This is a genomic window from Mycolicibacterium flavescens (assembly GCF_001722335.1).
GTDB lineage: Bacteria > Actinomycetota > Actinomycetes > Mycobacteriales > Mycobacteriaceae > Mycobacterium > Mycobacterium flavescens.
Map to the genome: position 1 here is coordinate 337,905 of NZ_MIHA01000001.1, position 114,184 is coordinate 452,088.

Annotated in this window: 110 protein-coding genes, 1 tRNA gene and 4 pseudogenes (1 of these 115 running past the window's edge); 56 read left to right on the forward strand and 59 right to left on the reverse strand. The window is 68.3% G+C overall.

Translation table 11 applies throughout. The annotated features are described in order from the left end of the window. Positions 1-161, reverse strand: a pseudogene (locus tag BHQ18_RS01645) (cytochrome P450); it reaches 867 nt to the left of the window's first position. Between the two features lie 12 nt (positions 162-173). Then, positions 174-1,214 carry an LLM class F420-dependent oxidoreductase gene (locus BHQ18_RS01650; protein WP_069411811.1) on the reverse strand — a complete coding sequence of 347 codons (1,041 nt, stop codon included), beginning with the start codon at positions 1,212-1,214 and terminating at the stop codon, positions 174-176. An 86-nt stretch (positions 1,215-1,300) separates the two neighbouring features. Here BHQ18_RS01650 and BHQ18_RS01655 point away from each other — a divergent pair, with 86 nt between their 5' ends. Continuing rightward, positions 1,301-2,797 (forward strand): acyl-CoA carboxylase subunit beta, encoded by a 1,497-nt coding sequence (locus BHQ18_RS01655; RefSeq protein WP_069411812.1) that lies wholly within the window; start codon positions 1,301-1,303, stop codon positions 2,795-2,797. A gap of 54 nt (positions 2,798-2,851) precedes the next feature. Here the strand turns inward: BHQ18_RS01655 and BHQ18_RS01660 are convergent, their stop codons facing one another. From BHQ18_RS01660 to BHQ18_RS01675, 4 genes are read right to left on the reverse strand one after another with little or no spacing between them, the layout of a single operon-like run. Continuing rightward, positions 2,852-3,967 (reverse strand): TIGR03857 family LLM class F420-dependent oxidoreductase, encoded by a 1,116-nt coding sequence (locus BHQ18_RS01660; RefSeq protein ID WP_205866015.1) that lies wholly within the window; start codon positions 3,965-3,967, stop codon positions 2,852-2,854. Next, a complete protein-coding gene (locus BHQ18_RS01665; protein ID WP_069411814.1) occupies positions 3,931-4,308 on the reverse strand; it encodes a nuclear transport factor 2 family protein in 378 nt (125 codons plus the stop codon). Before BHQ18_RS01665 ends, BHQ18_RS01660 begins: the two co-directional genes overlap by 37 nt. Then, entirely contained in the window at positions 4,305-5,405 is a 1,101-nt protein-coding gene (locus tag BHQ18_RS01670) for an alpha/beta hydrolase (RefSeq protein WP_069411815.1), read from the reverse strand. The genes BHQ18_RS01665 and BHQ18_RS01670 overlap by 4 nt, the downstream gene beginning before the upstream one ends. Further along, the gene (locus BHQ18_RS01675) at positions 5,402-7,027 is read right to left on the reverse strand and encodes a flavin-containing monooxygenase (protein ID WP_069411816.1); all 1,626 of its coding nucleotides are present in this window, start codon (positions 7,025-7,027) and stop codon (positions 5,402-5,404) included. The genes BHQ18_RS01670 and BHQ18_RS01675 overlap by 4 nt, the downstream gene beginning before the upstream one ends. Positions 7,028-7,181: 154 nt before the next feature. On the opposite strand from BHQ18_RS01675, the gene BHQ18_RS01680 reads away from it, so the two are divergent. The 8 genes from BHQ18_RS01680 to BHQ18_RS01715 all read left to right on the forward strand — a co-directional run bounded on the left by BHQ18_RS01680 (position 7,182) and on the right by BHQ18_RS01715 (position 14,822). Next, complete coding sequence (locus BHQ18_RS01680; RefSeq protein WP_069411817.1) at positions 7,182-8,180, forward strand: aromatic ring-hydroxylating oxygenase subunit alpha; 999 nt, start codon at positions 7,182-7,184, stop codon at positions 8,178-8,180. Continuing rightward, entirely contained in the window at positions 8,177-8,788 is a 612-nt protein-coding gene (locus BHQ18_RS01685) for a cysteine hydrolase family protein (RefSeq protein WP_069411818.1), read from the forward strand. Before BHQ18_RS01680 ends, BHQ18_RS01685 begins: the two co-directional genes overlap by 4 nt. A 7-nt stretch (positions 8,789-8,795) precedes the next feature. Then, entirely contained in the window at positions 8,796-9,410 is a 615-nt protein-coding gene (locus BHQ18_RS01690) for a PaaI family thioesterase (protein ID WP_069411819.1), read from the forward strand. A gap of 14 nt (positions 9,411-9,424) precedes the next feature. Beyond that, a complete protein-coding gene (locus tag BHQ18_RS01695) occupies positions 9,425-11,071 on the forward strand; it encodes a medium-chain acyl-CoA ligase Mig (protein ID WP_069411820.1) in 1,647 nt (548 codons plus the stop codon). A gap of 48 nt (positions 11,072-11,119) precedes the next feature. Further along, positions 11,120-11,989 carry an LLM class F420-dependent oxidoreductase gene (locus BHQ18_RS01700; protein ID WP_069411821.1) on the forward strand — a complete coding sequence of 290 codons (870 nt, stop codon included), beginning with the start codon at positions 11,120-11,122 and terminating at the stop codon, positions 11,987-11,989. Positions 11,990-12,136: 147 nt separating this feature from the next. Continuing rightward, complete coding sequence (locus BHQ18_RS01705; protein WP_069411822.1) at positions 12,137-12,922, forward strand: coniferyl-alcohol dehydrogenase; 786 nt, start codon at positions 12,137-12,139, stop codon at positions 12,920-12,922. Between the two features lie 58 nt (positions 12,923-12,980). Further along, positions 12,981-14,189 (forward strand): cytochrome P450, encoded by a 1,209-nt coding sequence (locus tag BHQ18_RS01710; protein ID WP_069411823.1) that lies wholly within the window; start codon positions 12,981-12,983, stop codon positions 14,187-14,189. A gap of 3 nt (positions 14,190-14,192) precedes the next feature. After that, positions 14,193-14,822, forward strand: coding sequence for a TetR/AcrR family transcriptional regulator (locus BHQ18_RS01715; protein WP_069411824.1), 630 nt, complete (start codon positions 14,193-14,195; stop codon positions 14,820-14,822). Here the strand turns inward: BHQ18_RS01715 and BHQ18_RS01720 are convergent. Beyond that, entirely contained in the window at positions 14,806-16,368 is a 1,563-nt protein-coding gene (locus BHQ18_RS01720) for an aldehyde dehydrogenase family protein (protein ID WP_069411825.1), read from the reverse strand. The two genes, BHQ18_RS01715 and BHQ18_RS01720, sit on opposite strands and share 17 nt — an antisense overlap. Before the next feature lie 110 nt (positions 16,369-16,478). Here BHQ18_RS01720 and BHQ18_RS01725 point away from each other — a divergent pair, with 110 nt between their 5' ends. Beyond that, positions 16,479-17,693 carry a CaiB/BaiF CoA transferase family protein gene (locus tag BHQ18_RS01725; protein ID WP_069411826.1) on the forward strand — a complete coding sequence of 405 codons (1,215 nt, stop codon included), beginning with the start codon at positions 16,479-16,481 and terminating at the stop codon, positions 17,691-17,693. A gap of 144 nt (positions 17,694-17,837) precedes the next feature. On the opposite strand, the gene BHQ18_RS01730 is transcribed toward BHQ18_RS01725, so the two are convergent. Beyond that, complete coding sequence (locus BHQ18_RS01730) at positions 17,838-20,024, reverse strand: molybdopterin-containing oxidoreductase family protein (RefSeq protein WP_084293815.1); 2,187 nt, start codon at positions 20,022-20,024, stop codon at positions 17,838-17,840. Positions 20,025-20,090: 66 nt separating this feature from the next. On the opposite strand from BHQ18_RS01730, the gene BHQ18_RS01735 reads away from it, so the two are divergent. Together BHQ18_RS01735 and BHQ18_RS01740 are read left to right on the forward strand one after the other, a co-directional pair. After that, on the forward strand, positions 20,091-21,236 hold the full coding sequence (locus BHQ18_RS01735; protein WP_069411827.1) for a thiolase family protein: 1,146 nt from the start codon (positions 20,091-20,093) through the stop codon (positions 21,234-21,236). An 89-nt stretch (positions 21,237-21,325) separates the two neighbouring features. After that, positions 21,326-22,555 carry an amidohydrolase family protein gene (locus BHQ18_RS01740; RefSeq protein ID WP_069411828.1) on the forward strand — a complete coding sequence of 410 codons (1,230 nt, stop codon included), beginning with the start codon at positions 21,326-21,328 and terminating at the stop codon, positions 22,553-22,555. A 9-nt stretch (positions 22,556-22,564) separates the two neighbouring features. Here the strand turns inward: BHQ18_RS01740 and BHQ18_RS01745 are convergent, their stop codons facing one another. From BHQ18_RS01745 to BHQ18_RS01790, 10 genes are all read right to left on the reverse strand, one after another. Beyond that, on the reverse strand, positions 22,565-23,053 hold the full coding sequence (locus tag BHQ18_RS01745) for a nuclear transport factor 2 family protein (RefSeq protein ID WP_069411829.1): 489 nt from the start codon (positions 23,051-23,053) through the stop codon (positions 22,565-22,567). Then, complete coding sequence (locus tag BHQ18_RS01750; RefSeq protein ID WP_069411830.1) at positions 23,050-24,060, reverse strand: NAD-dependent epimerase/dehydratase family protein; 1,011 nt, start codon at positions 24,058-24,060, stop codon at positions 23,050-23,052. The genes BHQ18_RS01745 and BHQ18_RS01750 overlap by 4 nt, the downstream gene beginning before the upstream one ends. Positions 24,061-24,150: 90 nt before the next feature. Beyond that, a complete protein-coding gene (locus BHQ18_RS01755) occupies positions 24,151-25,344 on the reverse strand; it encodes an acyl-CoA dehydrogenase family protein (RefSeq protein WP_069411831.1) in 1,194 nt (397 codons plus the stop codon). Further along, positions 25,344-26,387 (reverse strand): acyl-CoA dehydrogenase family protein, encoded by a 1,044-nt coding sequence (locus BHQ18_RS01760; RefSeq protein WP_069411832.1) that lies wholly within the window; start codon positions 26,385-26,387, stop codon positions 25,344-25,346. The genes BHQ18_RS01755 and BHQ18_RS01760 overlap by 1 nt, the downstream gene beginning before the upstream one ends. After that, entirely contained in the window at positions 26,387-27,235 is an 849-nt protein-coding gene (locus BHQ18_RS01765; protein WP_069411833.1) for an amidohydrolase family protein, read from the reverse strand. Before BHQ18_RS01765 ends, BHQ18_RS01760 begins: the two co-directional genes overlap by 1 nt. After that, positions 27,232-28,845 carry an acyl-CoA synthetase gene (locus BHQ18_RS01770; RefSeq protein WP_069411834.1) on the reverse strand — a complete coding sequence of 538 codons (1,614 nt, stop codon included), beginning with the start codon at positions 28,843-28,845 and terminating at the stop codon, positions 27,232-27,234. The genes BHQ18_RS01765 and BHQ18_RS01770 overlap by 4 nt, the downstream gene beginning before the upstream one ends. Before the next feature lie 2 nt (positions 28,846-28,847). After that, positions 28,848-30,041 (reverse strand): amidohydrolase family protein, encoded by a 1,194-nt coding sequence (locus BHQ18_RS01775; RefSeq protein WP_205866026.1) that lies wholly within the window; start codon positions 30,039-30,041, stop codon positions 28,848-28,850. 23 nt (positions 30,042-30,064) lie between these two features. Beyond that, complete coding sequence (locus BHQ18_RS01780; RefSeq protein ID WP_069411836.1) at positions 30,065-30,925, reverse strand: enoyl-CoA hydratase; 861 nt, start codon at positions 30,923-30,925, stop codon at positions 30,065-30,067. 79 nt (positions 30,926-31,004) lie between these two features. Next, a complete protein-coding gene (locus BHQ18_RS01785; protein ID WP_069411837.1) occupies positions 31,005-32,012 on the reverse strand; it encodes a dihydrodipicolinate synthase family protein in 1,008 nt (335 codons plus the stop codon). Between the two features lie 27 nt (positions 32,013-32,039). Beyond that, positions 32,040-32,834 (reverse strand): SDR family NAD(P)-dependent oxidoreductase, encoded by a 795-nt coding sequence (locus tag BHQ18_RS01790; protein WP_069411838.1) that lies wholly within the window; start codon positions 32,832-32,834, stop codon positions 32,040-32,042. A 197-nt stretch (positions 32,835-33,031) separates the two neighbouring features. Here BHQ18_RS01790 and BHQ18_RS01795 point away from each other — a divergent pair, with 197 nt between their 5' ends. Continuing rightward, a complete protein-coding gene (locus BHQ18_RS01795) occupies positions 33,032-33,763 on the forward strand; it encodes a TetR/AcrR family transcriptional regulator (protein WP_069411839.1) in 732 nt (243 codons plus the stop codon). Positions 33,764-33,841: 78 nt separating this feature from the next. Here the strand turns inward: BHQ18_RS01795 and BHQ18_RS01800 are convergent, their stop codons facing one another. The 4 genes from BHQ18_RS01800 to BHQ18_RS01815 form a co-directional block, all read right to left on the reverse strand. After that, the gene (locus tag BHQ18_RS01800) at positions 33,842-35,017 is read right to left on the reverse strand and encodes a thiolase family protein (protein ID WP_069412002.1); all 1,176 of its coding nucleotides are present in this window, start codon (positions 35,015-35,017) and stop codon (positions 33,842-33,844) included. 64 nt (positions 35,018-35,081) lie between these two features. Beyond that, positions 35,082-35,957 carry an enoyl-CoA hydratase/isomerase family protein gene (locus BHQ18_RS01805; RefSeq protein ID WP_069411840.1) on the reverse strand — a complete coding sequence of 292 codons (876 nt, stop codon included), beginning with the start codon at positions 35,955-35,957 and terminating at the stop codon, positions 35,082-35,084. A gap of 9 nt (positions 35,958-35,966) precedes the next feature. Further along, the gene (locus BHQ18_RS01810) at positions 35,967-36,734 is read right to left on the reverse strand and encodes a FadR/GntR family transcriptional regulator (protein ID WP_069411841.1); all 768 of its coding nucleotides are present in this window, start codon (positions 36,732-36,734) and stop codon (positions 35,967-35,969) included. Then, positions 36,731-37,375: a hotdog family protein gene (locus tag BHQ18_RS01815; protein WP_069411842.1), complete on the reverse strand. Its 645-nt coding sequence runs from the start codon at positions 37,373-37,375 to the stop codon at positions 36,731-36,733. Before BHQ18_RS01815 ends, BHQ18_RS01810 begins: the two co-directional genes overlap by 4 nt. 97 nt (positions 37,376-37,472) lie before the next feature. On the opposite strand from BHQ18_RS01815, the gene BHQ18_RS01820 reads away from it, so the two are divergent. The 6 genes from BHQ18_RS01820 to BHQ18_RS01845 are packed head-to-tail and all read left to right on the forward strand — an operon-like array spanning position 37,473 to position 44,321. Beyond that, positions 37,473-38,279: an enoyl-CoA hydratase/isomerase family protein gene (locus tag BHQ18_RS01820; RefSeq protein WP_069411843.1), complete on the forward strand. Its 807-nt coding sequence runs from the start codon at positions 37,473-37,475 to the stop codon at positions 38,277-38,279. 18 nt (positions 38,280-38,297) lie between these two features. Continuing rightward, the gene (locus BHQ18_RS01825) at positions 38,298-39,110 is read left to right on the forward strand and encodes an enoyl-CoA hydratase/isomerase family protein (protein WP_069411844.1); all 813 of its coding nucleotides are present in this window, start codon (positions 38,298-38,300) and stop codon (positions 39,108-39,110) included. Continuing rightward, positions 39,107-39,892 (forward strand): enoyl-CoA hydratase/isomerase family protein, encoded by a 786-nt coding sequence (locus BHQ18_RS01830; RefSeq protein WP_069412003.1) that lies wholly within the window; start codon positions 39,107-39,109, stop codon positions 39,890-39,892. The genes BHQ18_RS01825 and BHQ18_RS01830 overlap by 4 nt, the downstream gene beginning before the upstream one ends. Continuing rightward, the gene (locus BHQ18_RS01835; protein ID WP_069411845.1) at positions 39,892-41,340 is read left to right on the forward strand and encodes a class I adenylate-forming enzyme family protein; all 1,449 of its coding nucleotides are present in this window, start codon (positions 39,892-39,894) and stop codon (positions 41,338-41,340) included. Before BHQ18_RS01830 ends, BHQ18_RS01835 begins: the two co-directional genes overlap by 1 nt. Continuing rightward, positions 41,333-42,841, forward strand: coding sequence for a class I adenylate-forming enzyme family protein (locus BHQ18_RS01840; RefSeq protein WP_069411846.1), 1,509 nt, complete (start codon positions 41,333-41,335; stop codon positions 42,839-42,841). Before BHQ18_RS01835 ends, BHQ18_RS01840 begins: the two co-directional genes overlap by 8 nt. Continuing rightward, positions 42,834-44,321 carry a class I adenylate-forming enzyme family protein gene (locus BHQ18_RS01845; protein WP_069411847.1) on the forward strand — a complete coding sequence of 496 codons (1,488 nt, stop codon included), beginning with the start codon at positions 42,834-42,836 and terminating at the stop codon, positions 44,319-44,321. The genes BHQ18_RS01840 and BHQ18_RS01845 overlap by 8 nt, the downstream gene beginning before the upstream one ends. Before the next feature lie 50 nt (positions 44,322-44,371). Here the strand turns inward: BHQ18_RS01845 and BHQ18_RS01850 are convergent, their stop codons facing one another. The 4 genes from BHQ18_RS01850 to fabG are packed head-to-tail and all read right to left on the reverse strand — an operon-like array spanning position 44,372 to position 48,190. Continuing rightward, positions 44,372-45,040, reverse strand: coding sequence for a GntR family transcriptional regulator (locus tag BHQ18_RS01850; protein ID WP_069411848.1), 669 nt, complete (start codon positions 45,038-45,040; stop codon positions 44,372-44,374). Positions 45,041-45,042: 2 nt separating this feature from the next. Further along, positions 45,043-46,236, reverse strand: coding sequence for an acyl-CoA dehydrogenase family protein (locus BHQ18_RS01855; RefSeq protein ID WP_069411849.1), 1,194 nt, complete (start codon positions 46,234-46,236; stop codon positions 45,043-45,045). Continuing rightward, positions 46,233-47,453, reverse strand: a complete 1,221-nt coding sequence (locus BHQ18_RS01860; protein WP_069411850.1) for an acetyl-CoA C-acetyltransferase — start codon at positions 47,451-47,453, stop codon at positions 46,233-46,235. Before BHQ18_RS01860 ends, BHQ18_RS01855 begins: the two co-directional genes overlap by 4 nt. After that, positions 47,450-48,190, reverse strand: coding sequence for a 3-oxoacyl-ACP reductase FabG (gene fabG / locus BHQ18_RS01865; protein ID WP_069412004.1), 741 nt, complete (start codon positions 48,188-48,190; stop codon positions 47,450-47,452). Before fabG ends, BHQ18_RS01860 begins: the two co-directional genes overlap by 4 nt. Positions 48,191-48,371: 181 nt before the next feature. On the opposite strand from fabG, the gene BHQ18_RS01870 reads away from it, so the two are divergent. Together BHQ18_RS01870 and BHQ18_RS01875 are read left to right on the forward strand one after the other, a co-directional pair. Then, a complete protein-coding gene (locus BHQ18_RS01870) occupies positions 48,372-49,544 on the forward strand; it encodes an acyl-CoA dehydrogenase family protein (protein WP_069411851.1) in 1,173 nt (390 codons plus the stop codon). After that, complete coding sequence (locus tag BHQ18_RS01875) at positions 49,541-50,374, forward strand: mycofactocin-coupled SDR family oxidoreductase (protein ID WP_069411852.1); 834 nt, start codon at positions 49,541-49,543, stop codon at positions 50,372-50,374. The genes BHQ18_RS01870 and BHQ18_RS01875 overlap by 4 nt, the downstream gene beginning before the upstream one ends. Positions 50,375-50,451: 77 nt before the next feature. On the opposite strand, the gene BHQ18_RS01880 is transcribed toward BHQ18_RS01875, so the two are convergent. Beyond that, entirely contained in the window at positions 50,452-50,907 is a 456-nt protein-coding gene (locus tag BHQ18_RS01880; RefSeq protein ID WP_069411853.1) for a MaoC family dehydratase, read from the reverse strand. A gap of 32 nt (positions 50,908-50,939) precedes the next feature. Next, positions 50,940-51,830: a formyltetrahydrofolate deformylase gene (gene purU, locus BHQ18_RS01885; protein WP_084293817.1), complete on the reverse strand. Its 891-nt coding sequence runs from the start codon at positions 51,828-51,830 to the stop codon at positions 50,940-50,942. 659 nt (positions 51,831-52,489) lie between these two features. Between purU and BHQ18_RS01890 the strand changes: the two genes are divergently transcribed. From BHQ18_RS01890 to BHQ18_RS01900, 3 genes are read left to right on the forward strand one after another with little or no spacing between them, the layout of a single operon-like run. Beyond that, positions 52,490-53,242, forward strand: coding sequence for a hypothetical protein (locus BHQ18_RS01890; RefSeq protein WP_069411855.1), 753 nt, complete (start codon positions 52,490-52,492; stop codon positions 53,240-53,242). Beyond that, a complete protein-coding gene (locus tag BHQ18_RS01895; protein ID WP_069411856.1) occupies positions 53,239-55,377 on the forward strand; it encodes an Rv1355c family protein in 2,139 nt (712 codons plus the stop codon). Before BHQ18_RS01890 ends, BHQ18_RS01895 begins: the two co-directional genes overlap by 4 nt. Beyond that, on the forward strand, positions 55,377-57,221 hold the full coding sequence (locus BHQ18_RS01900; protein WP_069411857.1) for a putative bifunctional diguanylate cyclase/phosphodiesterase: 1,845 nt from the start codon (positions 55,377-55,379) through the stop codon (positions 57,219-57,221). The genes BHQ18_RS01895 and BHQ18_RS01900 overlap by 1 nt, the downstream gene beginning before the upstream one ends. Here BHQ18_RS01900 and BHQ18_RS01905 read toward each other — a convergent pair. Further along, positions 57,168-58,061, reverse strand: coding sequence for an FAD-binding protein (locus BHQ18_RS01905; RefSeq protein ID WP_069411858.1), 894 nt, complete (start codon positions 58,059-58,061; stop codon positions 57,168-57,170). The genes BHQ18_RS01900 and BHQ18_RS01905 overlap by 54 nt on opposite strands. 455 nt (positions 58,062-58,516) lie before the next feature. Here BHQ18_RS01905 and BHQ18_RS01910 point away from each other — a divergent pair, with 455 nt between their 5' ends. Continuing rightward, complete coding sequence (locus BHQ18_RS01910) at positions 58,517-59,182, forward strand: TetR family transcriptional regulator (RefSeq protein WP_069411859.1); 666 nt, start codon at positions 58,517-58,519, stop codon at positions 59,180-59,182. Positions 59,183-59,248: 66 nt separating this feature from the next. After that, positions 59,249-59,923, forward strand: a complete 675-nt coding sequence (locus tag BHQ18_RS01915; RefSeq protein ID WP_069412005.1) for a ScbR family autoregulator-binding transcription factor — start codon at positions 59,249-59,251, stop codon at positions 59,921-59,923. On the opposite strand, the gene BHQ18_RS01920 is transcribed toward BHQ18_RS01915, so the two are convergent. Next, a complete protein-coding gene (locus tag BHQ18_RS01920) occupies positions 59,920-60,321 on the reverse strand; it encodes a PAS domain S-box protein (RefSeq protein ID WP_069411860.1) in 402 nt (133 codons plus the stop codon). The two genes, BHQ18_RS01915 and BHQ18_RS01920, sit on opposite strands and share 4 nt — an antisense overlap. Positions 60,322-60,535: 214 nt before the next feature. On the opposite strand from BHQ18_RS01920, the gene BHQ18_RS01925 reads away from it, so the two are divergent. The 3 genes from BHQ18_RS01925 to BHQ18_RS01935 all read left to right on the forward strand — a co-directional run bounded on the left by BHQ18_RS01925 (position 60,536) and on the right by BHQ18_RS01935 (position 63,879). Beyond that, positions 60,536-61,768 carry an acyl-CoA dehydrogenase family protein gene (locus tag BHQ18_RS01925; RefSeq protein ID WP_069411861.1) on the forward strand — a complete coding sequence of 411 codons (1,233 nt, stop codon included), beginning with the start codon at positions 60,536-60,538 and terminating at the stop codon, positions 61,766-61,768. Positions 61,769-61,779: 11 nt separating this feature from the next. Next, on the forward strand, positions 61,780-62,901 hold the full coding sequence (locus BHQ18_RS01930) for an acyl-CoA dehydrogenase family protein (protein ID WP_069411862.1): 1,122 nt from the start codon (positions 61,780-61,782) through the stop codon (positions 62,899-62,901). A gap of 111 nt (positions 62,902-63,012) precedes the next feature. Continuing rightward, a complete protein-coding gene (locus tag BHQ18_RS01935; RefSeq protein WP_069411863.1) occupies positions 63,013-63,879 on the forward strand; it encodes a universal stress protein in 867 nt (288 codons plus the stop codon). A 4-nt stretch (positions 63,880-63,883) separates the two neighbouring features. On the opposite strand, the gene BHQ18_RS01940 is transcribed toward BHQ18_RS01935, so the two are convergent. Genes BHQ18_RS01940 through BHQ18_RS01950 form a run of 3 tightly spaced genes read right to left on the reverse strand, consistent with a single transcriptional unit; the run spans position 63,884 to position 66,642 of the window. Then, positions 63,884-64,519 (reverse strand): TetR/AcrR family transcriptional regulator, encoded by a 636-nt coding sequence (locus BHQ18_RS01940; RefSeq protein ID WP_069411864.1) that lies wholly within the window; start codon positions 64,517-64,519, stop codon positions 63,884-63,886. Between the two features lie 3 nt (positions 64,520-64,522). After that, positions 64,523-65,614 (reverse strand): NAD(P)H-dependent amine dehydrogenase family protein, encoded by a 1,092-nt coding sequence (locus BHQ18_RS01945; protein WP_069411865.1) that lies wholly within the window; start codon positions 65,612-65,614, stop codon positions 64,523-64,525. Then, positions 65,611-66,642, reverse strand: coding sequence for a Rieske 2Fe-2S domain-containing protein (locus BHQ18_RS01950; RefSeq protein ID WP_069411866.1), 1,032 nt, complete (start codon positions 66,640-66,642; stop codon positions 65,611-65,613). Before BHQ18_RS01950 ends, BHQ18_RS01945 begins: the two co-directional genes overlap by 4 nt. A gap of 102 nt (positions 66,643-66,744) precedes the next feature. Here BHQ18_RS01950 and BHQ18_RS01955 point away from each other — a divergent pair, with 102 nt between their 5' ends. Further along, on the forward strand, positions 66,745-67,659 hold the full coding sequence (locus BHQ18_RS01955) for an NAD(P)H-dependent flavin oxidoreductase (protein WP_069411867.1): 915 nt from the start codon (positions 66,745-66,747) through the stop codon (positions 67,657-67,659). Here the strand turns inward: BHQ18_RS01955 and BHQ18_RS01960 are convergent. Further along, on the reverse strand, positions 67,656-68,951 hold the full coding sequence (locus tag BHQ18_RS01960; RefSeq protein ID WP_069411868.1) for a RodZ family helix-turn-helix domain-containing protein: 1,296 nt from the start codon (positions 68,949-68,951) through the stop codon (positions 67,656-67,658). The two genes, BHQ18_RS01955 and BHQ18_RS01960, sit on opposite strands and share 4 nt — an antisense overlap. 154 nt (positions 68,952-69,105) lie before the next feature. Then, entirely contained in the window at positions 69,106-70,794 is a 1,689-nt protein-coding gene (locus BHQ18_RS01965; protein WP_234794044.1) for a glycoside hydrolase family protein, read from the reverse strand. Positions 70,795-71,218: 424 nt separating this feature from the next. Here BHQ18_RS01965 and BHQ18_RS01970 point away from each other — a divergent pair, with 424 nt between their 5' ends. From BHQ18_RS01970 to BHQ18_RS01980, 3 genes and pseudogenes are all read left to right on the forward strand, one after another. Next, positions 71,219-72,190 carry an enoyl-CoA hydratase/isomerase family protein gene (locus BHQ18_RS01970; RefSeq protein ID WP_069411869.1) on the forward strand — a complete coding sequence of 324 codons (972 nt, stop codon included), beginning with the start codon at positions 71,219-71,221 and terminating at the stop codon, positions 72,188-72,190. A gap of 5 nt (positions 72,191-72,195) precedes the next feature. Next, a pseudogene (locus BHQ18_RS30820) lies at positions 72,196-74,506 on the forward strand (CaiB/BaiF CoA transferase family protein). Then, positions 74,503-75,792, forward strand: coding sequence for a hypothetical protein (locus BHQ18_RS01980; protein ID WP_069411871.1), 1,290 nt, complete (start codon positions 74,503-74,505; stop codon positions 75,790-75,792). Before BHQ18_RS30820 ends, BHQ18_RS01980 begins: the two are co-directional and overlap by 4 nt. A 2-nt stretch (positions 75,793-75,794) precedes the next feature. Here the strand turns inward: BHQ18_RS01980 and BHQ18_RS01985 are convergent. Both BHQ18_RS01985 and BHQ18_RS01990 read right to left on the reverse strand, forming a co-directional pair. Beyond that, positions 75,795-76,449 (reverse strand): annotated as a pseudogene (locus tag BHQ18_RS01985) (SDR family NAD(P)-dependent oxidoreductase). Continuing rightward, positions 76,446-77,030 (reverse strand): TetR/AcrR family transcriptional regulator, encoded by a 585-nt coding sequence (locus tag BHQ18_RS01990; RefSeq protein WP_264010186.1) that lies wholly within the window; start codon positions 77,028-77,030, stop codon positions 76,446-76,448. Before BHQ18_RS01990 ends, BHQ18_RS01985 begins: the two are co-directional and overlap by 4 nt. A 128-nt stretch (positions 77,031-77,158) precedes the next feature. On the opposite strand from BHQ18_RS01990, the gene BHQ18_RS01995 reads away from it, so the two are divergent. Then, positions 77,159-78,349 carry an NAD(P)/FAD-dependent oxidoreductase gene (locus BHQ18_RS01995; protein ID WP_069411872.1) on the forward strand — a complete coding sequence of 397 codons (1,191 nt, stop codon included), beginning with the start codon at positions 77,159-77,161 and terminating at the stop codon, positions 78,347-78,349. Between the two features lie 3 nt (positions 78,350-78,352). On the opposite strand, the gene BHQ18_RS02000 is transcribed toward BHQ18_RS01995, so the two are convergent. Continuing rightward, positions 78,353-78,619, reverse strand: coding sequence for a YdeI/OmpD-associated family protein (locus tag BHQ18_RS02000; protein WP_069411873.1), 267 nt, complete (start codon positions 78,617-78,619; stop codon positions 78,353-78,355). Between the two features lie 212 nt (positions 78,620-78,831). Between BHQ18_RS02000 and BHQ18_RS02005 the strand changes: the two genes are divergently transcribed. Both BHQ18_RS02005 and BHQ18_RS02010 read left to right on the forward strand, forming a co-directional pair. After that, a complete protein-coding gene (locus BHQ18_RS02005) occupies positions 78,832-79,410 on the forward strand; it encodes a recombinase family protein (protein WP_084293819.1) in 579 nt (192 codons plus the stop codon). A 28-nt stretch (positions 79,411-79,438) separates the two neighbouring features. Further along, positions 79,439-80,290, forward strand: coding sequence for a MerR family transcriptional regulator (locus tag BHQ18_RS02010; RefSeq protein WP_069411875.1), 852 nt, complete (start codon positions 79,439-79,441; stop codon positions 80,288-80,290). Here BHQ18_RS02010 and BHQ18_RS02015 read toward each other — a convergent pair. Beyond that, entirely contained in the window at positions 80,261-81,100 is an 840-nt protein-coding gene (locus tag BHQ18_RS02015; RefSeq protein WP_069411876.1) for an SDR family NAD(P)-dependent oxidoreductase, read from the reverse strand. The genes BHQ18_RS02010 and BHQ18_RS02015 overlap by 30 nt on opposite strands. Further along, positions 81,097-81,447, reverse strand: coding sequence for a nuclear transport factor 2 family protein (locus tag BHQ18_RS02020; RefSeq protein ID WP_069411877.1), 351 nt, complete (start codon positions 81,445-81,447; stop codon positions 81,097-81,099). The genes BHQ18_RS02015 and BHQ18_RS02020 overlap by 4 nt, the downstream gene beginning before the upstream one ends. Positions 81,448-81,538: 91 nt before the next feature. On the opposite strand from BHQ18_RS02020, the gene BHQ18_RS02025 reads away from it, so the two are divergent. From BHQ18_RS02025 to BHQ18_RS02040, 4 genes and pseudogenes are all read left to right on the forward strand, one after another. Beyond that, a complete protein-coding gene (locus tag BHQ18_RS02025; protein ID WP_069411878.1) occupies positions 81,539-81,784 on the forward strand; it encodes a hypothetical protein in 246 nt (81 codons plus the stop codon). Between the two features lie 130 nt (positions 81,785-81,914). Further along, positions 81,915-82,940, forward strand: a complete 1,026-nt coding sequence (locus BHQ18_RS02030; protein WP_234794045.1) for a hypothetical protein — start codon at positions 81,915-81,917, stop codon at positions 82,938-82,940. Positions 82,941-83,016: 76 nt separating this feature from the next. Then, a complete protein-coding gene (locus BHQ18_RS02035; protein ID WP_069411880.1) occupies positions 83,017-83,313 on the forward strand; it encodes a DUF732 domain-containing protein in 297 nt (98 codons plus the stop codon). Positions 83,314-83,486: 173 nt separating this feature from the next. Continuing rightward, positions 83,487-85,016: pseudogene (locus BHQ18_RS02040) on the forward strand (HNH endonuclease signature motif containing protein); the annotation flags it as partial. 1,013 nt (positions 85,017-86,029) lie between these two features. Here BHQ18_RS02040 and BHQ18_RS02050 read toward each other — a convergent pair. Beyond that, positions 86,030-86,368 (reverse strand): hypothetical protein, encoded by a 339-nt coding sequence (locus tag BHQ18_RS02050; protein WP_069411881.1) that lies wholly within the window; start codon positions 86,366-86,368, stop codon positions 86,030-86,032. Between BHQ18_RS02050 and BHQ18_RS02055 the strand changes: the two genes are divergently transcribed. After that, entirely contained in the window at positions 86,361-86,666 is a 306-nt protein-coding gene (locus tag BHQ18_RS02055; RefSeq protein ID WP_131815642.1) for a hypothetical protein, read from the forward strand. The genes BHQ18_RS02050 and BHQ18_RS02055 overlap by 8 nt on opposite strands. Before the next feature lie 98 nt (positions 86,667-86,764). Here the strand turns inward: BHQ18_RS02055 and BHQ18_RS30000 are convergent, their stop codons facing one another. The 4 genes from BHQ18_RS30000 to pgm all read right to left on the reverse strand — a co-directional run bounded on the left by BHQ18_RS30000 (position 86,765) and on the right by pgm (position 90,627). After that, complete coding sequence (locus BHQ18_RS30000) at positions 86,765-86,929, reverse strand: hypothetical protein (RefSeq protein WP_165614517.1); 165 nt, start codon at positions 86,927-86,929, stop codon at positions 86,765-86,767. Between the two features lie 670 nt (positions 86,930-87,599). Then, a tRNA-Ala gene (locus BHQ18_RS02060) sits at positions 87,600-87,672 on the reverse strand. A gap of 55 nt (positions 87,673-87,727) precedes the next feature. Further along, on the reverse strand, positions 87,728-88,996 hold the full coding sequence (locus BHQ18_RS02065; RefSeq protein ID WP_069411883.1) for an MFS transporter: 1,269 nt from the start codon (positions 88,994-88,996) through the stop codon (positions 87,728-87,730). Beyond that, positions 88,993-90,627 (reverse strand): phosphoglucomutase (alpha-D-glucose-1,6-bisphosphate-dependent), encoded by a 1,635-nt coding sequence (gene pgm / locus BHQ18_RS02070; protein WP_069411884.1) that lies wholly within the window; start codon positions 90,625-90,627, stop codon positions 88,993-88,995. The genes BHQ18_RS02065 and pgm overlap by 4 nt, the downstream gene beginning before the upstream one ends. 61 nt (positions 90,628-90,688) lie before the next feature. Between pgm and crcB (BHQ18_RS02075) the strand changes: the two genes are divergently transcribed. The 5 genes from crcB (BHQ18_RS02075) to mbtN all read left to right on the forward strand — a co-directional run bounded on the left by crcB (BHQ18_RS02075) (position 90,689) and on the right by mbtN (position 94,486). Then, a complete protein-coding gene (gene crcB, locus BHQ18_RS02075; RefSeq protein ID WP_069411885.1) occupies positions 90,689-91,060 on the forward strand; it encodes a fluoride efflux transporter CrcB in 372 nt (123 codons plus the stop codon). Continuing rightward, on the forward strand, positions 91,057-91,422 hold the full coding sequence (gene crcB, locus BHQ18_RS02080) for a fluoride efflux transporter CrcB (protein WP_069412009.1): 366 nt from the start codon (positions 91,057-91,059) through the stop codon (positions 91,420-91,422). The genes crcB (BHQ18_RS02075) and crcB (BHQ18_RS02080) overlap by 4 nt, the downstream gene beginning before the upstream one ends. Positions 91,423-91,491: 69 nt before the next feature. Next, positions 91,492-91,761 (forward strand): mycobactin biosynthesis acyl carrier protein MbtL, encoded by a 270-nt coding sequence (locus BHQ18_RS02085; protein ID WP_084293821.1) that lies wholly within the window; start codon positions 91,492-91,494, stop codon positions 91,759-91,761. A 5-nt stretch (positions 91,762-91,766) separates the two neighbouring features. After that, a complete protein-coding gene (gene mbtM, locus BHQ18_RS02090; protein ID WP_084293845.1) occupies positions 91,767-93,332 on the forward strand; it encodes a long-chain-fatty acid--ACP ligase MbtM in 1,566 nt (521 codons plus the stop codon). Next, the gene (gene mbtN / locus BHQ18_RS02095) at positions 93,329-94,486 is read left to right on the forward strand and encodes a mycobactin biosynthesis acyl-ACP dehydrogenase MbtN (protein ID WP_069411886.1); all 1,158 of its coding nucleotides are present in this window, start codon (positions 93,329-93,331) and stop codon (positions 94,484-94,486) included. The genes mbtM and mbtN overlap by 4 nt, the downstream gene beginning before the upstream one ends. A 46-nt stretch (positions 94,487-94,532) precedes the next feature. Here mbtN and BHQ18_RS02100 read toward each other — a convergent pair whose 3' ends face one another. Both BHQ18_RS02100 and BHQ18_RS02105 read right to left on the reverse strand, forming a co-directional pair. Continuing rightward, positions 94,533-95,150: a GNAT family N-acetyltransferase gene (locus tag BHQ18_RS02100; protein WP_069411887.1), complete on the reverse strand. Its 618-nt coding sequence runs from the start codon at positions 95,148-95,150 to the stop codon at positions 94,533-94,535. A 49-nt stretch (positions 95,151-95,199) separates the two neighbouring features. Beyond that, a complete protein-coding gene (locus tag BHQ18_RS02105; protein WP_069411888.1) occupies positions 95,200-95,895 on the reverse strand; it encodes an Ntn hydrolase family protein in 696 nt (231 codons plus the stop codon). 60 nt (positions 95,896-95,955) lie between these two features. Between BHQ18_RS02105 and BHQ18_RS02110 the strand changes: the two genes are divergently transcribed. Together BHQ18_RS02110 and BHQ18_RS02115 are read left to right on the forward strand one after the other, a co-directional pair. Continuing rightward, the gene (locus BHQ18_RS02110; protein WP_069411889.1) at positions 95,956-96,150 is read left to right on the forward strand and encodes a hypothetical protein; all 195 of its coding nucleotides are present in this window, start codon (positions 95,956-95,958) and stop codon (positions 96,148-96,150) included. Between the two features lies 1 nt (position 96,151). Beyond that, entirely contained in the window at positions 96,152-96,673 is a 522-nt protein-coding gene (locus tag BHQ18_RS02115) for a YbaK/EbsC family protein (RefSeq protein ID WP_069411890.1), read from the forward strand. Here BHQ18_RS02115 and BHQ18_RS02120 read toward each other — a convergent pair. Together BHQ18_RS02120 and BHQ18_RS02125 are read right to left on the reverse strand one after the other, a co-directional pair. Beyond that, the gene (locus BHQ18_RS02120; protein ID WP_069411891.1) at positions 96,657-97,199 is read right to left on the reverse strand and encodes a TetR/AcrR family transcriptional regulator; all 543 of its coding nucleotides are present in this window, start codon (positions 97,197-97,199) and stop codon (positions 96,657-96,659) included. The genes BHQ18_RS02115 and BHQ18_RS02120 overlap by 17 nt on opposite strands. Then, positions 97,183-97,620: an SRPBCC family protein gene (locus BHQ18_RS02125; RefSeq protein ID WP_069411892.1), complete on the reverse strand. Its 438-nt coding sequence runs from the start codon at positions 97,618-97,620 to the stop codon at positions 97,183-97,185. Before BHQ18_RS02125 ends, BHQ18_RS02120 begins: the two co-directional genes overlap by 17 nt. Before the next feature lie 134 nt (positions 97,621-97,754). Between BHQ18_RS02125 and BHQ18_RS02130 the strand changes: the two genes are divergently transcribed. Continuing rightward, positions 97,755-99,875 (forward strand): DUF1214 domain-containing protein, encoded by a 2,121-nt coding sequence (locus BHQ18_RS02130; protein ID WP_069411893.1) that lies wholly within the window; start codon positions 97,755-97,757, stop codon positions 99,873-99,875. A gap of 50 nt (positions 99,876-99,925) precedes the next feature. After that, positions 99,926-100,618, forward strand: a complete 693-nt coding sequence (locus BHQ18_RS02135) for a TVP38/TMEM64 family protein (protein WP_069411894.1) — start codon at positions 99,926-99,928, stop codon at positions 100,616-100,618. On the opposite strand, the gene BHQ18_RS02140 is transcribed toward BHQ18_RS02135, so the two are convergent. The 4 genes from BHQ18_RS02140 to BHQ18_RS02155 are packed head-to-tail and all read right to left on the reverse strand — an operon-like array spanning position 100,615 to position 103,633. After that, entirely contained in the window at positions 100,615-101,205 is a 591-nt protein-coding gene (locus BHQ18_RS02140) for a carboxymuconolactone decarboxylase family protein (RefSeq protein WP_069411895.1), read from the reverse strand. The genes BHQ18_RS02135 and BHQ18_RS02140 overlap by 4 nt on opposite strands. Beyond that, positions 101,202-102,029, reverse strand: coding sequence for a TauD/TfdA dioxygenase family protein (locus BHQ18_RS02145; protein WP_069411896.1), 828 nt, complete (start codon positions 102,027-102,029; stop codon positions 101,202-101,204). Before BHQ18_RS02145 ends, BHQ18_RS02140 begins: the two co-directional genes overlap by 4 nt. A 6-nt stretch (positions 102,030-102,035) precedes the next feature. Then, positions 102,036-102,359, reverse strand: coding sequence for a hypothetical protein (locus BHQ18_RS02150; RefSeq protein ID WP_069411897.1), 324 nt, complete (start codon positions 102,357-102,359; stop codon positions 102,036-102,038). Beyond that, complete coding sequence (locus tag BHQ18_RS02155) at positions 102,356-103,633, reverse strand: aromatic ring-hydroxylating oxygenase subunit alpha (protein WP_069411898.1); 1,278 nt, start codon at positions 103,631-103,633, stop codon at positions 102,356-102,358. The genes BHQ18_RS02150 and BHQ18_RS02155 overlap by 4 nt, the downstream gene beginning before the upstream one ends. A gap of 124 nt (positions 103,634-103,757) precedes the next feature. Here BHQ18_RS02155 and BHQ18_RS02160 point away from each other — a divergent pair, with 124 nt between their 5' ends. From BHQ18_RS02160 to BHQ18_RS02175, 4 genes are all read left to right on the forward strand, one after another. Beyond that, positions 103,758-104,672, forward strand: coding sequence for a LysR family transcriptional regulator (locus BHQ18_RS02160; protein ID WP_069411899.1), 915 nt, complete (start codon positions 103,758-103,760; stop codon positions 104,670-104,672). 241 nt (positions 104,673-104,913) lie between these two features. Continuing rightward, complete coding sequence (locus tag BHQ18_RS02165; RefSeq protein WP_069411900.1) at positions 104,914-105,639, forward strand: Crp/Fnr family transcriptional regulator; 726 nt, start codon at positions 104,914-104,916, stop codon at positions 105,637-105,639. 79 nt (positions 105,640-105,718) lie between these two features. Then, positions 105,719-105,874: a hypothetical protein gene (locus BHQ18_RS02170; protein ID WP_165614518.1), complete on the forward strand. Its 156-nt coding sequence runs from the start codon at positions 105,719-105,721 to the stop codon at positions 105,872-105,874. A 133-nt stretch (positions 105,875-106,007) separates the two neighbouring features. Then, positions 106,008-106,832, forward strand: coding sequence for a SigB/SigF/SigG family RNA polymerase sigma factor (locus BHQ18_RS02175; protein ID WP_069412012.1), 825 nt, complete (start codon positions 106,008-106,010; stop codon positions 106,830-106,832). On the opposite strand, the gene BHQ18_RS02180 is transcribed toward BHQ18_RS02175, so the two are convergent. Beyond that, positions 106,813-107,250 (reverse strand): Zn-ribbon domain-containing OB-fold protein, encoded by a 438-nt coding sequence (locus BHQ18_RS02180; protein WP_069411902.1) that lies wholly within the window; start codon positions 107,248-107,250, stop codon positions 106,813-106,815. The genes BHQ18_RS02175 and BHQ18_RS02180 overlap by 20 nt on opposite strands. Before the next feature lie 70 nt (positions 107,251-107,320). Here BHQ18_RS02180 and BHQ18_RS02185 point away from each other — a divergent pair, with 70 nt between their 5' ends. After that, positions 107,321-108,511, forward strand: a complete 1,191-nt coding sequence (locus tag BHQ18_RS02185) for a thiolase family protein (RefSeq protein WP_069411903.1) — start codon at positions 107,321-107,323, stop codon at positions 108,509-108,511. Here BHQ18_RS02185 and BHQ18_RS02190 read toward each other — a convergent pair. The 4 genes from BHQ18_RS02190 to BHQ18_RS02205 form a co-directional block, all read right to left on the reverse strand. Then, entirely contained in the window at positions 108,494-108,886 is a 393-nt protein-coding gene (locus BHQ18_RS02190; protein ID WP_069411904.1) for a DUF4267 domain-containing protein, read from the reverse strand. The two genes, BHQ18_RS02185 and BHQ18_RS02190, sit on opposite strands and share 18 nt — an antisense overlap. Positions 108,887-109,058: 172 nt before the next feature. After that, positions 109,059-109,484 (reverse strand): VOC family protein, encoded by a 426-nt coding sequence (locus BHQ18_RS02195; protein WP_069411905.1) that lies wholly within the window; start codon positions 109,482-109,484, stop codon positions 109,059-109,061. A 16-nt stretch (positions 109,485-109,500) separates the two neighbouring features. Next, a complete protein-coding gene (locus BHQ18_RS02200; RefSeq protein WP_069411906.1) occupies positions 109,501-111,228 on the reverse strand; it encodes an alpha/beta hydrolase in 1,728 nt (575 codons plus the stop codon). 55 nt (positions 111,229-111,283) lie between these two features. Next, the gene (locus BHQ18_RS02205) at positions 111,284-112,198 is read right to left on the reverse strand and encodes an extracellular catalytic domain type 1 short-chain-length polyhydroxyalkanoate depolymerase (RefSeq protein ID WP_084293847.1); all 915 of its coding nucleotides are present in this window, start codon (positions 112,196-112,198) and stop codon (positions 111,284-111,286) included. Between the two features lie 73 nt (positions 112,199-112,271). Here BHQ18_RS02205 and BHQ18_RS02210 point away from each other — a divergent pair, with 73 nt between their 5' ends. Beyond that, on the forward strand, positions 112,272-112,778 hold the full coding sequence (locus tag BHQ18_RS02210; protein WP_069411908.1) for a GAF domain-containing protein: 507 nt from the start codon (positions 112,272-112,274) through the stop codon (positions 112,776-112,778). Between the two features lie 6 nt (positions 112,779-112,784). Here the strand turns inward: BHQ18_RS02210 and BHQ18_RS02215 are convergent, their stop codons facing one another. After that, complete coding sequence (locus BHQ18_RS02215; RefSeq protein WP_069411909.1) at positions 112,785-114,122, reverse strand: APC family permease; 1,338 nt, start codon at positions 114,120-114,122, stop codon at positions 112,785-112,787. Positions 114,123-114,184: the final 62 nt, after the last annotated feature.

Genomic DNA, 114,184 nt, shown 5'->3' on the forward strand with positions numbered 1-114,184 from the left:
TTGGTGATCGCCCAGAACGGCCGGTAGCCGGGAACATCCACCCAGGACACCGGTGCGTTGGCGCGCAGATGCGTCAGCGCGGCGTGCAGCCGCGGTTCGTCGGCGTAGACCTGCGGGTCGGCGAGCACCCTCGCCGCTTCGTCGATGACCCGAGCGCTCATCATCACTCCTCATCACTCCTGCGGCGACTGGCCGCGCACATCCCGAACAACTTGCACGACAGTGTCTTCGGCAACCGAAGACGGGAACCCGATCAGCACCCGGTCGATCAGCCCGTCGCAGCGGTCGCGCAGTTTGGCCGCCAGTTCGTCGATCGGCGCGACGACGGCGAACGCGTCGAGGATGTCGTCGTCTATCAGCGTGCCCATCGCGTCCCACTGCCCGGCCAGACTCAGCCGGTGCAGCTCGGTGTGCAGCTCGCCCCAGCCGTGCAGGTCGAGCACCTTGCGGTAGGCCGGGGTGGATCCGTAGAACGCGATCTGCTTGCGGGTGGCGACGGCGGCCGCCGCGAGGTCGCGTTCGTCGGCGCCGGTCACCACGAAGATCGGACACGACACCTGAAAGTCGCTGCGCTGACGCCCGGATCGGGCCATTCCGCGCTGCAGCGCGGGCATGGTCACCTCGGCGAAGTACCGTTTGGTGGTGAAGGCGTGGGCGAGAACTCCGTCGGCGACCTCGCCGGCCAGTTCGGTCATCGCCTCACCGACCGCGGCCAGGAACACCTTGGGTATCCCGTGGCTGTGCGGCTCGGGGGTGAACATCGGCGTCATCAACTTGTGGGTGTAGAAGTCGCCCTCGAACTGCAGGCGGGTGCCGTCGCTCCAGCACGTCCAGATCGCGCGCATGGCCGAGATGAACTCGTGCATGCGGCGCACCGGTTTACCCCACGGCATACTGAACCGGTTCTCGATATGCGGTTTGACCTGTGAGCCGAGCCCGATGATCATCCGGCCGCCCGAGTAGTCCTGTAGGTCCCAGCCGATGTTGGCGATAGTCATGGGATTACGGGCGAACGCGACCGCGATGCTGGTGCCGAGGTCGATCGTCTCGGTGTGTTCGGCGGCCAGGGTCAGCGGCAGGAACGGATCGTGCGCCACCTCGGCCGTCCAGCACCCGTCGTATCCGCGACGCTGCAGCGTGGTTGCCGTACTCACGACGTTGGCGAGCTGACTCGAAACCGCCCCGTCGACCTTCAGGCCGGCGCCGCTAAGCATGGTCGTAGACGCTACAGTAAGCAATTCAGTATGGTCAACGAGGACCCGCCGGTGCGACGATCGCCTAACTGGAGACAGGAGCTGCGATGACCAAGGCCGACGATTGGCATGACACGCTCGAGGAGTTGGCCCGTCGGCGTCGCACCGCGCACGACATGGGTGGCGCCGAGCGTCTGGCCAAACACCACGGCAAGGGCAAGCTGGACGCCCGCGCGCGCATCGGCCACCTGCTCGACAAGGGCTCCTTCCGCGAGTTCGGCACGCTGGTCGGCGGGGACATCGCCGCCGACGGGATCGTCGCCGGGTCCGGGTCGGTCGACGGCAGGCCGGTGATGATCGGGGCCGAGGACTTCACCACGCTCGCGGGCAGCATCGGGCCCGGCGGTAACGCCAAGCGGTACCGGCTTGCCGAGTTGGCGCTGCGCGACCGGGTGCCGCTGGTGATGCTGTTGGAGGGCGCGGGTTTTCGGCCCAGCGGCGAGCATTACGGCCGCACGCCCACGGATCTGCTGGCGCAGGCGCAGTGCTCGGGCAAAGTACCGATGGTCGCGGGCCTGCTGGGCCCGTCAGCGGGCCACGGCGCGCTGGTGGCTCCGGTCTGCGACTGGACGATCATGAGCCGCCAAGGCGCGATCTTCACCGCCGGTCCACCCGTGGTCAAAGAGTCCACAGGCGAGGAGATTTCGAAGGAGGACCTGGGCGGGCCGAAGGTGGCGCTGGCCAGCGGGGTGATCCACAACGTCGCCGACGACGACGAGGCGGTGCTCGGCGACATCCGGCGCTACCTGTCCTACTTTCCGACCAGCGCGTGGTCCTATCCCCCGTCGCTGCCTGCCGACGAGACCGCCGAACCCCGCACCACCGCCGAACTGCTCGACATCGTGCCGCGCGGCAACCGTCGGGTCTACGACATGCGGCGCGTGCTCGACGTGGTGTTCGACCGTCCGGACTGGTTCGAGGTCCAGCCGAAGTTCGGTCCCGCGATCATCTGCGCGCTGGCTCATCTCGGCGGCCACCCGGTCGCGGTGGTGGCGAACCAACCGCAGGTGATGGCCGGTTCGATCGACGCCGACGCGGCCGACAAGGCTGCGCACTTCATCACGGTGGCCGACTCGTTCCACCTGCCGATCGTGTTCCTCGCCGACAACCCCGGGATGCTGCCGGGCAGCCGCTCGGAGAACAGCGGTGTGCTGCGCAGCGGCGCGCGGATGTTCGCCGCGCAGACGGCCGCGACGACGGTCAAGCTGCACGTCACGCTGCGCAAGGCATACGGTTTCGGCTCGATGGTGATGTCGCTGTTGGGGTTCGACAACCAGAGCGCGACGTTCGCCTATCCCGGTGCGACGATGGGCGCGATGAGCGCGGCCGCATTGAGCCGCGCGTCGCACGCCGCCGAGGACGTCGAGGCGCAGCTGCGGCAGATGGAGGTCGACGCGTCGTTCCGCTCGGCGAGCCACCTCGGTTTCGACGAGCTCATCCACCCCGAGGAGACCCGCAACGCGCTGATGAGCGGTCTGCAGCGCGGGCTGTCCAGCCGGCAGGCCGCCGCAGAACCGGTGTGCCGCACGGTGATCACCCCCTGACTCTGGCGGCTTCGGGGCCTTACCAGTCGCTCAGCCACAGGTAGCGCCCCGAAGTCACTCGGAGGTGCGGTAGGCCTCGACGATCGGCTCGAGTTCGTCGGGCGTCGCGCCGTGCATGATCAGCGCGTCGGCACCGTAGTCGAACTCCTTGCGGATCCGCTCCACGCATTGCTGGGCCGACCCGGTGGCCGACGGCTCCAGCCACTCATCGGGGATGAGCGTTGCGATGTGTTCGATCTGCTCGGACGACGCCTTGTGGTCGATGCCGCCGGGAATCGACTGCACGACCTTGTCATCGCGGAAGCGTTGCAGCACAGCCGGATCCCAGCCGTTGGTGTCGACCAGCAGATCGCCGTACCCCTGCAGGTAGGTCGCCAGCCGGGCGACGGTCTTCTTCAACCGCAGCTCCTCGGGCAGGTGGTCACCGACCGTCGCGAAGCACGACCACACCCGCACGCCGGCCGGGTCGCGGCCGGCCTGCTCCGCGGCGTCCTTGACCGTCTTGACCGCGCGCTGCAGCGTCTCGGGATTGAAGTACGTGTGCAGGATGACGTCGTCGAACGCCCGCCCGCCCAGCGCCAGCGTCTGCGGCCCGAACGCGACGATGGCCAGCCGGATGTCCTCGCGGAAGTCGGGGTCCAGGAACAGCACCTGGTACTTGCCGATCGGGCCGTCGTGGTTGAAGATCACCTCGCCGTGCCACAGCCGCCGCATGACCTGCGCGAAGTCCTCCATCTGCGCGGTCGTCACCGACGGGATCCCGAACGCCGCGTACATCGCCGCCACCCCGCGCCCGATGCCCAACGTGAACCGGCCGCCGGAGAGCCGGTGCATCGTCGTCGCCCACGATCCGGTGATCAACGGGTGGCGGGTGTTGTGATTCGTTGCCGCCGTGGCGATCTGCATGCGCGACGTGACCGCGCACGCCGCACCCACCAGCGACGAGGCCTCCTTGACGTTCCAGCGCTCGGAGATGAACGCCGTGCCGAACCCGAGTTCCTCACCGCGCCGCGCCTCGTCCATCAGCGCGGCCGGGCCCTCACCGCCGGCGCCGGCCAGCAGGTAGTAGCCCAGCTCGTCGAGCACCCTGTGTCCTGCCCCCCTGTCGCTTCGCTCCTGCCCGCCGGCATCCGTCACGCCCAGACTCCTTCTTTGTAGCCGCAGTTCCACACCTCGACGATCCATCCGTCGACTACCCGGAACACTTCCATACTGCCGATCGTGGTCTGCGTGCCGTCCGTCGTCGTAATCGTGGACTCGTAGACGATCGCGACGTGCTCGCCGTCGTCGCCCGCCACCACCAGCCGCAGATCGAAGCGGATCGACTTCATGGCTTCCGACACGTCCACCACCCGGCGCACCGCCTGCGCACGGGTCAGCACGTGCGCCTCCTGACCCACCTCGTGGCGGATCACTCTCTCGCCCAGCAGTTCCTCGGCGAGCGCGTAGTCCGACCCGTTCCACACCACGAGGTTGTACAGCTCGACCACCTCCCGGGCCGACCGGGTCATGCGTGAGCAACCGCGGCGAGGAACCGTTCCGACGCGGCCTGCACGCCGCCGGCGAACAGGTGACCCACGTGGCTGCCGCGGTGCCAGTACAGTTCGCCGCCCCACCGCTCGTGGAGCTGTTCGGCCGGTTCGGGGCGGGCCATCTGGTCGTGGCGGGCGCCGACGATCAACCGGCGGGGTGCCGACGGTTCGAGCGCGTGGTAGTCGACGACGGACATCAGCTGCTCGACGGGCTCTGCGCGCAGCAGTTCGATGGTGTCGCGCACCGACGGACCCCAGCGGCCCAGATGCGCGGCGATCATCGCGTTGAGGCCGAAGATCGGGGTGTACACGGCGACCGCGTCGACATCCTCGAGGTGTGCGACCAGCCCGGCCACCGGGCTGCCCATCGAAACCCCGGACACCGCCACAGCGCTCGCCTGCGGGCGCAGCCAGCGGATCAGCGCCCGGACCTCGGACACCACCCGGACCATGCCCGCCAGGTTGTTGAGCGGGTCCATGTTCGGATACGTCGGCCACCGGTCGCGCCGCACCCCGCAGCCGGGTTGCACCGGTAGCGCGATATTGAAGCCCAGGCGTTCCTGCAGTCGCCGGGCCCGCGAGAACATCAGGTCGATCGGCTGGCCCTGTCCGGCGCCGTGCACCCACACCAGCCACGGCCGCGCCTCGTCGTCGTCTCGGCACAGGTGGGCCACCGCGGTGGCCGGGCCGCCGAAGCCCTCGGCAACCAGTGCGTCGGGCAGGTGAGGGTCGTGCTCGAACCTCAGCTGCTCGTAGCGCAGCCGACCGAACCACCGCTGCCGGATCATTTTCGGCTGCAGAACATCCGGGGTGACGTGCACACCCGCCACCCCCAGTGGCGCGAGATCGGCGGCCACCTGAGCGCAGGAGTCGACGGTGCGCTCCAGCCGGGGCGGCGGCGCGGTCAGCGTCATCCCGGTCAGCGCGAGCTCGTCGAGCACCACCTCACCCAGCTGCCGGACACTGCTCGGCGACAACGTGTTCCAGTCGCCGGACCCGGCGACCGCGGAATGGGCACGAGGCACCACACCGGCGAAGTCCCGCCCGATCCGGTAGGCGCGTTCGGCGACCCTCATGCGAGTTTGAACCCGGTGTATCCCGCTGCCGCGATCTCCTCGCAGCGGCGACGGTACTCCGGGATGCCTGCCGTGTACCCCATGTACATCCGCTTCTTGCCCGGCACGTTTCCGCCGTTGTACCAGGAGTTGCACGTCGGATGCACCAGCACCGTGGGCTCGACGAGCGCGGTGGTGTGCTCGGTCCACTCGCGCTGCGCGTCCGGCAGCGCCTCGATGGTGCGGTATCCGTTGGCCCGCAGGTGCGCGATGCAGTCGCCGATCCACTCCACGTGCTGTTCGAGTGCAGTCACGAAATTGCTTGCCGGCGCCGGGCTTCCGGGGGCCTGGACGATGAACAGGTTCGGGAAGCCGGCGACCGCGATCCCGAGGTAGGCGTACGGGCCCTCGGTCGTCCAGTAGTCGGCCAACGACATTCCGTCGCGGCCGGTGACCGCGATCCGCGTCATCGCCCCGGTCATCGCGTCGAAACCGGTGGCGTAGATGATCACGTCGAGTTCGTGCTCGCCCCGCTCGGTGCGGATCCCGACCGGGCTGACCTCGACGATCGGGTCCTTGCGCAGGTCGACCAGCGTCACGTTGTCCCGGTTGAACGTCTCGTAGTACCCCTGGTCGATGATCGGCCGCTTGCAGCCGAACGGATGTGTCGGGGTCAGCGCCGCCGCGGTCTCGGGGTCCTCGACGATGCGCGCGACCGCTTCGCCGTAGAGTTTGGCGGCCATCTGGTTGGCCTCGATGTCGAAGAACACGTCACCCCAACTGAGCGCGCCGATCACCCCGCCTTCCTCGACGGCGCGCTGCTGCTCCTCGCGCGACGCGGACTTCAGCGGCGGCTTGGTCATCATCTCGAGCATCACCGAGAACGCGCTCAGCCGAGCGGCACCGACCGCGTGTGCCCGTTGCGCGGCCCGGATCTCGCTGTAGTTGGCCTTCAGCTCGTCGAGTTCGCCGTCGTCGAACGGGCGGACCTCCCACGGCAGGGTGTAGGCCGGCGACCGCTGGAACACGGTGAGTTGGCCGGCCTGGCGGGCCACCACCGGGATCAGCTGCACCCCGGTGCTGCCGGTGCCGATGACGCCGACGCGCCTGCCGGTGAGGTCGACGTCCTCCTTGGGCCACCGGCTGGTGTGCAGTGAGCGGCCGGCGAACGACTCCACCCCGGCGATGTCGGGTTCCTTGGGCACCGACAGGATGCCGGCCGCCGCGACGACGAACGGCGCGACGACGGTGTCTGCGGTGTCCGTGCGCACCACCCATTCGGCGGCGACGTCGTCGAACGTCATCGCGGTCACCTCGGTGTGGAACCGGATGTCGCGGCGCAGGTCGAGCCGGTCGGCGACGAAGTTGAGGTAGGCCTCGATCTCAGGCTGACGGGGCATGGTCTCGGTCCAGACCCACTCCTGCTGGATCTCCTCGGAGAAGCTGTAGGAGTACTCGATGCTCTCGATGTCGCACCGCGCCCCCGGGTACCGGTTGAACAGCCATGTGCCGCCGACGTTCTCGGCTTTTTCGAGCACGATCGTGCGCAGCCCCAGCTCACGGAGCCGGTGCAGCGCGTACAGGCCGGAGAACCCGGCGCCGATGACGATCGCGTCGTAACGGGTGGTGTCAGATGTCGCCACAGATGTGCACCTCAGGTCCGGAAGCGGAGATACTGTAACTATTACAGTATTGGCGCATCCGGCTGTGTAGTTTCGGAGAATCCCGGATCATCCCGCGCAGCGTCCGGAAAGGGCTACTGTAAGATTTTCGATTGGCGAAGGAGGTGGGATCGGCGTGAAGGTCCCGTTCACCTGGAAGGTCACCGGCTGGTTCATGATCGGCTGGTCTGCCGAATTCCCGACCGGCGAGACACGACCGCTGCGGTACTTCGGCGAGGACCTGGTGGCCTACCGCGACGAGGCCGGCGAACTGCACCTGTTGTCCGCGCACTGCAGGCACCTGGGCGCGCACATCGGCCACGGCGGCAAGGTGGTCGGCGACTGCGTGGAGTGCCCGTTCCACGGTTGGCGGTGGGGACCCGACGGCACCAACCGCTACATCCCCTACCAGCCGGACCGCCCGAACAAGGCGCTGCGGCTGCGGGTCTACCCGGTCGCCGAACAGTACGGATGCGTGTTCGCATGGCATCAGCCCGAAGGCAAGCCGCCGCAGTGGGAGCTGCCGGACCTGTTCGCCAAGTTCCCGCAGTTCCCGACCGACGAAGACGCGTATTACCGCCCGTACCCGGAGTTTTCGAGCCGCGCCGAACGCGAGCCGGTGCACCCGCAGATCGTCGCCGAGAACGGCCCCGACAGCGCGCACTTCCACTACGTCCACGGCGCCACCGTCACCCCGGTCTGCCTGAACTGGGAGGTAGCCGACGAGGAATGGCGGTTTCTGACCGGCTGGCCCGACGCGCGCAGCGACGACCCCGAGGCGATGGCGCTCTACATCCACAGCCACTTCTCCGGTCTCGGCTTCGCGGTCAGCGCGTTCGAGGGCTCGTCGAACCACCGGCTGATCTTCGCCTGCACTCCGGTCGAGGACGGCTACTCGGACATGTTCTATTCGATCTGGTGGCCGCGGCTGCCCGGTGACACCTCCGACGTCCCGCCCGAGGAGGTCCGTCGCAAGGTGGAGGCTCAGTTCATGGGCACCGTGTGGGACGACCTGAACATCTGGCGCTACCAGGAGTACGTGGAGAACCCGGCGCTGTCGAAGGTCGACGCGAAACCGTATATGGCACTGCGGAAGTGGGCTCAGCAGTTCTACGAAGTTCCCGCGTCGGTATGAAACCGGACCTCGCCGAGATCGCCGCGCCCGGCCACACCGCGATCGTCACCCAGGAATGTCAGGGCGCGGTGGTCGGGCCCGACGCCGGGCTGAGGGCACTGGCCGACGAGGCCCGCCGACAGGCCGTGCCCAACATCGCCCGCCTGCTGCCGGTCGCGCGGCAAGCGGGCGTGTCGGTCGTGCACTGCCTGGTGCAGCGCCGCCCGGACGGGCGCGGCGCCAACCACAACGCCAAGATCTTCGCGATCGGCGGCGACGTCGCGATCGCGCCGGGCACCCCGGGCGCCGAACTGCTGCCCGAACTGGGCCCGGAACCATCCGACGTCGTGCTGCGCCGCTGGCACGGCATCGGTCCGATGGGCGGCACGGACCTCGACGCGGTCCTGCGTAACCTCGGGGTGACGACGATCGTCGCGGTCGGGGTGTCGGTCAACGTGGCGATCACCAACCTGGTCATGGACGCCGTAAACGCCGCCTACCGCGTCGTCGTGCCCCGCGACGCCGTGGCGGGCATCCCGTCGGACTACGCGAACGCCGTCATCGACAACACGCTGTCGCTGCTGGCGACGGTCACCACCACCGACGAGCTGATCAGCACCTGGGAGTAGCCGCGCCGTGACCGACACCGAGGACCACATCCGCGAATTCGCCCGCGTGAAGCCGACTTCGGGCACACCACAGATGGGTCGCTTCATCGCCGCGCTGCGCCGCCTGCAGGACATCACGGTCGCCACCGACCCCGACCCCGCGCTGTGGGACGACAGCGCCGCGCTCATCGAAGACATCTGCGCGCGGCTCGAGCAGCACCGGGCGCCCGCCGGGTCCGCCCCGGCCGGCCGCGCCACCAACCTGCCCGGCAACGGGCATCCGCTGATGCCGCCGTGGCAGGTGATGGCCGCCAGCCCCGACGAGGTCACCATGGCCGGTTCCTTCACCCGGTTCCACGTCGGCGGCAACGACGCCGTGCACGGCGGGGTGATCCCGCTGTTCTACGACTGGCACTTCGGCATGGTGGTCTCCGCGGCCGGCCGCCCCGACAGCCGCACCGCCTACCTGCACGTCGACTACCGCAGGGTGACGCCGATCGACGCGCCGCTGCGGTCGCGGGCCTGGATCGACGAGGTCGACGGCCGCAAACTGTTCGTCAGGGCGACGATGACCGACGCCGACGGCAACGTACTATCCGAGGCCAACGGTCTGATGATCAAACTGCTTGCCCACCAGCCCTGAAAGGCCCGAATTCTGTGACCACCCAGTTCACCGTCGCGGCCGCCGCCGACACCGTCGCCGCCACGATCGGCGACCGGGAGTTCATCGTCCAGGGCGACCGGCGCTACACCTACGCCCAGGTGGTCGAACGGTCGAACCGGCTGGCGGCGTTCCTGCACAGCCGGGGACTGGGCTGCCACGTCGAGCGCTCGCAACTGTCCGGCCACGAGGTCGGCCAGGACCTGCTGGGCATCTACGCCTACAACGGCCCGGAGTACATCGAGGGGATGCTCGGTTCGTGGCGGGCCCGCGTTGCGCCGTTCAATGTCAACTACCGCTACGTCAAGAACGAATTGCACTACCTGCTCAACGATTCCGACGCGAGCGCGCTGCTGTACCACGCAGCGTTCGCGCCGCGCGTGGCCGAAGTGCTGCCGGATCTGCCCAACCTGCGGGTGCTGATCCAGATCGCCGACGACTCCGGCAACGACCTGCTCGACGGCGCCGTCGACTACGAATCGATCGTCGGGTCGGGCACTGCGGTGCTGCCGCCGATCGAGCCGTCCCCCGACGACCTCTACGTGCTGTACACCGGCGGCACGACGGGGATGCCGAAGGGCGTGCTGTGGCGTCAGCACGACATCTTCATGACCTCGTTCGGCGGCCGCAACATGGCCACCGGCGAACTGATCACCTCGCTCGACGACATCGCCAAGCGGGTCGCGGAAGGCCCCGGCACGAAGATCCTGACGCTGCCACCGCTCATGCACGGCGCCGCGCAGTGGGCGGCGATGACCGCGCTGACCACGGGGCAGACCATCGTGTTCATGGCCAACCCCGGCAGCCTCGATGCCGACGAGGTGGTACGCACGGTCGAGCGGGAGAAGGCGCTCGTGGTGCAGGTGGTCGGCGATGCGGTGGCGCGACCGCTGGCCGACGCGATCGAGCGCAGCTCGGCCGACCTGTCGTCGCTCGCGGTGATCGCCAACGGCGGCGCGCTGCTCACCCCGACCGCGAAGCAACGCCTGATCGACGTCAAGCCCGGCCTCATCGTGATGGACGGTGTCGGCTCCTCGGAGACCGGCATCCAGATGAACCACATGTCCGCACCGGGTGCGGTCTCGACCGGCAAGTTCAACGCGGGGCCCGACACCTTCGTCGCCGCAGAGGATCTCAGTGCGATCCTCGAACCCGGCCACGACGGCATCGGGTGGCTGGCACAGCGCGGCTTCGTGCCGCTGGGTTACAAGGGTGACGCGGACAAGACCGCCAAGACGTTCCCGGTCATCGACGGCGTGCGCTACTCGATCCCCGGTGACCGCGCCCGCCACCAGGCCGACGGGTCCATCGAACTGCTGGGCCGCGATTCGGTCACCATCAACTCCGGCGGCGAGAAGATCTTCGTCGAGGAGGTCGAGACCGCGCTGCTGTCGCATCCGGCAGTCGCGGACGTCGTGGTGTCGGGCCGGCCCAGCGAGCGGTGGGGGCAGGAGGTCGTCGCGGTGGTCGCGCTGACCCCGGGCGCCTCTGCCGAAGCGCAGGAGCTGATCGACCACGCAGCTGAATCGATTGCCCGCTACAAACTTCCGAAAGCGGTCGTGTTCCGGCCGACGATCGAGCGCAGCCCGGCGGGCAAGGCCGACTACCGGTGGGCACGCGAACAGGCGATCAGCGAGGCCTGACCCCCCGAGCGGGGAATGCGGTGCCCGTCACACCTGTTGTGCACAGGCATGCAACTCGGATACCACGTACCCATATTCGAAATCGACGGCGGAACGCCCGCGATCGCCGCTGAGCTCGCCCGTGTCGGCGAGGCCGCGGAAGCGTCCGGGGCGACCTGGTTGTCGTTCATGGACCACTTCTTCCAGATCGAACCCACCGGGCTGCCCGCGCAGGCGAACATGCTCGAGGGTTATACGTCCCTGGGCTTCATGGCCGCCCACACCTCGACGCTGCAGCTGAGCCTGCTCGTCACCGGGGTCACATACCGGCACCCCGGGCTGCTCGCCAAGACCGTGACGACGCTCGACGTGCTCTCCGGGGGACGCACATGGTTGGGCATCGGTGCGGCGTGGTTCGAGCGCGAACACGTCGGGCTCGGGGTGCCGTACCCGCCCGTCGCCGAGCGGTTCGAGCGGCTCGAGGAGGCGCTGCAGATCTGCGCGCAGATGTGGGATCCCGCCGACAACGGCCCGTACCGCGGTAAGCACTACGAGCTGGCGGAGACACTGTGTAGTCCGCAGCCGATCAGCCGACCGAAAGTGATGATCGGCGGCGGCGGTGAACGCAAGACCCTGCGCCTGGTGGCGCAGTACGGCGACGCGTGCAACCTGTTCGGCACCCCGGACGAGATCGCCCACAAACTCGAGGTACTGCGTCGGCACTGCGACACGGTCGGGCGCGACTTCGACGACATCCGCGTCACGATCCTCGACCACGACGGGCCCACGCCGGGGTCCACCGACGACTACGTCCGCAAGATGGCCGCATACGCGAAGGTCGGTGTGGACACGGTGATCGTCATGCCGCCGGGCGGTTCGCCGGCGGCGTGGATCGACGGCATCGCCGCGGTGGTTCCGCAACTGGCCGACCTCGGCTGATCGGCGCCTGATCGCTTCGTTCGCCAAATAACGTTCCCGGCCCCGATTGGCCGCGAACCACAGCCAGGAACGCTATTTCGCGACACCCGGCGCCCCGAATTGGATACTGTCGTGCTTACAGTGGGCCATTCGAAAGGAAGGGTGCAGATGACGGAGCGGCGCAGGATCGTGGTGGTCGGTGCGGGTTCGGGTATTGGGGCGGCGGTCGCGACGCATTTCCACGACCGCGGCGATCACGTGCTGGCGGTCGACGTACGCGAGATGTCGACACCCGCTTCCGAATACGCCCGCTGCGACCTGCGCGATCCGGCGAGCATCCGCGATCTGCTCGACGGAATCGGGTCCGGCTGGGACATGCTGGCACACGTCGCGGGCGTGCCCGGCACCGCACCGGCCGCCGACGTCCTCAAGGTCAACTACCTCGGCATGCGCCTGGTCGCCGAGGGCATGCTGCCGCTGCTGCGCCACGGCGGATCCATCGTCGCCGTCGCCTCCACCGCCGCGCTCGGATGGGACCAGCGCCTCGACACGCTGGCCGGACTGCTCGACCTGACCGACCCTGACGCCGTCGAGCGCTGGCAGTCCGAACAGGATCCCGACTATCCCGTGTACAGCACCTCCAAGCAGGCCGTCCTCCTCTACGCCAAGCGCCTGGCCGGCCCCGCGTGGACCAAGTACGGGGTGCGCGTCAACACGGTCAGCCCGGGCCCCGTGGAGACCCCGATCCTCACCGACTTCGAGCAGACCATGGGCAAGGACGTCCTGGACATGTGCAAGGCCACCGTCGGCCGCCACGCGTGCGTCGACGACATCGTGCCGGCGATCGCGTTCCTCGGCTCCCCGGCGGCGCAGTGGATCACCGGACAGGATCTGCAGGTCGACGCCGGGTTCATCAGCTCGATGACCGCCGGCACTCCTATCCAGCTGGTATAGACTACTGTAATCTTTACAGTAAGTAACCGCAGGACGGATCGAACGGCTGGAGATATCGGTGGAAAGCCCCGTTCAGGACGTCGCCTCCGACGAGGCGGCCGATCTGCTTCGTGACCCCTATCCCTTCTTCGCCAAGAAGCGACGCGAGACCGGCGGCGTGTTCCGCGGCAGCGTCATGGACTGGTCGCAGGCGCCGGACGCCATGCCGGAAAACCTCTACGCCGCGGTCTCATTCGATGCGGTGAACCGGGTCTTCCGCGACGGCAAGGTGTTCAACTCGCACATCTACGACAACACCATCGGGCTGTTCATCGGTCCGACGATCCTGGCCATGGAGGGCAAGAAACACTGGGACCACCGCAACCTGGTGTCCTCGGCGTTCAAGTCGAAGTCGTTGGCGCGCTGGGAACCCGAGGTGGTCCGCCCCGTGGTCACCGCGCTGATCGACGAGTTCGTCGAAGACGGGCGCGCGGACCTGGTGCGTGACTTCACCTTCGAGTTCCCGACCCGGGTCATCTCCAAGCTGCTGGGCCTGCCCGAGGACGACCTGCCGTGGTTCCGCAAGCGGGCGGTCGAACTGATCAGCTACCACGTCCGGTACAAGCGTGCGTTCGAGGCGTCCGCAGCGCTCAAGGACTACTTCCTCGACCAGATCGAACAGCGCAGATCCAAGCCGACCGAGGACATCATCGGCGATCTGGTCAGCGCCGAGATCGACGGCGAGAAACTCAGCGACGAGTCGATCTTCTCGTTCCTGCGCCTGCTGCTGCCCGCCGGCCTGGAAACCACCTACCGGTCATCGGGAAATCTCCTGTACCTGTTGCTGACCCATCGCGATCAGTTCGCCGCCGTGCAGAACGATCGGGACCTGATTCCCGCCGCCATCGAAGAGGGACTGCGCTTCGAGACGCCACTGACCACCGTGCAGCGCTATGCGACCGAGGAGACCGAACTGGAGGGCGTCACGCTCCCCCGAGGTTCGGTGATCGACGTGTGCATCGGGTCGGCGAACCGCGACGAGAACCGGTGGGAGCGGTCCGAGGAATTCGACATCTTCCGTAAACGGGTGCCCCACATTTCCTTTGCCGCCGGCGAACACACCTGCATGGGTCTGCACCTGGCCCGGATGGAGACCCGGGTCGCGGTGGAATGCCTGCTCGACCGGATCACCAACATCGAACTGATCCCCGACGACAATCCCCACATCGCGGGCCAGCCGTTCCGCTCACCCACCGCGCTGCCGGTGACCTTCGATCCCGTCGGCTGACAGGTGCCCAACCCCGCCCGTCAGCGCCGCGGCCGCGGGTCGATCAGCGCTGAGGAGATCCTCAACGGTGCAATGGAAGTCGCGGCCGAGGTGTCGATCGACCAGATGAGCATGCCGCAGCTGGCCAAACACCTCGGCGTCGGTGTCACCAGCATCTACTGGTACTTCCGGCGCAAGGACGATCTGCTCGACGCGATGACCGACCGCGCGCTGGAACGGTTCGAGTTCACCGTGCCGACGATCGCCGCGTCGAACTGGCGAGAGTCGTTGCGCGACCATGCGTTGACGATGCGTCGACGGTTCCGCGCAGACCCGATCCTGTGTGACCTGGTGCTCATCCGCGGGCAGTACGGTCACCGCGCGATGCACGGCGCGTTGCAGAAACTCGAACAACCGATCCGGGCGCTGATCGAAGCCGGGTTGAGTCCCGAACAGGCCGTCGACACCTACGGCGCGATCTCGGTGCACATCCGCGGATCGGTGGTCCTCGAACGACTCCAGGACAAGACCGAGGGCTTTCCCAAGCAGGGCACCGGCGGCAACCGCTACATCGGGTTCGCCGACGACACCGACTTCGGCTACATCCTCGACAGCATCCTCGACCACGCCGAGGACATCATCCGCGCGGCGTAGCCTCTGTCCGCGGTGCCCGGTAGGCCACCGTCTTGGCCTCCAGGTACTGCTCGAAACCTTCCACACCGCACTGTCTTCCGACACCGCTGTTCTTGAAGCCGCCGAACGGCGCGTCGGCGCCGTAGTACATACCGCCGTTGACGCCGAACGCGCCTGCGCGGATCCGTCCGGCGATCCCCATCGCGCGCTCGTGCGAGCGCGACGACACCGCACCGGCCAACCCGTAGGCGCTGTCGTTGGCGATGCGCACGGCTTCGTCGTCGTCGTCGAACGGCAGCATCACCAGCACCGGGCCGAACACCTCCTGCTGTGCGATGGCGGCGCTGTTGTCGACGCCGACGACCACTGTCGGCGCGACGTAGTGGCCGTCGGCGAGGTGGTCCGGCAGGTCCGCGACCGGGCCACCGCCCGCGACGATCTCGGCGCCGTCGTCGCGCGCCTGCGCCAGCGCGTCGAGCACCCGCTGCTTCTGTGCGGCGCTGATCACCGGTCCGACAAGGGTTTCCGGGTCGAGCGGGTCGCCGACGGGTATCGCTTGGTACGCGGCGGTGACGGTGGCGACCGCGTCGTCGAACAGCGATCGGTGTACCAGCATGCGGGTGGTGGCCGCGCACGCCTGCCCGGCGTGGACGCAGACGCCGACAGCCGAACCGAGGATCGCCGCCGGTGGTGCGTCGTCGAGCACGATCGACACCGATTTGCCGCCCAGTTCCAGGAACATCCGCTTCATGGTGTCGGCGCCGCGGCGCATCAGCTGCTTGCCGACAGCCGTCGACCCGGTGAACGAGACCATGTCGACCCGCGGGTCGGTGCCCAGCAGGCCGGCCACCTCGTTGGACGGGGTGGGCACGACATTGACCACCCCCGGCGGGATGTCGGTGCGCTCGGCGATCAACCGGCCCAGCCGGGTCGCGTTCCACGGCGTGTTCGGATCGGGTTTGAGCACAACGGTGTTCCCGGTGGCCAGGGCCGGACCGAGCTTGTTGAGGGTCACTTCGATCGGGAAGTTCGACGGGGTGATGGCCGCGACCACACCGACCGGTTCCTTGACGACGGTGCGCACGTTGCGCTCGCCGAACAGTCCGCCACCGTCGAGCGTGCGTGTCCAGTCGTAATCGAGCATGAGCCGCGCTGGGAACCGCAAAGCATCGGCCAGCGGCCAATCCAGTTGTGCGGAAGCGGTCGTCATGGCCGGGCAGCCGACCTCGGCGATCAACTCCTCGCGCAGGTCGTCGTGTTCGGCCTCGATCGCGGCCTGCAACTGGTCCAGACAGCGTGCGCGAAGGCGGCGGTCGGTGGCCCAGTCGGTGGCGTCGAAGGCGCGCCGCGCCGCGACGATGGCCCGGTCCATGTCCTCGGCACCGGCGGCCGCGGTGGCGCCGAGCAGACGACCGGTCGCGGGACTGAAGTTGTCGAACAGCTCCCCCGAAGCCGCGTCCGCGAGTTCACCGTCGATCAGCATCCGGGACTCGGCGCGTCGTCCCGCGCGGACGCCGACGTCGACGCTGGTCTCGGTCCGTTCTTGCGAATTCCTGCCGGAACCCATGCGGCCACCTCGTAGAATCGGACGTTGCGGGACGACTAACTGTAATTCTTACAGTAAGTTGATACAACACGTGGTGTCGCTGCTGCGGAGGAGCCGATTTGGTCAAGGTCATGGAGGGCGTGCGCGTTCTCGAGGTCGCCCAGTTCACGTTCGTGCCTGCGGCGGGGGCGATCCTCGCCGACTGGGGTGCCGACGTCATCAAGGTCGAGCATCCGGTGCGCGGCGACACCCAGCGCGGCTTCATCAACATGGGCGGTTTCCAACTGGACCCGAACCGGCACCCGCTGATCGAGCACCCCAACCGCGGCAAGCGCAGCATCGGCATCGACGTCTCGACACCCGAGGGTCAGGAGGTGCTCTACGAGATCGCCAAGACCGCCGATGTGTTCCTGACCAACTACATGCCCGCTCAGCGGCAGAAGAACAAGTTCGACGTCGAGCACATCCGCGCGGTGAACCCGAACATCATCTACGCACGGGGCAGCGCCTACGGCGACAAGGGACCCGAGCGCGACACCGGCGGGTTCGACGGCACCGCGTTCTGGACCCGCAGCGGCGTCGGCCACGCCCTGACCCCAGAGGAGATCGGCGGCGCACTGTCGCAGGGCATTCCGGCGTTCGGCGACTCGATCGGCGGCATGAACATCGCCGGCGGGATCTCGGCGGCGCTGTTTCACCGCGAGCGCACCGGCGAAGCCGTCGAACTCGACGTGTCGCTGCTGAGCACCGCGTGGTGGGCCGCGGGCGCGAGCGTGACCCAGGGCATGGAGACCGGCGAGACCATGCGCTCGCTGATGCCGGACGCGACCGGCCCGAGCGTGAACCCGTTCATGGCCAACTACCTGACCTCCGACGGCGGCACGATCAACCTGTGCATCGTCAGCCCGACCGGATACATCCGTGATGCGTTCGAGCATCTGGAGCTGCCGGAACTCGCCGACGACCCGCGCTTCTGCGATGTGATGCCGTTGATCGAGAACGCCGCTGCCGCAGCCGAACTGATCCGGGAGAAGATCCGCAGCAAGCCGTTCGAGTATTGGCGTCAACGGTTGAAGACGATGCGGGGCCAGTGGGCGCCGTTCCAGAGCCTGCTCGATCTCGCCACCGACGACCAGGCGCTCGCCAACGACATGGTCGTCGAGGTGGAGGCGGCCGACGGCGGCGAACCGTTCAAGGTGGTCCGCGGCCCGGTGCAGTTCAACCACGAGCCGCTGGAGACGACGCGTGCACCGCAGGCCAGCGAGCACACCGAGCTGGTGCTGATGGACATCGGGATGGACTGGGACCGCATCGAGGCGCTGAAGGACAAGGGCGCCATCGCTTGACCTCCCCTGTTGGCGCGAGCGTGCGTGTCTGCACACGAAACACCGCGCCACAACAGCATTTTGCGCACGCTGGGCGCCCCGCGAGCGTGCGCAAAGTGGCGAGGATGTGTGGCGTGTCGGCATCAGACACGCACGCTCGCGGAACTACGAAACGCGCGACACCCGGATCGGCACGCCGGTCAGCCACGCCATCCCCGACAGCGCCTCGACATCGGCGGGGTCGCTGGACGTCAGCTGGTTGACGTTCGCGCCGCCGGCGCGGTTGGCCAGCCGCCAGCCGCCAGTGCCCTTGTGGCCCCACCCGTGGGGCACCGCGACGACGCCGGGCACGAGGTCCTTCGTCGTCAGCACCGGCACGGTGATGGCGCCGTACGGTGACGCGATCCGCACCTCGTCGCCGTCGACGATGCCGTGTCCCGCCGCGTCGTCGACATGCATCAGCGCGTGCTGGCGACGGTCACCGCGCATCAGCAGCGGCGAGTTGTGCATCCACGAGTTCTCCGAGCGAGGCTCGCGCAGGCCGATCATCCGCAGCGGGTAGCCGTCGGGCAACCCGCGCACCGACAGCTTGTCGGCCTCGACGGCGATTCCCGGATGCGCCAACCGAACCCGACGCGACAGGTAGCCCACCGCGTCGCGCAGCACGCCCGTGCGAATGTGTGATGCGACCACGACGCCGTGCGGATGCCGCTCGGTCAGCCGGCGCAGCGTCAGCCCGCCGCGGCGCAGCCCGAACCTGTCTCCGCCCTCCGACATCCGCACCAACGCGTCGATCATGGCCCGGGGCGATACCTCCGACCCCAGCAGCCGCGCGAGGTGTCCAACGCCGGCGAACACCGCGAACGCCGGCACGCGACGGGCCAGCCGCACGGCCAGCTCCGCCGCGATGTCCCACTCGCCGCGCGACTCGCCCACCGGCGCCAGCACGGCCTCGGTCGCCTGACGAAACGGCGTGGCCTGGAATCCCTGAAAGGTGTACGGGAAGTCGTCGCGCTCGTACATCGTCGTGACCGGCAGGATGTAGTCGCATAGCGCGCTCGTCTCGGTGACGTAGAAGTCGAGTGCGACAGACAGCTCCAGCTCACCGAACGCGGCCTCGAGTTCCTCACCGTTGGGCACCGACAGCACGGGGTTGCCCGCCGAGACGAACATCGCCCGGATCTGGCGCTGCCCGGGCGTCGTGATCTCCTTGGCCATCAACGCGGCAGGCTCGGAACCGATCGCGCTCGGAATCCCGCCGATCCGTGAGCGTTTCCGGCGATAGGACCGCCGCATGACGGCGCCCATCGCGACGTTCTGCCATCTCTGCCCGACAGTGCGCATGGAGCTGAACACCGAACCGCCCGGGACGTCGAGATTGCCCGCGACCAGGTTCACCGCGTCGATCAGGTAGGTGGTCAGCGTGCCGTGGCTGCCGACGCACGTGCCGAGCCTTCCGTAGACGGCCGCGCGCGAAGTGGCGACCAGGTCGCGCGCCAACGTCCGGACGCTGTCGGCGTCGATCCCGGTCCGCGCCGACGTTGACTCCGGCGTGAAGGGCCGGCACAACTCCTGCAGCCAGTCCACGCCGTCCGCGATCCGTTTCACCGCGGCCACGTCCACCAGGTCGTCGGCGAACATCACCTGCAGCAGCGACAGCAGAAGCAGCGCATCGGTGTCCGGGGCGATGCCGAGCCATTCGAAGGCCGCGGCGGTTTCGCTTCGCCGAGGGTCGACGATCACCACGCGTCCGCCGCGCCTGACGATATCGTGCATGCGGTCCTTGATCCGCGGCGCGGTCAGGAAGCTACCGTGCGACACAACCGGATTGGCGCCCAGCATCACCAGTAGGTCGGTACGGGTGAGGTCCGGGATGGGCACCGACGTCGGGACCCCGTAGAGCAACTGGCTCGCGATGAGCCTGCTGTTGGTGTCCTGCGACGACGCGGTGAAGTAGTGGCCGTGGCGGCCGAGGCCCTTCACGAACAGCAGCGCCGCGAACGTGTGCGCGTAGCTGAAGGCGCCGGGATTGCCCATGTACCAGCCGACCGCACCCGAACCGCGGCGCCGCAGGATCCCTGACAGGCGGTCCGCGATGTCGGCCATCGCCTCGTCCCACGTCACCTCGTCGAAGCCGGAGGGCCCGCGGCGCAGCGGCCGCGTCACCCGGTCCGGGTCGTTGACGACCTCGGTGAACGCGATGCCCTTCTGGCAGGCGAAGCCGGCCGACAGCGGGTGATCCCTGTCGGGGCGCAGGGCCGTCAGCCGACCGTCCTCGACGGTGGCGATCATCCCGCACAGCGGCTCGCAGATCCGGCAGAACGTGGGCTTGTGCTCGGTCACCGATGCCACGCCGACTACGATACTGTAAGAGTTACAGTTACACGTCGGATCGGCGTTGACCAGAGAGGATCAGGCATGCACGACGTGGCGATCATCGGGGTCGGACTGCATCCGTTCGGCCGGTTCGAGGGCAAATCCGCGATGGAGATGGGGGTCGACGCGATCTTCGCCGCCGTCGCCGACGCCGGTGTCGAATGGAAGGACGTCCAGTTCGCCACCGGCGGCAGCTGGACCGTCGCCAACCCCGACGCGATCGTCGGCATGGTCGGGTTGTCCGGCATCCCGTTCACCAACGTGTTCAACGCCTGCGCGACGGCGGCCAGCGCCGCCAAGGCGTGCGCCGACGGAATCCGGTTGGGCGACTACGACATCGGCATCGCGATCGGGCTGGACAAGCATCCGCGCGGCGCGTTCACCGAAGACCCCGCCCTGGTCGGGATGCCGCGCTGGTACGCCGAGAACGGCCAGTACCTGACCACCCAGTTCTTCGGGATGAAAGCCAACCGCTACCTGCACGAGCACGGCATCTCCCAGCAGACGCTGGCCAAGGTGGCGGCCAAGAACTTCCGCAACGGTGCGCTGAACCCGAATGCGTTCCGCCGCAAGCCCATCCCCGAGGATCAGATCCTCAACTCGACGATGCTGAACTATCCGCTCACCCAGTACATGTTCTGCGCCCCCGACGAGGGAGCCGCGGCCGTCGTGATGTGTCGCGCCGACATCGCCGAGCGCTACACCACCAAACCGGTGTACCTGCGGGCGGTCGAGGTCCGCACCCGCAAGTACGGTGCCTACGAGGTGAACACCACGTTCGCGCCGGTCGAGGAGGACGTCGCGCCGACGGTGTACGCGGCGCGGGCCGCGTTCGAAAAGGCCGGTGTCGCACCGCAGGACGTCGACGTGATCCAGCTGCAGGACACCGACGCCGGCGCCGAGATCATCCACATGGCCGAGTGCGGCTTCTGCGCCGACGGCGACCAGGAGAGACTGCTGGCCGACGGCGCCACCGAGATCACCGGTTCGCTGCCGATCAACACCGACGGCGGGCTGATCGCCAACGGTGAGCCGATCGGCGCGTCGGGCCTGCGCCAGATCCACGAGCTGGTCCGCCAACTGCGCGGCGAAGCCGGCGACCGCCAGGTCCCCGGCGAACCGAAGGTCGGCTTCGCGCAGCTCTACGGCGCACCGGGCACCGCCGCGGCGACCATCCTGACCACCTGACCCTCCCCCGCGAGCAGACACAGAATCGCGTCAACTGCGCCGAATATGTGCGATTCTGCGTCTGCTCGCCGTAGGAAAGCGAGCCGAACATGACGCAGTTCACCGACGCGCCGATCTTCGACGCCGACCAGCACATGTACGAGACCGCCGACGCGCTGGTCAAGTATTTGCCCGAGAAGTACTCGCGGGCCGTGCAGTTCGCGCAGATCGGTCGGCATACGCGGATCGTCATCAACAACCGGGTCAACGACTTCATCCCGAACCCGACGTTCGAGCGGGTGGCCGCGCCCGGCGCCCACGAGAAGTTCTTCGCCGGCGAGAACACCGAGGGTCTGACCCTGCGCGAGATGCAGGGCCCGGCGATCGAAGCACCCGCCGCGACCCGCAATCCGGTCGACCGCATCGCCGAACTCGACCGGCAGGGCGTCGTCGAGGCACTGAACTATCCGACCCTGGCCAGCCTGATCGAGCATGCCACCGCCGACGATCCGCAGCTGAGCCTCGCCGTCATCCACGCCCTCAACCAGTGGATGGCCGAGCATTGGACCTTCAACTACGCCGACCGGATTTTCTCCACGCCGATCATCAACCTCTCCGAGGTCGACGGCGCGCAACGCGAACTGGAGTACATCCTCGACAACGGCGCCAAGGTGGCCTTGATCAAGCCGGGACCGGTGCGCGGTCTGCACGGTTGGCGGTCACCGGCGCTGCCGGAGTTCGACCCGTTCTGGCGCGACGTCGAAGCGGCCGGGCTGCCGATCGTGCTGCACGCGAGCTATCCCCCGCTCGACGACTACGTCGGACAGTGGGAGCCACCGCACACCCAGAACTTCATGGCGCAGAGCGCGTTCCGGTGGATGGTACTCGGCCACCGCGAGATCTCCGACATGATCGCCAGCCTGATCTGCCACGGCACGCTGACCCGTTTCCCGAAGCTGCGCATCGCCAGCGTCGAGAACGGCAGTTCGTGGATCGAGCCGCTGTTCAAGGACTTCGGCGACCTGTACCAGAAGATGCCGCAGAACTTTCCCGAACATCCGCATGACGTGTTCCGCCGCAACATCTGGGTCAGCCCGTTCTGGGAGGGCTGCGTGTCCGACGTCGTCGCGACGGTCGGCTGGGACAGGGTGTTGTTCGGTTCGGACTACCCCCACCCCGAGGGGCTCGCCGAGCCGAAGGGGTTCTGGAAGTACGCCGAGGGTATGGACGTGCGTCGCACCTATGACTTCATGGGCGACAACGCCCGCCGCTTCATGGGCCTGCCGATCGCCAACCCGGATCCCGACGCCGTCCGGCCGCCCGCGCTGTCGCACGCCTGACGGCGGGTTTCACTTCATCGCGCGCCGCGAGGCTCTCAAGAGAATCCTGCGCAACCGATCGGAGATGTACACCGCGACAACACCGTTGAAGATGTCCTCGCGCAGCCGGGTGAGGGTCGAGCTGGTGAAACGCCACTGCCCGTCCAGCTTCTCGTAGGTCTCGTGATAATGGCCGTAGCCGCGCAGGTTGACGCCGGGGCCGAAGCGCACCACGTCTTCGAGCGCCCACACACCGCGCGCCGTCGTCGCTGAGGTCAGCTCGATCTCGGGTGCGTGCACCTGGTGGACGGTGGCCTGATTGCGCAGGCTCTTGCGGGTGAATCCGACGAACTCGTCGGCGCCCTCGATGCGTTTACCGCCGGCCGGCGTGGTGTCGCTGACGAAGTCGTCGACGAACAGGGCGCGCCAGCCGGCCCAGTCCTTGGTGTCGAGCAGCCGGTAGTAGCGCGCCTTGAGTTGCTTGATCGCCTCGATCTCCGCGAGGTCCGTCTCGGTCACGCCGTCTTCTTCGCCTGCTCGACGTAGAACCGCGCGGCCCGTTCGAGCGACTCCGACGTCGGGCGCGGATGCCAGCCGAGCTCGCGGGTCGCCTTGCTGTGGTCGGCGGGCGCCATGATGTGCAGCAGCCGGATTCCGTTGGTGTTGATGCCGATATCGCGTCGCAGCAGCCTGGCGATCCGGTCGGCCACCCATATCGTCGCGTACACCACCGGCAACGGTATGCCGATGCGGGGCGGTTTGGCGCCGACCGCCGTCGCCGCGGTGGCCAGCATGTCGCGCATCGGCATGTAGGTCTCGGAGATGATGTACCGCTCGCCGATGCGACCGTGCTCGCCGGCGAGCAGGAACGCCTCGGCTACGTCCTCGATGCCGACGACCTCGGTGCAGACGCCCTTGATGTAGGCGGGCACCTTGCCGAATGCGGCGTACTGGACCATCAGACCCTGGTGGGGCTGCCAGTCCCCGGGCCCGTACGGGTTCGACACGCACATCGCGACGGCCGGCAGCCCGCGGTCGCGCGCATAGGACAGCACCAGTTCCTCGGCCTGGCGGCGCGACTCGATGTACGGGCCGCCCTTGTCTCCCCAGTCGAACGGCATGTCCTCGGTGACCGGGCCGCGGCCGTCGCCGAGCGCGATCGTGCCGATGGTGCTGCAGAACACGAACCGGTGCAGTCCGGCCTTCACCGCGACGTCGAGCACCCGCCGTAGGCAGTTGACGTTGGTCTCGAACAGCGGCGCCGGGTCGCGCAGGTGGAAGCGCGTGTCCACGACGCAGTAGTAGACGACGTCGCGGTCGGCCATCGCGTCCCGCAGCGCGTCCTCGTCGTAGAGGTCGCCGTAGCAGCGCTGCACGTCGAGGTCGTCGATGCCGGTCGTCGAACTGGTCGTGCGCAGGTACACCCGCACGTCGTCGCCGCGCTCGGCGAGCTTGCGGGTGACGTGTGAGCCGACGAAACCGCTCGCACCCATCACCAGCGCGCGTCGTCCGGGAGTTGCGTTCATGCCTTCTTCATAACGTCAGCCCGCCCCGAGCGTGCGCAAACTGTCGGAATTGCGCGGCGTGTCATGGGCAGACGCGCACGCCCGCCACAATCAGCCGGCCTTCTTGGCCGGCGGGGCGTAGGCCGGTTTGCCCAGCCCCAACACGTACTGCGCGATCATGTTGCGGAACACCTCGAGCGTCCCGCCGTAGATCCCGACCAGCGGGGCGAACCGGAACACGTACTCGGCCGCGCCGTCGTCGGCGGCCCCGTCGGCGCCGAGCGGCAGCGACGCCGCGGTGCCGTGGATGTCCATCAGGTCGGGCGAGATGTCGCGCATCGTCTGCGCCAGCGCGACGCGGCCGAAGATGTTCGGCGTGGCGAACGCCGCCTCCATGCGGGCGACGCTGCGGCCCAACCGGTATGCCACCGAGCCGTCGTCGAGCGGTCGGCGGCCGCTCGGATCGGGCCGGCTCAGATCGGCGGCGGCCCGGTCGACCGCGGCGGCCATCGTATTGGCCTGGTGCATCATGATCGCGACGTCCTGCAGACCGTCGGCGGCGGCCTCGACCGCGCCGTGTTCGGCGTTCAGCGGTTCGCGCACCACCGTCCACCCGTCGTTCACCTCGCCGAGCCGGTACTTGTCGTCGACGCGGACGTCTGTGTAGTAGACGATGTTGGTGCGGTCCCCGTCGACTGTGCGGATACCCTGGATATCGATACCCGGCGAGTCGAGCGGCACCAGAAACATGGTCAGGCTCTTGTGTTTCGGCGCTTCGGGGTCGGTGTTGGTGATCAGGAAGACGTACTGGCAGTTGTGTGCGCCGGTGGTGAACATCTTCGAACCGTTGATCACCCAGCCGTCGCCGTCGCGCACCGCCCTGGTCTTGCAGGTCGCCACGTCGGAGCCGCCCTCGGGCTCGGTGTAGCCCAGACACAGCCGGACCTCGCCGCTGTACACCCGCGGCATCACCTCGGCCTTGAGCTCGGGTGAGCCGAACTTGGCCACCGACCGGGCGATCATCGCGGTGGTGCCGAACGTCACCCACGGCACGTGGGCGCGCCGCTTCTCCAGCTCCCAGATACGGCGGCGCACCCGGTTGAATCCGCCCTCGGACTCCGGTTTCCATTCGCGGGCAAGGTAACCGGCGCGGCCCAGCGCCAGATGCACACCCTCGTCGAAGTTGTCGCCGGTCTCCCGGTCGCGGCGCAGCACGTCCTCGGTGACGACCTCCTTGAGGAACGCGCGCGACTCCTCGAGGAACGCCCGGTCCTCGTCGGACAGCTCGATGCGTGAGAAGTCCATCAGTTCACTCCGCTCTCGCGTGCCGCGACGATCTCCGCGATGTACTTCGCGCTGGCGCCCGGGTCTCCCCCGGCCAGCGCCCAGCCGCGTGCCCGCACCAGATACGCGCTGGCGGCCGCCTCGGCCGAGACCCCGAGCCCACCCTGCACGTGCACCGCCATGGTGGCGGCCATGGCCGCTTCCTCGGCCATGAACACGAACGCCGACGGCGCCAGTTCGCGGCGCTCGTCGGGCTCGTTGTCGAGGAACCACGCGGCGCGGCGGGCCAGGTTCCGCCCGCCCTGCACGGTGATCGCGATGTTGGCCAGCGGATGCGAGATCGCCTGCAGTGTCGAGATCGGCACGCCGAGCGTGTAGCGGCTCTTGGCGAACTCCGCGGCGATCGTCATCGTCTCCTCGACCAGCCCGGTCAGCGCCGCAGCGCTCAGGACCCGCCATTCGTCCAGTGCGCGTTGGAATTCGGCCAGCGCGTCGGCACCCGACGCCAGCACCGTGCGGCTGTCGGCGGCGGCGGGGTCGATCCACGCCATCGGCAGCTTGCCGATGTTGTCGACCTTCGCCGGGCGGGTCGCGAACGTGAGCTTGACGATCTGCTCGCCGTCACGCACGACGACGTGGTCGGCCACCGATCCGCTGGGCACCAGCCGCCTACCGGCGAGGCTGTCGTGCTGCGGGTCCAGGCCGACGATCTGGGTGCCGTTGACGATCTCGGGGTCGGCGGCGCCGAGCCTGCCGAGCAGGCGTGCGGCGCACACGTGGTCGATCCACGGCACCGGGGCCAGCGAGCGGCCGATCTCCTCGGCGACCAGCGTCAGATCGACCAGCGTCGCGCCGTCGCCGCCGACGTCGTCGGGCAGCGCCATCGTGGTCGCTCCCATCGTGCACAGGCGCTCCCACAGGCTCTTGTCGAAGCCGGACGCCTCTGCGGCGCGCACGGTTTCGATCGAGCAGTGCGTCTTGAAGAAGTCCTTGTACGCCGCCTGCAGCGCCTGGTGGTCCTCGGACAGGCTGTAGTCGAGCCTGCGCAGTTCGTAGCGGTCCATCACTGCTCCTGGTCGTCGGTGCCGAAGAAGAAGTCGTTGGCGTTGTTGAAGAGGTAGTTGTCGAGCACATCTGCGGGCAAGTCCAACGCCAATGCTTCGGGCACCACGCGGCTCTGCCGCAGCACCGGCCAGTCCGAGGCGAAGATCACCTTGGTCTTCCCGCGGGTGCGCATGAAGTGCAACAGGCTGTCGGGCAGGCGTTTCGGCGACCACGCCGACGTCATCAACCGCAGGTTGGCGTACTTGATCAGCAGCCGGATCGCGACGTCCCACCACGGGTCGGCGCCGTGGATCATGCACAGCTTCAGTTCGGGGAACCGCACACACACCCGGTCCAGGTGGATCGGGTTCTGCACCTCGCCGGGGATCGGCGGGCCGGGCAGTCCGGTGTTGACGCACAGCGGCAGACCGAGTTCGGCGCACTTGGTGTAGAGCGGGTAGTACACCGCGTCGCTGGGCGGATACTGCCCGTCGCCCCAGAAGCTCGGCCCCACAGCGGCGTACGCCACCGGTAGATCGGCCACGACCGCGGCGAGGTCGCGCAGCGACGGGATCGGGCGCAGCAGGTTCACGCCGCCGATGGCGAGCGCGAACTTGTCCGGACGCTCCTCGACGAACTTGCGGGCAGTCACCGACGGCTTGACGAGATTGTCCATCAGGATGGCCTTCTCGACGCCGTGCTCGGCCATCTCGTCGAGCAGTTCGGGCAGCTCGACCTGGTCGTAGAGTGACTTGCGTCCCTTGAAGTAGTCGTCGCGAACCTTGAGCATGAACTCGGGTTGCTTGGCCGTTTCACCGAAGTGGACGTTGACCAGACAGTCAATGGCCCGGTTGGCCCGGTGACTCATGCGGTCACCTGTTGCGCGGCGGCGGCTTTGGCCCAGCGGTAGTCCGGTTTGCCGTTGCCGAGACGACGGACCTGTTCGACGATGATGAACTCCTTCGGGGTCTTGAACCTCGCGAGCGTGGCCGTGCAGTGGGCGTGCAGCGGTTCGTGGCCGACCTGTGGCCCGTCGTGCAGCGACACCAGCGCGACGACCTCTTCGCCCCACCGCTCGCTCGGCCGCCCGACCACCAGCGCGTCGGCGACAGCGGGATGGGTGCGCAGCACTTCTTCGACCTCTTCGACGAAGACCTTCTCCCCGCCCGTGTTGACGACGAGCGAGTCGCGGCCGTACAGCTGCAGGGTGCCGTCGGGGGCCAGCGATCCGCGGTCGCCGGAGATCACCACCCGCTGGCCGTCGACGACCGGGAATGTCCGGCGGGTCGCGGCCTCGTCGTCGAAGTAGCCCAGCGGGATCCGTCCGCCGCGCGCGACGAACCCGATCTCGTCCTCGCCGGGGCGCAGGAACCGGGTGTAGTCCTCGGAGAGCACCAGCGCGCCCTCGCGCAGTTCGAAGGTCTCCTTGCGGTCGCCGCGCTGGCTGCGGCCGAACCCCACATTGCCGGTCTCCGACGAACCGTAACCGTTGATCAACGTGATCTGCGGCAGCAGATCCAGCAGCGCGCGTTGGTGTTTCGGGTTGGTCGCCGCCCCGCCGGTCCCGATCGCGAACAGCGAAGACAGGTCGTAGTCGCCGGCGCGCAACTCCTGCACCAGCGGGCCCGCGTACGCGTCACCGACCATCGTCATCAGGCCGACCTTGTGGTGCTGCGCGGTTTCGAGCACCGCACGGGGGTCGAACTTCGTGCGGTCGTAGAGGATCACCGGGATACCGTTGAGCAGCGCGGCGAACGCGGTCCACATGCCGGCGGCGTGCATCAGCGGGGACACCGCGAACCACGGCGCTCCGGCGTGGGTGACCTTGGCGTGGATCTCGTCGACCGAGTCGTGGTCGGCGCCGTTCATCGAGATGACGTAGGTGTCGCTCTGGCGCCACATGACCCCCTTGGGCCGCCCGGTGGTGCCACCCGTGCACACCATCATCACGTCGTCGGGCGTGGCGGCGATGTCGCGGTCGCCATCCACCTGTGCCAGTGCGTCGTCCAGCGTCGTCGCGCCGGTGAGCTGCGGTACGCAGACGTCGTCGTCGATCGAGATCATCAGGTCCGCGGTCGCCGGCGGCAGCACGTCGGCGAACTTCGGGCCGAACGAGCGGTGGTAGATCACCGCGCGCGGACGCAGGTAGTCGAACAGCTCGGCGACCTCGCGCGGGGTGTAGTTGTAGTTCACGTTGACCGGTACCGTGCGCGCCTTGAGGCACCCGATCACCATGTCCGGGTACAGGTCGTTGTGCATCAGCAGCGCGACGCGGTCCTGCCCGCACTCCCAGTTCTGCAGATCCGCGCGTTCCCGGTGCGCGCCGAACCCCTGACCGGCCAGGAAGTTCGCGAGCCGGCGGGTGCGCTCCGCGGACTCGCCGAACGTGCTGCGCCGGTCACCGCAGACCGTCATCAACCGGTCCGGCGCGGCCTGCGCGATCGCGTCGAGAACCGCCCCGATCGTCCACTCACCCATGGTCAGGCGCTGGCCGTCACGTGCGCGCCCAGCAACTGGAACGCGTTGTCGCGCATCACCTTTCGGGTGTCCTCGGCGCTGAACTCGGGGAACTGCGGGATGTCGGCGGTGAACGCCATCGGATCGGCCAGGCCCTCACCGTGCGGCCAGTCCGAGCCGAACAGGATCTTGTCCACGCCGATGGTCTCGGCGAGCAGTTTCACGTCGTCCTCGTAGTACGGCGCGATCCAGACGTTGTTGCGCAACTGCTCGACGGGGTCTTCCTTGAAGTGGTACGGCGCGGTGTTGGCCGCCTTCTTCAAGCGCTTGATCAGCCGGTAGACGAAGTAGGAACCGTTCTCGATGCTGGCCACCTTCAGCGTCGGGTGCCGGGTGAACACCTGGTGGACGATCATCGAGGCCATCGTGTCGTGGATGGCGCGGTCGTCGAGCAGCACCTGGTCGAGCGGATCCTTCTTGCCGAAACCCTCGAATGTCGCCTTGCCGCCCCACAGCGCCGCGATCGCGAGGTAGCCGCTGTCGGACAGGTGGAAGATCACCGGGACGCCCGCTTCGGCCAGCCGAGCCCACACCGGGTCGTGCAGCGGGTCGCCCAGCGAGCGGGGTTTGACCAGACCGGGCACCGGCGCCGGTCGCACACACACCGTCTTGGCGCCGCGGCCGAGCACGAATTCCACTTCCTCGACGGCCTTTTCGGGGTCAGCCAGCGAGATGATCGGCGCGGAGATGAAGCGGTGGTCGGGCCGGTCGAAACCCCAGTCCTCGTCGAGCCAGAGGTTGAACGCGTGGACCGAGGCCATCGTCGCCTCGATGTCGTGTTTGAGCGCCTCCTCCACGCCGCACGCGAACGTCGGCAGCATGAACACCGTTTCGAGGTTCTGCTTGTCGAGGATCTTCACGCGGGCGTCGCGGTTCTGGTACTCGGGGTGGTCGGCCAGCCGGTCCACCTTCATCAGCGACGCCGGGTCGACACCTTCGGGGATCTCGCCGCGGAACAACAGATCCAGGCAGCCCGGTTCGATGATCGGGTCGAACGTCGGGTTCGGGATGAAGTGGTTGACCACGCCGCCCATCACGGCGAAGGTGCGTTTGCCCTCGGTGAGCATCTGCACCCCGCGGCGCTTGAACTCCTTGGGCAGATGCCGGGTGAACGCGTCCAGCGGCTCGTAGTAGTGGTTGTCGACGTCGATGGCCATGTAGTCCAGGGGCTGTGGTGCGCTCACGACGCATCCTCCTTCTCGGGTTCCAGTGGCGGGAAGTTCGGCGGTCGCTTCTCGAAGAAGCTCGTGATGCCCTCGATGAAGTCGGGTCGCGTCATCGACTCGTGCATCAGCTTTTCCGCGCGGTCGCTGGCTTCGAAGACGCTGCGCATGGAATCTGCGTACACCTGTTGCTTGATCACCGCCAGGGAATTGGGTGCACAGTTGGCGGCGATGTCGCCGGCGTAGGCGAGCGTGTGCGGCAGCAGCTCCTCAGGTGCGAGCACCTTGTTGACCACGCCCAGGCCGGCGGCTTCGTCGGCGAGGAACACCCGGCCCGACAGCAGCAGGTCGGTGGCCACCCCGGTGCCGACGACCCGCGGCAGCAGCCAGGAGATGCCGTATTCGGCGATCAGTCCGCGCCGGGCGAAGGACGTGGTGAACTTGGCGCCGTCGGCGGCGAACCGCACGTCGCAGGCCAGCGCGAGCGTCAGGCCCATTCCCGCGCAGGCACCGTTGATCGCGGCGATGACCGGTTTGCGCACGCCCATCAGGAAATGCGGATGCCGCTCGCCGACCAGATGGCCGACGTCGGTGCCGGCGGCGGCGTCGACGGTGGTGGCGCTGATCGAGCTGAGGTCGCCCATGTCGGCGCCGGCACAGAAGGCGCGTCCGCTCCCGGTGACGACGATGACCCGCACGTCGGGGTCGGCCGCGGCGTCGTCCATGAACCCGAAGAAGGCCGAGGCCAGTCCACCGCCCCAGCCGTTCATCCGGTCCGGGCGGTTGAGGGTGAGCAGGGCGACCCCGGTGTCGAACACCTCGTAGCGGACCGGCGCGGCGACTTGCTCAGGAGCGCTCACCCAGCAGTCCTCCTCCATGCGGCGCGAGCTTGGTGAATGCTCATACTGTACACCTATCGGTAGCGCCTTCCGCAACCGTCGGCGAGGCCTGCGACGCTCACGCGTCGACGAGCCCGAAGCGCTTGTACGCGGCCGCAATCTGCGTCTTTGCCTCGGCGGGCAGCTGCGCCTGCGGTGGCCGCGAATGCGGATAGGAACCGATCGGCAGCCCGAGCACCGACGCCGCGTACTTGAACGCGCCACCCCAGTGCGTGAAGTAGTCGGGCCGCCCGGGATAGCAGGTGAACCACGACCCCATGTCGAGGTCGAACTGGTCGAGCCCGGACTCGCGCGCGAAGTCCATCGCCTCGACGAGGCGGTCGGTCACGATCAGCTCCCAGTACTCGCTGAACACCCGCCGCTGCGGGGTCTCGAACAGGTAGCCGGCGGTGCCGAGCTGCGCGGGGCAGACGATGCCGTCGCGCAGCCAGCCGGCGCGGTAGACGGTCTTGTCGCATTCCCACACCGCAAGCCGCGGCGCCAGCTCGTGCAGCATCCGGCTGGCCATCGGCCGGAACGCGCCCTCCTTCGTCGCGCAGACCGCCGGGATCTCGTCGTAGATCCGCGCGCTTTCGGCCGGGGTGAGCACGTAGCCCGACGACGGCGAGTTGAACATGCCCAGCGCGATGTCGGTGCGCTCGGCGACGTAGCGGAAGAAGTCCAGCACCCCCTGCCCGCCGTGCGCCTCCATCATCGGGGTCTGGATGTAGACGATGTCGGCGCCGGCCTCCTGCGCGTGGCGGGTGAGTTCGAGGCAGTCCTTGGCCGCGGTCGCCGCGGTGCAGGCCTGCACGACGACGTCAGGATTGGCCGCGCGGCCTTCCTCGATCGCGATCTCCAGCAACCGTTTTCGTTCGTCGATGGTCAGGGACCAGAATTCGGCGATGCCGCTGGTGCACCACAGCAGGGAATGACTCAACTCGCCGACGCAGTATCGCACCAGTGCGCGGTAGGCATCCCAGTCGATGTCGTCGCCGTCGCGACCGCTGAACGGGGTGTAGAGCGAATCGCCGATCCCCCGCAGGTGTTCGCGCGCCCAGTCCCTGGCGTCCTTGGCAGTTGCCACGATGGTCTCCTCGGGTTTAGTTGTGGCTCAGGTGAAGTCGCTGCCGCCATCGACGTTGACGTTCGCTCCGGTCATGTAGGAGTTGCGCCGCGAGGCGAGAAAGGCGACGACGGGGCCGATCTCGTCGGGCAGTCCGGCGCGCGGCAGGTGAGCCGGGTGTCGGAAGTGCTCGTCGATGGCGGACATGAGCGCGTACGGGTCGGAGCCGTCGACTCCCACCGATTCGGCCCAGCCGAGAAGGGCTTCGGAGGCGATGCTGCCCGGTGAGACGACGTTGACCATGATCTCGTCGGGGGCCAGCAGCAGCGACAGGTTCTTGGACACGCTCGTCAGCGCCGCCTTCGCGGCGGTGTAGGCCGGCAGGATCACGCTCTGGCGCTGAGTGGAGTGCGCCGAGAAGTTCACGATGCGGGCCCACTGGGCGGCGCGCAGCAGGGGCAGCGCGGAGCGCACGCAGTGCACCATGCCCATCACGCCGCCGTCGAACGCGATGCGCCACCGCTCGTCGGTCAACTCCTCGAACGTGCCGACGGCGTCGGGGCCCACCGCGTTGATCAGGATGTTGAGCTCACCCCAGCGTTCGGTGAGTTCGTCGAAGACACGCTGCGCCTGCGCGGCGTCGGTGGTGTCGGCGACCAGGCCGAGCGCGTCGGGGCTGCCGAGTTCGGTCAGCGCGGTGGCCGCGTCGGCGACGACGCCCGCGGTGCGCCCGACCACCGCGACGCGGGCCCCGTCCTGGGCCAGGCACCGCGCCGTCGCGAACCCCATGCCGCGTCCACCGCCGACCACCACGGCGGTCGCGTCCTTCAAGCCGAGATCCATATCGCCTTCCGCCCGCAGAATGCCTGGAAAACCTTACTATAGGACTTACAGTAGAAGGCGGGATCGACCGGGAAAGGCCGCGACCGAATGCCTGCCGGTATGGTTGACGGGATCGGCTGAGCCGCGGCACATCTGCATAGGCGCAGATCAGCCGCGGCGGCCGCGAGATTCTGGTCCACCCACCCGATGGAGGTGTCATGGCGAGGCAGGCCACCGCCGAGAAGCGTCAGCGACGCGAGCGCGGGTCCATCAATCCCGACGACATCATCAAGGGCGCGTTCGAACTCGCCGAGCAGGTCGGCATCGACAACCTGTCCATGCCGCTTCTGGGCAAGCACCTCGGCGTCGGCGTGACGAGCATCTACTGGTACTTCCGCAAGAAGGACGATCTGCTCAACGCGATGACCGACCGCGCGCTGCGGCAGTACGTGTTCGCCACCCCCTACGTCGAGGCCAAGGACTGGCGCGAGACGCTGCGCAACCATGCGCGCACGATGCGAAAAACGTTCATGGGCAACCCGATCCTGTGCGATCTGATCCTCATCCGGTCGGCGCTGAGTCCCCGGGTGGCCAAGCTGGGCGTGCAGGAGGTGGAGAAGGCCATCGCCGGTCTGGTCGAGGCGGGTCTGTCCGCCGAGGACGCGTTCGACACCTACTCCGCGGTGTCGGTACACGTGCGCGGATCGGTGGTGCTGCACCGGCTGCGGGAGAAGAACCGGATGGCCACCGAGGGGCCGAGCGACATCGAGGAGACGATGAGCATCGACGCCGACAGCACCCCGCTGCTGGCGCTGGTCACCGAGAAGGGCCATCACATCGGGGCGGCCGACGACAAGAACTTCGAGTTCGGCCTGGAATGCATCCTCGACCACGCCGGCCGGCTGATCGACGAGGCCGGCAAGGCCAGGAAACCGGCCCGCAAACGCTGACTGTTCCACCGCGAGCAGACGCAAACTGCCCCAAAAAGTGCGGCGAGTAGGGCATTTTGCGTCTGCTCGGCGAGGAAACTAGACCTCGATGACGACCGCGCCGCCCTGGCCGCCGCCGGCGCACATGGCCGCGACGCCGATGCCGCCGCCGCGCCGCTGCAGTTCGTAGACCAGCGTGGTGACCATCCGCGCACCCGAGGCCGCGATCGGATGCCCGAGGCTGCAGCCGCTTCCGGAGAAATTCACCAGCTCCTCGTCGATCCCGAACTCCCGGCACGCCGCGATCGGCACCGACGCGAACGCCTCGTTGATCTCCCACAGCGCCACATCAGAGGCCTTGAGGCCGGCGCGGTCGAGCACCTTGCCGATCGCCTTGACCGCACCCAGGCCGCAGTCGCGCGGCGGCACACCCGCGGCGGCCCAGGCCTTCACGGTCGCCATCTTGGTCAGGCCGTGGGCCTCGGCGTAGCCGGCCTCGACGAGCGCCACCGCGGCTGCCGCGTCGTTGGTGCCGCTGCTGTTGCCCGCGGTGATCGAGAACCCCTCGATCTCGGGGTGCAGCGGCTTGAGTCCGGCCAGCTTCTCGGCGGTGGTGTCGCGACGGGGATGCTCGTCGACGCTGAACTCGGTGACCGAGCCGTCGAACTGCTGCACCTTCAGCGGCACGATCTCGTCGAGGAACTTGCCCGCGTCGATCGCGGCGATCGCGCGCTGGTGCGAGCGCGCCGCCCACGCGTCCATCTCCTCACGGGTGATGCCGACCGCCTGCGCGGTGTTCCACCCGACCGTGATCGACATGTCGCGTGTCGGCGCGTCCGGGGTTTCGACGTGGGTGGGCGGCATCCACTTCTCCTCGAACTTCAGTTCGGGACCGGGGATGCGCCAGTTGACCAGCGGGGTCATCGACAGCGACTGCACACCGCCGGCGATCAGCACCCGCTCCATACCGGAGCCGATCTGCGCCGACGCGTTGCCGATCGCGGTCAGGCTGCCCGCGCAGTGCCGGTTGACCGCCTGGCCCGGAACGTCCTGCAGCCCGGTGGCGTCGGCCGCGTATCGCGCGAGATCGCCGCCGCCGTAATTGGATTCGGCGAAGATCAGATCGTCGATGTCCTTGGGATCGACCCCGGAGCGACGGATCACCTCCGGGAGGACGGTCGTGATCAGGGTCTCCGGCGGAGTGTTGACCAGCGTCCCCTTGAAGGAACGGCCGATCGCGGTCCTGGCGGCACCGACGATGACGGGTGTGGGCATGTTCTCCACCTCGGGCTTCGACATTAAAGACGTTACAAAACTAGCAGATAATGTAGCTGCGGACCTACTCCGGCTCGGGGACGTGAAAGTGCTCGTCACGCAGCCGGAACGCCTCCTTGGTGCCGTGCTGCGCGCGGGTCTTGACGAAGTTGAACTCCCCCTCGGCGAACTGCAGGTTCGTCCCGTAGGCGTGGAACAGATAGCTTGCGACCTCTTCCCCTTGGTAGGCCTGACTCTGCTCGACGAGCCGGAACGCCTCCTTGGCGATCACGACGCCGTCGGCGGGCATCTTGGCCGCCTTCTCGGCCCAGTACCGGGCCCTGGCCTGCACCCGGTCGGCCTCACAGGTCTCGGTGAACACGCCGAGGTGTTCGACCTCGGCGGCTTCGATGATGTCGCCGGTCAGCAGCAACCGCCGTGCGAGCACCGGACCGAGCCGGTGGAAGAACATGTGCAGGCTGCCCAGAGCGGGCCCGAGGAACCGGGTCGCAGGCATGCCGATCCTGGTGGTGCGGCCGATGACGGAGATGTCGGTCATCAGCGCCATCTCGAACCCGCCGCCCAGCGCGTACCCGTTGATCTCGCCCACGGTGACCTTCGGGAAGCCCATGAAGTTGTGATAGAAGCCGAACGACTTGCGGTCCACGGTCAACCGACGGCGTTGACTCGGGCGCCGCTTGGCCTGCGCCGAGCGCTCGTCGCCGTACCAGCCGTAGGCGTTGTTCATGTCCGCGCCGGTGCTGAAAACCCCCTCGGCACCGCGCAGCAGCACCACGGTGATGTCGTCGTCCTCGGCGACCTGGTCCAGATAGCGCCCGACGGTTTCGCGCATGGCCGCGTCGTAGGAGTTGCGCTGCGCGGGGTTGTTGAACGTGATGGTCGCGATCCGCTTGTCGCGGTCGACGTCGTAGAGCACGCGGTCATCGGCAGATGTGGTCATCTGGTGTCCTCACGGGGCTTGGGAGATGAGTTTGGCCTCAATGGTTTTGTCCGTTCCGGCGGCCAACGTGTTGCGCCGGGCCGCCGCGAGGTGGTCGGTGGCCAACCGGACCGCGCGTGCCTCGTTGCCGTCGCGGATCGCCTCGAGCAGCCGCTGGTGGTCGCGCAGCGCGGCGCGCATGGTCTTGTCGTTCATCGGGTCGCCGCCGGTCTCGTCGCCCCACACCGACGACTCGTGGGCCGACCAGATCAGTTCCAGGGAGCCGATCAGCAGGATCATCGGTTCGTTCCCGCAGCGCGAGACGACGGCCTCGTGGAAGCGACGCGCGTTGGGCACGTACTGCGCGTGATCGGCGAGATGGGCGGTCTGGCGCTCGATCTCCTTTTCCAGGTAGGGAACGACCTCGGTCATCCGGTCGGGTCTGGCCGCACACATGCCCGCACAGATCGGTTCGAGGTGAAGCAGCGCCCCGCTGACGTCCGCCGGTGTCGCCGAACGCGACTGCAGCACCATCGAGATCATGTGTGCGGTGCGGTCGGCCGACGGCTGGTGCACGACGGCGCCGCCCATGTTCCCGCGGCGCACCGAGATCAGCCCGTCGGATTCCAGGATGTGGATTGCCTCGCGCAAAGCCGGTGGGCTGACGCCGAACTCGGCGAGCAGACCGTCCTGCGGCGGCAGCACGTCACCCTCCTTGAGACGCCCGGACAGGATGTCGTCGCGCAGCCTGGCGGCGACGATCTCGGCGACCCGCGGTTGACGGATCCGCTGAGTCATGTGACGCGGCGCTTCCCGAACGCGAAGACCGACAGCTTGTCCGGTGAGGACGCCTTGGTGCTGAACTCGCCGGTGCACAGCACCTCGTCGCCGAGCAGCAGCCGCGCCGTCGAGTTGACCAGGCCGTCGTTCTCGACCCGCCGCACGTCGAAGCGAAGCTCGGTCAGGATCGGTGTGGGCCTGCGGAACGTCACCGTCAAGGCCCTGGTCTTCCCGGTACGCCCGATCGCACAGCTCTGATGCTGAGTCACACAGTCGAAGAACACCGCGAGGTATCCACCGTTGACGAGGCCGGGGGGACCTTCGAACAGGACGGGGAAGGTGACCCGCCCGAACGCCTCGTCCTCGCCCAGCTCGTCGAACGTGTACTCGGGGAAGGCCGGGTTGTAAGCCCCGATGTCGAACGCGTGGTCGAGATAGATCCGCTGGGTGTCCTTGGCGTCCGACCCGATTCGCGGCGACGGATCGGGTGGTGCGGCGGCGGACAGCTCGCGCTCCCACGCCTCGATCTGCGCGAGCATTGCGTCGACGGTCGGATGTTCGTGCTCCAGTGACAGCAGCAACCCGCTCAGTCGCCGGATGGCGCCCGCCGCGGCGACGGTCTGGGCGAGCGGTTGCTCACCGTAGGTGCGCTTGGCCACCGCGGCCCCTTCCGTCGAGCAAGCTGTCTTTGCTAACTTGTACAAGATAGCAATACAGTATGTCTAACCGTATAGCGCGGGATTGGCGGATTCAACGGTGACCGGTGCGGCCGACGAGGGTGCGGTGACGACGACGCGTGACGGCACCGTCCTGCAGATCACGCTCGATCGCCCGTCGCGCCGAAACTCCCTGAGCCACAGCATGATCGATGCGCTGGTCACCGAGCTCGGCGCGGCCGCCACCGACGACACGCTGCGGGCGGTGCACATCCGCGGCGGCGGTGCGGACTTCTGCTCGGGTGCCGACTGGGTGGCCACCAACGCCGCAGGACGCCGCCCCCGCACCGGCGACCTGGTCCGGCGCATCCCCCACACCGCGAACCGGATCGTCGAACTCGTCGCGAGCCTGCATCTGCCCGTGGTGTGCACCGTGCGCGGATGGGCCGTCGGGCTGGGCGCCAACCTGGCCCTGGCCGCCGACTTCACCGTCGCCGCCGACGACGCGGTGTTCTGGGAACCGTTTCTCGGGCGCGGGTTCTCCCCCGACTCCGGCGCCACCTGGCTGCTGCCCCGACTGGTCGGACTGGCCCGCGCCAAGCGAATGCTTCTGCTGGGCGAGAAGGTCAGCGGCGCCGAGGCCGACGCGTGGGGGCTGATCCACCGGGCGGTCCCCGAACCCGAACTCGACGCCGTCAGTGCCGAGCTTGTCGACCGGTTGGCCAAGGGGCCCACCGTCGCGATCGGGCTGGCCAAACAGGCGATGGGCTACGCCCAACACGCGACGTTGCCGCAAGCGATGACACACGAGCTGTACAACGTGGAACTGGCCTGTCGCACATCGGATTTCAAAGAAGGTCTGGCGGCCTTTCGCGACAAGCGCCCGCCGGAATTCACCGGACGCTGACGGACACGCGGAGGAACTTTGACGGACACCACATACGACGACATCATCTACGAGGTCGACGGCCACAAGGCCACGATCACGCTGAACCGGCCCACCGCGCTCAACGCGCTGAGCCCGCACATGATCGGCGAACTGCGCGCCGCCTACGAGGAAGCCGAGAACGACGACGGGATCTGGCTTCTCATCGTCACCGGCACAGGCCGGGCGTTCTGCACCGGCGCCGATGTCGGCGAGATCCCCGAGGACGGCCGGGTCATCTACGAGCGCCCGTACCTGTCCACCTACGACCAGTGGGAGGCGCCGCAGGAGGGCACGCCGCCGTTCCGGCGGATGGCCAAACCGGTGATCACCGCGGTGAACGGACTGTGCTGCGGCGCCGGACTGGACTGGATCACCACCGGTGACATCGCGATCGCCTCCGATCAGGCGACCTTCTTCGATCCGCACGTCAGCATCGGCCTGGTGGCCGCCCGCGAGATGGTCCGACTGGCCCGGATCCTGCCCCGCAACATCGCGTTGCGCATGGCGCTGATGGGAAAGCACGAGCGGATGAGCGCGCAACGCGCCTACGAGCTCGGCATGATCAGTGAGGTCGTCGAGCACGACCGCCTGCTCGAGCGCGCTCACGAGATCGCCGACATCGTGAACTCCAATGCGCCGCTGGCGGTTCGGGGTACCCGGCTGACGATCCACAAGACCCTGGACCTGCCGCTGCACGAGGCCGAGATCCTGGCCGAGACGTTCCGCGAGCGCGTGGTGCGCACCGAGGACGCGCTCGAGGGACCCAAGGCGTTCATGGAGAAGCGCGCCCCGAACTGGCAGTGCCGATGACGGAGTTCGAGACGCTGCTGTTCGACGTGGACGCCGACGACCACGTCGCCACGATCACGCTGAACCGGCCCGCGGCGCTCAACGCGTTCAACCGCACCATGTGCGAGGAGATGTCGCGGGCCTGGCGGCTGGTGCGCGACGACGACAGCGTGCACGCCGTCGTCCTGCGCGCCGCCGGAGACCGGGCGTTCAGCGCCGGTCTGGACATCAATACCCCCTACGGACAGCCCGGCAACGTGTGGAACCACGAGGACCCCGGCGAGCACCTGAGCCCGAAGTGGCAGAAGATGTGGAAGCCGGTGGTGTGCGCGGTGCAGGGGATGTGCACGGCCGGAGCGTTCTACTTCGTCAACGAGGCCGACGTGGTGATCTGCTCCCCGGAGGCCACCTTCTTCGACTCGCACGTCAGCGCCGGGCTGGTCTGCGCACTTGAGCCGATCGGTCTGATGCGCCGCGTCGGCCTGGCGCAGACGCTGCGGATCGCGTTGATGGGCAACGACGAACGGGTCAGCGCCGACACCGCACTGCAGATCGGGCTGGTCACCGAGATCGTGGCGCACGACCAGTTGTGGGCGCGGGCGCACCGGATCGCGGCGGGCATCGCCGCCAAACCCCCGTCCGCGACGCAGGGCACGGTCAAGGCGATCTGGGAGTCGCTGGAGAAACCGTATCGCGCGGCGATGGAGCAGAACCTGATCTACACCCGGCTGGGCAACCCGCTGGGGCAGGCCGAGCTGACCGCCGCTCCCCCGCCCGCCCGCGTCGAACCGAGGATCCGCTGATGTCGGACCATCCGTTGCGCCGCCGCATCCGCGACATCCTGGCCCTCGATCCGGCCGCGCCCGCCATCGAGTTCGACGACGAATGGGTCAGCTGGGGCCGGCTGGCCGAGGTCGCCCATCAGGTCGAGTCCGCGGTCGGGACCGGACACGTCGGGATGCTGTTGCGCAACAGGCCGGTACACGTTGCGGCGCTGCTCGGCGTGCTGCTGGCCGGCGGCACGGTCGTGGTGATCAACCCCGCCCGCGGGGATGACCGGGTCCGCGCCGACATCGCCGCACTGCAGCTGCCGGTGATCGTCGGTGAAGCCGACGACCTGGCCACGTTGGTGGGCGCCGCCGACTGCACGGTGGCGATCTCGGCGCCCTGCGGGCCCGTCGCGACCACCGGTGTCGCGCCGGCGCGCGCCGACGCGTCAGCGGTTGCGGTGCGGATGCTGACCAGCGGCACCACCGGACCGCCGAAACGCGTCGACCTCACCTACGACATGCTCGCCCACAGCGTGATCGGCGCGGATTTCACCGCCGCGCAGGCGCCGACCGCGCTACGAAGCGGGGTGGCGATCGTCAACGCCCCGCTGGTGCACATCGGCGGCGTGTACCGCGTGCTGCAGTCCGTCTGCGACGGAAGGGCTTTCGCGCTGCTCGACCGCTTCGAACTGCGGCGCTGGGCGGCCGCGGTGCGCAGGCACCGACCGCGCGCGGTGTCGCTGGTACCCGCCGCACTGCGCACCGTGCTGCACTCGGACCTGACCCGCGACGACCTGGCCGGCATCCAGGCCGTCACCTCCGGCACCGCTCCCCTGTCCGCCGAGGATGCCGACGCGTTCACCGAGAAGTTCGGCATCCCGGTGCTGACCTCCTATGCCGCCACCGAATTCGGCGGCGGCGTGGCCGGTTGGACCCTGTCCGACTACCGGGAGCACTGGGCGGCCAGACGCGGCAGCGTGGGCCGGGCGAGTCTCGGCGCCCGACTGCGCGTCGTCGACGACTCCGGTCACCCGCTGGGACCCGACCAGCCCGGGCTGCTCGAGGTCAAGCCGGGCCAGCTCGGGCCGCGAAACGACTGGCTGCGGACCACCGACATGGCGCGCATCGACGCGGACGGATTTCTGTGGATCCTCGGCCGCGCCGATCAGGCGATCATCCGCGGCGGGTTCAAGATCATGCCCGACGACGTCCGCGCCGCGCTGGAGAGCCACCCGGCGGTGCACAGCGCCGCGGTGGTCGGACGCCCCGACGACCGGCTCGGCGAAACCCCGGTCGCGCTGGTCGAACTGCACCACCCGGTCGACGTCGCGACGCTGACCGAACACGTGCGGAACCGACTGGCCCGCTATGAGATTCCCACCGAGATCGCAGTCGTCGAGCAGATGCCCCGCACCCCGTCGGGCAAACCCGACCTGGGCGCGGTCCGCCAGTTCTTCGCCGACGCCGTCGAGCATGCCTGAGCACACGGTCGGCGCGATCCTGCGCGCGCGGGCACAGGCCCGCGGCGATCACCCGCTGCTGATCTGTGACGCCGACCGGCTCAGCTACGCCGAGGCCGAGCGCCGCTCCGCGCTGCTCGCCGGTGAACTCATCGGGCGCGGCGCGGGCAAGGGCAGCCACGTCGGCGTCCTGTACCCGAACGGGCCCGGGTTCGTCGTCGCCGCGCTGGCCGCCGCCCGCATAGGCGCCACCGTCATCCCGATCTCGACGATGGCGACCGCACCCGAGATGCGCGAGCAACTCGCCCACGCCGACGTCGAGATCCTGCTCGCAGCAGAGGGCTACCGGTCCCACGATTACCGGCAGCGCCTCGCCGAGATCGGCGACCTGCCGCTGCTGCGTCATGTCCTGTTCGCCACCGAGCCCGCCCCGGCCGACACCGGGCTGCTGACCGCGCTGGAGGACGACGTCGACCCCGCCGACGTGCTGGCGATTATCTACACCTCCGGCTCGACCAGCGCCCCCAAGGGCGTCGTCCACACCCACGCCGGGCTGCTCGAGCACCAACGGGTGCTCAACGAGATCCGCGGGCTCGGCGCCGAGGAGAAGCTGTTCAGCAACTCCCCGTTCTTCTGGATCGGCGGGTTCGCGTTCTCCCTGCTGGCCACGCTGCTGGCCGGGGCCACGCTGGTGTGCTCCAACGCGGTCGACGCCGCCGAGACCCTCGATCTGCTGGAGGCCGAAAAACCCACGATGACCAACGGATTCGTCGCAGGCATCGCGGCGCTGGCGCGTCATCCGAGCCTGCCCGGCCGCGACCTGTCCTCGATGCGCCGCGGCAACCTGTACCCGATCATGGCGCCCGACACGCGGCCCGCCGACGCCGAGTTGCGCCACACCATGCTCGGGATGACCGAAGCGGGCAGCGTGATCCTCGCCGACCCCGACGAATCCGACCAACCCGAGCACCGGCGCGGCTCGTTCGGCAGGCCGGTGCCGGGTTTCGAGGTCAAGGTGATCGACCCGGACACCGGAGCACCGGTCGCGACCGACGAGGTCGGCGAGCTGTGCGCGCGCGGGCCGTTCATGATGGAGCGCTACTACAAACGCAGCCGTGAGCAGTGCTTCGATCCCGACAACTGGTTCCACACCGGCGATCTCGTGCGCACCGACGCCGACGGCTACCACTACTTCGTCGGCCGCCGCGGCGCGATGATCAAGACCGCCGGCGCCAACGTCGCCCCCGCGGAGGTGGAGCGGGCGATCGCGAAGGTCACCGGCGGCGGCGTCGCCCATGTTCTCGGCCTGCCCGACGCCGAACGCGGTCAGGTCGTCGCGGCGGTCATCGAGCTGACCGACGGCGCCGAGTTCGACGAGACGGCGGTGCGGGAGCGACTGCGGGACGAGTTGTCCGCCTACAAGATCCCGCGACGGTTCGCCGTGGTGCCGGGTTCGCGGATTCCGGTGCTCAGCAGCGGCAAGATCGACCCGGCGAGGCTGAGCGAGGTGTTCGATGACTGACACCATCGATGCGCTGGTGCGGTTGCGGGCCCGCGAGGACGCTGACAAGGACGCGGTGATCGACCCGTCCACGCGGGTGACCTACGGCTCGCTCGACGAGGAGTCGCGGCGGCTGGCGGCCGCGCTGGTGGCGGCGGGTGTCGGCAAAGGCAGCCGGTTCGGCCTGATCATGCCGAACCGGGTCGAATGGGTGCGGCTGGCGGTCGCGGTGACGCGGATCGGCGCGGTGCTGGTGCCGCTGAGCACGCTGATGCCCCCGCCCGAGCTGGTCGCGGCGCTGCGCACCGCGTCGGTGCAGTACCTGATCGCCGTCGAGCAGTTCCGGGGCCACCGCTACCTCGACGACGTGGCGTCCGCGCGCGCCGATCTGCCTGCGCTGCGGCAGGTCTGGCGCGCAGACGCGCTGCCGACAGATGGTGCGGCACCGGTCGACGACATCGCGGCGGCCGTCACGCCCAGCGACACGCTGGCGATCATGTTCACCTCCGGCAGCAGCGGTCCACCCAAGGGCGTGATCCATTCGCACGGTAACGCGTTGGCCGCGGTGCGCTCCGGTATGGCGGCGCGCTGCATCGACGCCGACACCCGGCTGTATCTGCCGATGCCGTTCTTCTGGGTGGGCGGCTTGGCCGGCGGTCTACTGTCCGCGCTGCTGGCGGGCGCGACGCTGGTCACCGAGGAGATCCCGCAGCCGGAGACCACGCTGCGGTTGCTCGAGCGCGAGAAGGTGACGCTGTTTCGGGGGTGGCCGGACCAGGCCGAGGCGCTGGCCCGCGAGGCGGCCTCGGTGGGCGCCGACCTGTCCTCGCTGGGGCCCGGCAGCCTGGAGGCGCTGCTGCCGCCCGAGCAGCGCGCCTCCCCCGGCGCGCGGGCCCGGCTGTTCGGGATGACCGAGTCGTTCGGACCGTACTGCGGCTATCCCGCCGACACCGATATGCCGCGGTCCGCGTGGGGCAGCTGCGGAAAGCCGTTCGCCGGCATGGATGTTCGCATCGTCGACCCCGACACCGGGACCCCGGTGCCCGCCGGGACCATCGGCATGATCCAGATCCGCGGGCCGCACGTGATGCGCGGGATCTGCCGTCGCCGCCGCGAGGAGGTCTTCACCCCCGACGGGTACTACCCCACCGGCGACCTCGGCCACCTCGACGACGACGGGTTCATGTTCTATCACGGCCGGTCCGACGACATGTTCAAGGTCAGCGGCGCGACCGTGTATCCGAGCGAGGTCGAGCAGGCGCTGCGCACGATCGACGGTGTGCAGAACGCCTGTGTCACCGACGTTTCCGGCGCGGTCGGTGCGCTGGTGGTCTCCGCGCGACCGGTCGAGGAGCTGCGCGCCGACGCCCGGAAGGTGTTGAGCGCGTTCAAGGTGCCGACGGTGTGGCTGCTCACGGAGTCCGACGACGACGTCCCGCGTAAGGCGACGGGCAAGGTGGATGTCGCGGCGCTGCGAACCCTACTGCGCGAGCAGACATAGAATCGCACGGTTTGGCGCAATTGCGTGCGATTCCGCGTCTGCTCGCGGGACTAGGTGATCACGCCTCGCTCGGTGAGGTGCTCGATCAACGGGTCCGCCCCGGCGGCCAGGTGCTCGGACATCGCGGCGCGGGCGCGTTGTTCGTCGCGCTGCTGCAGCGCGTCGAGCAACCGGCGATGGTGGGCGTTCGACTGCTCGGGCCAACCGGCGACGATCGGGAACACCGACTCGGGGGCATACCGGGTGATCTGCGACATCAACTGCGCGAGCTTCGGTGAGGCCGCAGCCACGTTGATCGCCCGGTGGAACTCGTGGTTGAGCCGTACCGCGCGCTCGTCGTCGGCCGCCGCGTAGGCCTGTTCGAGATCGGACTGGATCTGCACCAGCTCCCGCAGCTGCTCGTCGGTGATCGCGGCCGCCGCTCGCGCCGCCAACTCACCGCCGATGTAGGCCTGCACGTTCGACACGTCGGTCAGGTCGCGACCGGTCACCGGCAGCACCACGAACCCGCGCCGCGGCTGCTGCGCGAGCAGCCCCTCGGCCTTCAACTCGAACAGCGCCTCGCGCACCGGGGTGACGCTGATCCCGAGCTCGACCGCCAACTGGTCCAACCGCACGTATTCGCCTGCGGCATAGGTGCCGTCGAAGATGCGCTTGCGTACGAAGCGCGCGACGTCCTCGGCCAGCTGCGGCCGGAAGGCGAACCCGGGGGTGGTCATGGTCAGACCTGGTAGTCGGCCAGCAGCCGCTTGCTGATGATGTTCTTCTGGATTTCGGAGGTGCCCTCGCCGATCAGCAGGAACGGCGCATCGCGCATCAGGCGCTCGATCTCGTATTCCTTGGAATAGCCGTAGCCGCCGTGGATCCGGAAGCTCTGCTGCGTGACCTCCGAACAGAACTCGCTGGCCAGATATTTCGCCATACCCGCGGCGACGTCGTTGCGCTCGCCGGAGTCCTTGAGCCGGGCGGCGTTGACCATCATCAGATGGGCGGCCTCGACTTTGGTTGCCATCTCGGCCAATTGGAACGCGATGGCCTGATGCTCGGCGATCGGCTTACCGAATGTCTGCCGCTGCTGGGCGTAGCGCACGGCGAGTTCGAACGCCCGCAGGCCGACCCCGCACGCACGGGCCGACACGTTGACCCGACCCACCTCGATGCCGTCCATCATCTGGAAGAAGCCCTGGCCCGGCGCCTCGCCGAGGATGTCGTCGGCGCCGGCGACGTAGCCGTCGAAGATCAACTCGGTGGTGTCGATGCCCTTGTAGCCGAGCTTGTCGAGCTTGCCGGGGATCGTCAGCCCGGGCGCGACTTCGCCGTATCCGACCGGCTTTTCGACCAGGAACGCGGTGAGATTGCGGTGCGGTTTGTCGGCGCCCTCGTCGGTGCGCACCAGCACCGCGACGAGCGTCGAGGTGCCGCCGTTGGTCAGCCACATCTTCTGACCGTCGATGCGGTAGCTGCCGTCGTCCTGTCTCACCGCGCGGGTGCGGATCGCCGCGACGTCGGACCCGAGTTCGGGCTCGCTCATCGAGAACGCGCCGCGCGTCTCACCGGTGGCCATCCGCGGCAGGTAGCGCTGCTTCTGCGCCTCGGTGCCGTGCTGGCGGAGCATGTAGGCGACGATGAAATGGGTGTTGAGCACCCCGGAGATGCTCATCCAGCCGCGGGCCAGTTCCTCGACGCACAGCGCGTAGGTCAGCAGCGATTCGCCGAGCCCGCCGTACTCCTCGGGGATCATCAACCCGAACAGGCCCATCTCCTTCATCGCGTCGACGATGGCCTGCGGGTAGGTGTCGGTCTTCTCGAACTCCGGCGCGTTCGGGATGATCTCCTTGTCGACGAATTGGCGCACGGTCGCGAGGATCTCGGTCTGCACGTCGGTCAGCCCGACGGTCTGCGCAAGTTTGGTCACGCGCCTACCCTTTCGAACACCGCCGCCAGGCCCTGCCCGCCGCCGATGCACATCGTCTCCAGGCCGTAGCGGGCCCCGCGGCGGTTCAGTTCGCGCGCCAACGTCGCCAGCATGCGGCCGCCGGTCGCGCCCACCGGGTGGCCCAGCGAGATCCCGGAACCGTGGACGTTGGTGCGGTCGTGGTCGGCTTCGCCGAACTTCCATTCCCGCATCACCGCCAGCGCCTGCGCCGCGAAGGCCTCGTTCAGCTCGATGAGGTCGATATCGGAGAGCTCCAGTCCGGCCTTGGCCAACGCCACCTCGGTCGCGGGCACCGGCCCGATGCCCATCACGTTCGGCGCCACCCCGGCCGACCCCCACGACACCAACCGCGCCAGCGGGGTGAGCCCGAGTTCGTCGGCCTTCTCCGGTGTCGTCACCACGCACATCGACGCGGCGTCGTTCTGCCCGCTCGCGTTGCCCGCGGTGACCGTCGCTTCCGGATCCTCGTTGCGCAGAACGGGTTTGAGCTTGGCCAAGGACTCGACCGTGGTGTCGGGGCGCGGGTGTTCGTCGGTGTCGATCACGTCTTCACCCTGACGCGTCGTCACCGTCACCGGCACGATCTCCTCGGCCAGCACACCGTCCTTCTGCGCGGCCGCCGCCCGCTGGTGCGAGCGCACCGCGAGCTCGTCCTGCTCCTGACGCGATATCCCGTACTGCCGGCGCAGGTTCTCCGCGGTCTCGAGCATGCCGCCGGGCACCGGGTAGTGCCGGCCACCCGCGGTGGTACGGCCGCGGGCAAGCCCGTCGTGCACCCGGACACCGGTGCGGGCCCCGCCCCACCGCATGTCGGTCGAGTAGAACGCCACATTGCTCATGCTCTCGGCGCCACCTGCCACCACGACGTCGTTGTCGCCGTGCGCGACCTGCAGACACGCCTGGATCACCGCCTGCAACCCGGATCCGCAGCGCCGGTCGACCTGCATACCGGGCACGGTCACCGGCAGCCCCGCGTCGAGCGCGACCACGCGACCGATCGCGGGCGCCTCACTGCTCGGGTAGCAGTGCCCCAGGATGACGTCCTGCACCGCGGCAGGGTCGAGCCCCGTGCGTTCGAGCAAACCCTTGAGCGCGGTCACGCCGAGGTCCACCGCGGTCAACGACTTGAACATGCCGCCGTAGCGGCCGATCGGCGTGCGTACCGGTTCACAGATGACGGCGTCGCGGGTGCTCACAGGTGCCGCCCGCCCGTGACCTCCATGACCGTGCCGGTCATGTACGACGACAGGTCGCTGGCCAGGAACAGCGCAACCTTGGCCACCTCCTCCGGCTCGCCCGCACGGCCCATCGGCACCTCCGCCAGCTTCTGGTCCCACGCCTTCTGCGGCATGGCCTCGGTCATCGCCGACCGGATGAGCCCGGGCTGAATCGCGTTGACGCGCACCCCGAGATGCGCCAGCTCCTTGGCGGCGGCCTTGGTCATCCCGACGATGCCGGCCTTGGCCGCCGAGTAGTTGGTCTGTCCGATCATGCCGACCTTGCCCGAGATCGACGACATGTTCACGATCGCGCCGCGCTTGTTCTCCCGCATGATCGGCGCGGCGGCCTTGAGCCCGTTCCAGGTGCCCTTCAGGTGCACCGCGATGACCTGGTCGAACTGCCCCTCGGTCATCTTGCGCAGCGTCGCGTCGCGGGTGATCCCGGCGTTGTTGACCATGATGTCGAGTCCGCCGAAGCGGTCGACCGCCGCGGCGACCAACGCCTCGACATCGGCGGTATCGGTGACATCACTGCGCACCGCGATCGCCTTGTCGTCGCCGCCGAGGCGCTTGGCCGCCTCCTGCGTGGCATCGAGGTCCAGGTCGCCGAGCACCACTCGCGCGCCCTCGGCGATGAACTGTTGCGCGATCGCGTATCCGAGGCCCTGCGCGCCTCCGGTGACCACCGCCGTCTGTCCGCTCAACAAGGACACCTGCGCACCCCTTCCGCTGTCGCGGCCCAGGTGGGGCCGCACCGATCGAACATCATATTTCATATATGCTCGCCCGGGTTGAGGGGTCCACCACCTCGCCGAGCAGACGCAGAATCGCATCAATCGACCGCGCAGCGTGCGATTCCGCGTCTGCTCGCGGAAGAAACAGGAGCTTGGGGCGATGACGACATCCGAGGTCAGCGACGAGGATTTCCAGGAGATCCTGACCCAGACCCGACACTTCGTGCACACCGCGGTGATACCGCGCGAGCAGGAGATCCTGGCCGGCGACCGGGTGCCCGACGACCTGCGCGACCAGGCCAAGAAGATGGGCCTGTTCGGTTACGCGATCCCCCAGCAGTGGGGCGGGCTCGGCCTGAACCTGTCCCAGGACGTCGAGTTGGCGATGGAACTGGGATACACGACGCTGGCGCTGCGGTCGATGTTCGGCACCAACAACGGCATCGCCGGCCAGGTGCTGGTGGGTTTCGGCACCGACGAGCAGAAGCAGCGCTGGCTCGAACCGATGGCGACCGGGGAGGCGGTCGCGTCGTTCGCGCTGACCGAACCCGGCGCCGGATCGAACCCGTCGGGTCTGCGCACCAAAGCCGTTGCAGACGGCACGGATTGGGTGATCACCGGCCAGAAGCGGTTCATCACGAACGCGCCGACCGCCGACCTGTTCGTGGTGTTCGCCCGCACCCGGCCCGCCGACGACGACGGCCCCGGCATCGCGGTCTTCCTGGTGCCCGCCGACGCGGCAGGTGTCCAGGTCGGGGCCAAGGACGCGAAGATGGGCCAGGAAGGCGCCTGGACCGCCGACGTCAGTTTCGACGACGTGCGCGTGCCTGCCGAAGCGTTGGTCGGCGGTAGCGAGGACATCGGTTACCGCGCGGCGATGATCTCGCTGGCGCGGGGCCGCGTGCATATTGCGGCGCTGGCCGTCGGGTCCGCGCAGCGCGCGCTCGACGAGTCGGTTGCCTACGCCGCCACCGCAACCCAGGGCGGCACGCCGATCGGCAACTTCCAGTTGGTGCAGGCGATGATCGCCGACCAGCAGACCGGGGTGTCGGCGGGCCGCGCGCTGGTCCGCGACGCCGCGCGGCAGTGGGTCAGCGGCGAGGACCGCCGCGTCGCGCCGTCGGTGGCCAAGCTGTTCTGCACCGAGATGGTCGGCCAGGTGGCCGATCTCGCGGTGCAGATCCACGGCGGCAGCGGATACATGCGCGAGGTTCCGGTCGAACGCATCTACCGCGAGGTCCGGCTGCTGCGACTCTACGAGGGCACCAGCGAGATTCAGCGGCTCATCATCGGGTCGAACCTGGTCAAGACGGCACAGCGGGAGCGCGGATGAGCGAGGGCACGAGCGGGAAACTCAGCGGGCGCGTCGCGTTCATCACCGGCGCCGCGCGCGGCCAGGGGCGCGCACACGCCGTGCGGATGGCGGCCGAGGGCGCCGACATCATCGCGATCGACATCGCGGGCAAGCTGCCGGCGTGCGTGCCGTACGAACACGCCACCCCCGAGGACCTCGCCGAGACCGCGCGACTGGTCGAGGCGGCCGGCGCGCGGATCGTCACCGCGGAGGTCGACGTCCGCGACGCCGACGGCCTGCGCCGGGCAGTCGACGACGGCGTCGAGCGCTTCGGCCGGCTCGACGTGATCGTGGCCAATGCGGGCATCTCGCCGCCGCAGATCTGGGACGAGATCACCCCGGAGGACTTCCGCGACGTTCTCGACGTCAACGTCACCGGCACCTGGAACACGGTGATGGCCGGCGCGCAGCGGATCATCGACGGTGGGCGCGGCGGGTCGGTCATCCTGATCAGTTCCGCCGCCGGAATCAAGTTGCAGCCGTTCATGATCCACTACACCGCCAGCAAGCACGCGGTCACCGGGATGGCGCGCGCGTTCGCGGCCGAACTCGGCAAGCACTCGATCCGGGTCAACAGCGTGCATCCCGGGCCGGTCAACACGCCGATGGGGTCGGGCGACATGATCGCCGCGATCGGCAGGACGATGGAGACCAATCCTGCGCTGCAGCACATGATGACGCCGTTCCTGCCGACGTGGGTGCTGCAGCCCGAGGACGTCGCCGACGTGGTGTGCTGGCTGGCCACCGACGACGCCAGACACATGACCGCGACGGCGATCCCGGTCGACCAGGGCTCCACCCAGTACTGACTCACCGGCGAGCAGACGCGAAGTGCCCCGAAATGCGCGTCAGATGGGGCACTTTGCGTCTGCTCGGCAGGGAAAGGTCAGCGCATGTAGCGGACGATCGACTCGGCGACCGCCGCCGGCTTCTCCGAACCCTCGATCTCGATGGTGATCGGCATCGTCGACTGCACGGCGCCGCCGTCGAGCTGGTCGATCTTCGTCAGCTCCGCCGTCGCGCGGATCCTGGCTCCCACCTTCACCGGGGTGATGAACCGAACCTTGTTGTAGCCGTAGTTGATCGCCATCGCCACGTTGCCGACGCTGTAGAGCTGATGGGAGAAGTGCGGCAGCAGCGACAGGGTCAGCAGCCCGTGCGCGATGGTCGCGCCGAAGGGACCGTCCTTGGCCTTCTCGGGGTCGACGTGGATCCACTGGTGGTCCTCGGTCGCGTCGGCGAACATGTTGACGCGCTCCTGGGTGACCTCGAGCCACTCCGTCGGGCCGAGCCGGCTGCCCTCGGCGGCGATGAACTCGTCGAGGTCGCTGAACTTCTTCACTGCTGTTATCCCTCCTCGCCGGGCGCAGCCGGCTAAAAGACGACGGTCTGGTTGCCGTATCGGATTATCCGGTCCTCACAGTGCCACAGCACCGCGCGGGACAGCACAACGCGTTCCACATCCGAGCCGAGTCGCACCAGGTCCTCGACGCCGTGGCGGTGGTCGACGCGCACCACGTCCTGCTCGATGATCGGGCCCTCGTCGAGGTCGTCGGTGACGTAGTGGGCCGTCGCGCCGACCAGTTTGACGCCCCGCTCCTTGGCCCGCCGATAGGGCGCCGCGCCGATGAACGCCGGCAGGAACGAGTGGTGGATGTTGATCAGCGGGCAGCCCACCTCCGCGATGAACCGCGGTGTCAGGATCTGCATGTAGCGCGCCAGCACCACCAGGTCGACGTTGCCCCGCAACAGGTCCAGCTGCCGGGTCTCGGCCTCCTCCCGGATGTCCTTGGTCGCGGGAATGTGGATGAACGGCACCGAGAACGGCCGGACCTGATCGGCGAGGTCCGGATGGTTCGAGATCACCATCGCCACCGACATGTCGAGTTCACCGCGACGGTTGCGCCACAGCAGATCGAGCAGACAGTGGTCCTCTTTGGACGCCATGATCGCGACACGTTTGGGTTTGGCCGCCTCGGTGAGCCGGAAATCCATACCGAACGGCCCGGCCACCCGTTCGGCGAAGTCACGCTCGAGTTCGTCGCGTGCGGCGGGCAGGCCGGGTAGGTGAAAGATCGTGCGCTGCATGAAGATGCCACCCGACTGCTCGGTCGCGTGCTGATCGAGGGACACGATGTTGGCCCCGGCATCGGCAAGGAACGCGCTGACCGCGGCGACCAGACCCGCGCGGTCGGCGCAGCGCAGTAGCAACCGCCCCACATCTCTGACGGGCCCCCGGCCCCGACTCGGATACTCTCCCTCCACCCGAACAGGGTGTCATCCGGGCGGCTTCGCGCGCAGTCGAACTCGGCATCGCGCGTGCGCCGGACGACCGGACCCGTATCCCGTGCATTCTCGATCCGGCGCCCAAGCGCATTCCATCGACCCACCTGAGAAACAGTTCCGGGAATTGCCTATTGAACACGTGCAGAGTGGCGCAACGGCCCGCCCGCACCCGATTAACCGCGCCGAACACGCGTCGCCCGAATGGCGCCGATTCGGGCGACGCAATCGACCACGCTGCCCACGCGCGAGGTTGCTGACACGACGCCGGTGGCGCTGCTCGGCGTTGGGCAAGTTCAGCGACGTCGCGACACCCATTCGCCAGTGCGGTAACACGCAGGTTGCCGACCGCTCACCAAAATCGGCCACCGCGTCCCTCAAGAGGCAATGCCCGAGTTCGCCGTTATCCGAAGCGCATCAATTGACCTGCAGCAATATCGCCGGACGCCATTAGCCATAATTGCACCGAGCGGGTTAAAGCCTCGCCATTCCGTCCCGAAACCATTCGTTTACCGGACACAATTTGACGGCTAGCTGGTAATAGATCGCCATACGGCGAGATACTCACAGGTGAGTGTGGGCAAACCCACACCGAATCAGCGGACCGAACAACACCACGGCCGCCAGACGATCGGACGAGTATGACCGTTGCCCAGCTTGACACCATCGACCACGCCCTCGCCAGCCTGCGGCACAGCCCGAGCTGCTGGGACCCCGAAACCGAATGCAATGTGGTTTTCGCAAACCCGGCCATCGAACCCGACCTGTGGCGCGATTTCGTCCGCGGCGCCGAACGCAGCTACACCAAGCGCGGGGTCGAGAAGGCGCTGGACATGCCCGCGCTGCATTCGGGCGCGGACACCATCTTGTTCGCGGCCTGCGTCGACCGGGCCGGGCGCGTGGTCGGCGGCCTGCGGGCCAAGGGTCCCTACCACTCCGCCGACGAGGCGCATGCGCTGCTGGAGTGGGAGGGCCAACCCGGCTTCGACGCAGTGCGGAAGATGATCAGCGACCGGATACCATTTGGCGTCGTGGAGATGAAAACCGCATGGGTGACCGACGATCCCGAGCGGAGCCGCCAGTTGACCAGCGCCATCTCCCGCACGCCGTTGCACGCGATGGGCCTGTTGGACATCCAGTTCATCGTCGCGACTGCGGCGTCCTATGTCCTCAAGCGGTGGCTGTCCTCCGGGGGCATTCTCGCGACCAAGATTCCGCCGACGCCCTACCCCGACGAGCGTTACGAGACCCGGCTCGCCTGGTGGGACCGGCTTACCTTCGCCAAACATGCTGACCCCAAGCAGGTTTCGTTGTACATCGCGGAGCAGCAGAGGATGACGGCCCGAGCCGACGGCGTGGCGCCCGTTGCGGCCGCCACCGGGACGGAGCGGTGACAGCGAGCACCGAACCACCTCTCCCCCACAGCGCCGTACTGCTGGATGCCGACGATCCGGCTCTCGAAGCGCTGGGCTCCGACCCCGGGGTCGTCTTCGTCGACAACGCCGCCGCGCAGACGGTCGCCCTGAGACAGCTCTGTCCGCAGCCTCCCGAAGATGTTGCGGCCGAGGCGATCCGCTGGGCGTACTACCCGTGGCGACGCACGGCGGTCAGCGTGCTCGGGCCGCGCGGCTTCCGCCGGGTACGCCTTGACCGCAACCGCAACCTGATCACCACTGCCGAACAAGATCGGCTCGCCGAGCTGACCGTCGGGGTGGTCGGGTTGAGCGTCGGTCACACCATCGCCTATACCCTTGCCGCCCAGGGGTTGTCGGGTCGGCTGCGGCTCGCGGACTTCGACGAGATGGATCTGACCAATCTGAACCGGGTGCCCGCGTCGGTATTCGACATCGGGATCAACAAGGCCGTGGTGTGTGCGCGGCGGATCGCCGAATTGGACCCGTACCTGCCGGTTTCGGTGGTGTCCGAGGGGGTCACCGAGCACAACGTCGACGAATTCGTCGACGGTCTCGATGTGCTCATCGAGGAGTGCGACTCCCTCGACACCAAGGTGCTGGTGCGTGAGGTCGCCCGGCGCCGCGGGGTGCCGGTACTGATGACCACCAGCGACCGCGGGCTGCTCGACGTCGAACGCTTCGACGCCGAACCGGCGCGCCCGCTGCTGCACGGGCTGATCGGCGACGTCGAAGCCGCCCGGTTGCGCAATCTCAGCAGCGCCGAGAAGTTGCCGCACTCGTTGCGGCTCGTCGACGCGCGGCAGGTGTCGGACCGGATGGCGGCATCGCTGATCGAGGTGGGCCAGACGCTGTCGACCTGGCCGCAACTGACCTCGGAGGTCGCGCTGAACGCGGCCGTCGTCGCAGAAGCGGTACGCCGCATCGGCCTCGGCGAAGCGCTGCCGAGTGGCCGGGCCCGCATCGACGTCACCGACGTCATCGACCGGCTCACCACTCCGCCCCCACCTCCTCCCGTCACGATGCCGACCGACGACGGACAACCGGATCCCCCCGATGACCCGGCCGACGCGATCGCCGCCGCGGCCGCGCGCGCGCCGTCGGGCGGCAACGCCCAGCCCTGGCACATCGACGTACGCGACGGGCTGGTCCGCATCGCGCTCACCACCGAATACCGCACGACGATGGACGTCGGCTTCCGCGCCAGCGCGGTGGCCGTGGGGGCGGCGGCGTTCAACGCCCGCGTGGCGGCGGCCGCGCATCAGCTGACCGGGCCGATCGAGTTCGCCGCGAATACCGGCGACACACCGCTGACCGCGACGCTGCGGCTGAACCGCGGCGCGGACCCGACACTCGCGGCGCTGTACGAACCGATGCTGCAGCGCGAGACCAACCGTCGCCCGGGCAGCCGACACCCGATCCCGGCCGATATCGTGGCCGGGCTCACCGCCGCGGCCGAGGCCGAGGGCGCCCGGCTGCACCTGCTCAGCGAAGCCGACCAGCTCGCTGCGGCGGCGAGCGTGCTGGGGCAAGCCGACCGGATCCGGTTTCTGACCCCGCGGCTGCACGCCGAGATGATCAGCGAGCTGCGGTGGCCCGACGCGCCGTCGCTGGACACCGGCATCGATGTCCGCAGCCTCGAACTCGCCCCCGCCGACCTCGTCCTGCTCGACATCCTGCGACGTCCCGAAGTCATGGCACACCTGAAATCGTGGGACGGCGGGGCGGCGCTGGGCCGGGACGTGTACACCCGGGTCGCCGACAGCTCGGGACTGGCGGTGATCTCGGTGCCGGGCCGCAACCTGGTCGACTACGCCCGCGGCGGCGCCGCCACCGAAGCGGTGTGGATCCGGGCACAGCAGTACGGGCTTGCCGTACAACCGGTTTCACCTCCGTTCTTGTACGCCACCGATTCCGACGAGCTGCGCGGCACCTCCCCCGCGTTCGCCGACGACCTCGCCGAACTGCAATACACTTTCCGTAGGCTGACCGGTGTGGGCGATGCGGAGTCGCAGGCCTTGATCCTGAGGCTCACCCACGCACCGCGCGCGTCGGTGCCCAGCCGGCGCCGCGCCCGAACCCCGCACCGCAGCGCCGACCGCGTAATGGAGAGTTGATGGCCGTCCTGGAGAACCTCGTCACCTCCGTCGCCACCCGGCTGATGGGGGTCGACTCCGCCACCGCCGTCGAGGTCAGCCAGGCAGTGCTCGCCGACCTCGTCGAGTACTTCGGCGTCGACGTCAGCTTTCTACGGCACAACGACCACCGCATCCACGCCTCGGTGCTGGTCGCGGAGTGGCCGGTCCGCCCCGGAATTCCGGATCCCGATCCGCTGAAGGTCGTGTACTTCGCCGACGCCGATCCGGTCTTCGCGCTGGCCGAGCATCAGAAGGAACCGGTCGTGTTCCGCCCCGAACCGGCGACCGACGAGTACCAGCAGACCATCGCCGAGGGCAGGCAGATCCCGTCGACGTCGATGGCGTGCGTGCCGTTGCTCTCCGGTGAGGTCACCACCGGTGTGCTCGGTTTCGTCAAGTTCGGCGACCGCGACTGGACGAAGGCCGAACTCAACGCGCTCAAGGCGATCGCTTCGCTCTTCGCGCAGGTGCAGGCGCGCATCGCCGCCGAGGAGCAGCTGCGCTACCTGGCCGATCACGATGATCTGACGGGGCTGTGCAACCGGCGTGCGCTGCTCGCACACCTGGACCGCCGACTGGCCGACGGACAGCCAGGTCCGGTGTCGGTGATGTTCTTCGACCTCGACCGGCTCAAGGCGATCAACGACTACCTCGGGCACACCGCCGGCGACTGGTTCATCCGGGTGCTCGCCGAGCGGCTCCGCGAGTCCGCCGACGGCGGCAATCTCTTGGCCCGACTCGGCGGCGACGAGTTCGTGGTCGTGCCCGGCGGCACACTGAATTCCGACGAGGCCGTCGACTTCGCGCGGCGGCTGCAGACCCGCCTGCACGACCGGGTGGCCGTCGACGGCGAGATGCTCACCCGCACCGTCAGCATCGGTGTGGCGTGCGGAATGCCCGGGCGCGACACCACATCCGACCTCCTGCGCCGCGCCGACCAGGCGGTGCTGACCGCCAAGTCCTCGGGCGGCAACCAGGTCGCGGTGTTCTCCGATGACATGGCGATGGAGTCGGAGTTCCGCAACGACATCGAGTTGCACCTGCAGGGTGACATCGAGCGGGGCGCGCTGCGACTGCACTATCAGCCCGAGGTGAACATGCACACCGGGGAGATCCTGGCGGCCGAGGCACTGGTCCGCTGGGAACACCCGACCCGCGGCCTGCTGGCACCCAATGCGTTCATCGGTGTGGCCGAATCCATCAACATCGCAGGCGATCTGGGTCGATGGGTGATGCGCGCGGCGTGCACGGAGTTCGCGCGGTGGCGCTCGCACGGCGTGGGCCTGGACGCGGTGCTGAGGATCAACGTCTCACCGGTGCAACTGGTCACCGACGGATTCGTCGACTCGGTGGCGTCCATCATCGACGAGTTCGGCCTCGACGGCGGGTCGGTGTGCCTGGAGATCACCGAGAATGTGGTGGTCCGCGACATCGAAACCACCCGAAAGACGTTGGCAGGCCTCAAGGATGTCGGCGTGCAGGTGGCCATCGACGACTTCGGCACCGGCTACAGCGTGCTCTCGCACCTGAAGTCGTTGCCGGTGGACACCCTCAAGATCGACAAGGGTTTCGTGCGTGATCTGGGCGCCAGCCCCGGGGATCTGGCGATCGTGCGGGCCATCATCGCGCTCGCCGACGCGTTCGGGCTGCAGCTGGTGGCCGAGGGCGTGGAGACCGCGCAGGCCGCGGAGATCCTGCTCGAACACGGGTGCCATCGCGCGCAGGGTTTCCTGCTGTCGCGGCCGGTGCCCGGCGACCAGATGAAGGCTCTACTGGCCGAGGGTCGGATACCTATGAACCTTGCTGCATCGCCACGGCTGTAGATGCCGGTAGGTCTCGCGCATGTTGACCGCCAACCGGCGGTTGCGTGAGCGGCACGTCGGCGAAACCGACTTCGACACGGGATCGGCGGAGATCAGTTCGAGCCGGCCGAACCTGCTTGCCCGCTGCCCCACCACGCACACCCGCAGTGTCGCGTCCGCGGAAACATGGGCCGGTGCCGGACCGCCGAACTGCGACCCGCCGCCGGCGACCGTGACGCCGTGCCGGGCGCGGACCGCGAACGGACCGTCGGCGGTGTCGAACACGGCGCCGATCGCGACGCCCTCTTCGAACACCAGCCGCTGCAGGATGTGACCGGCGTGGATCTCGATGTCCTCCTGAGCGGCACGCGACGCCAGCCACTCGCGCACGGCGACGCCGACATCACCCGTACCGGGGCTCAGCACACCGAGTTCGGAGACCTCGAGGATGCCGTGGTCGCTGCTCTGCACGGTGGAGGTCTGCCAGTCCGGCAGCCGGGTCGACAGGAAGCCGTACGGCGTGGCCAGGCACCGCGCCGCCCAGTCCCGCAGGCGCGACCCGACGAACGGCGCGACGGTACGGCCGGTCTCCGGTTGCGCGGGCAGCGGCGCCACCCGGATCGGCACGTCGATGTCGTACGTCGGGCGGCGCAACGCGCCGAGATCGGCCACCAGCTCGGAGAAGTACTCGCTGGTCTCACCGTCGGCGATGCCGACATCGAGCCAGGTCCGGGCGCCCACTGCGGGTTCGGAGTCGGCGACGAAGACGTCGGCACCGGCTTCGGCGACGGCCAGGGCATGAGCCAGGCCGGCCGCTCCCGCGCCGGTGTACACCACGTCGACTTCGTCGTTCCACGCCACCGTTAATTACTCCGATATTGCTGTGAAGCTGGCCTATCCGAACCGAATGACCCGGGTAAACCGCTCATTTTCCGATTATAACGTCGATGTTTGGTTGTCGACGGTGAGTTGCCATAGTCCGCGTAGGGATTCGAGGGGGTTTGCCAGCGCGGACCATGGCAACAGAATGCAAGATACCACCGGTGTTTGCCCGAAAGTCCCGAACACGCTGATGGGAGCGCCCTCGCCCGATCGAGGTATCGGCGGGAACCGCCGAACCGGAAGTCATCACATCGAGCAGCTTACATACCATTCCGCTGTTTTCGCGCTACGACCATGACTTGTAGTCTGTGAATATCCGCCCGATTTCTCAGCTGCCACAGCAGACACAGAAGGGGGTCTTCGATTGCCGCATTCCGAATACGGACCGCGTCGCTGACCGCTGTCCGGCGTTGCAGTGAAAGAATCGCGGACCAGTGACCGAACAAGTCGATAGGCGATCAGACGCCACGCGGCAACAAATCCTGCGTGCTGCCTCGCATCTGTTTGCCCGCAGCCCCTACAGCCGGGTCAGCCTCGACGACATCCTCGCCGACGCCGAGGTCACCAAGGGCGCGATGTACTTCCACTTCCGCTCCAAGTACGCACTGGCGCTGGCGATCGTCGACCTGCGGGTGGTCGAGGCCACGACATCGGTGCAGGAGGTCCTCGAGCGCAAGATGTCCGGGCTGGAGACGCTCGTCGACCTCTCCTACCTGGTCGCGACCGATGACATCGGCGACGAGACCGCCAGGGCAGGCCTGAACCTGGTCGAGTCGATCGGTCGCACCGACAGTCTGCAGTCCGATGTCCTCGGGCAGTGGGTCGACGCGTTCGCCGCGGTGATCCGCAAGGCCATCGGCGAGGGCGACATCGCCGCCGACGCCGACCCCCAAACCGTCGGCCGCCTGCTGGTGTCCATCTACATGGGCCTGCGCCAGACCAGCGACCTCGATGATCCTGATCGTTTCCTCAACGACCTCCAGGCCGCGTGGCGGCTGGTGTTACCGGGCTTGACCACACCCGACCGACTGCCCTACCTGTTCGAGTTCGTCAAGCGCCGCACCGCGGTGTCCACACGGACGGTGACCCCGCTGCGATGATCTATGATCCCGGTCCAGGCCATCACCGCCCGGTACGGCCGAATGACCCGCGGAGGTGGACCGGCGATGGGACGCCAAGCACGGTCGGAGGCCACGCGCAACCGGATCATCCTCTCCGCTGTCCAGCTCTTCGCCGAGATCGGTTATGCCGCAGCAAGTCTGGGTGACATCATCGAACGCGCCGAGCTGACCAAGGGTGCGTTCTACTACCACTTCGATTCCAAAGAGGCGCTGGCGACCGCGATCATCGAAGAGGGCAGCGACAAGATGTTCGGGGTCTTCAACCGGATCCGCAACTCGTCGGCCCCGGCCATGGAACGCATCATCCACGGCTGCTTCCTGGTGGCCGCCATGATCGGCTCGGACATGGTCGCGCGCAGCGGCACCCACCTGTTGCGCGCGTTCGGCCAGTACAACCGGTCGGCGGGGCAGATCTACGAGCGCTGGGTCGACGAGATCGTCGCGCGCGTGCAGGAGGCCGTGCGCGACGGTGATCTGCGGCCCGAACTCGACGCGCGCGCGGTCAGCGAAACGATCGTCAGCGCGATGCTGGGTGCCGAACTGCTCTCCAACGCGTCCTCGTCGGGCGCCGACGTGCTGCTGCGGATGACGCGGATCTGGGAGGTGCTGCTGACGGCGCTGGTCACCGAAGACTCGCTGGAGTACTTCCGGCAGTACCTGGCCCGCGAATCCATGCGTCACTCGGCCGATGCGGCCGACGACGACGCAGCAGTCACCTAGAGTTCGTCCACCCAGAGCTGTTCGGTCAGATCCTGGAACGTCGCCAGCGCCACCGGGTCATCGCCGCGCCGCAGCGCGGACTTGCTCATCCGCGCCCGCACGATCGACCCGTCGGCGTGGGTGAGTTCGACGATCAGGTTCGCGTGCGCACGCATCGCCGACACCGCCGACTCGTCGGGCGGCATGGTGTGGAAGATCTCGCGGAACTCCAGCGACCCGACCGTTTCGGCGTCATGACCGACCATGTCGGCGAACGCCGAGTTGGCGAAGACGATCGAGCCGTCCTCGGCGATCGCCAGCACCGGCACCGGCAGCCGATCCAGCAGGACCAGCGCCGGTAGTTCGTTGAGGACCGCCATCGGGGATGGCGGAACCTGACCCTCTCGTCGCCGCTCCACCCCAACAATTATGCCGCCGCGCCAGTGTGCTGCGATCACCGATTTCCCACCGTCGGGACGAGGCTCGCTTTGCCGACCGCCGACCGCGACACTTTCGGCCGTGACGCGCGGAGCGGCGGACACGCCAGAACGGGCATTCACTTGGTCGACCCTGCCTCGGCTGCCGCGATTAGCCAGGTTTACGGTGTGCACAGTCTGAAGACAGGGGACGACGATGGATCTGAAGTGGTCGGCCGCCGACGCCGCGTTCCGCGATGAGGTGCGCGGCTTTCTCGACGAGAAACTGACGCCCGAACTGCGCCGCGCGGGTCGCCTGATGACCAGCGTGTACGCCGATCACGAGGCGAGCATGCAGTGGCAGCAGATCCTGCACGAGCGCGGGTGGGCCGCCCCGGCGTGGCCGGTCGAGTACGGCGGCTGCGACTGGAGCCTGACCCAGCACTACATCTTCAGCCGCGAGTCGACGTTGGCCGGGGCGCCGGCGCTGTCGCCGATGGGGATCCGGATGGTGGCGCACGCGCTGATCAAGTTCGGCACCGACGCACAGAAGAACTACTTCCTGCCCGGGATCCTCACCGGCGAGGTGTTCTTCTGCCAGGGCTACTCCGAGCCCGAAGCGGGTTCCGATCTCGCGGCGCTGTCGATGGCCGCCGTGGACGACGGTGACGACCTCGTCTGCACCGGCAGCAAGATCTGGACGACGCATGCCCGCGAAGCGAACTGGATGTTCGCGCTGGTGCGCACGTCGCGCACCGGGAAGAAGCAGCAGGGCATCACGTTCGTGCTCATCGACATGAGTTCGCCCGGCATCGAGATCCGGCCGCTGGTGATGACCTCGGGTGAGGAGGTGCAGAACCAGGTCTTCTTCGACGAGGTCCGGGTGCCCAAGAAGAATGTGCTCGGAAAGATCGACGACGGCTGGACCGTCGCGAAGTACCTGCTCGAGTTCGAGCGCGGCGGCGGCGCCTCGTCACCGGCGCTGCAGGTGATGGCAGACGAGATCGCTTCGGTCTCAGCGCAACAGCCCGGGCCCGCGGGCGGCCGACTGCTCGACGATCCCGCGTTCGCCCGCAAGCTCGCCGATGCGCGGATCCGCACGGAGGTACTCGAGATACTGGAGTACCGCGTGCTCAGCGCGGTCGCCGAGGGTAAGAACCCGGGTGTGGCGTCGTCGATGGTCAAGGTGCTCTCGACCGAGTTGAGCCAGGCGATCACCGAACTGGCGATGGAGGCGGCGGGTCCGCGCGGCCGTGTCTACCAACCGCACGCGACGTGCCCGGGCGGGCCGATCTCGGAGTTCGAGCCGCCGGCCGGTGACTATCTCAGCGGCGAGCCGTGGCAGGCGGTCGCGCCGCTGCGCTATTTCAACGACCGGGCCGGTTCGATCTACGCCGGCAGCAACGAGATTCAGCGCAACATCCTGGCCAAAGCGGCTCTCGGACTCTGACAGGCGGAACGATGGACTTCAATCTGAGCAAAGAGCAGGAACTGCTGCGCGACGGGCTGACCAAGTTCCTGGCGACGCGTTACGACCTGGAGAAGAGCCGGGCGGCGGCGAAGTCGGGCGCCGGGTGGCAGCCCGACATCTGGAGCGGCCTGGCCAACGAGCTCGGCATCCTGGGCGCCGCGCTGCCCGAGGACATCGGCGGTATCGGCGGCGGACCGGTCGAGGTCATGGTGATCGCCGAGGCGCTGGGCCATGCGCTGGCGATCGAGCCCTACGTGGACACGGTCGTGGTCGCAGGCGGGCTCCTGCACCGCGCAGGCGGTGAGACGGCCACGAATCTGCTGTCGCGCATCGTCGAGGGCACCGCGATCGTCGCGCTCGCCGCCACCGAGGAGGGCTCCGGGCACAACTGGGCGGAGGTGGCGACGACGGCCGACCGCGACGGGGACGGCTGGGTGCTGCGCGGCGCCAAGATCGTCGCCGCCAGCGCACCTTTGGCGACCCACCTGCTGGTCACCGCCCACACCGCCGGCGGGATCTCGCTGTTCGTCGTCGACGCCGACGCTCCCGGCCTGACCGCGCACCACTACCGCACCGTCGACGACCGGCGCGCCTCGGATCTGACGTTCGACGGTGTGCGGGTTCCGGCCGAGGCTCTGCTCGGTGACGAGGGCGCGGCCTGGCCGACGCTGGCGCAGGCCCGCGACGAGGGCGCGGCCGCGGTGTGCTGCGAAGCGGTCGGATGTATGCGAAAAGTGGTGTCCGACACCGTCGAGTACGCCAAACAGCGCCATCAGTTCGGTCAGCCGATCGGCAGCTTCCAGGCGCTGCAGCACCGCATGGTGGACATGTACATGGAGCTCGAGCAGGCCGTGTCGGCGGCGTATCTGGCGGTGCTCAACCTCGATGCCGAACCCGACGTGCGGGCACGCGCGGTGTCGGCGGCCAAGGCGACGATCGGGCGCGCCGCCCGCTTCATCGGCCAGGAGGCGGTGCAGCTGCACGGCGGCATGGGGATGACCGAGGAGCTCGCGATCGGCCACTACTTCAAGCGGCTGACCGCGCTGCAGTACGAGTTCGGCCCGACCGACTTCCACGTGGCGCGCTACGCCGAGCTCACCCGGGCGCGATAGGGACGACCGGCACCACCGGTTTGGGACCATAGCCCCTGCCGCGGACCCGACGCTCGCCCTATGGTCGGAGGTGATGCTTCCGTCCACCGGTTCCGCTCAAAGGAGTGCGCCATGACCACACATTCGCCCGGAATCCTCGTCGGCGTCGACGGATCGACCGACTCCGAAGCCGCGATCAAGTGGGCGACCCGGCAAGCCATCCTGCACGACAAGCCGCTCATGCTGCTGCATGCGATCCCTCCGGTCGCAGTGACATGGCCGGTGGCCTATCTGGAGGCCAGCTACCTGGATTCGCAGGAGGCCGCGGCCGCGGAGGCGCTCAAGAGCGCGCAGGAGGTGGTGCGAGCCACCGCCGGTGACGCGGCGCCGCCGATCAGGACCGAGGTGGTGCACGCGAGCGGACCGTCGGCTCTGGTCGGCGCCTCCCGCGACGCGCACATGACGGTCTGCGGAACCCGCGGGCTCGGCGCGATCGCGCGCGCGCTGCTCGGGTCGACGAGCAATGCGCTGCTGCACCACGGCCGCGGACCGATCGTCGTGGTGCACGCCGAGGACGACGTCGACGATTCCGCACCGGTTCTGGTGGGCATCGACGGTTCGGCCGCCTCCGAGGAGGCCACCGCGGTGGCTTTTGACGAGGCGTCGCGCCGCGGCGTCGACCTGGTGGCGCTGCACGCGTGGAGCGACGTGGTCTACCCGGCGCTGCAAATGGAGTGGCAGGGTTACGAAGAGGAAGGCCAGAAGGTGCTCGCCGAACGGTTGGCCGGATGGCAGGAGCGCTATCCCGACGTGACAGTGCACCGCCGGGTGGTCAACGATCAGCCGGCCCGCTGGCTCATCGATCTCTCCGAGCAGGCTCAGCTCGTCGTGCTGGGTAGCCACGGCCGCGGCGGGTTCGCCGGGCTGGTGCTCGGTTCGGTCGCCGCCCGGGTGGCCCAGTCGGCCAAGGCGCCGACCATGGTCGTGCGGCCGCGCTGACGCGTCATCGGCCGGCCAGCTGCACCTCGACGTAGGAGCTGACCACGTCGATCAGGGCCCGCAGCTCGCGGGCCACGTCGATCGGCTCCTCCACCGTCATCCGGGCCACCATCGCACCCATCAACGTGGTCCAGATCAGGTTGCCGACCGCGTCGGCGCGGGGGGCGTCCAGACCCTCGGCGACGTAGCGGCCGAGCCGGGTCAGCATCGAGAACAGCTCGGCGAGGTGACGCCGGTCGACGTCGGCGCGACCGGTGCGCGTCGCGATCAGAATCTCCAGCGCGGCAACCGATGTCGGGCTCAGGAACGCGTCGGCGACGGTGTTGATCACCAGCTCTGTGCGCGCCCGGCCGGTCAGCCCGCCGATCCGGCCCTGCAGGTCACCCAGGCAGGCCACCAGTTGGTTGAAGCCCTCGTCGACGACGGCCATCAGCAACCCGTCCCGGTCGCCGAAGTGGTACTGGACCACGCCCCACGTCACGCCGGCCCGTTCGGTGATGTGTTTGGCGCTGGCGGCGCCGAAGCCCTCCTCCAGGACGCAGCGCACGGTCTCGTCGATCACCTTCGCCCGGGTGAGTTCGGCGCGCACCTGTTTACCGTTGGCCGGGCGGCGCGGAGCGACGCTGGCCGACTGCGCCATCGGCTAGCGCTTGAATCGTCCGGCGAACCCGCGCAGCGGCAGGTCGGCGCTGGTGAGCAGTCCGGGCGGAGCGGCAACGACCGACCGGATCGCGTGCAGCGCAGGCATCCCGGTGACGGTCATGCCGATCGAGGCGAACGCCTCGGGGTTGGACAGGTCGACACCGGGCTTGGGGAAGATCATGTGCTTGTTGTAGATGCACGGATCGCCCTTGATCTGGGTGATGTAGCAGCCCTTGATGTCCCAGTGCGGGTCGGTGTGCGGGGTCATCTGCCATTCCAGGTGGGTCTCCACCCGCGGCACCCCGTCGACCATGCCCTGGTACCGAATGTAGTTGCCGCCGAGCGAGCCTTTGGGCAGCTGATACCACCCGAGGTCGACATCCTTTGTGCAGGCGCCCAATTCGTAGCTGAACTTGACCTCGTCGAGTTGCAGGTCGAAGCAGTCGGCCATCATCAGCACGCTGTCGGCGAACACGCGTGTGTACTTCTCGAGCTTGCCCGGGATCTCGGGGTCGTCGACGGGCTGGCCGTAGCCGACCTCGATCCAGGTGTCCCGGGAGTGGTGGCATGACACGTCGACCGACTCGATGGTGGTGACGTTCTCGATCTCGGCGACGTCGGCCGAACACACCACGCCGAGGATCTGGTTCAGGCCCGGGTTCATCCCGGTGCCGTAGAACGTGGAACCGCCTGTGCGGCAAGCGTCCTCGAGGAGTCGGGTCACGGGTTTGCCCGACGGGTGCGGATGGTTGGTGTCGCGGTGCCAGCCGGTGATCCAGTCCGCGGTCGTGACGATGTCGATGCCGGCCTCGAGCACCCGGACGTAGAGGTCCTCGTCGGGGAACACGCCGTGGAAGGTCAGCACGTCGGGGCGCGCGGCGATGATCTCCTCGACCGTGCCGGTGGCGGTCACGCCGACCGGGTCGATGCCGACGATCTCACCGGCGTCGCGGCCCACCTTCTCGGGGGTGTAGCAGTGCAGCCCGACCAGTTCGAGGTCGGGATGCTCGCCGATCCGCTTGATCATCTCGGTGCCGAGATTGCCTGTCGCGACCTGGAAGACGCGGATCGGCGGGGTTGGTGTCGCGGTCATTCGGCAGGGCCTTTCGCTGCGGTGTGAAGGTCGGCGGCGCTGCCGCCGCGACCGTCCGGATAGAACTGGGTGGCCCACTTGCGCAACGCGGTGAACCCTTCGTACTCGGCGGTGGCCAGCGCCGGCGGGTCGGAGTACCGCTGGTGTGCCCAGATGTGCACGTCCTGGGCGAACTGGCGGATGACCTCGGCGCCGAACTGCTCGGCCTTGGCGGCCGCGCGCTCGTCGTCGCGCCCCGGGGTGCGGCCGATGTAGACCATGAAGCGGACGTCGGAGGTGCGCTCGTCGACGGGTGTGATCGCCGAGATCGTCCGGTTGTCGATCATGCCCCAACTCTTGGTCACCGCGATGCCGAGGCCGCCGTTGATCGCCTCGACACCGCTTTGCACGTCGTCGATCGACTGGTTCTCGTCACCTTCGAAGGTGATCGTGAAGTCGACGTAGGACCACGGTTCGCCAAAGTCGTGACGGGTGAACACCGGAACGATCGGCGTCTTGTGCACGAACTTGAAATGCGCGAAGTCGACGCCGTTTTCGAGCACGTACTGCGGATGCATCTCCAGGGCCTCCCGGTGGAGGGTCATCGGCGGATAGTAGTCGGCGGCGGTGCTGTCGTCACCGAAGCTGGAGAACACGTCGGGGGCTTCGAAATACGGTGCGCGACCGTCGATGTCGTGCCAGATGTAGATGGAGTCGTTGCGTTCGGTGACCGGGTAGGTGCGGATCCGTCGGCCGCGGTTCGGCCGGTCCTGGTACGGGATGCACACGTTTCGGCCCTCGGAGTTCCACTGCCAGCCGTGGAAAGGGCATTGGATGACCTCGCCCTCGACGTGTCCCCCGTATCCGAGGTGGGCGCCGAGGTGTTCGCAGTAGGCGTCCATCACCACCGCTTCTCCCGAGGCGGTGCGCCACGCGATCATCTCGCGGTCGAAGTAGGTCATCCGCCGGATCTCGCCGGGCTTGACCTCGGTCGACCAGGCCACCTGGAACCATCCGGTCGGTTTCATCGACAGGGGCGGTCTGGCCATCGACGTCCTCTCGGCCTCGCTGCGTGCTCGGACAAATCATAAAGTACTCAATGTAAATGTGGCCGGGTTCGGCCGGATCGGGTCCGCCCGCACAATGGTGCGGTGGGAAACCGAATCACTGCGTTGCTCGGCGTCGACTTTCCCGTCGTGCAGGCGCCGATGACATACATCGCCCGTGCCGAACTCGCTGCCGCCGTGTCGGAGGCCGGTGGGCTGGGGGTGATCGAGACCCTCACCGACGACGGTCGCGCCGACCTGCTGCGGGTGCGTGAGCTCACCGAGCGGCCGGTCGCGGCCAACCTGATGATCCAGGGCTGGAAGGCCGACCCGTCGATCGTCGACACGCTCGCGGCGGCAGGGGTGCGCCACGTGTTCACCTCGGCGGGTGACCCGGCCCTGTTCACCGCGCGGCTGCACGAGGCCGGGATGACCGTCGTGCACGTGGTCGGTTCCCTGAAGGCCGCGCGTAAGGCCGCCGACGCCGGAGTCGACGCGCTGGTGGTCGAGGGCGTCGAAGGCGGCGGCTTCAAGTCGATGCTCGGCGCCTCGACGATCGTGCTGCTGCCGCTGATCGCCGAGCACGTCGACCTTCCGATCATCGCCGCAGGCGGTATGTGCGACGCGAAGTCGGCGGCGGCCGCGCTGGTGCTGGGCGCCGAGGGGGTTCAGATGGGCACCCGGATGCTGGCCAGCGCGGAGGCGGCGGTGCACCCGAACTTCAAGGAGGCGATCGTCGCGGCCAACGACGCCGGGACCGTGATGCTCAACATCCCGGGCAACCCGACGATGCGGGTCCTGCACACCGGCCTGGCCGCCCGCGTCGCCGCGCATGACCCCGACGCCCCACTGCTGGGCCGGATCACCGAGCTGTACTTCGACGGCGACATGGAGGCCAGCGTCGCCAACACCGGGCAGGTGTCGTCGCGCATCGACGAGGTGCTCCCGGTCACCGAGATCGTGCGCCGGACATGGACGGAGATCGAGGCGGCGTTGACCGCCGCGCGGGGCCGGCTCTAAGCGATGCGCTCGAGCGTGCGCACCGGTTCGGAAGTGCTCTCGACCGTCCGCGCCGGCTGCGCCTCCGGGCACACCGCCCGGGTGGTGCGCGGGCCGCGCGCCCGCTGACGAAGCTTGATCAGCGAGCCCGACCGCACGACGCCGAGCGGACCCGGCCCGGCGAAGCGCGCGATGCCCGACGCCCGCAGCGTCAGCGCCGCCTTGGCCTGGCGGTAGCCCAGCCGCACACCGGCGGCGGCCACCACGAGGAGTGCGAAGACCCCGGGCAGCGCCACGGCGGCCAGCGCGGTCAGCGATGCGGGCACCAGCACCGCCTCGATGACGTGCTGGAAGATCGACTGCGCGGTGCGGGGCGGGTCCATCTTCAGCGGCACGGTCCCGGACACCGACAGCGGCTTGGTCAGATCGGCGGAGGCGACCTCGCCCAGCGACGGGCGGGGCGCCAGGGTGCCGAACAGCGGGCCGTCGTCGGCCACCGGGGTGGCCTCGACCTGTCCGGCCTGCGGCCCGAACAGCGGCGCCTCGGCAGGCGTCTTGACCTTCACCGCGTCGAAGGAGCCGCCCGCCCCGATCAACGGCTGGTTCGGCGGGACCGGCACACCGAACAGGGCGGCCAGATCACCGGGCACCTGCGTGAGCGGGGCCATCGCGCCGGCCATCGTGGTGAGCATGTCCTGCACCGACGCGATCGCGTCGCGCACCGGTGTGGTCGACGTCCGCAGTTCGGCGAGCGTGCCGGGCACGGAGTTCATCACGTCACCGAAAGTGGTGAACGCATTCGCCACCGGCCGGATCGCCTTCCACATCGGGTTGACCGGGGCGGTGACGGCGGTCGGAACCGTTGCGGGGGTGATCGGCGGTTCGGCGGCCGGGTTCGGCGCGAACGACGAGCCCGCATCGGCGGGCGTGGTCGGCGCCGGCGTCTCGGCGCCGGGCGTAGACGTCGAGGGCGTCGCGGAGTTCGAGCCGGTGGCCGGTGTCTCGGTGCCCTCGGCCGGTTCGGAGTCGCCGCCCGCGGCGTCGTCGTCGTCCTCGTTGGTGTTGAACGGGGTGGCGTCGGACTCCTCGTCCGGGTCGTTCTGCTGCGACGTGGTCGGACCGGTCGAGGTGCTTTCGTCGGTCTCGGTATCGGTCGTCGTGGTGTTCAGGGGGCCGGTCTCTTTGTCGGTGCCTGATCCGGCTCCGGACGGGCCGCCGGATTCAGTTCCCTGACTGGGGCCCGAGGAGGTGCTGCCGGACTCGTCGGCAAGCGCGATCGCAGAGCCGCTGAACAACAGTCCGGCGGCGAGCACACATACGCCCGCGGTGATGCGCAGATGTGACGTAGGAATGATCGCCTCCGTCTCCCAAAAAAAGAACTCTCGAAGAGAGTTTTCCTCCGCGATTGTTACACAAATATGGCCCCGCAATACAGCGTTATCGCAGAGTTCCCGCAGGCCCGAGCCGTTAACGCTGACCGGTGAGCGATCCGAGCAAACCGCCGAGCAGAGTGAGTACCGCATGAATGGGATTACCTGCTGGCGGTTTCGGTGTCGAAGTGGCAGGCGGCGGGGTTGTTGGCAACGTTGTCGTCGGAATTTGTGACGTCGAAATCGGAGTGGTCGGAACCGTCGATGTGGTGGTGGTCGGGGTGGCGCCGGGTCCGTGGCCGGCGTTCCAGGTGATCCGCGTACCCGCCCACGGCGTCCAGGTGATCTTGCCGTTCTCGAACTCCATGGTGGTGCCGGTCAGACCGCCCGCCTCGTCGGTCAGGGCCACCCCGAGTTCGGGCACCCACGCCGCGGCCATGTGGCCGCTGCCCGAATGCGCGCCGGTGGCCGGCGAGTACCAGACCCGCAGGCCGTTGGCCTTGTTGAAGTCCTGATAGCCGTCGGCGAACGGCCCGACGGGGCTCACGACGTAGAGCCCGGCCTTGATCGCCACGGCGTTGGGTGAGGTGACGAATCCGGCGGCCGTCTCGTAGACCGTGTTCACAGTCCGGACCTGCGCCCACAGGTTGTCGGTGGTCCGGTAGACCGGCGACAGCGGCGTGCCCGAGGCTTCGTCGGTGTAGGCCGCGAACCGGACGAACTCGGCCGATTTCGCGATCGTTCCGGAAGCCCCGGCCCGCACCGTCGGCTGCGCGGGTTTCGGCGTCCAGTCGGTGTTGTAGATGCCGACCGTCTCGTCGGCCGCCAGGCTGCCGGTGCGACGGTCCCGGGTGGTGTAGACGAACATCGGCCCGGTGTAGGGCAGTTCCTGCCACTTGAGCAGCATGTCGGCGAGGAACTCGTGCTGCCTGGCCGCGCCGCCGCTCGAGACCGGTTGGCCGTATTCGGTGGACCAGATCTTCTTTGCCTCGTCACCGTTGGCGACCATGATCTGCCGGATCTGCATCAACTGCAGAACGGGTGAGTTCGCGATGCCCACACCCGCCGAGAACTTCAGGCTGTAGTGATACGGATGAAAAGTCAGCGCGTCGAAATTGGGTTTGGCGCCTGCCGCGTACATGCGGGTCACAAACGCGACCGGGTTGATCGCCATCCCGTGCACGTCGATCACCGATCCGACGCTTGCGCCGAGCACCTCGATCGACGGGTCGATCGCCTTGATTTTCGGATACGCCGCCTTGAGTAGATCGACATATCCGGCGGGATCCGGGGCGGGTGTATAGAAATAAATCGCATTCGGTTCGTTCCAGATTTCGACCGCCGCGATTTTGCCGAGGTATCGGGTGACGACTTTGGCGACGAATTCGCCGTAAGCCTCCGGCGAGGCGGGCCGCCCGCTCAGATACTGCCCGCCCGGGCCGACCGCCCACTGCGGCGTCGAGTTCACCATCGCGACCACCGCCAGACCTCGAGACGCCGCGGAGTTGACGGTCTTGTCGACGGTGCGCCAGTCGAGCTTGCCCCGCGTCGCCTCGACGCCCGCCCAGGGCACCATCAGGCGCACCGCTTTCACGTTGTCCGCCCGCAGCGTGTCCATCGTCCTGTCGACGTCGGCCTGCGTCATCCCGTAGACGTCCGAGTCGGCGATGGCCGTGGTCGTCGGCGCCGGGTCGATCGTGACCGTGGCGACCGCGATGACCCGCCGGGGTCGCTGCCGGGCCGGGTCGCCGGCGATGGCCGTCGTGGCGACCAACCCGATCGTCATCGCGATCGCCAGCGTTCGCGCCGGCGCCAATCCCGCGCGCCGCCTCCGCCGCCTGCTGTGACGCACGTTCCACCCTCACGGTCATCGACAGCAAGCCGGGATGGCTTTGCTGCAGGCCTCATCTTGGCGCGATATGGTGCGGTAGCGACGGATGTTGCCGGTGTGTCGCGTGTGCTGATCTTGAAGTTCCGGCGGCACTCTCCCGTCAATTTCTAAGCGAAAGGTACAAACAGCCCGGGCGGCGAGCACCGCTGACAAACTGATCTTCGACGATGACGTGTCGCGTCAGCCGGTGTCTGCGAAAGGCGGGTCTCGACGCGATCTGTAACTTCGCCTCTGACGAGTCCCGTTGCGTCACAGGCGTTCAGCCGTCCCCCGGTCGGGGGGCGCAGACTCAGGTAAGCACCGAATAGAGGAGATCAGGTTGCCAGATCACGATTACGAAGAGATGAAGCGCGAAGCCGAACAACACATCCGGTTCGAGAAGGACCGCAAGAACCGGATCGCCTACATCACCTTCGCCCGTCCGGAGGCGCAGAACTCCACGACAATGGGCATGCGCCAGCTCTATGCCGATCTGATCCACAAGTGCAACGTCGACGACGACGTCAAGGTGGTCGTCATCCGCGGTGAGGGCGAGGACTTCGGCAGCGGCGGCGACCTGCCCGAACAGCGCGACATGCTGGAGAACCCGGGCATGCCGCTGCTGCACGAACTCGCGATCAACGACGATGACGTCAGGTACCCGCCAGGCGGCTCATACCGGTACCTGTCGACGGTGACCGACTTCTACGCCAAGGCGCGGGCCGGTAACCGTCCGCTGCAGGAGCTTCGCAAGATCAGCATCATCGAGGCCAAGGGCTACTGCTACGGCTGGCACTTCTATCAGGCCGGCGACGCCGATCTCGTGATCTCCTCAGACGACGCGCTTTTCGGCCATCCTGCGTTCCGTTACGTCGGCTGGGGCCCGCGGTTGTGGTGGTGGGCCGAGACGATGGGCCTGCGCAAGTTCTCCGAGATGCTGTTCACCGGGCGCCCGTTCAGCGCCAAGGAGATGTACGAGTGCGGCTTCCTCAACAGCGTGGTCCCCCGCGACCAGCTCGAAGCCGAGACCGAGAAGTACGCGCTGGCCTGCTCGAAGTCGCGTCCCACCGACACCGTCGCGGTGCAGAAGACGTTCCTCGAGCTCTACAAGCAGCACAAGGGCGAGTACTTCGGCAGCCTGCTGACCGGGATGGTCGAGGGCATGCTGCCGCTGATCCAGAACGACCAGCAGAACGACGTCGACCTCACCGAGGGCACGTTCGAGAAGGGACTCAACAACGTCGTCAAGGACAACGATCTGAACTTCCCGCCGGAGTGGCGTCTGAGCCGGTCGGGACGCAACAAGCCCTGACCGGCATGTCGGCGCTGACGGGCTTCCGGATCGTCGAGATCGCCGAGCGGGTCGCCGGCGAGTACTGCGGCAAACTGCTCGCCGATCTGGGAGCCGACGTCGTCAAGGTCGAGCGTCCCGGGAGCGGCAGCCCCACCCGGGCGGCCGGCGGTGCGCTGTTCGCGTACCTGAACACCGGCAAGCGTTCGGCCGAGCTCGACATGGCTGACGTGCACGAGTTGATCGCCACCGCCGACGCCGTGATCGACGACCACGGCTCGGCGTGGGCCGTCGAGCACGGGCTCACCCAAGCCGACATCGCCCGTCGCCATCCCGGCGTGGTCTTCTGTGCGGTCACTCCGTACGGCCGCAGTGCGCCGCCGGAGTACGACAGCGCGGTGAGCCTGAACGTCTTTCACGGCAGCGGCTGGGGGTACCACACCCCCAGCCACGCCGACGCGGACCGGCCGCCGCTGAAGGGTCCGGGCCGCTACCTCGCCGACTACGAGGGCGGACTCGATGCCGCCCTGTGCGTTGCGGCGGCGTTGTTCGACCGGATGCACACTGGCCGCGGCGAGTTCATCGACGTGTCGCAACAGGCCGTGCTGGTCTCGCGGGCCGACTGCATGCTCGGCCGCTTCCTGAGCGGTGAGATCGCGCCACAGAACCGCCGCGACGACTACGACCAGGCAGGGCCGGCGTCGTTCTTCGCCTGCCGCGACGGCTTCGTCTACCTGTACATGACCAGCAGCACGCACTGGCGGGGCCTCAAGCAGCTGATGGGCATGCCGGCCTGGCTCGACGAATTCGCCGAGGACTGGCTGGAGTTCGGCGTCACGCGGCAACGGGTCGCCGACTTCCGGGTCGGCTTCGCAGAGTGGGTCCGTGACCGCCCCGGCGCGGCCACCGCCGAAGCGGCGCAGCGCCTGGGTGTCCCGTTGGTGCCGGTCAACACCGCCGACGACCTGCTGGCGTCCCCGCAGTACCGCCACCGTCAGTTCTTCCGCGAGGTCACCGATCCCGTGCTGGGCACCGCCGCCTACCCCACCGCCGGGTACCGGCTCAGCGCATCGGACGAGCCGCCCTCTGCCGCACCGCGTCTGGGACAACACACCGCGGAGGTGTCGGTTGCACCCCGGCGCCCGCCCGCGGTGCTGGCGCCGCAACTCAAGGCGCCACGGCGCGCGCGGCGGACCGCTGCAGGGCGTGCGGGTGGTGTCGCTGACCAAGGTGTGGGCCGGGCCGTACGCGGGCAAGCTGCTGGCGTTTCTGGGCGCCGAGGTGATCAAGGTCGAGAATTCTCAGGCGCCCGAGGAGATGCGCGCGTACGGCGGCACCGACATCAACCATGCGCCGTACTTCCTGAGCATCAACCCCGAGATCCTCAGCGTGGACCTGGACATCAAATCCGCCCGCGGCCGGGATGCGTTGCACCGCCTGATCGCCCGCAGCGACATCGTGCTCGACAATCTGCGGCCCGGCGCCATGGCACGACAGGGGCTCGGGCACCGTCAGCTGACCGCGCTCAAGCCCGACATCATTTCGGTGTCGATCAAGATGTGGGGTGACGACGGTCCGCTGGGGCACCAGACGGGATATGCCCCGTGCTTCGCCGCGCTGGCCGGTGTCGCGGCGCTGGTCGGGTATCCGGGAGGTCCGCCGCTCGGGGCCAGCATGCGCTACGGCGATTCCACCGTCGGAGCGGCCGCCGCGTTCGCCGCCGTCGCGGCACTTCTGCACCGGGAAAGCACCGGCGAGGGCCAGTTCGTCGACGTGTCGGCCGTCGAGGTGCTCTCGTCGATGATCGGCGACCGCCTGCTCGAACACAACCTGACCGGTGAGCCGCTCGGCCCGGACGGCAACCGGCATCCGGACATGGCGCCGCACGGCTGCTATCCCTGCCGCGGCGCCGAGTGGATCTCCGTCGCGGTCGCGGATGACGCCGGGTGGCAACGACTCTGCGATGTCCTCGGGGCGGACAGGCTCGTCGACGACGTCCGCTACCGCGAAGCGGCGGCCCGTCACCGGAACCTGGAAAGCCTCGATGCCGAGTTGGGCGCGTCGACCCGTGAGCACGACGCGGCCGACCTCGCGCACCGCCTGCGTGTCGCCGGTGTCGCGGCGGCCAAGAGCGCCACCGCTACCGATGTGATCGGCGACCAGATGCTCTGGGAGCGCGGCGCGTACCGGTTCGTCTCAGACCGGGTGGAGGGGCGGCGGCCGGTACTGGGACCGCCGTGGCAGATGACCCGGGCAGCGGAGATCCACAGCGGTGCACCCGATCTCGGTGAGCACAACGACTACGTGCTCGGTGAGCTTCTCGGACAACGGACATGACGGCCTCTTCCGCGCCGGTGAGTGTCCGCGGTGACGCGACGGGATTGACGATTCCCGCGCATGTCGACGGGTTACGCAAAGCGGGCACCGCGTTCCTCACCGAGGCGTTCCGGACCTACGGCGCGCTGGCCCGCGACAACGAGGTGGCCGCGATCGAACGCCTCGAGGAGGTGTCCGGCGGCAGCACCGGGCGCAAGGCCGTGCTGACCGTCCGCTACGCGAAGCCCGAGCCGGGTGCGCGCACCGACTTGTTCGTGAAGTTCTCCCGGGACTTCGACGACGCGGTCCGCGACATCGGGCGGACCCAGATGGAGGCCGAGGCCCGGTTCGCGGCGCTGGCCCGCACGCCGGGGTTTCCGATCGCGGTGCCCGACACGCTGTTCGCCGACTACCACCGCGAGTCCGGCACCGGGCTGCTGATCAGCGAACGAATCCCGTTCGGCCGCGGCGACATCGAACCCCAGTATCACAAGTGTCTGGACTACGAGATGCCTGAGCAGGCGGAGCATTACCGGGCGCTGGTGACCGCTCTGGCCAGGCTGGCAGGCACCGAGCGTTCGGGGCGGCTGCCCGCGCGTCTGGTCGGCCAGTTTCCGGTGGACCTGCAGGCGGCGACGGTCGGCGAGCGTCCGACCCTCACCGCCGAACGACTCGACCGCAAGCTGACCCGGCTCACGGAGTTCGTCGCGCAGCACCCGGGCCTGTTCGCCGAAAATCTGCGGTCCCCGGAGTTCCTCCGGAGTTTCACCGCCGAGGCGCCGGAGTTGCTCGGCCGTGAAGCCGACGTGTGGCGCCTGCTGGTCGAGGACGCCGACTATCTCGCCCTGTGTCACTGGAACGCCAACGTCGACAACGCCTGGTTCTGGCGCGGCGAAGACGGCGAGCTGCGGTGCGGGCTGATGGACTGGGGCTGCGTGAGTCGGATGAATGTCGCGATGGCCGTCTGGGGTTCACTGTCGGGCGCCGAAACCTCTTTGTGGAACGGTCATCTCGACGAGCTACTGGATCTGTTCTGCACCGAGGTGTCCGCCAGCGGCGGGCCGGATCTCGCGCCCGCGGCGCTGGAGCGCCGGCTGGTTCTCTACGCGACGCTGATGGGCGTCACCTGGCTGCTCGATGTCCCTGCGTTGATCCGTAAACGTCTTCCCGACGCCGGGCCGGACACGACGCGCACCGATCCGCGGATCAAGAACGACGAAGGTGTGCGCGCGCCGCTGCAGATGCTGAACAATGTGCTCAACCTCTGGCAGACAAGAGGTTTGAGCGCCGCACTTGCCGAGCTCTGACGTCAGCTGTCCGGGTAGGTGACGGCCGTCATGCGTTCGGACAGCTGCCACAGCGCGCGGCTCTGGGCCTCGCTGCCCACTGCCGACGGAATCTTGGCGAATCCGACTCCCCCACCGGCTGTTTCGTACAGGCCGCGAGGCCCGTAGTAGGCGCCGCCCTCGGCGGCGGGCGACGCGGCCGCGTACAGCGTCGGCTTGATGCCTTCGTAGGAGGCGCCGCTGAGCAGGTTGGTCTTCGTCAGGCCGGGGTGCGCGGCGTTCGACATCAACCCCCAGCCGTGCGCGCGACTGCGCCGGTCGAGTTCTCTGGCGAACATCAGCTGCGCAAGCTTTGCCATTCCGTACGAGCACACCGGCGTTGTTGATCAGGATGTCGATCGGCCTGCCGTCGGCAATCAGACGTTCACCGAGCGCGGCAACGCTTTTCAGCGAGGCGAGGTCGAGGTCCACGACGACGGTTGCGGCGTCGGGCACGATCCGGCGGATCTGCTCGATGGCGGCCTCGCCCTTTGCGCGACTGCGCACCGCCAGCAGCACGTCGACACCGGCCGCCGACAGTTCTCTGGCCAGGCCGAACCCGAGTCCGCTGTTGGCGCCGGTGACCACGGCCAGGCGCCCCGACAGATCGGGCACGCGCAACTGTAAACCGCCGCTCACCGGATGCCGGCCGTCGACCTGACCGGCGCCTGCCACAGGCCGGTGATCGCGTCGGTGAGCCCCTCGGCGGCCCGCGGCCACGGGGAGCGGGTCGCACGGCGCGCGGCCAGGGCGCCTTCGTGTTCGGCGCAGGTGTGCATGAGGAGGTTTCGTGCCATCACGATCCGCTCGTAGCGGACCCGCTTGGGAAGGTCGGCGAGGCATCCGGTGATGCCGTCAATCACCTGCACCAGGTACGGCGAGGACATCGCGTCCTTGGTGACCACCTCGCGGTAGGCCGGGTCGGCCATGGCCTGCGCCGCGAAGCGCGCATACCAACTCGGGTTGCCGAGTTCTTCCAGATGCCCGGTCAGCGGGCGCACCAGGCAGTCCACCCAGTCACTCAGGCCGGCCGACGGGCCGAGGTCGGCGAGCATCCCGGCCCGCAGTTGCTCGATCGGGACGCGGTGCTTGGCTTCGATGGCCCGCAACAGGTCGGTACGGGTTCCGAAGTGGTAGCAGACCGCGGCGTTGTTGCCTTGTGAGGCGGCGTCGCTGATCTGCCGGTTGGACACCGCGTGCATACCGCGCTCGGCGAACAACCGCTCGGCCTGGTTTTCGCCGAGTTCTGCGCGAGGGCTGCCGAAACAACCCCGAGCACGACCCTCGCGCAGATCTCGACGACAAGTTCGGCCTTGCCGATCCCCCACGACGCCCGCACGATGAGACGGTGCCGGCGAACGTTCTCGTGGTGGGCTCCGGTTTCGCGGGGCTGTGGGCCGCAGTCGGTGCGGCGCGCCGCCTCGACGAACTCGGTGTACGCGATGTCGACGTGACCGTCGTCAGCCCGCAGCCGTACCACGACATCCGGGTCCGGAACTACGAACCGGACCTGAGCGACTGCCGGATCCCGTTGCACGACTTACTCGCTCCCGCCGGTGTCCGATACGTCGGCGCCGCGGTGACCGACGTCGACGCCGCGACGGTCCGCACCGACGACGGCGCGGAGCTCGGATACGACCGCCTGGTACTGGCAATGGGCAGTCGCATCGTCCGCCCGGACGTGCCGGGACTCGCCGAGTTCGGTTTCGACGTCGACACCTACGACGCCGCCGTTCGGCTACAGCGTCATCTTCGCGAGCTACCCGCCGATGACCCGGCCTCGGCGACAGCCGTCGTCGTCGGCGCAGGACTGACCGGAATCGAAACCGCCGGCGAGTTGCCCGCAACGCTGGCCGCGCTCGGCGGTCGCATCACCCCACGGGTGATACTCGTGGACCGCAATCCGCACGTCGGCTCGGACATGGGCTCGGCGGCGCGACCCGTCATCGAACGGGCTTTGCGCGACAACGGTATCGAAGTGCGGACTTCGGTGGGGCTCACCGCGATCGACGCGCGCAGCGCCACGCTGTCGGACGGCGAGGTCATCGCGACCGCCACCGTGGTGTGGTGCGCGGGGATGCGGGCGCACCCGTTGACCGAGCGGCTCGGGGTTCCGATGGACCGACTGGGGCGTCTGCCGGTCGACGACTATCTGCGCGTCGAGCGAATGACGGGAGTCTTCGCGGCCGGTGACGTGGCGGCCGCGCGAATGGACGACGAGCACATGTCGGTGATGTCGTGTCAGCACAGCAGGCCGATGGGCCGCTTCGCCGGCTACAACGTGATCGGCGATCTGCTCGGGGAACCCATGATGCCGCTACGGATTCCCTGGTATGTCACGGTGCTCGACCTCGGTGCCGCGGGTGCGGTCTACACCGAGGGCTGGGATCGCCGGGTGGTCGCCGACGGCGCGACGGCCAAGGCGACGAAGCGGGTCATCAACCGCGAGCGCATCTATCCCCCGCGCACCGGAGGCCGGGACGCGCTGCTGGCCGCGGCCGCCCCGACCGTGCAGACGGCGCCGACGCACGAGGGATAGCCGCTACCGGCCGGTGCGTTCGCGGTGTTTGCAGCCGGGCCAGCAGCACGGCCGACGTTTGCCTTCTTCGAGTTCCTCCTGGGTGCGCCGGATGCGGCGTTCGCGGGTCTTCTGCTGCTTGGCGTCCTCGACCCAGCAGATGAACTCGTTGCGCGCCAGCGGCGTGATGTCATTCCAGGCGGCCAGTGCGGTGTCGTTGGCGAGCAACGCGGTCCGCAGATCCGACGGCAATTCGTGGACCACGCCACCGGAGATTCGGGGGCTACCCATGGTCGTCACCCTAGATGACCGGACGCAGCTCGACCGGGACCCAATCCGGGATTTCCCTACATTTTCGCGTCGCCGGTACGGCTGCAAATTGCCGCGAGAGTCACAAACGGCCAGATTGTGCGCGGACCGAAGATATTTGAAAAGTCGAGTTATGTTTTTCGACGGAGGACGAACCCTGCACTCATGATCAACACCCGTATACGCTTCGGCGCGTGTTCCACACAGCGGCGGCATACAGCGGGCGCGCCTTCGGATACGCCTCGCCGTGTTCGTCACCGCAGTCAGTGGACCGGCAGCGCAAGGTCCTCGTCGAGAGCGGTATCGCGGCGGACGCCGTGTTCGACGAACTGACCCCGTGGACGGGTCGCCGCGCCGTCCTCACGATGCTGTTGACGACGGTGCGCCCCGGTGACTCGGTAACGGTGGTCGGGCTGCACCGCCTCGGGCACTCCGACGCCGAGATCGCCGACCGGGTGGCGGACTTCAGAGCGCGCGGAGTTTTCGTCCGAGCCTTGACGGACACCTCCGACGAAACCCTGATACCGATCTCGTTCAACCGCGGTCCGACTCATCCGCTGGCTGTGCAGCCTGCTGCCGACGCCGGGCCGATCGCGGCGCCGTTCGGAAGGACCCGGCCCATCGGGCGGCCCGCGGCGCTGGACGCCTCCAAGACCGCCGCAGCGCGCCGCATGCTCGCCGGCGGGATGTCGAAAACCGCCGTCGCGAAGGCGCTCGGTGTCAGCAGACCGACGCTGTACAAGGCACTGGCCGCATCGGAGTACCGGGGCTGAACCTCGGCGCAGCAGGCACACTGGGACCATGCGTCCGACCTTGACCATCGGCGAGTTCGCCACCCTGACGCATCTCAGCGTGCGCACGTTGCGTCGCTATCACGAGGCAGGCCTGCTGGAACCCGCGTACGTCGACCCGGCCACCGGTTACCGCTACTACACAAGCCAGCAGATCCCGACCGCCCAGGTGATCCACCGGCTCCGGCAACTCGACGTGCCGCTCGCCGAGATCCGTTCCGTGCTCGCCACCGACGATCCGCACCGGCGTGCCGAGGTGATCGCCGGCCACGCCCGCCGGCTCGAAAAAGAGCTGGCCCGGACGCAGGCGGCCGTCGTATCGCTGCGCCGGCTGCTGAACCCGGAGCCGCCCTCCATCGACGTCGAGTTGCGGTCACTGCCGCGCCGGACGGTCGCCGCGATCACCGGCCGCGTCGAGTTCGGCCGCTCGCTGGCGTGGTACGACGAGGCGATGGCCGAACTCGACGCCGCGTTCCCGCCAGCCGAGCGCACCGGACCGCCCGGCGGGCAGTACGCCAACGCACTGTTCACTCACGGCGCCGGGACGATGACGGTGTACCGACCCGTCCGGGAGCCGCGGGCGTCGGGCCGGATCGAGGTGATCGAGCTGGCGCCTGCCGAACTCGCGGTCACCGTCCACGCCGGTCCGCACGACGATCTCGACGTCACCTACGGCCGCCTCGGCGACTGGGTGGTGACGCACGCGCTGACCGTCGACGGACCGGTGCACGAGAGCTATCTGGTGGGTCCGCGCGACACAACCGATTCCGATGAGTGGCGGACCGAGATCGGGTGGCCGGTATTCCGGGTCACGCCCAGCGTCGGACAGGACTCAGGTCGGGAAATCCACACCACGCGATAGCTTTTCGTGTGATCGGATTTCGGCCAGCGAATCTTCGAGCGCGGCGACTGCGACGTCGAACCCGCCACTGCCGAGCACCAACCGTCGCGGCGGCGGGTTCTCGGCCATGGCGCTGATCACCGCGCGTACACCGCGCCGGGGGTCGCCGGGCTGGGCGCCGTCCTGCTCGACCATCGCTGCGCGCACCTGTTCGAGCATGGCCCGGTACTCGGGAACGGGCTCGTCGATCGGCTCGTCGGCGAACCCCGAATATGCGCGGGTGCGGAACGCCCCCGGTTCTACTGCCATCACTCTGATTCCGAACGGCGCCATCTCCTCGCGGAGCTGTTCGGTCACCGCCTCGAGCGCGAATTTCGTTGCGCTGTAGAACCCGAAGCCGGTGACGCCGCGCAGCCCGGCCACCGAGGACATGTTCAGGATCCACCCGTCGCCCCTGGCGCGCATACCGGGCAGCGCGGCCCTCGTCACCGACAGCACGGAGAAGAAGTTCAGCTCGAACATCTGGCGCACGGCGGAATCGGCCATGCCTTCGATCGACCCGTACCAGCCGCGCCCGGCGTTGTTGACCAGAACGTCGATGCCGCCGAGGTGATCCTCGGCGGCGCGGACGGCTTCACGCACCTGATCCGCGTCGGTGACGTCGAGGGTCGGGACGAGGACGCGGTCGCCGAATCCCTGGGCCCAGTCGGTGAGTTCGGCGGGACGACGGGCCGTCAGCGCCACCCGGTCGCCGATCTCGAGGGCCGCCTCGGCGAAAGCCATACCGAACCCGCCGGGAGTACCGCCGGTGATGAACCATGTCCGGCTCATGGCTCGATCACCAGCCGGGTGATCAGACCGCGGTCGAGGGTGAAGCGGAAACGTAGATCGGCCACGCCGCCGGGAAAGTCCCCTTCGAGGTGTTGCACGACCTCGAAGGTGGTCCCGTCGACTTCGGTCGCACCGATGTATTCCGTCGTATAGGTGTACTGGTTGCTGGTGGCGCTGAGCCAGCCGACGACCTGGTCACGTCCGTGGTACGTGTGGCCCTCGTCGGTGACCGCAGCGTCGGCGGTGAACGTGTCACGCGCGGCGTCGACGTCGCCCGCGTCGTGGGCGGCGAGGTAAGTCTTGACCGCAGCGGGCAGATCGTTCAATTCGATGTGGTGCGTAGTCATGACGCCACCATCGGGTCTCCCCCTGGGAGAGGGTCAAGCCGCGTCACGATCAGTACATTCGAGATATGGCCGAGGCGGGAAGCGGTGCGCGGTGAGCGATCACCTGGTGACAGCTGTCGCCTACGCCGGGGTCGCGGTCGCCGTCGGCTGGTGGTTCTGGCGCACTCAGGGCGATGGTGTGCGTCCCGTGCCGCATGCTGTGGGCACCGTGGTGTTCGCGCTGTTGTGGCCGCTGGCGCTGCCCTACCGCGCGGCTGTTCGCGGCGCTTTGCACCTCGTCGCCCGGTACCGGTTGCGTCGGCGCACGACTGAGGACCGGCCGCGCCTGCGCAACTGAGCGGGCAAACTTCGACAGGGCTGCGCTCGTATCTTTGCTGCACGGGGACTTGCGGGCCCTGGTGAGCGTCATACGCTCACCGGAGGATTTGTCGGACCCGTCGTTATCCTGTAGCTATGGGGAGACAGGGGTGGACCGCGTTGATCGCGGTAGCAACCGGGGATTCAGCGCGCCCACGGGTAGACGAGTCATGAGTAGCAAGAAGTCGAGTGACGCTATCGGCGGCGTGATCGTCTTTGTTGTGGTCGTGATTGCTCTGATTCCGAAAGAGGTGTGGATTTTCGTCGGCGTTGTCGCCGGACTGGGGGTCGTCACCGCAGGGATCGCCTGGGCGATCAAGACCTACGACGAGCACCGCGCGGCAGCGGAAGCCCGCGAGATCGCCGAACGCGAGGCGGCAGCGGCTGCCGAGAAGCGCGAGCGAGAGGAACAGGCTCGCCGCGAAAAGCAGTGGCGCATGCGAGCGTTGGGCAAGAAGAACGCGGCCCGCGTCGAATCCGCGTTGACTGCCATTGAACAGGTCGCCGCGTCGGAAGCGGCGCGTGCCGGGTGGCTCGGTGATGTCGACTTCACGGCCGACGTCGTTGCGATCACCGCCGGGTTTGAGAAAGCGCACGCACTGCGCAAGGTCATCGACCAGTTGTCGGCGTTGGACAACCCCGGCGCCGACGACAAAAAGATCCTCGCGGAGGCGAGGGCCACCGTCGACGATCTCGAGAAGGCATCTGTCGAACGGGTCGAGCTGATCGGGAAGTGCGCACGAGAGGCGCGCCTGATCGACGAATCCCTGCGTGACGAACGGAAAGCGGCGCGAACCGCGGAGCAACGCGCAGAACTGCACGCCAAGTTGAGCGCGATGCTTTACGGCATCGAAGCGGCCCCGGACACCAAACCGCAGAATTCAGCGGCGGATGCGGTGATGGCGCGAGTGCAGGCGTACCGCGACATCAAGAACCAGATCCAGCTGACCGGGTCTCCCGGCCACGAGCGACCCGACGCGGTGACCTCAGAACGACTGCTGGCGTTGAAGGCCCAGGTCGCGCCGCGGACGGTCCGATGCTTCAACTGCGACTATGTGCAGAAGGTTCACGCGACGGCCACGGTGGTGTCGTGCGTCAACTGTCACGTTCGAATGAAGTTGAGGGCCAGGACGTAACTACTCGGTCTCAACGTGTCGAGGTCTTGCGTGTCAGCACCTTCAAGCGGGTAACCGGCGATAGGAAGGACTCACTATGGCCGTGCTTACGAAGATTCTCGTTCTGTCCGCCGCGACCGCGCTGATCGGCGCGCCGGTGGCGGCGGCGTCGCCCGAGAGCGACTTCTGCGCGAGCATGGCCGGTGCGGGGTTCACCGGGGATTGCGCCACCATCACGACGCTCGCGCGGGATGTCTGCACGCAGACCGACCGCGGCGTCGATCTGGACACGCTGCTGGCGATATTGGATCAGGCGACCCGGGACGAGAACCTGTCGAACTACGTCGTCGCCGGCGCTCGCCTGTATTTCTGCCCGCCGGCGTCTGCGACGTAATTCGCTTACGGGCCTGAGTTGATTGGCCGGGCGTCCCGCTCGCCCAGCACCGCGAGCGTGCATGTCTGCACACGACACGCCGCGCAAATTCCGGCGTTCGTGCACGCTCGCGCCGCGCCGAGAGTGCCCGACTGTCAAAGGATTCGACGCGCCCGAGACTTGTCAGACCTCGAATGTATGTTCGAAGTATGTCGGGGACGGAGTTGCAGGACGCGATGGCCGGGTTGCGGGCGGCCGTTGACCGGTTGGCGGCCTGCGATTTCGACCTGTCGACGGCCCCGGAACTGATCGAGGTTCTCGATGAGCTGGAGACCCAGCGTTGCCGGCTGCCCGCGGTCGGGCACCGCGCGTTGGCGCGCCTGCAGACCGAGACCACTCCGGCGGCGTTGGGCGCCAAATCGTGGCGAGAAGCCTTGAGTGTGCGGTGGCGGATCTCGACCAGTGAGGCCAACCGGCGCCTGACCGAGACTGAGCTGCTGGCCCCGCGCCAGGGGCTGACCGGCCAGATGCTGCCCCCGCGTCTGCCGGCCACCGCCGCCGCCCAAGCCCATGGGTTGATCACCGCCGAGCATGTGGACATCATCCGCAAGGCGATGAACAAGGTGCCCGGGTTCGTCGACACCGCCACCCGTGAGCGCTTCGAGCTGAAGTTGGTGCGCTGCGCGGCCGCTGCTGGGCCTAGCGCGGTGCAGGACAGCGCGGCGTTGCTGTTGTTTCTGATGGATCAGGACGGCCCGGTCCCCGATGAGGCCGAACGGGCCCGCAAACGCGGCGTGACCAAGTCCAAACAGGGCGAAGACGGCATGGTCGAACTACGCGCCACGATGACCCCCGAAGCGTGGGCGGTCTTCGAGGTGTTGTTCGCCAAGCTCGCCGCCCCCGGCATGTGCAACCCCGCCGACGAACACCCCTGCATCTCGGGCACACCGACCCAGGCCCAGATCGACAACGATCAGCGCAGCCTGGCCCAACGCCAGCATGACGCGCTGCTGGCCGTCGGGCGGATCGCGTTGATGAGTGGGGATCTGGGCCAACTCAACGGGCTGCCGGTCTCGGTCATCATCCGCACCACCCTGCAAGATCTGGAATCGCGGGCCGGGATCGGCACCACCGGCGGGGGCACCGTGGTCCCCATCGATGACGTGGTGCGCATGGCCGCTCACGCCCGTCACTACCTGGCAGTCTTCGACCGGGCCACCGGATCAGCACTGAACCTGTACCGCAGCAAACGCACCGCCAGCCGCGCGCAGCGGATCATGCTGATCGCCCGCGACGGGGGCTGCACCAAACCGGGCTGCACCGTCGGCGCCTACGGCTGCCAAGCCCATCACGTCACCGACGACTGGACCCACGGCGGCCAAACCAACGTCGATGAGCTCGGCCTGGCCTGTGGACCCGATAACCGCAGCGTCAACAACGACGGCGGCTGGACCACGAGGATGAGCCAACGCCACGACGTGGAATGGCTACCCCCACCACCACTGGACACCGGCCAAGCCCGCCTCAACTACCACCACCGCCCCGAACTGCTCCTACGCCCCGACAACGACGAGGACGAGGAACCCTTCGACCCAGCCGCCGAAGCGGCCGTCGGGGCCGACGAACCCGGAGACGACACGCAACCGGCAGATCCCCCCGACGGAGATCACCGCGATGCCGAACTACGCCCGGCGCCGGCCGACCGTGCCGGCGAGCCTGGTGGCCATCCAGAATCGGCCGAGTCGGTCGACCAACCGGGCGTGGCCGCAGAACCGGGCGATCCCGTCGACCAAGACCACCGCGAGCCCGATCCGCCGGCAGACTCGATCCACGAGAGCGAACGCTTGGAGCTGGCTTGCCCGCAACCGGCCGACGTGGACCGATACTGCACAGAAGCCGGTACCGACCCGCGACCGCCTGACCCCGTCGACGACGACGAACGATTCGAGCCGGCCGGGACCACAGAAGCCGCCAGCCAAGACCACCACCCCGAGGCCGGTGCCGACCCGCCACTGCCTGACCCCAGCGATCATCCCGGCGGACGCTCACCACCCGGCGGCCACGCGGCCTGACGGCCCACACCTTGAACCCGGTGACCAAGAAGCGGTCATCCGGGCTAGAGGCGTGCGCCGAGACTGTTTTGAGCTACACAGGGTGGGCGTCGGAGATGAGTGGGCGAAGAATTCGAACCTTCACGACCGTACGGAGTTGCTCCTGTCGAAGCACGCCGGCTCCTCAAACCTTATGGACACCGCCGCTGTGCCCTAGTCGATGAAGACAATCAGGCCGACGCCGTAGGAGTTCACGCCTACGCACCGTTTCGCTTCGGGCCAGTAGGTGGTGGCCGCTGATGTGCATTGCATTGTGTACGACTCGTTGGTGACTGGACTGTAAGCCGTGACGATCATTCCGGGTTGGCTGTACCACGCCCACCGAACATTGTCGGCGAAGGCGCAACTTGTGTCCGCGGTGACAACCCCACTCATGCCTGACGGGCAGACGGTGAATAGGTCGGCCGAGGCCACTGGTGCAACCAGTAAGCCCGCGACCAGACCGGCAGTAGCACCCCATGTAGAGCTTCTGCGAATGCCCATGACGCCCCCGACAACAGTCAAAAACAGATCCTAAGACTTATTCCATGTGTTTGCTAAAGGAGCTTCGAACAGCGGTCACTCATTGATCGGCCGACAACTGACGAGGCGTAAGTCCGCCGCGTCGGGTTACTAAAGACTGTCGATCACCGTAGCTGAGCCGGGAAGCAGTGCCAGGTGTCACGACCGTGGTTGCGGCACCATTGTCGCGCCCCCTCAGCGCTGGGGAAGCCTTCGGTCGCCACCGTCACCCAGAGGTCGTCGTCATCGAAGTTCCAGTCCCCCGACCACAGCAGGATCGCGCCGTACTGCTGCCGCAGCCGCAGGTGCTCCTGCCAGATATCGTCGTTGTCCCAAACGATCCCGTCATCGACGGTGCCTGGTCGCTTGGAACTCAACTGCGGCACCCAGAGGCTGCCCGCGTTGAGGCCAATGCGGGTGTCGAGAGCGGCCTGAGTACGCAGCTGTTGCAGGCTGGTGACCACTGGCACCGGCACCCTTGGGACGGCCGTGTCGTGTACGGGCGGCGGCGCGGCGACGGACGTCGGCGTCGGGGTATGCGTGCGTGCCGGCAACGACGGCTCCGGCGCGGCGGTGACCGTCGATCTGATGATGGTTGTCGGACCGGGTGTCGACGTCGGGGTGTTGGGAGTGTTGACCACCACCACGACCACAATCGCCGCGCAGATCATCACCGCCGCCGCCAAGATGGCCATGGCAATCACCGACGAGGAATCCGAGCGGGTCGTCACGATGGGCGTGGGAGCGCTCTCCAGACTGTAGGGATAGTCCTGGTAGTCGTTGTACCTGCTGTACCCCCACTGGGTCTCGGCGTTGGGGTCGACGTCGTCCGTACCGCTCAACATGTCACGTCGGCTCAACTAGTAGGCCGCCGAGGCGGCAGGAGCAGCGACGAGCTCGATGCCGACGGCAGCGAGTGTCCTTCTAATGCCCGTCGTCTCCTGGCGCATCATCAGCCGACGCTGCCCGGCGTACCAATCGGCACCTGCATCCCTGCCCAGTTGCACGGCGTCCAGGTCCGCCACGCGAACAAAGCGCACTGCTGCTCGGGAGTCAGAGACGGCGCACACGGCGGTGTCCCCGGCACTCCGCACACGGCCGGGTTGGCGGATGCCGCCCCCATCCCCATGCCGCCGCCAACGCCGATCGAGGCCGCAGCTATCCCGACCATCAATATCCGTTTCAACATGTTGAGCCCCCGCCCCTGTCTTCGATGTGAAGGGCTACTGCACTTGTCGCCGAGGCCACCCCGATGGCTGTTACGGCCTCGGCGACGCGGCTCGACTGTGGTCGAAATCGTTTGGCGTAGCCCATTTGATCTTGAAATGTGAGACGGCCCCCCAGGGTCCGCGCACAACACCAAGTGTGCGCTCGACGGCCAGAAAAGGAATCAGGCGTTTCCCTATGTTTTATTTGCTGGACCTCGACCAGGTGCCTTCGATGTCGGGCGACGAGCTGAGGTACCGACGTGCGCGACCACTTGGGCCTGCCTTCAAGCCCCGACCGTCAGGGACGTTGAGCCGATACCTTCTCAGCCGACTCGAAAAGAAGTGCTGGTCTGCTTTCCGCCAAGGCGGCGATGACCGAGAACTACTGGCTGGCGCCCCTTCGGACGCGACGGCGGGCCGAAGCCATATGCCGCGACCTTCGGCTGAATCCTCACGAGGTCGCGGCCCTCTGAACTGCGGAAATGAGTGGAGCTAAGGGGATTCGAACCCCTGACCCCCACACTGCCAGTGTGGTGCGCTACCAACTGCGCCATAGCCCCTTGAGTCGTGCTCATCGAAGTTACACCAACCGCACGGAGCCCTCAAAATCGCTGGTTACGGGACTTCCCCGCCGGCCTCCGGACCGAGTGGGCGCGCGGGCGTGTGCTGGTCCGACGGTCGCGGCCGCGTCTCCGGCGCGAAGATCCACCCGATTGCGGCCACGCCCAGGATCACCCCGCTGATCAGGAACGCCAACCCGAACGACGTGTGCTGCGCGATCAGCCCGACCAGCAGCGATCCGCCGATCGAGCCGAAGTCCGCCATCATCTGGAACGTCGCCACCGCGGTGCCGCCGCGCGACTTGCTGCCCACCACATCGGCGACCGCCGCCTGCTGCGGTGAGACGAAGATCCCGGTCGCCGCCCCCGCGATATACGCCGCCACCAGAAACACCGGCAGCGATGTGGTGTAGCCCACCAACGCCGTCGACACCGCCGCCAACGTCAACCCGAAGATCAACAGTTTGCGACGGCCCAGCCGGTCCGACAGATAGCCACTGGGGATCACGACCGAGATGTTGCCCACCGCGAACGCCGTCAGCGCCAGCCCCGCCGCACCGGGTCCACGCCCCAGCACCTCCACGACGAACAGCGGCACCAGCGCGATCCGCAACCCGAACGACGCCCACCCGGTCGCGAAGTTCGACAACAGCGCCGCCTGATAAGCCCGGTGCCGCATCACTTTCCGGAACGGCACCGCCGCCTCGACGTCGTCGTCAGACCTCCCGACCACCGCCGAGTTGCGCAAGCTGACGAACACCACCGTCGCCGCCACCAGCAGCGCGGCACCGTAGATCAGAAACGGCGCCGACAGCCCGAACCCGGCCGTGAGGCTGCCCAGGATCGGCCCGCCCACCGACCCGACCATGAAGCCCGACGAGAACAGCCCCGCCACCCGACCACGCGCGTCCGACGGCGAGATCCTGATCATCAACCCCAGCGACGACACCGTGAACATCGCCGAGCCGATCCCGCCCAGCGACCGGAACACCAACAGCTGCCAATACGTCTCGGCGAACGCGCACGCCGCCGTCGACACCGCGACGATCAGCAGCCCGCTGATGTAGACCCGCCGCTCCCCCAGCCGCTGCACCAGCAGCCCCGCAGGCGGCGCCCCGACCAGTCGCATCACCGCGAACGCCGTGATGACGAACGTCGCCGCGCTGATGCTCACCCCGAAGTGCCGGGCGTACTGCGGGAGCACCGGCGCCACCACGCCGTAACCCAGCGCCACCACCACGTTGGCGCCGACGAGCACCCACACTTCCCGGGGCAGCCGAGGTTTCGCGACCGGACGACAGTCGCTCTGCGGATCAGAGCTCACGCAATGACCCTATTGACCACCTCGCGCGCGGCCTCCTGCACCTCCGCCAGGTGTTCGGGTCCCTTGAACGACTCGGCGTAGATCTTGTACACGTCCTCGGTTCCCGACGGCCGCGCGGCGAACCACGCATTCTCGGTCGTGACCTTCAACCCTCCCAGCGGCGCACCGTTGCCCGGCGCGTTCGTCAGCTTGGCGGTGATCGGTTCGCCGGCCAGTTCGGTCGCGGTGACCTGCTCTGCGGACAGCTTGGCCAACCGCGCCTTCTGCTCGCGGTCGGCGGGCGCGTCGACGCGCGCGTAGGTCGGCGCGCCGTACCTCTCGGCCAGCGCGGCGTACCGCTGCGACGGCGTCTGACCCGTCACCGCCAGGATCTCCGAGGCCAGCAGCGCCAGGATGATGCCGTCCTTGTCGGTCGTCCACACCGACCCGTCGCGCCGCAGGAACGACGCGCCCGCGCTCTCCTCGCCGCCGAAACCGATTGTGCCGCTGATCAATCCGTCGACGAACCATTTGAACCCGACCGGCACCTCGACCAGCTTGCGGCCCAGCCCGGCCACGACGCGGTCGATGATCGACGAACTGACCGCGGTCTTGCCCACCGCCGTCGACTCCGGCCAGTCGGGCCGGTGCCCATACAGGTAGTCGATGGCCACCGCGAGATAGTGGTTCGGGTTGAGCAGCCCGCCGTCGGGGGTGACGATGCCGTGCCGGTCGGAGTCGGCGTCGTTCCCGGTGGCGATCTGGAATCGCTCGCGGTTGGCGATGAGCGACGCCATCGCGTTCGGCGAGCTGCAGTCCATCCGGATCTTGCCGTCGGTGTCGAGCGTCATGAACCGCCACGTCGCGTCCACCAGCGGGTTGACCACCGTCAGGTCGAGGTTGTGCCGCTCGGCGATGGCGCCCCAGTAGTCGACGCTGGCCCCGCCGAGCGGATCGGCGCCGATGCGGATCTTCTCCGCGCTGATCGCGTGCATGTCCACGACGCTGGGCAGGTCCGCGACGTACGCATCGAGATAGTCATACCGCTGCGCGTCGGCCAGCGCCGGGCCCAGCGGCACCCGCTTGACGCCGCGCAACTCGTCGCGCAGCAGCTCGTTGGCGCGCTTGGCGATCGCACCCGTGGCGTCGGTGTCGGCGGGCCCGCCGTTGGGCGGGTTGTACTTGAAGCCGCCGTCGCGCGGCGGGTTGTGCGACGGGGTGACGACGATGCCGTCGGCCAGACCGGCGCCGCGGCCGCGGTTGTAGGTCAGGATCGCGTGGCTGACCGCCGGCGTCGGGGTGTAGCGGTCCGCCGAATCGATCATCGTCACAACGTCGTTGGCGGCCAGCACCTCCAGCGCCGACACCCACGCCGGCTCCGACAGCGCGTGCGTGTCGCGGCCGATGAACAGCGGCCCGGTCGTGCCCTGAGCGGCGCGGTACTCGACGATCGCCTGCGTGGTGGCCACGATGTGCGCCTCGTTGAACGCCGCATCGAGGCTCGACCCGCGGTGGCCTGACGTGCCGAACGCCACCTGCTGGTCGACGTTGTCGGGGTCGGGCTCGCGGGTGTAGTACGCCGTCACCACCTGGGCGACGTCGATGAGGTCCTCGGGCTGCGCCGGCTGACCGGCTCGGGGGTTGGCCGCCATACCCCCGATTCTGCTCCTTGCACCGCGCCACGCGCGCCCCGGTGCGGCCATACTTTGGCCTGTGTTCGGTTACGACGGCCGTGAGGTGCTCGCCGTGTTCGTCGGCGGCGCGATCGGCACGGTCGTTCGCGCGGCCGTCGAGACCCTCGCCGCGCCCGAGCCGGGGCACTGGCCGTGGCCGACGTTCGCGGTGAACATCGTCGGAGCCTTCCTGCTCGGCTACGTGGCCACCCGGCTGCCGGACAACAGCTACCGCCGCCCGCTGCTGGGGACCGGCCTGTGCGGCGGGCTGACCACGTTCTCGACCATGCAGGTGGAGATGCTGCGGATGATCGAGCGCGAGCACTTCGCGCTGGCGGCCGGTTACGCCGTCGCCAGCATCACCGCCGGCCTGGTGGCTGGGTGGCTGGCGGCCAGATGGGCGCGGCGATGACCGTCGTGGCGTGGGTGTGCGTGGCGCTTCTCGGCGGCGCCGGCGCGGTGGCGCGCTTCCTCGTCGACCGCGCCGTGTCACACCGGTTGCCGGGACTGTTCCCGTCCGGGATCTTCGTGGTCAACATCTCCGGCGCACTGGTGCTCGGCGTGATCACCGGGCTGGCGCCGGGCCCGACGACGACGCTGCTGGCCGGGGTGGCGTTCGTCGGCGCCTACACCACGTTCTCCACCTGGATGCTGCAGACGCTCGAGCTGCGCGACGGCGGGCGCACCGGGCTGGCCGTCACCAACATCGTGGCGAGCGTCATTCTCGGGCTGGCGGCCGCCGCGGCGGGCCACTGGATCGGCACTCTACTGTGACGTTTGCTGGGTGTGACGTGCGGGTGTAAGCCTAGCCTTACCTGATTCGACGTAGTACCGTCGCACGCCGTGAACCCGTCTAATCCAGAAGCCGTCAGCGTCGCGCTTGCCGAGATCCTGCGCGACGACATGAACGTCGACGTCCGACGAGTCACCCGCGACTCCCGCCTCATCGACGACGTCGGCCTCGACTCGGTCGCGTTCGCGGTCGGCATGGTGGCCATCGAGGACCGACTGGGCGTGGCGCTCAGCGAAGAGGATCTTCTGAGCTGCGACACGATCGGCGACTTGGAAGCGGCCATCCTGGCCAAAGCGACTGCGACACCGACGAACTCGTGACCGAGCTGGCGGCGGCGCTGTCGGCGGCCATGTCCAGCGCCCCAACCAGTCTGGCGGTGCTCGACAGCGGCCGATGGTCGCGCCACCCCTGGCCGGAGGTGCATGCCCGCGCGGAGAACGTGGCCGAACGGATCTGCGCTGACGGCGCCACCCGCGTCGGGTTGATCGGCGAACCGACGGTCGAGTTCATCGCCGCCATCCCCGGCGCGTTCTTCGCCGGCGCGGGGCTGTCGATCCTGCCCGGCCCGATCCGGCGCGCCGACCCCGACCAGTGGGCCCGCAGCACGCTTGCGCGGCTCGGGGGCATCGGAGTGACGTCGGTGCTCAGCCAGGGAGACGAACTGGCCCTGCTGCGCACGCACGCCGACGGGATCACCGTGCACGATCTCGGCGAGGTCGGGCACCCGCGCCGTTCGACGACGTTCCGCGGGCCCGACTCGGCCGACGTGGCCATCCTGCAGGGCACCGCCGGCTCGACGGGAACGCCTCGGACAGCGCAGATTTCGCCTGCCGCATCGCTGGCCAACCTTCGTGGGCTGATCACCCGCATCAACGTCGACCAGCGCAGCAGGCTGCACAGCTGGCTGCCGATCTACCACGACATGGGACTGTCTTTCGTGCTGGTGGCCACGCTCGCGGGCGGCGATCTGTGGCAGGCCCCGACGACGGCGTTCGCCGGCTCCCCGTTCAACTGGCTCAAATGGCTCACCGAGAGCCAAGCCACCATGACCGCGGCACCGAACATGGCGTTCAACCTGATTGGCAAGTACGCAGGCAGCCTCTCGGGTTACGACCTGTCCAATCTCGGCTTCACGCTCAACGGCGGAGAGCCGGTCGACTGTCTGGGCTACCAGCGTTTCGCCGACGAGATGAGCCGGTTCGGCTTCGAGCCCAGCTCGCTGGCGCCCTCCTACGGCCTGGCCGAATCCACCTGTGCCGTCACCATTCCCGAGCCGTTCTCCGGGCTCCGCGTCGACGACGTCACGGTCGGCACCGGGGCCGGCGAGGCGACCCGACGGTTCGCCGTGCTCGGCCATCCGATCGACGGCATGCAGGTGCGGATCAACACCGACTGCGCCCACGCCACCGAGGTGACCGGACGCGAGGTCGGCGAGGTCGAGGTGCGCGGCACGTCGTTGATGACCGGCTACGTCGGCGAGACGCCACTCGACCCGCGAGAGTGGCTTCGCACCGGTGATCTCGGTTATCTGACCGACGACGGGCTGGTCGTCTGCGGTCGCGCCAAGGAACTGATCACTGTCGCCGGCCGCAACGTGTTCCCCACCGAGATCGAACGCATCGCCGCCGAGATCGACGGTGTGCGTGACGGCTGCGTCGTCGCGGTCGGCACCGGCGAGGCCTCGGCACGTCCCGGTCTGGTGATCGCCGCGGAGTTCAAGGGCAACGACGAACCCGCCGCCCGCAGCGCCGTGGTGGCCCGCGTCGCGTCGCACTGCGGCGTCGTGCCCGCCGACGTGATGTTCGTCAAACCCGGTGCGCTGCCGCGGACCTCGTCGGGCAAGCTGCGCAGGCTCGAAGTCAAGCGCACGCTGGAGGGAGCAGGCAGATGAGCAACGCCGACACACTCGCCGAGTTTCGCGAGCTCCTCGACCGGGTCTTCGACGACCGGGTGACTCAGTGGACCGCGAAAGCCGAAGAGAGCGAGCAGTTTCCGAGGGAGCTGATCGAGTACCTCGGCGCCGAGGGCGTGTTCGCTGCCAAATGGCCGCCCGGACAGCAGCATCCCGACGTCGCCAAGGTCATCGAACTGGCCCGCAAGCTGGGCACCCTGGGTTCGGCCGGTATCGGCGTCGGCGTGGGGCTGCACGATTCGGCGATCGCGATCCTTCGCCGCTTCGGCAAGTCCGACTACCTCAAGGACATCGCCGAGAAGGCCGTGCGCGGTGAGGCCGTGCTGTGCATCGGCGCATCCGAACAGTCCGGCGGGTCGGACCTGCAGATCGTCGGCACCGAGATCCGCTCGGTGCGCGATGGTTTCGAGGTCAAAGGCGTCAAGAAGTTCGTGTCGCTCTCGCCGATCGCCGACCATGTCATGTGCGTGGCGCGTCACGTCGACCACGACCCGAACAGCAAGCACGGCAGCGTCGTGGTGATCGCTGTGCCGCTGGCGCAGTGCGAGGTTCAGACGCCGTACCGCAAGGTCGGCGCGGGCCCGTTGGACACCGCCGCCGTGCACATCGACACCTGGGTGCCCGCCGATGCGCTGGTGGCGCGCGCCGGCATCGGGCTGGCCGCGATCTCGTGGGGGCTGGCGCAGGAACGGATGTCGGTCGCCGGTCTGGTGTCGACCTCGGCACAACGTGTCATTGGAATCACGTTGGCGCGCATGATGGCTCGTCGGCAGTTCGGTCACACGCTGTATGAGCACCAGGCGCTGCGGCTGCGGATGGCCGACCTGCAGGCCCGCGTCGACATGTTGCGGTATGCCCTGGACGGGATCGCGGCGACCGGAAAGCTCGACCTGCGTACCGCGGCGGCGATGAAGGTCAACGCCGCACGGCTGGGCGAGGAGGTCGTCAACGAATGTATGCACATCTTCGGCGGCTCGGGCTATCTCGTCGACGAGACCCCGCTGGGCCGGTGGTGGCGGGACATGAAGCTCGCCCGCGTCGGCGGCGGCACCGACGAGGTGCTGTGGGAGCTGGTGGCGGCGGCCATGAAACCCGACCACGACGGCTACGCCGAGTTCAACCAGCTCCCCTGAGCCCGCCGAGCAGTCGCAAAGTGTCCTGTTTCCGGCGGTTTTCGGGTCACTTCGCGTCTGGTCGCGGGAGGGCGTAGAGGGCCATCCGGCGGTTCGGCATGTCGTGCTCGCCGAGGAATTCGCAGCCGGCCCACTCGCACACGGCGCGGGCCCCGGAGTTGCGGTGGTCGGGGTCGAACATGATCCGACGGCATTGCGGGTCGAGTTCGAAAATATTGGCGGTCAAGCGCGGCAACAGAATCGGGCCGATACCACGGTTGACGAACCGCAACTCGGCGATCGCGGCGTGCAGGCCGATATCGTGCGGATGAGCGTCGTAGCGCGGCGCGATCGAATCCTTCGCGGCCCGGTACAACTCCACGTAGACGAACGGCTGACCGCGGAAATCGCCGACGAACGGTCGCGAATACTGCCCTGCCAGTTGGGCACTCAGATAACGGTGCCAGCGCTGCGGCGGCCACGGGTACTCCCACGACTCGACCAGGTGCGGGCGGTTCATCCACTCCGAGATCATTTCCGCGTCACGGTCGGGGTCGGCGAGCCTGACGTCGTACGGCGGGCCGAGCGTCGGCATCGGCGGGGCCGCGACCGCGCGGACCTCGTCGGAGATGTCGGTCAGCTCACGCGGCAGCACAGGAGTGGGTGCATCGTCGATCTCGGTCATTTCCGGACGAGCCTACCGGAATCGAGTAAGGCTAGGTTTTCCTTCCCCATCAGTCGAAGAGCCCGTCGAGCACTTGCTGTTCCATGTCGATCCACCGGCCCACGCGGTCGCGCAGACCGGCGATCTCGTCGTCGTCGAGATGCTGCGCGCCCTCGGGCGTGATCCGGCACAGATCCATCGGGCCACCGACGCTCGGTGAGGAAGTGTCCAGTGCGTCGAGCACCCGCAACGCGGCCACCATCCCGTAGTCGACGGGCCGCTCGGCCATCCGGAAATGCGACAGCAGCGCGTGCGCCTGCTGCGCCATCGGCGACCCGCTGCCGACGGCGTGGAAGCCGATCTCCTCGTAGTGGCCGATCAGCCCGTGCGGATCGACGTCGACGATGAACGGCTCACCGTCGGAGTAGCCGGCCGCCAGCACGTACGTCGCGGGAGTGGCGCCGGGCGGGGTCTCCGGCACATCGGTGATGAAGTTCGCGTAGTGGCGCTTGAGCACCGGCAGCATGCGGTCCTGCAGCGCGTGCCCGACCTCCGGCGCTTCGAGGATGGCGTCGGCTTCGTCGGCGAAGATCCTCTCCAGGTCGTAGAGCACCGCGCGCGAACCGCTGCCGCCCCACGCGGCTCTGCCGCCGAGCGGATGCAGCTTCTGCGCCGGATAGCTGAGCCCCCGCACCGGATCGGTGATCTGCGAGTCCGAGGCCACCACGATCCCGTCGGCACACCGCAAGGCAAGGACGACGGTCATCGGCGCTGTTTCCCGGGCATGCCCCGATCGTCGCACGCACCGGATGGCATTGTGGTGGGTATGCCGGTGGATCGACGAGCAGACTTGCAGCGCTGGCAGGACTCCGGCGCGATCTGGGAAGTACGCGGTCGGCGAGGCGACACCGTGACCGTCGCCCTGCTGCGCTGCGACGGCGGTGAGGAGGTCGAGGTGTTCACCTCCGACGACCCGCTGCTGCTGGAGTTCATCGGCGACCGACACAGCAGCGAAGACTGACGTGCAGCTCGGCAAGCTGACCTTCGTGGCGGCGACGACCGCGCCGGACCTGGTCGCCGAACCGGTGCGGCCGCGGCTGACCGACGGGCTGTGGGTCACCGAGATCGATCCGACGCTCGCCGACACCGCCGAGTTCTGCGCGCACTACGACGTCGCGCTGGACGTGTCGGCGAACTGCGTGGTCGTCGAGGCCAGACGCGCCGAGCGGGTCTGGTACGCCGCCTGCCTGGTGCTGGCCACCACCCGCGCCGATGTCAACGGGGTGGTACGCAAACACCTTGGCGCGCGGAAGATCTCGTTCGCCGCGATGGACACCGCGGTAACGCTGACGGGTATGGAGTACGGCGGCATAACCCCGGTCGGCCTGCCCGACGACTGGCCGATCCTGATCGACGAGCACGTCGTCGCCCGGGAACACGTGATCATCGGCGGCGGGGTGCGCGGCTCCAAGCTGCTAGCCACCGCGGATGTGCTGACCGCTCTGCCGAACGCCGAGGTACTGGCGATCACGAAGGCGGATTGACCGCGCCGCGAACGAGTTCGGCGAACGTCGCGGCCGCCGCGTCCACCCCGGCGAGGTCCCCGGTCGCGACCAGGTCGAGCAGCAGCCCGCGCGCCACCGCCAAGCCGAGCCGCATCATCGCCGGCTCGGCGTCGCCCGCCTGCGCCAGCCAGTCGTCGACAGCACCCGGCAGCATCCGGGCGAACGGCTCCTCACCCTGCACGCCGCGCGCATAGCACTCGAAGAACAGCCGCTCGAGTGCCCGCAGCTCCGGTCGCCGCAGCTGCGCCCACATCGCGGCGACCGCATCGGCGGGGTCCGGCGGCAGTTCGCTCATCAGGTCCATCTGACGCTGCTCGACGGCGCTGACGATCGCCAGCATCAGTTCGTCGCGCGAGCCGAAGTGATGCAACAGCATGCGGTGGCTGGTGCCGACGGCGGCGGCCAGATCACGCAGCGAGCGGTCACCGATCCCCGCGGCGGCGACCTCGGCCACCAGCGTGTCCAACAGCTCCTGGCGCCGCCGCAGGTCAGGTGGTCGAGCCATCGTGGTGTTCGCAGCGCGCCTTGAGGCCGGCGGCTTCCAGGTCGAGGTAGCGCCGCGTCATGGACCGCATGGCCAGGCCCACCAATGCTCCGATCGGGCCGCGTTGTTCGAGGCGCTGGTCGACACGGGTGCGCGTCGCCGAGACCGCGACGACGTCGTGCCGTGCCGTGGTCAATCCGCCCGACGAACGTTGCTCCCAGGTCCACGACGTCCCCGGGTTGACGTCGGTGACGACCCACACCAGCTCCGGCATTCGCGGCTGTTTGATCGCGAACCGGCGGCCGCTCAGCAGCGCTTCCCCGTCCAGGGCGACGATCCGCGTGACCGACGCCGTCCACTGAGGCCAGCGCTCGACATCGCTGAACACCTTCCACACCAGGTCTGCGGGCGCATCGATGTCGACGCCACACTCCGTGAGCATGTACCAAACGGTACATGAATGGCGGCTGTCGATGTGTCGAAGTCGCAAATATTTGCCGCCGGCTTCGCTACGGTACGGCCACGGAAGTTTGCTCGACGACCGCTCCGAGACCGTTTCGGGAAAGGATTCCCGCCGTGGCAACCACGCCCAACTCATATGCACGGTTCGTCGGCAGGGTCGGCGCGCTGGCGGTCGCACTCGGTGTCGGCGCGGCGGTCGCGACGACTCCGGGGTTTGCTGTCGCCGACGACACCGGCGCGGACACCTCCGAAGCCGCCGATGCCGGCGCCGCCGGTACGGACACCTCGCCGGACTCCGTTGTCGGCGGGAACCTCTCAGACAACGACGACGCCGGCGAAGACGAGGAGGAGGAAGCCGAGGACGACGAGAGCGAGGACGACGAGGCTCTAGACGACGAGGCTCTAGACGACACAGCCGAGGACGACGAACCGGTCGAGCCGAAGAAGAACGACGACGATCCCGCCCCGGTGAAGCGCACCGGTGACCGTGAGCCGGCAGTGACCTTCAGCGGCAACGTATCCCGCACCACCGAGACCACGCCCGAGCCGACACCCGATCCGGTCGAAGACATCGCGACCGACCTCGGCGCACCCGTCGAGGAGGAATCTCCGGTAGCCGAAGCCGCCGTCGCGCCGGTCACCTCGGAACCGCCGGCCACCGCGGCGGTCACCGCAGTGCCCACCGTCGTCGGCTCCATGCTCTCGGCGCTGGGGTTCGGCCCCCTGGCCACGCAAGGCCCGGCGGTACCGACGCCGTCGTCTCCACTGCTGTGGGCGATGCTCGGCTTCGCGCGCCGCGAGATCGGCAACACCCCCGCAGAGTCCGCGACCGCCACACCGACGGCCGCCGCGCTGGTCGTCGCGACCGAGACGGTCAGTCCACTGGCCACCCCCGAACAGCTTGCCGCCGAGCGGATCGCCGCGCGCACCGTACGCACGCTTCCGGTCATACTCATGAAAATGGTTCTGCGGCAGCAGTTCCTGGCTGCAGCGCAGCGGCTCTACCCGGACGGTATCGACGCCGAGAACATGGCGGCGCTGAACCGGGCCGTCGACGAGTACGCGATGGGCGCGGCGTTCCAGCAGCAGCTGCTCGACTCGATGAACCCGAAGGTCGTCGCGCAGGTCGCCCCGCCGCACGTCTGGTTCGGGCAGGCGGTCCCGGGTTCGCGGATCCTCTACGACAACCCCGACACCATCTACCGCTTCATGGGGGTCAACGGGGCGTCGGAGTACGTGATCACCGGGCGGTTCCACGACATGACCGCCGACGGGCGACCCTCCGACACCACGTTCAGCGTGCTCGAAGGTGTCGGCGGCACCACCTCGGCGATCCTGACCGCCGACGATCTCGAGGTCAACGAGGACGGCACCTTCACGATCACCGTGAGCCGGGAGCCCGCCAACGGCCGCAGAAACCACCTGCAGCTGACCACCGGATCGACCATCATCGCGGCACGAGACACGTTGGGCGACTGGAACTCCGAGGTCCCGGTGAGCCTGTCCATCGAGCGTGTCGGCGGCCCGCCGAACAGCCTGTTCGCCCAGATCGGCGGGTTCGCGTTCCTCGGCCAGTTCGTCAGCGGCAACCCGCTGCTCACCACGCTGGTGTCGGTGGTGCCGCCCCTGCCGTACATGCCACCGCTGCTGCGCGGCGCGTTCACCGCGGTGATCCTGGTGGTCCGCGGCGCGGCCGAACAGGCCAAGTACATGGCGCTGGCCACCACCGACTCCGACACCGGGGCGCCGCGACCCGTCAACGAAATCGGACAGCCCGCCAGCAACGCGGAGTTCCTGGCCAACCAGCTGCAGAGCAACGGCCACTTCCAGCTCGCCGACGACGAGGTGCTGGTGCTCACGATCGATCCCGGCGACGCCGGGTACTTCATCGTCCCGACCTACAACATCTGGACGATCACCGACGACTACTGGAGCGAACCCGGCAGCCTGAACAACGAGCAGGCGGTGCGCAACGCCGACGGCACGTACACGGTCGTCATCTCCCCCACCGACCCGGGCGCGGCGAACTGGGTGTCGACCAGCGGTCTGAACCAGGGCGCCATCGCGATCCGGTTCCAGGATCTCGGCCTCGACGCTCCGCGCATCGTCTCGCAGCAGGTGATGTCGCATGAGGCGCTGCGCGACCACCTGCCTGCCGCGGCGTTCGTCACGCCGGAAGAGCGCGCCGCTCAACTCGCCCTGCGGCAGGCCGGTTTCGACAGCCGCTGGTCCTGACCGCAGTCCGCGGGTCCGCGCTGCCGCTCGTGCGGCAAGATGGCCCCCACATGACAAACGGCGACATGACCCTCGACGAGCCCGTCTCGCGGCGACGGCACATTCTGCGGCTCGCGGTGTTCGTCACGTTCCTGGCCGTGATGTTCTACCTGGCCGCGGTCGCCGATGTGATCGACGTCGATCAGGTCCGCGGCGCGGTGGCCTCGGCCGGACCGGTCGCACCGCTGGTGTACGTCGTGGTGTCGGGTCTGCTCGGCGCGGTGTTCGTGCCGGGCCCGATCCTGGCCGCCGCCAGCGGGGTGCTGTTCGGCCCGCTGGTCGGCACGTTCGCGACGCTCGGTGCGACGGTCACGACGGCCGTCGTCACCAGCCTCGTCGGCAGGCGGGCCGGCCGTGACAGCGCGCGGGCGCTGCTCGGTGAGGAGCGGTCCGTCCGGCTCGACGCGTTGATCGCCCGCGGCGGGTTGTGGGCGGTCGTCGGGCAGCGGTTCGTCCCGGGCATCTCCGACGCGCTTGCCTCATACGGGTTCGGCGCGTTCGGGGTTCCGTTGTGGCAGATGGCCGTCGGCGCCTTCATCGGTTCGGTGCCGCGGGCGTTCGTGTACACCGCACTGGGCGCGTCGATTTCAGATCTGAACTCACCGTTGACGTACGTGGCGATCGCGGTGTGGTGCGTGACGGCGGTGGCGGGCGCGTTCGCAGCCCACCGAGGGCTGCGCAGTTGGCGGCGGCGCGAAAGCTAGTCCGGCAGCTGCGCGCTGCCCGCCGGCGGAGACAGCTGCCACGTGTCGCAGGCCATCGCGAGCATCCCGTACGTGCCGACGACGAAGATCAGCTCCATCGCCTGGTGCGTGCCGATGTCGTCGACGAGGCGCTGCCACTGCTCGGGCGTCGCCCGGCCGTGCGCCAGCAGTTCGTCGGTCGCCTCCAGGACCAGCCGGTCGATCCCGTCGAACCCGGTGTTCCCGCGCGTCAGCGCGTCGATGTCGTCGTCGGACAGTCCGCCGGCCCTGGCGATCTTGACGTGCTCACCCCAGAAGAACGCCGAGCGCCGGGCGTAGGCCAGCCGCAGCACGGCCAGTTCGCGCAGCCGCAACGGCAGCTCGCCGCGCTGCAACAGAAAAGCGTTGTAGACCAGGAACTTCCGCGCCATCGCCGGGTGACGGGCCAGCACGCCGAGGATGTCGAACCGCAGCGGGTCGCGGGGCTCGCCGGAGCCGGCGCGCGGAACGTCGTGTCCCGGCACACCCATCAGCGCGCCCACGGCGTCGTACTCGGCCTCGCCCCATTCATCGACGGTCAGCGGCCGCAGCAGCGGATCCTGCGTCACTGCAGCGGCTCCTCGCCGGCGAGGATCGTGCGGTGCATGAGCCGGCCGCTGTCGACGGCGTACGGCAGGGCCCGGTGCATGGTGCCGGTGTTGTCCCAGATCAGCAGGTCCCCGACCTCCCACTGATGCCGGTAGACGTACTGCGGCTGGGTCGCCCAGTCCCGAAGGCGCGCAAGCAGTGCGCGGCTCTGCTCGACCGGCATCCCGACGACGTAGTCGGCCGTCGCACCCAGCAGCAGTGATTTGCGGCCGGACTGATGCGTCCACACGAACGGGCATTCCTTCGTCGGCGACTTCTGCCAGAACGCGATCTCGTCGTAGCTCATCTCCGGGGTGACGTAATACTGCGACCGCTCGGCGCTGTGTACCACGCGCAGGTCGGCGATCAGGTCCTTGTCGGCCTGCGGGAGATCGTCGTAGGCGGCGTAGGTGTTGCAGAATTCGGTGTCACCGCCGGTGTCGGACAACCGCACCGCCCGCAACAGCGTCGCCAGGTTCGGGTACGGCTGCAGCGAACCGTCGAAGTGCCAGAACAGCGAGCCCCGCAGATACTTCGCGCGCTGGTTGACCGATTCGTCGAGCGAGATCTTGTAGATGCCGTCCTCACCCTCGTTGGCGACGACCGTGCCCAGCGTCCTGGCGATCGCGACCTGCTGCTCGTCGCTGACCTGCAGCCCGCGGAAGAACACCACGCCGCGCTGTTCGAGTGTGTCGCGGATCATTTCGGCGCACCGGCTGCTCAGCAGCGTGTCCAGGTCGGTGCGGATCTCGCTGCCGATCCTCGGTGTCAGGTCGATGATGTCCAGTGCCGACGTCAGGCTCACAGCGGCTCAGCTCACTCTCGTCAGGATCGTCTCGGCCGAATGCTTGACCCGCGGCTGGCCCCACAGTTCGACCGCGAGCGACACGGTGATCAACGAGTACAACAAATTTCGCAGGTTCGCCACGTCGTCGGGCAGCGGCTCGCGGTAGTCGAACTTGTCGACGTAGGCCAGCGCCTCCTCGGCGTACGGGAAGATCTCGTCGTAGAACGCCCGGATCTGCTCCATCGAGCTGTTGACCCGTTTGACGTAGCGTTCGTGCCCGTCCTCGATGGACCACTCGGGCACCAGGTGTTCGAGGTGCGAGAACTCCGGCGGCAGAACGGCGCTCATCGATTTGCCGCCTCGCCGGCGCTGACGTAGTCCGAGACGACTTTGTGGAAGTGCCGCAGCAGGATCTCCTCGTCGTTCATCGGAAAATGCGTCAGCACACCGCTGTTGAGCATCGCCTGCAGTCCCTCCGACGGGCTGGCGTCCTCGAGGATGATGTCGTTGAGGAACGTGACGGTCAGTTCCTGGCCCAGCCGCTCCCGGTGCGTCTTCGGCGGCTGGTAGTACATCTCGGTCTCGAAGATGTGCGAGTGCGGGCCGGTGGGCCAGTGCGTGTGCACGGTGAACCCCGACGCACCGAAGATCAGCACGAAGTTCGGGAAGAACTGGAACGAGTCGAACCCGTACTTCTCCGATCGGGTGGGGTTGAGCCCCGGCGGCATCGGCGCGCGGTCGGTGCGCTTGTTCCAGGGGCCGGCCGCGCTGGCCTCGAACACGCACTCGATCGGCTTGGAGTACGGCGTCTTCTGCGAAGGCTCACCGGCGAACGAGAACATCCGGTGCGGGCCCGCCAGCCGGTAGCCCAGCGCGTCGGTGAACGGGTTCGGCTGGTCGAAGGCCTCCCTGGCCTCGGCGGTCAGCGCGCCGAACGACGAAGCGTGCAGGTACGGCCCGTGATAGCTCTCGGCGAAACCGTCGAGGAAAATCTTCCAGTTGCACTGCAGTTCGGCGGTGAACTTGTACACCTGGTGCGGGCCGGCGAACGGATAACCCTCGATGCCGTGCGCCAGGTCGCCCAGGAACGACCGCAGCGGCTCGGTGTTGTGCGGGTTGAGGTTGATGAAGATGAACCCCTCCCAGACCTCGCACTGGATCGCCGGCACCCGGCAGCTGTCAGCATCGAAATCCAGCAGGAGATCGGTCCGCGTCGCCGAGTGCAGGGAGCCGTCGAGCTTATAGCGCCAGCCGTGAAACCTGCAGTACAGCAGCGGTGCACGCCCGGACACCTCCTTGAACGGGTCGTCCTCCCACAGCATTTTGTTGCCGCGGTGCGGGCAGATGTTGTGGAACGCCCGGATCGAGTCATCCTTACCGCGCACGACGATCACCGAGGTGTTGAGGAACCGCAGTTCGCGGGTGAAGTAGCTGCCCGACCGCGGGACCCGTTCGACGCGTCCGACGTACAGCCAGGTCTTCTTGAAGATGTGTTCGCGTTCCTTGTCGTAGAACTCCGGTGACACGCAGTCCTCGAGCGAGACGGGCCCGCGGCCCAGCTCCGGGTAGGCGTCGGTCCAGTGTCCGCTGGCAGGTTTGGTCACCAGGCTGTCATGACTCACAGGTCGTCCCTCCGTCGGGCTGAAGACGGTAGGCCGAAGGTACCGCCGGACAATCCGCCGAAATAGACCCGTTCGCGCAACACCGTGTTGCATATTTGGAACGCAGCCGTCCAGGAAGGGACCCGTGGAGCAGAACCTGCCGTTCGATGTCGACGCCCTGCTGGTCTTCGGCAAGGTCGTGGAGAACCGCAGCCTGTCGCGGGCGGCGACGCTGCTCGGCATGCCCAAGTCGACCGTCAGCCGCAAACTGACCAAGCTAGAGGCCGACCTCGGCATCAAGCTGCTGCGCAAGAACACCCGCCAGTTGACCGTCACCGACCTCGGCGAGAAGGTCTACCACCACGCCGTCAACATCCTGACCGAGGCCAACGGAGTGCGGGCACTGGTGGAGAGCAGCCGCTCCGAACCCCGCGGCGAACTGCGCGTGGCGATCCCGGTGTTCGTCGGCATCGACTACGCGTCGCGGGTCGGCGCGGCGTTCCTGCGGCAGTACCCGAACTCGCGGCTCGACATCCGCCTCGTCGACAACATGGTCGACCCGATCCGCGACGGGTTCGACGTGGTCTTCGGCACCGGCCCGCTGCAGGATTCCACGCTGATCGCCCGCAAAGTGTTCAGCCTCGAGTTGTTCCTCTGCGCCGCACCGCAATTCGTCGCCCATCAGCCACTGACCGAACCCGGCCAGCTGGATTCGGTGCCGTTCATCGACTTCGGCTTCGGCGGCCCGCGCCGGCTCGCCGTCACCCGGCGTTCCCGCCGCATCGAGGTGACACCGCAGGTCCGGGCCCGCGCCAACAACTTTCAGGTGTGCAAGCAGTACATCCTGGAGGGGCTCGGCGTCGGGGCGATGCCGACGCAGATCATCTGCACCACCGAACTGCGCGAGGGCACGCTGGTGCCGGTGCTGCCCGACTGGCGGCTCGACCCGCTCGATGTGCACATGATCTACCCGTTCGAGCTGTCCTTCTCGACGCTGATCAGCGCGTTCTACGAGACCGCGTGCGAGATCATCGTCGAGAACACCGCACGTGCGACGTAGCGCAGACCCCGCCGAGTGGCCACTTAAGCAGCGTCAAACCGCAAAACCCGCGCGACAACTGGCCACTCGAGGATGCCGACCACCCGCCGGGTCCCCCACCCCCCGCCGAGTGGCCACTTAAGCAGCGTCAACCCGCAAAACCCGCGCGACAACTGGCCACTCGAGGGTCCGGCAGCGGAGCCGGCAGGTGACGGTTTAGCCCCGTCCCGGCCGGGTAATCCGCGCTCGATTGGGAGGGACCATGCTGGAAGCACCTACCCCGGCGCCGTCCGGGACCCGCCTGGACCGCCGCAGCCAAGCGGTACTGGCGCAGACCCCGATCCTGCGCGGCCTGTCCCCCGGCGACCGGGCGGTGTTGATCGAGTGCTTCGAGCCCGTCCGGTTCGCGGCCGGCCAGCTCATCTACCGGCAGGGTGAGCAGAGCACGGGGCTCTACGTCGTGCTGGCCGGCAAGGTGAAGATCGGCTGGCGCGCGGCCGACACGCCGGACAAGCTGCTGGCTGTCGTCGGCCCGCCGGATGTCTTCGGCGCCGAGTCGATGTTCGATCCCGGGCCGCACCCGGATTCCGCGACCGCGCTGACCGACGTCCGCGCCGCGGTGATGGACCGCGACCAGTTGCCGATGTGCATCGCGGGCCGCCCCCACATCGCCGAACAGCTGATGCGGATTTTGGCACGCGGTCTGCAGCGGACCGAAGACCAGATCACCGACCTCAACTTCACCGACGTTCCGGGTCGCGTTGCCAAACAGCTACTTTCGCTCTCCCAACGGTTCGGGGTCCGCCGCGACGGCCGGGTACACGTCGACCACAACCTGAAACAGGCTGAGATCGCCCAATTGGTAGGCGCGTCAAGGGAATCGGTGAACAAGTCCCTGTCGGAGTTCACCTCCCGCGGCTGGATAACGGTGCACGGCAGGAGCATTGTCATCCACCAGGCCGAGCCGCTGGCCCGACGGGCACGCTGACGGCGAATGCCCCGGATCACGGTTGCGCCGCGGTTGCCGCGGGTACCTGTAGGTCATGGACGCTGACACACTCATCGCGATGGCAGGGCTGACCGCGCTGGCCGCGGCTGCGCTGACGGGCGCGGTCTGGGACAGCGCGCTGGTGAGCTCTCCGGTGCGGGTGCGGACCCGTTCGCGCGGGCGGCACGCCATGCCGGTCAACGCGCCGACTCCGGCGCGCGACGCCGTGCGCTGACCCTCGAGGGGTACGCTCGTCATCGGGGGCAGCGACGGTGATGTTTCGGCACGCCGCGCTAGGGGGTAAACCGCAACAGCACAGGTTCAGATCCGAGCCGTGATCGGCAGGGTCGAGGGTTTAGGAGCCTGTGGTGTCAGATAACAGCTCTGAATACGCAGATGTGACGGACATGTTCCGTCAACTCAAGGCGCTCGACGAAGGCTCGCTCGCCTACCAGCGCCAGCGCGAGGCGATCGTCGCCCGCACGCTGCCGCTGGCAGACCACATCGCCCGGCGCTACCGCAACCGCGGTGAGCCGATCGACGACCTGATCCAGGCCGCGCGCGTCGGCCTGGTCAACGCGGTCAACCGCTTCGACCCCGATAACGGTGCCGACTTCCTGTCGTTCGCGGTCCCCACGATGATGGGCGAGGTGCGCAGGCACTTCCGTGACTACGGATGGGCCGTGAAGGTGCCGCGCCGGCTCAAGGACCTGCAGGGCCAACTGGTGAAGGCGCGTGCGGAGTTGTCCCAGCAGATCGGCCGGGCGCCGACGGCGTCGGAGGTGGCCGCCCATCTCGGCATCGACCGGGAAGCGGTGATGGAGGCGACGATCGCCAGCAGCAACTACTCGACGCTGTCCACCGACATCGCGACCTCAGCCGACGACGAGTACCGCTCGGTCGGAGAGACCCTCGGCGACGTCGACCCCAACATCGACAAGGTCGTCGACCTGGAGACCGTGCGCCCCCTGATCGCCGCGCTGCCCGAGCGTGAGCAGACCGTGCTGGTGCTGCGGTTCTTCGAGAGCATGACCCAGACTCAGATCGCCGAGCGGATGGGCTATTCGCAGATGCACGTCTCGCGGCTGCTGGCCCAGGCGTTGCGTCGACTGCGCGAACAGGTCGCCGAACCCCCTGCCCGGGACTCCGGGCCGCCGCGCGGACGCCGAGCGGTCAATCGCGGCGCGGCGTGAACACCGGCACGTACACGTCCTGACCCTCGTGCGGCTGGCGTTCGAATGCCACCTCGACGGGCAATCCGACGCGCACCGAATCCGGTTCGCAGTCGACGATATTGGCGGCCAGGCGCAGCCCGGGCTGCTCCTCGAGTTCGACGATCGCGATCACGTACGGGACCGGGACGGCCGGATTGAACGGCTGGTGGTTGACGGTGTAGGTGAACACCGTCGCGCGCCCCGACACCGGCGCAGGCGTGAGGTGCCCGGCGCAGTCGGGGCAGTCCGCCGCGGGTGGCGATACCCACCGGCCGCAGCTCTCGCACCGGTGGATCAGCAGTCGTCCGTCGCTCCCGCCGGTCCAGTACGGCCGGTTGTGCTCATCCAGGGGCGGCAGCATCCTCGCTGCCGTGGCGGGTGCGACGTCATCGGACACGACTAGCAACGTACAGTCGGTTGCGCTGTCTACACAAAAACAGACTGTTGCGGAAGCGGGTGACGACGACGTGAACGTCTTCGAGAAGGACGCGGTCATCAGCGGCCTCGGCATATCGCGCATCGGGCGGCGGACCGGCATCCCCGGTATGGAGCTGACCATGGAGGCGGTGCGCGCGGCGGTGGCCGACGCCGGCCTGAACGTCGAGGACATCGACGGCGTCGTGACGTTCGGTGATGTGCCGTCGGCGGAAGTGATTGCCGCACTCGGTGATCACGCGACCGACCAGGGCTTCGGGTTTGCGACAGGCGGCATCCTCACCCCCGTCATGTCGGCGATGATGGCCGTTGCCGAGCGTCGCGCCCGCCACGTCCTGGTCTACCGGACGGTGCAGATGCTCGGCGGCACGATGAACCAGGCGCCCAGCGACGGCGACGACAACCCGCTGGCCAATCCGCCCGAAGAACCTCGCACGCCTGGCGCACCGCGCAAGCTTCGGCCATTCGAGGACGTCGGCGAACTGCTTGCCGCGCACGCCTATTCGGCGGCGAACTGGTTGGCGATGCACTGCCGCAGGCACATGGACCTGTACGGGACCACGAAGGAACAGCTGGGCTGGCTGGCAATCAACAGCAGGCGCAACGCCGCGCTCAATCCGCTTGCCGCGTACCGAGACCCGATGACCATGGAGGACTACCTGGCGGCGCGCCCGGTTTCCACGCCGTTCGGACTCTTCGACTGCGACGTCCCGATCGACGGGTCGATCGCGTTCGTCATCTCCCACGCCGACTACGCCGCCGACGCCCCGTCGGCGGTGCGGGTGGAAGCCGTTGGCGGATCGTACGGTTCGGGCGGATGGTTCCACCGCGACGACTTCCCGAAGATGGCGTCCACCGATGCCGCCGCCCAGATGTGGTCGCGCACCGATCTGCGCCCGACCGACGTCGACGTCGCCGAACTCTACGACGGGTTCACGTTTCTGACGTTCGCCTGGCTGGAAGCGCTCGGCTTCTGCGCCGACGGCGAGGCTGGTCCGTTCGTCGAGGGTGCGACGCGGATCGCGCTCGACGGCGAGCTACCGCTGAACACGTACGGCGGGCAGCTGTCGGCGGGCCGCATGCACGGGTACTGGCTGCTGCACGAGGCGTGTCTGCAGCTGCGTGGGCAGGCCGGCGACCGTCAACTGGCGCGGCGGCCCGAGGTGGCGGTGGCCGCGGCCGGGGGCGGGCCGATCGCGGGCTGCCTACTGCTGACCCGCTGAGCGGCCGGGCGGTTTACGCAAGGCGCCCCACAGGCCCACCCCGATGCCGATGACCGCGCCGCCGAGGCCGATGGCCCGCGACGAGCCGCTCAGCTGATCGTGCACCGGCATGCCACCGAGGAGGTCGGCCGCGTCGGCGCCGCCGGAGGCGAGAAACCATCCGCGGGTGTCCCGGCCGCGCAGCGCCGCCGACAGCAGCAGGCCGCCGATCAGGGCGTCACGATAACCCATGGACCGCAACAGCAATCGGGCATTCGGGGTCGGCTGGCTGGAGTCACCCCAGAGCCGGTTCGCACGCAACGGGTCGACCAGGAACGAGACGCCCGAGGCGAATCGGATACCACCGGCGACGAGCGCGGCGCGATCGAGTGTCATGGCCGCAGCCTAAGCCCGCCGGCCGCCGCGTCGGGGCGGATCGCGAAACCACCCGCGAGCCGCGCTGGACGCGGCGCACGCCGAGTGGCGTGAGCACAGCCGGGTGCGCAACACCGACTCGTGGTTGTTCAGCGACATGCGCGTCGCGGTCGCACGGCTGGCGAACTGAGGTCTAGTCGACCGCGAACAGCTCCAACTGGATGTTGTCGGGGTCCCGGAAGACCACCGTCGCGAACGGGAACGGCTGGTCACCCGTCTGCACCCCGGAATGCGCGATACCGAGTTCGTCGAGCCGCCGCGTCCACTGGTCGAGCGCATCGCGCGACGCGACGTTGAACGCGACATGGTCCAGCCCCGTTCGCGCCTCGTCGAATTGTTGTCCGTCGTTGCCGGTGTTGGTGTGCAGGCCGAGCACCACCCCCGAGTTCGGCTCGATCAGTAGTTCGGCGTAGCCGGTGTCTTCGCACCCGTAGTGCGGGAACTTCATCGGCAACCGCTGAGCGTCGAACAGCCGCTGGTACCAGGCCAGGCTGGCCTCCAAGTCGGTCACGGTGATCGAAACGTGGTGGATCCCGGTGATCGTTGGTGCGTCGGCCATGTCGCCTCCTGGTGCTCTAGACCTCGAGCCCGAGGTCGGCGTAGATCTTCGGACGCTCGGCGTGCGCGTCGGGCAGGAACGGGAAGATCGTCCAGTCGTGGATCTGCCCCCTGCGCAGTTCGAACGTGAAGTCGGCGCCAGGTGTGGCGGCCGCCTTCTGCTGCAACACAAGCACATCCGGTGTGCGCAGGTCCAGCGAGCCGGCGTAGACGGCAATCGGCGGAAGGTCGGCCAGCGAACCGTAGATCGGGCTGGCGAGGGGGTGCTTCGTCCCGTCGGGATCCTCCGGTGTCTCCAGACCGCGCGCCCACCACTGCCCGTTGCGCCTGGAACTGGCCGGGCTGAGCAACGGATCGTCGACGTCGGCGATCGCCGGGTTGGTCATGCTCGTGTCCAGCACCGGTGAGAGCAACACCAACCGGCCGGGCAGCGTCGCGGTCAGGCAGGCCTCGTCGCCGTCGCAGCGCCGCACGAGTTCCTGCGCGGCGGCCAGCGCAATCGCGCCGCCCGCGGAGTCGCCGATGACGCTGACGTTCTCCCGGCCGTGGGTGTCGACCTGGGCGGCGATGAAGTCGGCGACGGTCGGCACGACGGTCTTGGCCGTGCCCCCGGTGCCCTGCGAATTGGCCAGCGGGTACAGCGGCACCACCACCGTCGCGCCGGTGTTTCTGGCCATGTCCGCGTAGGTCCACCAGTGGAAGAGGCTGGCCGTGGAGATGAACGAGCCGCCATGCAGCGCGACGACGACCTTCTCGGTGGGCTGGGTCGGCGCCAGCGTCCACACCTTCCACCCCTCGTACTCCGAACTGGTCACCTTCAGCCCGAGCGTCACGAAGAACGGCGGGATGCCGTCGGTGAAGAACGGGATGCGGGCGCTGGTGCCGTTCAACTCGATACCGAACAGGTCGAGCACAGGTTTGATCAGCCGCAGACCCGCGACGAAGATCTGCGTGACCAACGACGGTCGGCCGGTGAACACCGGTTCGGTGACCGCGGCGGCGGCCATCGGTGTGCTGACCGATTCCACGACCGGGGCGTTGGCCAACAGGGCATCCTCGACCTCCCGGCGCGCGAAGGCCATCAGCGCCAACGGGATCGGCGGCGGCGCCGGTTGGGCGGGCCCGTCGGCAAGCGGCGCCAGCACCGTCGTCAGCACCGTGGACAGCAGGGTGGCAGTCGTGCTGACCGGCGCCGGGTCGGGTTCGTCCTTCAGCGCGACGGTGTCCTGCGACGGCGCGGGCGGGTCGGGTTGCTGCACAACAGGTTCGGCGGCGGGTTCGGCGATCTCGACGACGGCGGGGGCGGGCTCTTCGGTGCTCGCTGCCGGGGCGACCGGTTCGGCCCGGGTGAAATCGTCGGCCGTCTCGGTGTTGTCGACCGGGTTCTGGTCGGCGCGTTTCGAAGCCGGCGGTTCCTCGGGTTCGTCGTCGACTTCCTCTTCTTCCGCGTCCTCTTCCCGGTCGTCCTCGTCGTGCTGCGCACCCCCGGTCGACACGACGACGCCGACCGGCGCCGACCGGACGTCGTCGGCCTCGTCCGGTTCGGGATCGGGCGTCGACGGTTCGGCCGGTTCGTCGCCGGATTGTTGTTCTGGCGAACTGGCCGGCGCGCTGGCCGGTGAGTCCGCTGCGGCGTCTTCGGTTTGCGCCCAGGCGATTCCGCCGCCGTTCAGTGCGGCCGCCCCAACCCCCAATGCGACGGCCAGAACACCGATCCGGCCGACGTACGTGACAGCTCTGTCCATGCCACGGTCATATCAGATTGTTTGCCGGAACTCCGACTGTTTGCCCGGATTGACGTCAGCGACCGTGGGTGGCGAAGAACTGCCCGGTGGCGTGTGAGGCGTCGAACGGGCTGAGAAATCCGCCGGGCCACACATGCCCGCCGCCGTCGATCTGGACGAAGACCACCTCGGTTCCGCCGGCACATCCCGCTGCCGACAACCGGCGCACCGGACCTATGACCTCTTCGACGGGCGGCGGGCACCCGTTCACCTCGCGCCACCGCTGCGCCATGGCCGCCGGGCCGAGGATCGTGCTCGGGCCGCCGCGCCCCACCATCGGCCCGCCGCCGAACGGCACCACCGGATCTGCGGTGCCGTTCACCTCGAGGACGGACACTGCCTGCGACGGGGCGCACGGCAGCGTCGAGGTGAATGACGCGGCCACCGGCGCGATCGCGGCGAAGACATCGGCGCGCTGACAGCCCAGGCGCGACGCCATGAACCCGCCCGCCGACGTGCCGGTCGCGAAGACCCTGCCGGGTTCGATGTCGTGCTCCTGCCGCAGGCGGTCCACGAGCGCGACGATGAAGCCGACGTCGTCGACGCCCTGGCGGTCCGGAACCGAGGCACCCCGGCCGTCGGCCCAGCTCATGTCCACACCGTCGGGATAGGCGACGACGAACCGGTGCTGGTCGGCGATCGCGTCGTAGTTCGTCGCTTCGGACTGTGCGACGCCGGTCATTCCGGCGCCGTGCAGGTTGACGACCAGACCGGCGGGGTCGTCCGGGCCCGGCGGCGTGTGCACCTGATACGTGCGGTTCAGACCGCCGACGGTCAACGCGCCCGCCGCGTCGCCGCCGGGGAAGGCCGCGACCGGCGGCGCGGACACGCCCAGAAACAGACCGGCCAGCACGGCCGCCCCCCGAAAGATCACGTTCACCTCCGCGACTCTAGAAGCCGCGTGTCCCCGATCACGCCACAACGCCGACATGCGTTTGGCCGCTTCGCCGCCGGGTATCACGTGCGCACTCCGGACTCGGTTCACGTTCGACGATGGGACAGCCTTGATCACCTCGCAGATGACGTCCAACCCGGCGGTCGCCCGCCTGCACCACTGGCCGGCGCCGGCCAGCATGACCCTCACCGGCACCCTGCGCTTCATCGCGGAGCGCGCCGCCGAGGAGGTGGGTGTGTCGTCGGGCGCCGGTGTCACGCTGTTGACGACGGGCGGGCGCCGCATCACTTCGGTGGCCACCGACGCCGTGGCCGAGCAGCTCAGCGCGTTGCACGACGGTTACCACGGAAACCCCGGCAGCACAGCGTGGTTGCGCGGCTCGGCGGCCCTGCGGTGGTCGGACTGGTACCGGCGCGCCACCGAACTCGGGGCGCCCAGCGTGCTGGTCGCACCGCTGCGCACGCCGCAGCGGGTGTTGGGGGTGCTGATGGTGTACTCGTGCCGACCCGACGCCTACCGCCGCTCGGACGAGGACATGCTCGACCACTACGCCGGTGACGCCGCGATCCTGATCGACGAAACCCAGAGCGCGCGAACGCAGTTCGACAGGCGCTGAGCCGGTTCAGTCCGTCTGGTGGCGGGTCGCCGCGCGGGCAACCAGGTACAGCACTGCGCCGACGGCCAGCAGGATCGCGGCGAACAACCACACCTTGGCGGTCTGCTGGGTCAGCAGCAGCACACACGACGCCACACCGAGCACCGGCACCGCGGTCCACACCCGGAAGTGCGGATGGTCGACGTGGTCGCGGCGCAGGACCAGCACCGCGACGTTGGTCGAGATGAACACGAACAACAGCAGCAGCACGACGGTCTCGGCGAGCGTCGACAACTCGCCGACCAGGCTGAGCCCCATCGCCACCACCGTCGTGGCCACGATCGCCGCCCACGGCGTACGCCGTCCGGGCAGGACGCGTCCGAGCACCGAGGGCAGCAGGTTGTGCTCGGCCATTCCGTAGGTCAGCCGGCTCGCCATGATCATGGTCAGCAGCGCGCCGTTGGCGACCGCGACCAGGGCGATCGCGCTGAACAGCCAGTCGGGCACCCCGACACCGGTGGCCGCCACCACGTCGAGCAGCGGACCCGACGACTGGGTCAGCTCCTCGGGGGGCAGTGCGATCGCGCTTGCCAGGCCGACGAGGGCGTAGATCACCCCGGCGGTGATCAGCGCGCCGAACAGCGCGGTCGGATACACCTTGCTGGGGTTGCGGATCTCCTCGGCGACGTTGGCCGAGGTCTCGAAGCCGACGAACGAGTAGTACGCCACGATCGCCCCGGCCAGGATGGCCAGCGCCGGGGTCGCGCCGTCGGGGAATTCGGTGACGCGACTTACCTCGCCGCGGCCCGCACCGACCATCATCGCCACCGAGATGATCACGATCAGCAGACCCGTCAGCTCGATGACGGTCATCACCACGTTGCTCTTGACCGATTCGCTGATCCCGCGGGCGTTGAGGCAGGCGATCAGCGCCAGGAAGACCACCGCGGCGGGCACCGCCGGCACGTCGATGAAGGTCGTCAGGTAGTCGCCGGCGAACGCCAGCGACAGCCCGGCCGCGCTGGTGACGCCGGCGGCCAACATGCAGAAGCCCACGAGGAACGACACGACCGGCCGCCCGAACGCGCGCTCCGCGAAGACGGCCGCGCCGCCGGCGCGCGGATACTTGGTCACCAGTTCGGCGTACGAGCCCGCGGTGAGCAACGCCAGGAACAGCGCCACCAGCAGCGGCGCCCACAGCGCCCCGCCCACATCCCCGGCCAGCACGCCCATCAGCGCATAGATCCCGGCGCCGAGCACGTCGCCGAGGATGAACAGGAACAGCAGCGGACCGGTGATCTTGCGTTTGAGCTTGTCCTCGTTGACCGGGGTGTCGCTGTCGCTGGCTTTCGCCGCAGATGTCATGTACCTGCAGATACCCGGCGGGCTGAGCGGGAAACGACCGCTGTGCGGGGTTGCGACACGGT

Coding starts and splice junctions, on each gene's coding strand:
- BHQ18_RS02100 (WP_069411887.1), bottom strand. CDS start 95,150: ATGACCGAGATCGACGATGCACCCACTCCTGTGCTGCCGCGTGAGCTG.
- BHQ18_RS01810 (WP_069411841.1), bottom strand. CDS start 36,734: ATGACTCAGCGGATCCGTCAACCGCGGGTCGCCGAGATCGTCGCCGCC.
- BHQ18_RS02120 (WP_069411891.1), bottom strand. CDS start 97,199: ATGGCTCGACCACCTGACCTGCGGCGGCGCCAGGAGCTGTTGGACACG.
- BHQ18_RS01790 (WP_069411838.1), bottom strand. CDS start 32,834: ATGGATCTCGGCTTGAAGGACGCGACCGCCGTGGTGGTCGGCGGTGGA.
- BHQ18_RS02215 (WP_069411909.1), bottom strand. CDS start 114,122: ATGACATCTGCGGCGAAAGCCAGCGACAGCGACACCCCGGTCAACGAG.
- BHQ18_RS01780 (WP_069411836.1), bottom strand. CDS start 30,925: ATGGAGGAGGACTGCTGGGTGAGCGCTCCTGAGCAAGTCGCCGCGCCG.
- BHQ18_RS02170 (WP_165614518.1), top strand. CDS start 105,719: ATGGCAGGGCTGACCGCGCTGGCCGCGGCTGCGCTGACGGGCGCGGTC.
- BHQ18_RS01950 (WP_069411866.1), bottom strand. CDS start 66,642: ATGGCCAGACCGCCCCTGTCGATGAAACCGACCGGATGGTTCCAGGTG.
- mbtN (WP_069411886.1), top strand. CDS start 93,329: ATGAGCAACGCCGACACACTCGCCGAGTTTCGCGAGCTCCTCGACCGG.
- BHQ18_RS01980 (WP_069411871.1), top strand. CDS start 74,503: ATGACGGCCTCTTCCGCGCCGGTGAGTGTCCGCGGTGACGCGACGGGA.
- BHQ18_RS01915 (WP_069412005.1), top strand. CDS start 59,249: ATGGGACGCCAAGCACGGTCGGAGGCCACGCGCAACCGGATCATCCTC.
- BHQ18_RS01740 (WP_069411828.1), top strand. CDS start 21,326: ATGACGCAGTTCACCGACGCGCCGATCTTCGACGCCGACCAGCACATG.
- BHQ18_RS02195 (WP_069411905.1), bottom strand. CDS start 109,484: ATGGCCGACGCACCAACGATCACCGGGATCCACCACGTTTCGATCACC.
- BHQ18_RS01940 (WP_069411864.1), bottom strand. CDS start 64,519: ATGGCGCAGTCGGCCAGCGTCGCTCCGCGCCGCCCGGCCAACGGTAAA.
- BHQ18_RS01750 (WP_069411830.1), bottom strand. CDS start 24,060: ATGAACGCAACTCCCGGACGACGCGCGCTGGTGATGGGTGCGAGCGGT.
- BHQ18_RS02015 (WP_069411876.1), bottom strand. CDS start 81,100: ATGAGCCGGACATGGTTCATCACCGGCGGTACTCCCGGCGGGTTCGGT.
- BHQ18_RS01875 (WP_069411852.1), top strand. CDS start 49,541: ATGAGCGAGGGCACGAGCGGGAAACTCAGCGGGCGCGTCGCGTTCATC.
- BHQ18_RS02165 (WP_069411900.1), top strand. CDS start 104,914: ATGCTGGAAGCACCTACCCCGGCGCCGTCCGGGACCCGCCTGGACCGC.
- BHQ18_RS02110 (WP_069411889.1), top strand. CDS start 95,956: ATGCCGGTGGATCGACGAGCAGACTTGCAGCGCTGGCAGGACTCCGGC.
- BHQ18_RS02125 (WP_069411892.1), bottom strand. CDS start 97,620: ATGCTCACGGAGTGTGGCGTCGACATCGATGCGCCCGCAGACCTGGTG.
- BHQ18_RS01765 (WP_069411833.1), bottom strand. CDS start 27,235: ATGAGTCACCGGGCCAACCGGGCCATTGACTGTCTGGTCAACGTCCAC.
- BHQ18_RS02035 (WP_069411880.1), top strand. CDS start 83,017: ATGGCCGTGCTTACGAAGATTCTCGTTCTGTCCGCCGCGACCGCGCTG.
- BHQ18_RS01755 (WP_069411831.1), bottom strand. CDS start 25,344: ATGGACTTCTCACGCATCGAGCTGTCCGACGAGGACCGGGCGTTCCTC.
- BHQ18_RS01665 (WP_069411814.1), bottom strand. CDS start 4,308: ATGACCCGGTCGGCCCGGGAGGTGGTCGAGCTGTACAACCTCGTGGTG.
- BHQ18_RS01800 (WP_069412002.1), bottom strand. CDS start 35,017: ATGCCCACACCCGTCATCGTCGGTGCCGCCAGGACCGCGATCGGCCGT.
- BHQ18_RS02200 (WP_069411906.1), bottom strand. CDS start 111,228: ATGGACAGAGCTGTCACGTACGTCGGCCGGATCGGTGTTCTGGCCGTC.
- crcB (WP_069412009.1), top strand. CDS start 91,057: ATGACCGTCGTGGCGTGGGTGTGCGTGGCGCTTCTCGGCGGCGCCGGC.
- BHQ18_RS01735 (WP_069411827.1), top strand. CDS start 20,091: ATGCACGACGTGGCGATCATCGGGGTCGGACTGCATCCGTTCGGCCGG.
- BHQ18_RS01760 (WP_069411832.1), bottom strand. CDS start 26,387: ATGGACCGCTACGAACTGCGCAGGCTCGACTACAGCCTGTCCGAGGAC.
- BHQ18_RS01965 (WP_234794044.1), bottom strand. CDS start 70,794: ATGACGATCGGGTTGGTCGCCACGACGGCCATCGCCGGCGACCCGGCC.
- BHQ18_RS02105 (WP_069411888.1), bottom strand. CDS start 95,895: ATGACCGTCGTCCTTGCCTTGCGGTGTGCCGACGGGATCGTGGTGGCC.
- BHQ18_RS01725 (WP_069411826.1), top strand. CDS start 16,479: ATGGAGGGCGTGCGCGTTCTCGAGGTCGCCCAGTTCACGTTCGTGCCT.
- BHQ18_RS01720 (WP_069411825.1), bottom strand. CDS start 16,368: ATGGGTTCCGGCAGGAATTCGCAAGAACGGACCGAGACCAGCGTCGAC.
- BHQ18_RS01795 (WP_069411839.1), top strand. CDS start 33,032: ATGGCGAGGCAGGCCACCGCCGAGAAGCGTCAGCGACGCGAGCGCGGG.
- BHQ18_RS01945 (WP_069411865.1), bottom strand. CDS start 65,614: ATGACCGCGACACCAACCCCGCCGATCCGCGTCTTCCAGGTCGCGACA.
- BHQ18_RS01845 (WP_069411847.1), top strand. CDS start 42,834: ATGACTGACACCATCGATGCGCTGGTGCGGTTGCGGGCCCGCGAGGAC.
- BHQ18_RS01700 (WP_069411821.1), top strand. CDS start 11,120: ATGCAACTCGGATACCACGTACCCATATTCGAAATCGACGGCGGAACG.
- BHQ18_RS01650 (WP_069411811.1), bottom strand. CDS start 1,214: ATGCTTAGCGGCGCCGGCCTGAAGGTCGACGGGGCGGTTTCGAGTCAG.
- BHQ18_RS02000 (WP_069411873.1), bottom strand. CDS start 78,619: ATGGGTAGCCCCCGAATCTCCGGTGGCGTGGTCCACGAATTGCCGTCG.
- BHQ18_RS01900 (WP_069411857.1), top strand. CDS start 55,377: ATGGCCGTCCTGGAGAACCTCGTCACCTCCGTCGCCACCCGGCTGATG.
- BHQ18_RS01705 (WP_069411822.1), top strand. CDS start 12,137: ATGACGGAGCGGCGCAGGATCGTGGTGGTCGGTGCGGGTTCGGGTATT.
- BHQ18_RS02150 (WP_069411897.1), bottom strand. CDS start 102,359: ATGAGCGCCGTTCTGCCGCCGGAGTTCTCGCACCTCGAACACCTGGTG.
- BHQ18_RS01830 (WP_069412003.1), top strand. CDS start 39,107: ATGACGGAGTTCGAGACGCTGCTGTTCGACGTGGACGCCGACGACCAC.
- BHQ18_RS02205 (WP_084293847.1), bottom strand. CDS start 112,198: ATGTCGGCGTTGTGGCGTGATCGGGGACACGCGGCTTCTAGAGTCGCG.
- BHQ18_RS01925 (WP_069411861.1), top strand. CDS start 60,536: ATGGATCTGAAGTGGTCGGCCGCCGACGCCGCGTTCCGCGATGAGGTG.
- BHQ18_RS01890 (WP_069411855.1), top strand. CDS start 52,490: ATGACCGTTGCCCAGCTTGACACCATCGACCACGCCCTCGCCAGCCTG.
- BHQ18_RS01685 (WP_069411818.1), top strand. CDS start 8,177: ATGAAACCGGACCTCGCCGAGATCGCCGCGCCCGGCCACACCGCGATC.
- BHQ18_RS01835 (WP_069411845.1), top strand. CDS start 39,892: ATGTCGGACCATCCGTTGCGCCGCCGCATCCGCGACATCCTGGCCCTC.
- BHQ18_RS01770 (WP_069411834.1), bottom strand. CDS start 28,845: ATGGGTGAGTGGACGATCGGGGCGGTTCTCGACGCGATCGCGCAGGCC.
- BHQ18_RS02135 (WP_069411894.1), top strand. CDS start 99,926: ATGACAAACGGCGACATGACCCTCGACGAGCCCGTCTCGCGGCGACGG.
- BHQ18_RS02020 (WP_069411877.1), bottom strand. CDS start 81,447: ATGACTACGCACCACATCGAATTGAACGATCTGCCCGCTGCGGTCAAG.
- BHQ18_RS01655 (WP_069411812.1), top strand. CDS start 1,301: ATGACCAAGGCCGACGATTGGCATGACACGCTCGAGGAGTTGGCCCGT.
- pgm (WP_069411884.1), bottom strand. CDS start 90,627: ATGGCGGCCAACCCCCGAGCCGGTCAGCCGGCGCAGCCCGAGGACCTC.
- BHQ18_RS01775 (WP_205866026.1), bottom strand. CDS start 30,041: ATGGCCATCGACGTCGACAACCACTACTACGAGCCGCTGGACGCGTTC.
- BHQ18_RS01805 (WP_069411840.1), bottom strand. CDS start 35,957: ATGACCACATCTGCCGATGACCGCGTGCTCTACGACGTCGACCGCGAC.
- BHQ18_RS02010 (WP_069411875.1), top strand. CDS start 79,439: ATGCGTCCGACCTTGACCATCGGCGAGTTCGCCACCCTGACGCATCTC.
- BHQ18_RS02190 (WP_069411904.1), bottom strand. CDS start 108,886: ATGACACTCGATCGCGCCGCGCTCGTCGCCGGTGGTATCCGATTCGCC.
- BHQ18_RS01930 (WP_069411862.1), top strand. CDS start 61,780: ATGGACTTCAATCTGAGCAAAGAGCAGGAACTGCTGCGCGACGGGCTG.
- BHQ18_RS01935 (WP_069411863.1), top strand. CDS start 63,013: ATGACCACACATTCGCCCGGAATCCTCGTCGGCGTCGACGGATCGACC.
- BHQ18_RS01840 (WP_069411846.1), top strand. CDS start 41,333: ATGCCTGAGCACACGGTCGGCGCGATCCTGCGCGCGCGGGCACAGGCC.
- BHQ18_RS01870 (WP_069411851.1), top strand. CDS start 48,372: ATGACGACATCCGAGGTCAGCGACGAGGATTTCCAGGAGATCCTGACC.
- BHQ18_RS01850 (WP_069411848.1), bottom strand. CDS start 45,040: ATGACCACCCCCGGGTTCGCCTTCCGGCCGCAGCTGGCCGAGGACGTC.
- BHQ18_RS01670 (WP_069411815.1), bottom strand. CDS start 5,405: ATGAGGGTCGCCGAACGCGCCTACCGGATCGGGCGGGACTTCGCCGGT.